We start from the raw sequence: 115,343 nt of genomic DNA on the forward strand, positions 1-115,343 counted from the left end.
GTATCAATCCAGTGGGCATTTTTAATAGAAGTAACAAGAGGCGTATCAGCAGCTGGTTCGGTTTCTGTAATTACACCTTGGTCTATAGAAAAAAATCGTAACATGCGCCCTATCCTGATAAATCAATTTAAAGCAAATACTATAGCTGTTCACGTTAATGAACAATGACAATGCTACTAATTCCCGGGTAAAGCAGAAAAATAATTTAAACCTAACATCAATTGCTTATTTCGCTTTTTTGAAACGCACAATAATCATACCTATCAAGATGATACCAAGGCCTATTAAGCAAGGTACAAAAGCGCTTTGCAGGGCAATATCAAAGGCTAAAAAGTCAGGGGAACCCGTTTGCCAAAGCGTCCATTCATAACCAAGTTTTGATGCAATATGTTCACCGCCGCTGCTAAGTACGATGATTGCATCATTGTTATCGGGGTTAATGCGAAGCGTGCTATTTATTGCCGGCTCATTTGCACCATCGTGGCCAAACACAAAATCTCCCGACGCTGTTGGTGCGTAAAGCATGGTACCAAGCCCCCAGATTGGTGCTCCTAAGCTAAATCCTAATGGCTCTCGCATGGTGGTGATCATTTGCGGGCTTAACTGCCCTGTTTGAGGTGATGTTAATGCTTGCACTAAAGCGATTAAGTCATGGCTACTTGCCAGTAAACCTGTGGCCGCTGCCGATGCGTATTGAAAATGCCCAGCAGCTTGCCCACTTTTATCGTACGCAGGTGCTATGTTGTCTAACTCAGTTAGTACATCATAACTGGCATCAGTCATGTTGACTGGCTTAAAGACATTATCATTCATCCAAGTTGCAAAGCGTTGATTCGTCTTTTCTTCTACCAGTAGCTCTAGCATCAGATAGCCGCCACCAGAGTATTGAAAATCGCCCGGTGGTTTCGTGGCTTTAATTTCTCGCACACCCGTTGATGAAAGCGGGTTATCAAGCGACTCAAGTAAACTTGGTACCGTTTCACTTAGAGGAATATCAGCAAACCCCAAACCATCACTAAGCCCAGCAGTATGAGATAACAGATGAGCAAGGCTGACCTTTTGATTATCAAACTCTGAATCAGGTAATTGCCAAGCTGTTAGTTGTTCATGTATTGCTTTAGCTAGGTCAACTTTCTGCTGCTCTGCCAAAATCATCACGCCATAAGCAGTAATAAACTTGCTAAGTGATGCCACAGGGAACAACGTATTTGCGGTTATTTCATCTTTGCTTTTCGAGTAATCTTGAAAAATCACTTCGCCACTTTCAATCAAAACATAAGCTATGTTCGCTTGGTTTTCAGAAATCAACGCCTGGCTGTTGGCAATAAATTGCTCAGTGTTACCAGTCTCAGCAATTGGCTTTAAAAACCAACCACTGACACCACCATACAAACAGGTCGCAGCCCAAGCAGATGAAAAAAATAGCGTTAACAAAATCGTTTTAAACCAGTTCATACCCTACTCCTTGCTGTGCAAACCGAACTAAACTACTTCGATCTGTTCAGGTTTTTTGATAAAGAAAACCATTAAAATTAATAAAGCTGCAGGGAATAAAAATAAATTCAAATAAGCAAAAATCACCGTTAACTGTAGGATACATATTAGTAGCAGTAGAATAGAAAACACCGTAAGTAGTGACGAAATACCATGGCGCTTTGTCAGTAATAAAGCCGCTGTGATTAAACCAACTAACGCATACAAGCCTAAACTCCCAGCCGATACCACCATGGCAATAACCAAAATACTATCAATCACGTCGTTCGATGCTTTATCGCCGACAACAGCAAGGTAAACATCACAAAGAACGGTAGCATGAAAAGCCAATACCAGCACCGCTAATACACATAACAAGATGCGAACGCCTTCTACATCAAACATATCTTTAAGAGCCTTGCGTAAGCTCAAGTACACATATATCTCAAGTGCACCTATGAATAGAAAAATAAGGTCTGAAAAGCTTAAACTTTGTAGGTCAAGCTTAAGTGCTTCTCCTAAGCCATCAAGTGTTTCACCAAAAACTGAAATCCAGTACAAGGGAAATATGACAGCAAGTAACCCCGCTGCAATGCCTGGTATTAAATAGTCACGGTTGAACATATGCCCTCCAAAATCCTGTTGCGTTGTTAAGTTATTCGCTATCACGTTCGTACACCAAAATATCGCCCGGTTGGCAATTGAGCTCTTCACAAATAGCCTCTAGCGTACTAAAGCGGATCGCTTTCACTTTTCCGTTTTTAAGTAATGATAAATTGGTCATAGAAATACCTATGCGCTGCGATAGCTCCTTCAGCTGCATTTTGTTCTTTGCCAATTCTATATCTAGGTTGATTCGTATTTTCATAGTCTAAAAAGTACGCAGCTGGTTTATGATTGTCAAACTTTATTTTACGATTATCATAAAATAAAGAATGAAAAACATAATCGCCATATGTGGAATTAAATCTGTTGTTTGAATTTCAGATATAAAAAAAGCCAGTAAATACTGACTCTTATACCGATTCGCTTTGTTTATAATTTAGGCATTAGCCTGAATGGCAGGTATTAATATTGCCGATAGAATACCCAATAAAAATATGCCACCAATGATCAATACGCCCCAAAATGACCATTGTTTTTGAACTCGTTGAAAATGCTCAACACTATCCCAACGTTTATTCTGCCAAGCCATTTCTCGGCCTTTAAAGCCCAAATAAATCGACACAATAAAACCAACATAAGGCACTAAGGCTAATAAACCAATCCATGTGCTGTTGCCAATTGCCCAAATCCAACTTAGCAAAAAAGCGCCCCAACTAAAGCCTTTAATACCCTCGGGTAAATTGTCTACCTTTCCCTGCCCTGAGTTATTTTCAGATACCATTTCAAGACTTGCTTCGGGTGGAGTGTAATTATCTGCCATGAGTTTTTCCTTATTAATAAGCAAACAGAAATCCTAACTTATAGTATTGAGTGTATTTTAAGCAAGCTGAAAGTTAGCACCTAAAACAGATAATTGTTACCTGATGTGTTTTGTAACATTTATCTCGTTTCCTTTTAATTTCAAATCGCCTAATCTGGGCACATATCTGCAAGGAGAGAACAATGAAAGACTTACAAAAGTTAGTGGGTAATTTAAATAAATCAGGTGCGCTGAGTGGTTTTTTAGGGGGTGTTGCTGGCGGCGGGCTAACTAGTTTAATGGGCGGAAAAAGTAAAAAGAACAGTAAAAAAGCCGTTAAATATGGTGCGCTAGCTGCTGTAGGTGGGCTTGCCTGGAAAGCCTATAAACAATATTCAGAACAAAAAGCGGCTCCTGTGCAGCAAACGAGCTCGCGTGGTTTTGATTTTACTCCAGCCACACTGCCTGAGCAGTCATTTAGTGATGCAATCGACGATAATCATTGTGATGGGCAACTATTATTAATGCGCGCTATGATTGCAGCCGCCTATGCTGATGGCCACATTGATGAAACGGAAAGACAAAAAATCTTCACACAAGTTGAGACAATGCAATTGTCTGTGCAAGAAAAGGCCATGCTGTTCGATGAATTGAGAAAACCAATGCAACTATCCGAGTTAGTTGACGCTGTGCCAAACGCACAAATGGGTATTGAAGTATATGCAGCCAGTGCCAGTGCGATTGATTTAAACCAAGCAATTTCTAAACACTACTTAGACACATTGGCAAGTCAGTTATGTATTCCTAGCGAACTGGTGTTAAGTATTCACAGAGAACTTGCCCTATACCAATAAAAATGGGGCATCTTCGCCCCACTTTAACTAGTGCCTCAGTGATGATTAATGAGGTTTTTTAGTGCCATAACGCACCATATCTTTGCCATTTTCATACACATCATTGCTTACGTAACGACCCAGTAGTAGCTGATGTCTATCATCAAGTACTGCAACAAATGGGCGACCATCGCTATTATTTGTTGCAAGCGCAACACCTGCTACATTCTCAAGCCCTAAACCGCCATTTTCAACTAGGCGTAAAAATGTTTCTAACTCATCTAATGTTTCGATTACATCGTTATCGTTAATCATCTCAAATACTCAGTGATTGCTAATGGGCGTAGCATAGCAGGATTAAAAAAATGGTGCGAATAACAGCCCATAAAGCAACTTAGACTTGGACTAAAAATTGACACAACGGCATACAATTGAAGATACTTCCACTATCGACAGAGACAGTAAAGTTTAATGAGTAACCATTTAACGCTCGAATTAATGACCCCACAGGGCTATCTTGCCGATAGCATACAAGCTATTTGGTATGCCTCAGCGCACTCTCAAGGTGAACAATGGCTTGCCTGCGACGGTGCAACAGGGCTTGTGTTTCCTGTTACCGGTGAGGTTTTACTGGATGACAAGCCGCTTGCTGCCCCTTATGCAATACAAGAAACATCAACTCAAGCATCCAAAGTCACATTTTCATACGACGCGCAGTTTTGCGGAATTCGCTTTAACCCAACCGTATTGTCTGAACTTAAGCGAAACGCACATCCACTCCTTGCTGAGCAATCGCTGTGTGAAATTGCCGAAGGCCTACAAGATAATGCCAGCTTAGAAGCGTTTGTTGCGTTTATTAGCCGCCACTTTACTGATAATAAAAATATTAACCACAGTAACAGGCACTCAAAACACTTAATCCGCTACCTTATTGAGTTAACGCCACTCGAAACCGCTTATCAACTTGCCCCACTCAGTCAACGCCAGCTCGAAAGGCAAGTAAAGGAGCAATGCGGTGTCACCCCTAAGTATTTTGAACGTATATACCGGGTAAAGCTTGCTAAACAAGCAATTAAAGTTAACCCTGAAATGAGTTTTGCAGATATTGCATTAGATTGTGGCTTTACCGATCAGCCTCATTTAATCAAAGAATTCAAAGCAATAATGCACATCACGCCAGCAAAATACCGCAAGTTATTAAAAGACTCTCAAACTAAACAAACAAAGCTTATTTTGCGCTAATCATCTTCAAAACGCAGAATATCACCTGGCTGACAACTTAAGTGCTTACAAATTGCATCTAAGGTTGTAAAGCGTACAGCTTTAGCTCGTCCAGCCCTCAAAACTGATAAGTTTTGTGGCGTAATACCTATCGCTTCAGCTAATTCTGCAGACTTCATTTTTCGCTTAGCTAACACAACATCTAAATCAATAATAATCGCCATTAAATCACTAACTCTTGCTCTTCTTGTAGCTGCTGTGCTTGACCCATGATCCAACCAATAACATAAATAATTAAACCCATCACTAAACCTATAATATCTGTATCTTGTATAACCACGACTCTTCCCAAATCAGTATCTGTTGCAAAGTTTAGAAGAGTAATAAGTAGTGGTGGATAGCATACAACTAGCGCAAATTGCGCCAATAATACGCCACCTAACCATTTAAAACATTGAATATTTTCAATAGCGAAGAAAGACCCACGTCGGTAGAGCAAAAATAACCGAATCAAAATTATATTGATAAGAATAAATGGCAGCAATTGCACAAGACCAAGCCATAAAACACTATCAAAATCACTCTCACTCAATGTTTGCGCTATTCCCTGCCAAGATCCGCTGACTTCAAGACCAATCCACATATGCGCACCATTACTTTGAGTAAAGCTTAAAACATCATTGTCACTAAAAAGCACAATAATGCTTGTAACTAACAAACTAAGGAGCGTAAAAACTAGCAAGCTTAGGATCAGCGTACTCATCCAAACAATTTTTTTCATGACGATTTACTCAATGTTATTTGTTTTAAAAGTTGCTCATAATGAGTCGCTAATTGCTTACCTGTTAACGCATCTGAATGATGCTTCCCCTTTGCGATGTAAATCTGCTTTTGCTGAGATTTTGCGTGTTGATATAAAGCTCTCGCTAACTCAGGTGGAGTTTGTGTGTCTTTTTCACCTGTGATTATTAATAGCGGTGCTTGGTAAACTTGTAACGCTTTTAAATTATCGACTTGGTTAATCTCTTCACTAAACTCAAGCCTAACAAACGGTTTAGCAAACCACGGAATTCGTGCTGCTGTCATCTGTTCAACATTTGTCACACTACCTTCGAGTACCAGAGCATCAACATTGCGCTGACTGGCAACATAACCTGCGATCATACTTCCTAAAGAATGGCCATGGATCACAACAGGCAAGTGATTTAAGTCAGCTCTGCCTTTTACATAATCAAACACCTGTAATGCATCAGCTTGTAGATTAGCCACGCTGGGTACTCCTGAACTAAGCCCATAACCACGATGATCCATCATTAAAATATTTACCTGAAAAGGTAAAATTAGCTTGGCAGGTTCTCCACCAGCGACACTAACGCGAAACTGGTTACCACCAAAGTAAATTACAGTGGCGCGAGCATCTGCAACTTTAATAAGGGTACCTTTAAGGCTGATGCCATCATAGGTAGTTAAAGTTACCTTTTGCGTTATGGCAGTACCATCAACACTTTGTATTTCCTGCATTGTTATTTTTTTATCGGGGTATAAAAAATGAGACTCCTCAATTTTAATTGTTGTACAACCAGTTAATAACACCACAATCAGCGAAACCACTGCAATAGAACCAAATTTCATGTTCACGATCCTTCTAGTAAAAAAACACTATGGCACTATCAAACTTAAAAAACAAACATTAATTACCGAAAAACGATAACTAATTACTCTTTTTCACACATCAAAAGCCTTCCCTTTGAGAAATGATTTTGATCAAAACCGCTATCTCCATTAATTAATTTTTATTCCAGTTCTGTATTGAGCGATTTTATTTGCGCTGGGCTTTTATCCATAGGATAGTTAACTCAAGCCTACTAAACGTGCTGTAACTAAATAGGATTATCATGAAAAAAGTTTTACTTGCCACCAGCTTAATCGCCTCGTCATTTTCTGCATTTGCAGCCGATTTAACCGTTGAAGAACTGCGTATTGAAAAAGCCAGCAAAGCCATGCCAAAGGTGTTGAATGCTTTTGCTGATGAAGTAAACCAATTTGAAAAACAGTGGCAAGCTACCACAAGTTACCAGCAGGCGAGTGACCTTATCGATGACTACGCCAAGCAATTATGGCGAGATGCGAAAGCCCGCATTATTAAAACTAACAGTTTCGACGACCGCGAACTGTATTGGGCACGTTTACTTTCAAGCAAGATTATTCGCACCAGCAAACCAAAGTTTGCAATGACAGACAGTGAACAAACCGCATTATTAACAAGGCTTGAAAATGGCAGCCGAGGCCGAACAGAGCTTGATTACAGTAAAAAAACCGATAAACGTATTTTGATTACAGGTTTTGATCCTTTCTTATTGGATAAAAATATTAATCAAAGCAACCCGTCAGGTGTCGCAGCCCTGTTACTTGATGGCCAAGTTATAAATTATAAAGGCATAAGCGCTGAGATTAATACAGTGATGGTGCCAGTACGCTATGAAGACTTTGATCAAGGTATCATCGAATCATTATTTGCACCTTATTACGCACTTAATAATGTCGATATGATCGCCACTATCAGTATGGGCAGAGAAGACTTTGATCTTGAACGCTTCCCAGGTAAGCGTCGCAGTGTAACAGCGCCAGATAACGCCAATATAATCTATGGTGGCACGGCCACTGCCCCAAAGGTTTCAAGCCTTAATGACCGCCCACTACCTGGTAACGAATTTGTGTTATTCAGCTTACCAGTTAAGCAAATGCAACAAGCTAAAGGGCCATTCATAATTAACGACAACCACAAAGTCGTTACACTTGAAAAAGCATTTGAGCCAAAATCACTTAAAGAATTAGAAGGTGCGATTGCGGTAAAAGGCGGTGGCGGCGGCTACTTATCCAATGAAATTTCGTACCGTAGTATTCGCCTGCGTGATGAGCTTAATTCAGACATCCCTACAGGGCATATTCACACCCCACGTATTCAACAATTTGAGCCAGAAACAGAAGCTAAAATTGTTAAGCAAATTAAAGCAATGCTTGAGCAAAGCTTAGTTGCAATTTAAAAAAATAAAGCTCAGCTATTAGACTATAGCTGAGCTTTATCACCAGCAACACAGCAATTGCGCCCCTGCTTTTTGGCTTTATATAGCGCATTATCAGCTATTTTAAATAAACTATCTGAATCAAACGCCTCATTAGTGGCTTTACTGGCAATGCCAATCGATAAAGTAACATAGCTTAAGTCTTCGCGACCTTGGTGGGTAATGTGAGCTGATTCAACAGCATTACGCAGGGTTTCTGCCACTTTGAGTGCCTCCTGCTTATCAGTATTACTGAGCACAATTACAAATTCTTCGCCGCCATATCGAGCAACAAAGTGATTGTCTGGGTTGGTATTATCTTTAAGGAGATTGGCAACCTCACATAGCGCTTTGTCACCTTGATCATGCCCATAAAAGTCATTGTAAAGTTTAAAGTGATCGATATCAGCTACGATCAATGAAATAGGCTGTTTAGCTGATACAGCATCACTGGCAAGCTTTGCAAATTGTTTATCTAGAGCCCTACGATTAGCAAGCTCCGTCATTGAGTCTGTATTACTGATATGGTTTAACTTCTCATGGCGAAGAAATATTTCTTCACGTTGGTTTTCAATCAGAGTAAATAACTCATTCATTCCCCTTCCGAGCTGGTGTAATTCGTTATCACCGTAATACTCGTCTCTAGCACTAAAATCGTTATTGCTTATTGCTGAATTTACTAATGTATAAAGCTTTCTAAGTGGTTTCAAAACCTGTTGATTTATATATAAATAAAACAAAATAAACACTGAGCCAGAAATAAATAACCCAGTGATTAAAGAGCTATCAAACAAACTTCGATCGTAAGTACGCTCACGCGATTTAATAGAAAGTACAAATAACAAGTTACCCTTTTGGTCATTAACTCCTAAGTAAAGACGCCGATTATGTTGGGAAGCACCCATTACGCTACGATTATCACCAAATACTCTGGTTAAATGATCTTTATATTTAAACAGGCCTTGTTGATCAAATACAGCTCTCTAACAAACTCACTTAACTTACTGATATTTAGGCAGACCAAGGGTGTTGATCTTATTTAGCGCCTTCACTTTGATCATCGCTTCAACCAGCTGGCGATTGTAATCACGCGCATTTAGCTTAGCCCCCATCAACTGTTTAAAACGGTACATCGCTGTTTCTGCTAATGAGCGCACATGATATCCACTGAGCTTTTTCCATTGTGCGATTCCTAACTTATTGCACAACATGACAGCCTCATTGCGTGGATGCTTATCAGTCCACAGCCGTGCATTCTCTCTCGGCGGGATAGCAGGTATCGCGCCTTTTTCAGTAATTTCTGCATAGCAGCGGCGGCTATCATAAGCACCATCAGCGCTCACTCTATCTATACGCCGGCGTAATGGTCTTATCAAATCTTGGAGGGTCTCGCCGTCGGTGACGTTACTGAGCGTCATTTGCGCCCCCACAATATCATGCGTGTTGGCATCCACCGCAAGGTGCAGTTTTCGCCACTTTTTTCTTGCCTTTACGTGGTGCTTCTGTGCATGCCATTCACCTTCGCCAAACACCTTAAGTCCTGTGCTATCAACTACAATATCTACAAATCCAGTGGTGCGGACTTTACTGCGAAATTTAATATTCAACTCAGCACTGCGCTTACACAGACAACTGTAGGTTGGGGCTTCAAGCGGAAGCTTCATCAAAGATAATACCGATTGTGTGAACCCTTGTAGTGCCCTGAACGACAAGCCAAAGACAGCTTTGAGTGTTAAGCAAGTTTCAATAGCAAGATCAGAGAAATGATTAGAGCGGCCACGCCCACCGTGAGTACATTCGTTATACCAATGACGCGTTGCTTTTTCGTCAAACCAGAAGCGAATATTACCGCGGTTAACGAGGGCTTGATTATAGTGAGACCAGTTTGTGATTTTGCTCATTGTTGTTGCACGGGCTAGTAGGATATAGATGATCTGATCACAGGCTGGCAAGATAGTTCAAACTTTTAGGAAACAACGCCGAGTTAGGCCTAAGAAACTTTGATTCAAAAATAAGAAAAGTAAAAGGTATATATTATTATGCTAGGTTTGTTGATGACATAATTATATTTTGCACAAAAAATCCTAAATTAATTTTCGATGAGGCAAGCAACATCTTAAATAAATTAGATTTAAATTTAGAATTCAATGAAAAAACTTATATTTTCAATTCAAACGATATAAAAAACGAATTTGAGCATATAGACTACCTCGGTTACAAAATTCACTTTGAAACAAAGCCTAACAATGATAAACCTCGCTGTGTAAAAGTCCAAATTAGCGACAAAAAGATAAAAAAAATAAAGGCCAGAATAAATAAATCATTTCGCTCATACAACAGAACAAGAACCTTCGAACTTCTAGAGTCTAGAATTAAATTTCTGACTGCAAACCAATATATAATTGGTGATATAGATAGAACAAAGCTTAAGTCTGGCATATATTACAATTACCCTTTAATTACAACACGCCATCAACTAAGAAAGCTCGACAACTATTATCAGGAGTTACTAAAAAGTAACAGACCTCATATGCTTAAAGCTTTGAAAATGATTAAAAAGCATAACCCGAATTCAGATAATAAGTGCACCACTCATGGTTAAACGGTGAGAAGAGATCAACTGCCTGTTGGTGGTACTCTGTAATCGCCAAAAAACAAGAGTAGATACCATGAGTTACAAGCAGTTGATCGAAGGGCAAAGATACCAGATTGAGGCCTACTTACGCGAGGGTTTTAGCTATCGAGAGATAGGGAAAAGGCTAAAAGTGAGCCACAGCACTATAAGTCGTGAAGTTAGGCGCAATAGTACTCGAAGTCATTACTTGCCTGAGGTTGCACATTCAAAGGCATGTAAACGAAAACATCTAGCTGCCAAGTATTCCATGCCAGCACTTACAATTGCGTTCGTTGAGTTTGGATTGGAGCAAAAATGGAGCCCTGAGCAGGTTGCGGGTGTAAGCAAAATTATCGGGCATCCTGTGAGTCATGAATGGATTTATGGCTATATTCAAAAAGATAAATTGAGTGGTGGCAAGCTATACAAACATCTGCGACAAGGGCACAGACGTTATCGTAAAGGCAGCCGAAGCAAACGTGTCATCATCCCAAATCGTGTTGGCATTGAACATAGACCTGCGATTGTTGACACTAAGACACGATTTGGTGATTGGGAAGCGGATACAGTACTTGGCAAGCATGGTACGGGAGCAATCGTTAGTTTAGTCGAGCGTACAAGTAAGTTTTACCTGATACGCAAAGTGCCAGCAAAAAGTGCAGCGCAAGTGAGCAGAGCAATGATAGGTATGCTGTGGCGCTATCGACGCCATGTTCATACGATAACCGCAGACAACGGGAGTGAGTTTTGTGAACATGAGCATGTTTCAGACAAGCTAAAAACCGACATCTACTTTGCTAACCCCTACTCATCATGGGAAAGAGGGTTAAATGAGAACTTTAATGGCTTGTTGCGTCAATATATTCGCAAAGGCACTGATTTACGAACGGTGACAGATAAGCAAATTGCGCACATAGAAAAGGCGCTCAATGCGAGGCCGAGAAAATGTCTAGGGTTTAGGCAACCAGCGGTAATATTCGATGAATTACGCAAAGCAGCCTAATTTAGCGAGTGGTGCACTTCGGACTTGAATTCGCGGGTTACTTTCAAATTATGGTGCTGATTGCGTTTATTAGAAATAGTAAACCAGAATTAACTAATTTTATTGAGAGTTATATTGGCGTTGTTTCCTAAAAGTTTGAACTATCTTGCCAGCCTGTGATCAGATCATCTATATCCTACTAGCCCGTGCAACAACAATGAGCAAAATCACAAACTGGTCTCACTATAATCAAGCCCTCGTTAACCGCGGTAATATTCGCTTCTGGTTTGACGAAAAAGCAACGCGTCATTGGTATAACGAATGTACTCACGGTGGGCGTGGCCGCTCTAATCATTTCTCTGATCTTGCTATTGAAACTTGCTTAACACTCAAAGCTGTCTTTGGCTTGTCGTTCAGGGCACTACAAGGGTTCACACAATCGGTATTATCTTTGATGAAGCTTCCGCTTGAAGCCCCAACCTACAGTTGTCTGTGTAAGCGCAGTGCTGAGTTGAATATTAAATTTCGCAGTAAAGTCCGCACCACTGGATTTGTAGATATTGTAGTTGATAGCACAGGACTTAAGGTGTTTGGCGAAGGTGAATGGCATGCACAGAAGCACCACGTAAAGGCAAGAAAAAAGTGGCGAAAACTGCACCTTGCGGTGGATGCCAACACGCATGATATTGTGGGGGCGCAAATGACGCTCAGTAACGTCACCGACGGCGAGACCCTCCAAGATTTGATAAGACCATTACGCCGGCGTATAGATAGAGTGAGCGCTGATGGTGCTTATGATAGCCGCCGCTGCTATGCAGAAATTACTGAAAAAGGCGCGATACCTGCTATCCCGCCGAGAGAGAATGCACGGCTGTGGACTGATAAGCATCCACGCAATGAGGCTGTCATGTTGTGCAATAAGTTAGGAATCGCACAATGGAAAAAGCTCAGTGGATATCATGTGCGCTCATTAGCAGAAACAGCGATGTACCGTTTTAAACAGTTGATGGGGGCTAAGCTAAATGCGCGTGATTACAATCGCCAGCTGGTTGAAGCGATGATCAAAGTGAAGGCGCTAAATAAGATCAACACCCTTGGTCTGCCTAAATATCAGTAAGTTAAGTGAGTTTGTTAGAGAGCTGTATTTGATCAACAAGGCCAGTTATATTTTACAACTACTTTCATCATCTACCGATATTTGTATTGATACAGAGTTAACATGCTTAGCTTTTGACTCACTAAGCTGTCCATATTTTTCCAACTCTTTCAAAGTAAAGCTATTTAATGAACTTTGCCGTGAAGTGAAATTTGAAAATTCGGATGAGGAAATTCTTAATTTTATAAAAGGAAGAGAATGGTTTTTTACTTGGCAAGATAATAATTTAGCTCAAGTTCTTATGAAAAAAGAATTGCGGAGTCCTTATTAATCATATTATTATAGGTCTGTTGGTAGTTGTGTACTGTCATCCTGTATTTATTTATAGGTACTTTTGCTGCCAGGTGCAGCTCACACGCTAGGGTATCACAATTACCAACATCCTTTAAAACTATAACTTATTAACTTCAATATCTCATTTTACTAGTTTTAGACAGTTCTTGTTTTTTGACTTTACTCTAACTTAGTCGCGTGAAATAAATTTCACGCCTAGGGTATCGGGTTTAGCCTTGTCTATGTTCAAGCACAATCTTACTTAAACCTTATAGCTTAAAGCTGATCAAGCTTCTTTACTCTTTCCCCTAGCAACTCGACTCGCTAACTTGTATTTTTAATCTGACAGCTCACGGCTGAAAGCTGATAGCTCCCTTCCCCCTTTACTCTTTCCCCTTTCTAACTCACTAACTTTATCCAAAACACAAAAAAGCCGCTACATTGCTGCAACGGCTTTTTGGCATTTGAATTTAATCAAACCTTAGTCACGGTATGTCTCAACCGCTGGGCATGAACAAACTAGGTTACGGTCGCCGTATACGTCATCGATACGGGTTACTGTAGGCCAGAATTTGTCTTTTGCTACGCTTGGTACTGGGAATGCAGCGTAGAAACGGTCGTATGCACGATCCCACTCATTGCCTAGTACGTCTGCTTGTGTGTGCGGTGCAAACACTAGCGGGTTGTTTTCAATTGACCATTCGCCAGATGCGATACGGTCGATCTCTGACTTGATTGACACCATTGCTTCGATGAAACGGTCGATCTCAACTTTAGACTCAGACTCAGTTGGCTCAATCATTAGTGTGCCAGCTACTGGGAATGACATAGTTGGTGAATGGAAACCGTAGTCTTGTAGACGTTTAGCTACGTCCATTTCTGTAACGCCTGTTTGCTCTTTGATTGGGCGTAGGTCAACAATACACTCGTGCGCAACGCGGTTGTTACGGCCACGGTATAAAATTGGGTAGTGCTCGCTTAGCTTCTCAGATAAGTAGTTAGCGTTCACGATAGCCATTTCTGTTGCTTGTTTTAAGCCTTCAGAGCCCATCATAGCAATGTATGCCCACGAGATTGGTAAAATAGCTGCTGAGCCGTAAGGAGCAGCAGAAACCGCACCGTTGCCGATGTTTGTGCCAGCAACATTAATTACGCTGTGGTTAGGCATAAATGGCGCTAGGTGAGATTTAACACCGATAGGGCCAACACCTGGACCACCACCACCGTGTGGAATACAGAATGTTTTGTGTAGGTTAAGGTGCGATACGTCAGAACCGATTGAACCTGGGCTTGTAACACCAACTTGCGCGTTCATGTTTGCGCCGTCCATGTACACTTGACCGCCGTGCTGGTGCACGATGTCACAGATTTCACGAATTGTTTCTTCGTAAACACCGTGTGTAGATGGGTAAGTGATCATGATACAAGATAGGTTTTCAGATACCTCTTCGGCTTTCGCTTTAAGGTCTGCCATATCAACGTTACCGTTTTTATCACAGTCAACAACCACGATTTTCATGCTTGCCATTTGTGCAGACGCTGGGTTTGTACCGTGCGCTGAACTTGGGATCAAACATACGTTACGGTGACCTTCACCGCGTGACTCGTGGTATTTACGAATTGCGATTAAGCCTGCATATTCACCTTGTGCACCTGAGTTAGGTTGTAGTGAAACTGCATCGTAACCTGTGATGTTTACTAACCAATCATGTAGCTCAGTCATCATGATTTGGTAACCCGCTGCCTGATCAAGTGGGCAGAATGGGTGTAAGTTTGCAAACTCAGGCCAAGTGATAGGGATCATCTCAGCTGTCGCATTAAGTTTCATGGTACATGAACCTAATGAGATCATTGAGTGGTTAAGCGCTAAGTCTTTGTTCTCTAGGCGCTTGATGTAACGCAACATTTCAGTCTCGCTGTGGTACGAGTTGAAGTTAGGGTGCGTTAAAATTTCGTCATCGCGTACTAGGCTTGCAGGAATAGAGTTGCTGCCGTTTACTTCGATTTCGTTTGCCAGTGCGTCAACGCTTAGGCCGTGACCTTCACCTAAGATGATGTCGAATAGCTCAGCTACGTCTGCACGGGTTGTTGTTTCTGATACAGAAATTGAGTATTCACCTGCACGGTTAGACGCAAAGTTAACGCCGTTTGCTACTGCTCGTGCAACGATTTCGTCTTTGTTATCTGCAACAACAGTCAGTGTATCGAACCATGTGTCGTGCTTAAGGTTTACGCCTTTTGCTTTTAAGCCTGCTGCTAAGATGTCTGCAAAACGGTGAATACGCTCAGCAATCGTTTTCAGGCCTTGTGGACCGTGGTAAACCGCGTAGAACGCTGCCATGTTCGCTAGTAATACTTGCGCTGTACAGATGTTCGAGTTGGCTTTTTCACGACGAATGTGTTGTTCACGTGTTTGCATTGCCATACGTAGTGCGTCGTTACCTAAACGGTCTTTAGAAACACCGATAATACGACCTGGTAGTGAACGCTTGTACTTGTCGCGTGTTGCGAAGAATGCAGCGTGTGGACCACCGTAACCCATAGGTACACCAAAACGCTGTGCTGAACCAAGTACTACGTCTGCACCTAGTTTACCTGGTGCTTTAAGCATTAATAAGCTCATAATGTCTGCAGCAACACAGGCAATCGCTTTTTTGTCTTGTACTTGTGCGATTAGGTCAGTTACGTCAGTGATTTCACCGGTTGTTGATGGGTATTGGAATAATGCACCAAAAATCTCATGATTAGCCGCTTCGCTTGCAGGACCAACAACCACTTCAAAACCAAACTGGTCTGCACGTGTAGCAACAACGTCGATTGTTTGTGTATGTACGTCATCAGCAATGAAGAAGATGTTAGCTTTTTTAGCTTTAGCAACACGCTTTGCAAGACCCATTGCTTCTGCAGCAGCCGTTGACTCGTCAAGTAATGACGCGCTTGCTAAATCAAGACCAGTTAGGTCTAGGGTCATAGTCTGGAAGTTTAATAATGATTCTAAACGACCTTGTGCAATCTCTGGTTGGTATGGTGTATACGCAGTGTACCAGCCTGGGTTCTCAAGTACGTTACGTAAAATTACGTGTGGTACGTGAGTTGGGTGGTAGCCTTGACCGATGTATGATTTGAACACTTTATTTTTGCTTGCTACTGATTTTAAGTAGCTTAGTGTTTCAACTTCAGTGCGGCTTTCGCCAATTGATAAACCTTGCTCTAAGCGAATGCTTGCAGGTACCGTTTGACCGATCAGCTCTTCAACACTCGATACTCCAAGAGCGCTCAGCATGTCGCTTACTTGCGCTGGGCTTGGCCCAATGTGACGGCGAATAAAATCTTGCTTTTGCTCTAATTGTTCAAGAGATTTGGCGTTTGACATTTGTCCAGATTCCTATGATCCAAAAAAAAGTGGTTACTGCCAATGGGTAACTGGCAATAACTTAAAAACAGGTTGATTCAGTAACTTACAGCGTATGGAAAAGTAAGCTATAAAATCATAAAAGCCCCAGTGAAACCCAAGCTACGCATTTAATTAGCTGGGGATCTAGACGGGGCTTTTAGTCGGCGTGACTAATTAATTAGTCTTCGTCGATTGTGTTAGCGTAGCCTTCAGCGTCTAACAGGTTATCAAGCTCTGATGTGTCAGATGCTTTGATACGGAATAACCAACCGTCAGTGTACGGGTCGTTATTTACTGTTTCAGGCGAATCTTCAAGCTCTTCGTTGATTGCAACGATTTCACCGCCGATTGGTGCGTAGATGTCTGATGCTGCTTTTACAGACTCAGCTACTGCGCAGTCTTCACCCGCGTCAACTTCATCACCAACTTCTGGTAATTCAACGAATACCATGTCGCCAAGAAGTTCTTGTGCGTGCTCAGTGATACCTACAGTAAACGTACCGTCACCTTCGTCGCGAACCCACTCGTGTGAAGTAGCATATTTTAATTCGCTTGGGATATTGCTCATCTTTTTGTTCCTTTGGTTTATATTGGGTGATAACACCAAATTTTTTATAGTTTAGATAACTGATTTGCCGTTACGTACAAAGCAAGGTTTAACAACCTTAACGTTAACCAGTTTTTTACGCATCTCTACTTGGGCTGTTTCGCCAGTTGAACGCGGAACGCGTGCTAGCGCAACACTGTGACCAAGGGTTGGTGAGAATGTACCAGAGGTAATCACCCCTTCACCACCTTCAACGATGACTTTTAAACCGCTACGCAATACGCCTTTTTCTTCAAGCACTAAACCAACTAGTTTGTCTGTGCTCTTGTCAGCGCGTTGCTGTTCTAATACTTCACGACCAATAAACTTACGATCTTCTGGCTCCCATGCGATTGTCCACGCCATGTTTGCAGCAAGTGGAGAAACGCTTTCGTCCATATCTAGACCGTAAAGGTTCATACCTGCTTCAAGACGTAATGTATCACGAGCACCTAGACCTGCTGGCGCTACGCCTGCGTCTAGAAGTTGTTGCCATAAATCAGCAGCTTGATCGTTAGGTACTACGATTTCATAACCATCTTCGCCAGTATAGCCTGTTGTCGCAATAAATAAATCACCTGCTTGCACACCAAAGAAAGGCTTCATACCTTCAACAGCAGCTTGTTGCTCTGTAGTAAGTACTGTTGCTGTTTTGGCACGTGCATTTGGGCCTTGAACAGCAATCATTGCAAACTCAGGACGCTCAGTTACCGTTACGGCGAAATCAGCTGAAACTTTAGCTAAATGCGCTAAATCTTTTTCACGAGTTGCTGAGTTAACAACTAAACGGTAGTTCGTTTCTGAGAAGAAGTAGATGATAAGGTCGTCGATTACGCCGCCTTCTTCGTTAAGCATACCTGTGTAAAGTGCTTTACCCGGTACTGTTAACTTAGCAACGTCGTTTGCAACTAGCTTACGTAAGAACGCTTGTGCTTGCTCGCCTTGAATATCGACAATTGTCATGTGAGATACGTCAAACATACCTGCATCTGTGCGAACCGCATTATGCTCTTCGATTTGTGAGCCGTAGTTGATTGGCATTTCCCAGCCGTGGAAATCAACCATTTTTGCGCCAGCTTCTAGGTGCTTAGCATGTAAAACTGTTTTAGAAGTCATAATATTCCTTCACTTTTAAATTAACCCACTAGTGTGGGGCGTGGCCTCAATTTAATGAGGGGGAATAACATGGGCGGCGATTATACATTAGTTGCACAGTTGTCACACCCAAATTGCGATTTTGTAACTAAAAAACAGCTAAACACCCAAGTGCGTAGCTGTTTTAAATATTTTATGTTTTAAGCAACGTTGGCTAAGGCTAAATCAAAGCCGAGCTGCTGTAAGTGCGTTTGCCATTTATCAAGCTCTGCTTGGCGCGCCACCAGCTGAAATTGCTGTGTTGCTTGGTTATCTATCGCGGTAATAAATACCTCACCGCTTTGTGCACCATAACAACTGCGCATGTCTGACAAACGCAGCCCCGGCGTTAGCTTAAAGCTGTCTACTAAGGCATCAAACGCCTGCTCACCACTTAGGGTTAGCGCGCTTAAATCGTCACGCATTACATAATCAATGTCGTAACGTAGTTGTTGCTCATTTATAAGCGACTGTAATTGCACGCTAGCATCTTTACCTAACACAAAACGAAATGCAGTTTCGTTAAAGTAGTACAGGGCATAAGCGTAGCTGCTTGTTAGGTCATCGTCTAATGAACTACGTAAGCCTAAACCGCTAGCAGTTAGCTTATTAATATCAAGACCTAAAATAGCCGTTAAAAATGGGATTGCTTCAGTGCCACTAAAATCCATAATGGCAATATCGCTATTAGCTCGTAGCACATTATCTGCTGGAGTCTCAGCTTGGCTGTGGCGAGCAAACATTATTGGCGTAAAAGTCATATGTGACACCTATCAATCGTTAATGCTTGAAGTATATTGCGCCGTGCTGGCAACAACAAATTGTAATTATTTATCAATTGATAAATAATGCTTATATATATAGCCCTATAAATAGAATTTTTTAATGAAGAACATTTCTACCGATAGCTTACGTACTTTAGTAACCGTTGTTGAAGTTGGCGGGTTTGCCAAAGCTGGTGAATTATTGGGGCTATCGCAACCTGCTGTGAGCTTACAAATTAAGCGCCTAGAAGACATGCTTGGCCATAAGCTATTTAAAAAACAAGGTCAGCGCCAAGTACTTAATCAATATGGCGAATTGCTTATGCCATTAGCTAAACAAATGCTGCAACAAAACGATGCTATTTTGCAGCAGTTCACTAGCGAAAATGTCACTGGTAAAGTGCGCTTGGGGATCCCCAGTGAATTTGCCGCACGTATTCTACCTTCAATCATTGGTGACTTCGTTGCCCTCTACCCGGATGTATCACTAGAAGTTCGCTCTCGCTTGAGTAAACATTTGTTGTCGGTCTCGCGCCAAGATCAATTCGATTTAGTACTGGCATTAAACGAAGAGCTAGAGTCAGCCAAGTTCCCTATTTTTATGCAAGACCAATTAGTATGGGTAGGCGATTTAAACCTTGCACAAAACGATGTGGTAACGCTAGTCACCGCACCTGAGGGATGTATTTATCGCCGCAGAGCAATAGAAGCACTACAAAGTGCCGGTATAAAATACCGTATTGCCTACAGTAATGCTGACTTAACCGGCCTGACTGCCGCGTTAAAAGAAGGCTTAGGCATTACTGTGCTCGCAAAAAGCACCGTACCTAATGAGCTGAATTACCAATTACAAACCAAAGACCTACCTGAACTTGGGCAAATAGGTATTAGTTTAATTAAACGCACTGAAGACCCAGGAACCGCCGTCGATAAACTTGCTGAGTTCATCGCCCTGCGTTTGACATAGGTGTGAGTGAGTTAGCAAGTTAGCAAGTTAGCAAGTTAGCAAGTTAGCAAGTTAGCAAGTTAGCAAGTTAGCAAAATTGTAGCAGCGATTTCATATCGCATAATAAAATGAATATTCACAAAGAGAAAAAGAGACGCTGCGCTTTAGAGGAAAACAAAACTCTCTTTTGGCTCGTCTCGTTCTCTTCTCTTTGTACAAAAAAAATATTGAACCACAGAGTACACCGAGGCGCTTCGCGCTACATAGAGAAAGTAAAAATCACAAAGAGGAAAAGAGACGCTGAGCTTTAGAGGAAAACAAACTCTTTTTGGCGTGTCTCATTCTCTTCTCGTTCTCTTCTCTTTGTGCAAAAAATATTGAATCCCAGAGAGCCCCGAGGCGCTTCGCGCTATATAGAGAAAGTAAAAATCACAAAGAGGACAAGAGACGCTTCGCTTCAGAGGAAAACAAACTCTCTTTTGGCTCTTCTCATTCTCTTCTCTTTGTGCAAAATAATATTGTAGATCGTCATTTATGGCGACACATAATCACTAACATTGACGGGCTAAAGCCCGACCTACGAATTACCCGTTGTTTAAGAAATATCGCGCGAAATAAATTTCACGCCTACAGGCGAGCATTTCTATTTAACTATGTGCAGGCACAATCTAGCTTAAAGCTTCTTTGCTCTTTCCCCTTTCTAACTCGCTAACTTGTTAAGTTTTACTTAACAGATCACCGAACCAGAATGATATTACAATACTACTGTAATTTATTTAAATAAATAAATACAACAACTTACAGATAACAGTACTTTTATTACAAATAGGATTGATTCGCATTATATTACATGTTTTAATTGCGCCCGTTAAAAAAATCTAAATACACAGGACACACAATGACACCTAAGTTTATTGTTTCTACGCTTTCGACTGCGGTCGCTTTATCTTTAAGCGCGAATGCTTTTGCAAAAGATGTAACTAAAGAAGAGAAAAACTTTGAGCAAATCACTGTAATTGGCTCTGCATCTGCAATTAACGATATTCCAGGTTCTGCTACATTCATAGACGAGCAAGAACTAGAAAAGTTTGAATACACTGATATCTCTCGTGTTTTAAGTGCTGTACCTGGTGTATATGTACAAGAAGAAGACGGCTATGGTCTTCGTCCTAATATCGGTATGCGTGGTACAGGCACAGGCCGTAACGACAAAATCTCTGTAATGGAAGATGGTGTACTTGTCGCACCTGCACCTTACTCTGCTCCTTCTGCTTACTACTTCCCTACTATGGGTCGTATGGAGTCTATCGAAGTACTAAAAGGTGCTGCTTCTGTTAAGTATGGTCCGCGTACAACCGGTGGTGTTTTAAACTTAGTTTCGCGTAGCTTACCAACAGAAGGCTCTAAAGGTTTACTTAACGCTGAACTTGGTAGCGATGGTTTCTACAAAGGTCATGCTTACTTCGGTAAAAAGAAAAACAACGCTGCTGGCCTTGTAGAAGTATTTACTTACGGCGCAGATGGCTTTAAAGACTTACCAGTTGGCAGCGACAACACAGGCTTTGAAAAGAACGATTTCTTATTAAAGTTTGGTTTTGACTTTGGTGACAACGAAGCACACAGCCTAGAAATGAAATTAAAGTACTCAGACGAGCGTTCTGACGAAACTTACATGGGTTTAACTGACGCTGATTACCAAGCAACCCCTTATCGTCGTTATGCTGCATCGCAAAACGACGAAATGAACACACAACACAATGCATACCAAATTAACTATGCATACCGTTTTGGTAAAGGTTACGAGCTACTTGCTACAGCTTACTTAAACGACTTCCACCGTAACTGGTATAAAGCAAGTAAAGTAAGCACAAGTTACCTTGAGCAATACAGTGAATTTGAAGCAAACCCAACTAGCGAAGGTATTGAGGGTGTTGGCGTAAAAGCAAATAACCGAGATTACCAAGCAAAAGGCTTACAAACTGAATTCCATATTCCAGCAGGTAACCACTACTTTACTATTGGAGCACGTTACCATGAAGATGAAATGGATCGTTTCCAGTGGGAAGACAAATACACGCTTAACCAAGACTTATCAATGACGCTAACAGAAAAAGGCGTTCCAGGTTCAAACAGTAACCGTTTAGATAGCGCCGAAGCGACTACCCTTTTCATTCAAGATGAGTGGTCACTTGATGCATTAGTAATTAGCGCTGGTCTTCGCTACGAAGACATCACAATCAAACGTGTTGAATGGGCTAAGTCTGATCCAAACCGTGAAAATGGTTTAACAAAAGACATCAGCAACGACACTGAGATCTTAGTGCCATCTCTAGGTGCAACATACACAGTAAGCGACAACCTAACGCTGCTTGCTGGTATTCAAAAAGGTTACGCACCAGCAGCCCCTGGTAATGCAAACCAAGAAGAAGAAGAGAGTGTCAACATTGAGCTAGGTGGTCGTTACGATTACGCTGGCATTCAAGGTGAAGTAATTTACTTTAACTCTGACTACACAAACATGCACGGTAACTGTACTGCGTCTGTTGGTTGTAGCGATGACAACATTGGCGATCAATACAACTACGGTGAAGTATCGGTGTCTGGTTTTGAGCTAAGCGCAGGTAAAGTGTTTGCTACAAATGCAGCTTCATTCCCAGTTCGCTTAACATACACTTACACTGATTCTGAGTTCGATAATGCATTTGAATCTGATCTTTGGGGTAGCGTAGAAAAAGGCGATGCAATGCCATACGTACCTGAAAACCAATTAGCGCTTTCTGTAGGTGCTGAGTTCTCAAACTTTGTATTCGATACACAAATGCGTTACGTGTCCGATGCACACGCAGACTTAACAGACTCAGGTCGCAATGCAATCGACAGCCGCGTTGTGTGGGATTTAGCTGCTAAATACCTAATCGACGACAAACAAAAAGTGTACTTAACAATAGACAACCTGTTTGACAAAACCTACGTTGCAAACCGTGCAAACGGTGGTATTCAACCTGGCAAACCACGTAGCCTACAACTGGGTTACAGCTACTCGTTTTAATAAAACGTTTTAGCGAAATTTAAAAAGCCGTGTGATGAAAATCCCACGGCTTTTTTGCGGGTGTGAGTTAGTGCGATTTTATATCGCGTGACTCAACAGCGGAGTTTTTCAAGTTAGTTGTCGCCTCAAGTTAAATTTTATGCCGCCCGCATTTCTTCTTTTTTCTCAGGGTTTAAATTTACTTCATTTATCATTGACCAGTCTCGTGACTTTCCTGACCAACGACTTGGGTTATTCAATTTAGCTGCGTCGTTTACCTGCTGACGCTTAGCTAATATTTCTTTATCTAAACCTGAATGACGTTGGTTTGGCGTCACAAATTTTATACCACTGTGTAGGTGCTCATTATTGTACCAATCAACGAACCCACTTACCCATTCTCTTGCTGCGCTTATATCTTCAAATGCCTTTTCTGGGTATTCTGGGCGATACTTTAACGTTTTAAATAACGACTCAGAGTATGGATTGTCATTACTTACTGACGGTCGACTAAATGATGGCACAATCCCTAACTCCTGTAATGTTGCCAGTAATGTCGCGCCTTTCATTGGGCTACCATTATCTGAGTGCAACGTGACTTGCTCGCGCTTTATTTGCTCCCGACTGCAAATATCCTTCATTAAATCTGCGGCTAATTCACTTAACTGTGTGTCGTAAACCTGCCAGCCAACAACCTTTCGACTAAAAATGTCCATCACTAAATATAAGTATAAAAATTGCCCTTTTACGCTCGTTGGTAAATAGGTGATATCCCAAGTGTATACTTCATTTGCACGCACTGCTTTCAATGCTCTTGGCTTTTTCATCGGCTTAGCTGGCTTTACTTTTTCTCTATGCGTTAATAAGTTATGTGCCTTCATGACACGATAAAACGAACTTTCAGACGCTATCCATATGCCCTTATCAAGCAGCTTAGGGACTATTTTACTGGCCGGTAAATGCCCATATTCGGCTGAATTAACCGTATTAATAATGCGCTGCCGCTCTAACTCTGTGAGACGGTTTGGCGGCTGTTTTTTCGTACTCGTCCGTTTGTCAGTCATATCGTCTGCTTCAATCCATCGCTGAACGGTTCTTAGTGTCAGTCCAAGTAACTCACATGCCTTTTCTTTCCTTGCCCCTGAAGCCTGTGCGTTTGTGATAAGCGTTATTAATTCATGTCGCTCAGTCGCTGTTGTTAATCGTCCTCGTTGAAACCCCAAAGTGCATCCGCTTTTTTTTTGAGCACAAGCAGAGCGGCAGTTTCAGCTAAGGCCTTATCTTTGCGATTCAGTTCTTTTTGCAGTTGCTTTATTTCTTGCTTAAGCTGTTTACTGTCTGACTTTACTGTTTTATTTGAAGGTGGTGTTACTAAGTCTTTCTTCCATTGCTGAATATGATGCGGATAAAGCCCTATATTACGGCAGTATTCATTTATGGCGGCTTCATCTAAACTTCCACACTCAATGACCGCGTTGAGCCTTTCTTCTAAACTCCAGTCTTGTGGTCGTTTTTCTGCTGTCATTTGGCTACCCGTCTGGTGTATTTCAAGTTGATGCTTTTTTGCCAGTGCTATCCAACGTTGTAACGTTGAATAACCGACACCTAAATCATCTGCAATATCTTCTAAGCGAACATCATCACATTGAGATAATGCTTTTTCAACAGCTTGAACTTTAAATTCTTGTGTAAATTGACGTCTCATTTTATTTGCCTCTGCTAAATGTTAGAGGCGACAACTATCCTGACACAGGGGGCCACAGAGGACATAGAGAGCATAGAGGAAGAGAAGGAGAGACCAAACCTCTTTTAAATATTGGTTTCTCTGTGTAGCGCGCAGCGCCTCGGTGTTCTCTGTGGTTCAAATAAGTTTTTCACAAAGAGAAGTGAATGAGAAGAAAAAAAGGGATCCAATACATCTTATAAGTTGTTTTATCTAAAGTGCAGCGTCTCTTATCCTCTTTGTGATATTTTGGTTTTATCTATGATTTAAATTTCATTTTTGTATTAACTTTTTAAAGATGAATAACTAACTAAATTAATTAATTAATGCTATATTGGCGTTAACAAAAAATTCTAATAATTCTTCATGGATTCGAGTTATGCTAAAGGCGAACACTTTACTCATTAGCGGGTTAGCTACTCTTTGCGCTCCTGTGCTAGCTTCAGAAAAAATAAATAACTATCAATCTTTTACTGGCTATACAGGCCTAATAAACACTCCTAACGCTAGTGTTATTGACGTTGGTCATATTGATCTAGGTTACAACAATATGCTTGACCTAAGAGGTGGGGAGTATGTTGATGGTCATAATTTTATTTTTTCAGCTGGTTTATTTGATGGCCTTGAGGTAAGTGGCCAAATAGCAGCCGAATCAATGAATGACAATTTGTTTTATACTGAAGGCAGTGGTCAACTGCGCGATTTATCATTTAATGCTAAGTATCAATTACCTTATATACCTAAAGAGTGGTTTACTGTTGCAATTGGTGCAAAAGATATCGGCGGTGCAGCAAATAACTACGAAACCTATTATGCAGTTGCCTCTAAAGAATTATGGGATTTTAGGTTCTCAGCAGGTTACGCTGTAAGTGACCGTATTAGCGGCCAAATGGATGGCCCGTTTGCGGGGGTTGAATGGCAACCATTTGACTGGTTTGCACTACAAGCTGAACATGACGCCGATGCTTTTAATGCCGCAGCAAAAGTTACGGTCCCTAAAAAGTGGCTATATGATATAGGTGAATTAACATTCACTAGCCGTTTTTATAGCAATACAGACTACAGTGAAGAAGACACTTCATGGGGCGTTAATTTTAAAATGCCTTTATTCACAAAACCTGAATATGAGGCTATTGAAAGTGCGCCAGAACCCGTTTTATCAGAAAGTGACGAATTAGCATACTTTAAACTAAAGGCTAATAAAGAACCTGTAACCATTAAAGACCCTAATGCACACCGTTATTTCGAAAGCAATAAAGAAATGACCAAACAAGCAGCTACTTTAAAGCATGCTTTGGTTAAAGATGGCTTCGAAAGTGTACAAGTCGGTTTTAACAGTGATAAGCAAATTGCAGTAAAATTTGAAAACTCAGTATTTAACCGTAACGACCTTGATGCTATAGGCCTTGTGCTTGGGCGCATTTCTCAATATGTAACCAGCGAAGGTGCTGAGTTTAATGTAATGATGTCTAAGCAAGATATTCCTCAGCTTAGCTTAAAAGGTAATGTAGACGAATACCGCGAATTTATTCTTGCGAAAAAACACCCAGAAGTAATTGTTTTTCAAGGCTCAATGCCGTTGCCAAGAGCATTAACTTGGGTTGGTTTAATGAATACAAGTACGCCTTATTTTAAACCAAGAGTGTCACTAAGCCCTGTTCTTAGAAATAACTATGCGACAGAACTTGGTGTGTACGACTTTTCATTTGCGGTTCGTGCAGACGTTGATGTCCCATTATGGCAGGGTGCAGGCCTTAACTTGGGCGGCCAAGTGCACGTAGCCGATAGTGATGACTACGAAAAAGATGCACCGTTTAGATATTATCGCGAAGAGTCTGAGCTCGACAGAGCAACACTTTATCAAACATTTGCATTGCCTTACGGTATTTATAACCAAACTCAGCTTGGTTATTTTAAAGATTACCAAGACTATATGGGTATTCAAAACGAAACAACTTGGTTAAGCCCTGAAGGCCGACATAAAGTGAGTGCCAATATTGGCTATTATGATTATCAAGATTACGATGCACACAAAGATATTCAGGTAGTTTCTTACCAGTTTAATTGGGTTGAACAAGATATAACCTTGCACGCTGAGGCAGGTAACTACTTTTATGACGACTCTGGTTTTAAAGTTGAAAGCCGCTTTTGGTTTGGCGATAGCTATCTTGCAGTTTATGCGCAAGACACGAGCGTGAAAAAAATTGGCTTTGCTTTTAGCATCCCGCTTACACCAAGAAAAGACATGAGTGTGAGCCGCTATGGCCAAGTTAAAGGTAACCAAGCTTGGCGTCACGCAATCGATACTCAAGTGGGACAATCTAAAAATGCTGTAGTGTTTAACCGTGCATACACACCATTTAATAATATAAGCTTAGACCGCAAGTTCTTAAATCAAGGTCGTTTATCAAAAGCTTATGTGTACGCTAACTTTAGCCGCTTGCGAGATGTGTACCTTGAATATAAGTAATCAATTTATATATGTTTTTTTCTGTTAATTTGAATACACAGAGTATGAAATTATTTTTTGTAATCATAATTGATGGATTGTAAATATTACCTATAATTCATATTGAGCCTTTTTAGTGAAAAATAAAGGCTCAATATGCGAAATGACTGTTGCAAATGTTGTGATTGTTATTTAACCTTCTAGGTAGCTATGTAAAGTTGTTACCTAATAACTCTTAGATTAGAGTCGGGCTAATAACTTTTCATTATTAATCGACCTTATTTGATACGTTTATTTAAAAAAGGAATAAAAGGACTCCCTATGTTTACTAACAAAAAAACGCTACTAGCAATGTCTGTAGCATCTGTTTTTGCTCTTTCAGGCTGTTCGAGTGATGACGACAAAAATGAGGTCGTACCAGATCCGGTAGATCCACCTGTAACCGTCATTGTTCCACCTGAAGCGCCTGCTGAACTAGGCCTAGTTGTTAACACTAGTGTTATTGATTCTGCTACAACTGATGTGGTTGATGCTACCGTAACATTTTTAGAAGACGGTGTTGTATCTAGTAACATCGTTGATGTTGATGGTGAAGCGTTAACAACTACTACAACTGAAGATGGTAGTGTTACTTTCACCGTTAAAGACGGTGCAACACTTGAAGAAGTAACTGTAAACGTAACTGCAGATGGTTATGTTGGTAAAACATTCGCAGTTAGCCTAGTGGCTGAAGAAGGCGAAACTTCAATTGACCAAGTTTTAGCTCTAACATCAAAAACTGCTGAAGGTATTGCTGATACTGTAGTTGAAGCTACAGTTGAAGCGGGTGGTACTACTTCTGCACCAATCGAAGCAGCTACTGAAGAAGGCGCTTCAAGTGCGTCTGCAACTGTACCAGCGGGTGTTATTTTACTTGATGAAAATGAAGAACCTGTATCTGGTGAAATTTCATTAAACGTAACAGGCGCTGATGCTACATCTTCTGCAGCACAATCTATTGTACCTGCAAATATTAATGACGCTGATGCAGAAACAACAGTTAAAGCTGTTGGTGTTGCTAATGTTACAATGACAAACAGTGAAGGTAAGAAAATTAAGAAATTCTCTGACCCTATCACTGTTTCAATGGCGATTCCATCTGACACTATGATCAATGGTGAAGCTATTCAAACTGGCGATATGCTAGGTCTTAAGTCTCATAACGAAGACACGGGTTTATGGGAGTCAGAAACTAACATGGTAACTGTAGGTGCTCTTAATGCAACTTCAGGTACTTACACTGGTAGCTTCCAAACAAGCCACTTAACATTCTTTGCTTCAACTGCACCGGTAGATGTTTGTAGTTCGGGTATCTCAGTAGCAGTTAGTGGTGATGATGTTCCAGCTAAAGGCTTAACGGTTTCTCTAGATTCTTCTGATGCAAGCTATACTGGTAAAATTAGCTCAAACAGCTCAAATAATATTGTAGTCACTTCGGGTCAAGCTAAGAAAGATGGTATTTCTTCTACTGCAACTGCATCTGTAACTGTAACTGACGGTAACGGTCAAGTTTGGTTTGAATCTGACGGCGAAGTTGATGTATGTGGTGAGGTACCTGTAGCACTAGCTAACCCTGTTACTTACACTTCAGAAGATTTCACTGTAACGGCTGCATGTTCTAACGATTCTACCCAAACAATCGATATGAGCGGTGCTTTAGTTAAGTATAGCTTAGCTAACAAGAAGAAAGTTGTTGCTTCAGGTTCAGGTGGTACATTCTCACTAGCTGACCTTGTTGAAGGTAGCACTTACGAAGTTACTATTAATGCACGAATCCCATTAACAAATGGTACAAAGAAAGATTCTACTACCATTACAGCTGACGGTACTTCTGAGTCAATCGCACTTACAGCTGTTTGTGAAACAGTAACTGGTAGCTAATATATTTGTTAGTAATACTTAGGGTTTAATCCCTAAATAAAAAGCCGCTTTAAGCGGCTTTTTTTTGTCTGGATTATAGTAGCCGTCAGCCGTCAGGCTGAATTGCGATGTGTTTGTTTACTGCTATTGTGGTAGATGCCATACGAGCCAAGCAAGCGTGACGCCTACGATGTAGGAGGCGTTTTAACGCCGAACATCTTTATTTTATTCACGGCTAAAGCCGTTCCTACGAATTTAAAAACTTTTACACAAAGAGAAGTGAATGAGGAAAGAACGAGAAGACAATAACATACCAAATTGTCGGAGTTTTCTCTAAAGCGGAGTTTTTCAAGTTAGTTGTCGCCTCAAGTTAAATTTTATGCCGCCCGCATTTCTTCTTTTTTCTCAGGGTTTAAATTTACTTCATTTATCATTGACCAGTCTCGTGACTTTCCTGACCAACGACTTGGGTTATTCAATTTAGCTGCGTCGTTTACCTGCTGACGCTTAGCTAATATTTCTTTATCTAAACCTGAATGACGTTGGTTTGGCGTCACAAATTTTATACCACTGTGTAGGTGCTCATTATTGTACCAATCAACGAACCCACTTACCCATTCTCTTGCTGCGCTTATATCTTCAAATGCCTTTTCTGGGTATTCTGGGCGATACTTTAACGTTTTAAATAACGACTCAGAGTATGGATTGTCATTACTTACTGACGGTCGACTAAATGATGGCACAATCCCTAACTCCTGTAATGTTGCCAGTAATGTCGCGCCTTTCATTGGGCTACCATTATCTGAGTGCAACGTGACTTGCTCGCGCTTTATTTGCTCCCGACTGCAAATATCCTTCATTAAATCTGCGGCTAATTCACTTAACTGTGTGTCGTAAACCTGCCAGCCAACAACCTTTCGACTAAAAATGTCCATCACTAAATATAAGTATAAAAATTGCCCTTTTACGCTCGTTGGTAAATAGGTGATATCCCAAGTGTATACTTCATTTGCACGCACTGCTTTCAATGCTCTTGGCTTTTTCATCGGCTTAGCTGGCTTTACTTTTTCTCTATGCGTTAATAAGTTATGTGCCTTCATGACACGATAAAACGAACTTTCAGACGCTATCCATATGCCCTTATCAAGCAGCTTAGGGACTATTTTACTGGCCGGTAAATGCCCATATTCGGCTGAATTAACCGTATTAATAATGCGCTGCCGCTCTAACTCTGTGAGACGGTTTGGCGGCTGTTTTTTCGTACTCGTCCGTTTGTCAGTCATATCGTCTGCTTCAATCCATCGCTGAACGGTTCTTAGTGTCAGTCCAAGTAACTCACATGCCTTTTCTTTCCTTGCCCCTGAAGCCTGTGCGTTTGTGATAAGCGTTATTAATTCATGTCGCTCAGTCGCTGTTGTTAATCGTCCTCGTTGAAACCCCAAAGTGCATCCGCTTTTTTTTTGAGCACAAGCAGAGCGGCAGTTTCAGCTAAGGCCTTATCTTTGCGATTCAGTTCTTTTTGCAGTTGCTTTATTTCTTGCTTAAGCTGTTTACTGTCTGACTTTACTGTTTTATTTGAAGGTGGTGTTACTAAGTCTTTCTTCCATTGCTGAATATGATGCGGATAAAGCCCTATATTACGGCAGTATTCATTTATGGCGGCTTCATCTAAACTTCCACACTCAATGACCGCGTTGAGCCTTTCTTCTAAACTCCAGTCTTGTGGTCGTTTTTCTGCTGTCATTTGGCTACCCGTCTGGTGTATTTCAAGTTGATGCTTTTTTGCCAGTGCTATCCAACGTTGTAACGTTGAATAACCGACACCTAAATCATCTGCAATATCTTCTAAGCGAACATCATCACATTGAGATAATGCTTTTTCAACAGCTTGAACTTTAAATTCTTGTGTAAATTGACGTCTCATTTTATTTGCCTCTGCTAAATGTTAGAGGCGACAACTATCCTGACACAGGGGGAAAGCGAAGCGTCTCTTGTCCTCTTTGTGACAATTTGGTTTTCTCTGTGTAGTGCGAAGCGCTTCTGTTTACTCTATGGTTCAAATATGTTTAAAGGCAAGCCATCAGCTTTCAGCTGTCAGTTTGGAGTCGAACGGTGTGGTTTGTGGGTTCTTTATTAATTTGCAGGCTTGGTGCTGAATGTAAGGCGCGCCAAGCAAGCGTAACGCCTACGGTGGATGTAGGCGTGAAATTTATTTCGCGCGAAAATAATTGCACAAAGAGAAGTGAATGAGGAAAGAACGAGAAGACAATAACATACCAAATTGTTTCTCTCTAAAACGAAGCGTCTCTTATCCTCTTTGTGAATATATAAAACCTAGCCCTTGTTTATATCTAAAATCGCTTTTAACGTGTGCTCTTTTTCAAGAATATCGCGATATAGAGCAAACTGGTTGCGGGCGCGCTCAAGGTTGTGGTTTGCATGTTTGGTGGCAAAGTAATTATCACCATCAATAAAGTCTGTTAAAAAGCGCAGGCCAATCATAAAGGTCATGACCTTGGTGCCTAACCAAAAGCTTTCTTTTTCGGCGTCGGTGATCACATCTTGTAGTGGCTCGACATAACCTTTAACGATGGCGGCAAAGATCTCTTCACGAACACGTACATTATTTAGATTGGTTGAATCTTCTTGCTCAGGTGAGCAGAAGGTGCGCACCATATCGCCAAAATCAAATAGCCAATAACCTGGCATACAGGTATCGAGGTCGATAACTGCTTTTGCATCATCTGACTGTGTGCAAAACAGCATGTTATTGATTTTTGTATCGTTATGGCATGGTCTTAAAGGAATGTTACCTTCAAGCTGTTTTAGCTCTTCAACAAGAGATTGCTGAGCTAAACAAAAGTCGATGTCGTCTTGGCAAAGTGCTACACGATTTACGGGATCTTTTTCGAGCACCTTTTTAAAGGCATCAAAGCGCATCGCTAAGTTATGAAAATCAGGGATCACATGATGTAGCTGTTCAGCCTGAAAATCTTGTAAAGCCAGTGCGAATTGGCCAAATGCATTGGCTGCAGTTTGTGCTTGCGAGATAGTTGCTACAACATCTTCACTATAACTGCCGCCAATAAATTCGAGTGCACGCCAAACACCTTGATCGCATTCAACTAAAAAGTCATTTTCGAGAGTTGGAATATGTCGAATAATTTCGAGGTTATATTCACCATTGCTAAGCTTTTCGCTTAGGTGTTGCTCAATTAGCCGTGCATTTTCAACTAGGTGCTCAGGATTAGGGAACACATCGGTATTTAATCTTTGCACAACTAAAGCGTTTTCTTCAGCTTTAAGCAACATGGTTGTGTTGATGTGGCCATTGCCAATTGGCTTTAACGTTACGTTATCTGTACCTAAGCCAAAGTGCTCAGAAAGATAAGTTGCAACAGGATTCGACTTCATTAATTTTCCATTACTTATTTTTTGCAAGAAGAGGCGAGGGCTAATCGTTTTGTTTTTGACGTAACTGACATAAAGTGTGTGCTATTGCATCCAATTCAGCTTTGTAGGTCACGCCATACCATGGCTCTTTTGCAGTATAAACGGTTACAGCTTGGCGGTTATCTTTAATCGCGAGTTGTATCTCATTGGGTAAATAGTACTCTTTAATGACACCGTTGTCAGTATTTTCTAAAAACTCAATAAAGCCTTTTTCTAAGTCTTTAAATAAACTAGGTGTTATTCCCCAAAAGCTCATTGAGCCAAGTGAATCTTGAGCTATTGCTAACCTTTCATCATGTGGGTTGTTACCCTTTAAAACATTATTTTCGAGTTTAATATCTAGGTACTCGACTACATCAGTCAAGTGCTGCTGGCTATTAACAGAGCATACACCACGGTTTACACCACCCTGTGCCGAAAGAGTGTCTTTTATCGGGTAACCTACCATGGCCCAGTTACTATGCTGTTTGAAGTGTTCGCTAAGAATAACAAAAGAAGACTCGCCATAATAATCATCGGCAGTAATGACAATAGCAGGGTTATTCACATAGGGTTTTGCGCAAAGTAAAGCATGGCCTGTGCCCCACGGCTTTTGGCGTTCAGCGGCTAAGTGTTCATAACCATTTGGCACAGCACTAATTGCTTGCTCAACTAGAATTACTTCAAGCGATTCAGGCAGGCGCGGTAAAACTGTTGCCTCAAACTCAGCACGAATTTTTTTATTTATGATGATCACCGCTTGGCTCACACCTGCTTTAACCGCATCCTGAATGCTCAGTTCCATGATGGTACAGCCCAGCCCGGGAATTTCGGCAATTTGTTTGTTTCCGCCAAAGCGGCTACCCAGCCCGCCGGCTAATACGATTAAAGTAAGAGAGTGTTGTGTCATCGTGCAAGTTAAATAAATAACAAAAGAAAAGTGTACCAGAAACAATCACGCAGGAGGAAGAGGAAGGGAGCTTTAAGCTTTAATTCATTAGTTTTGAGTTGAGCGGTGTTGTTTGTTGGTTCTGTATTAATTTGCAGGCTTGGTGCTAAATGCAAGACGCGCCAAGCAAGCGTGACGCCTACGGTTTGATGTAGGCGCGAAATTTATTTCGCGCGGAGAGCTTGATTGAACCACAGAGGGCATAGAGAGCACAGAGGAAGAGAAGGAGAGGCCAAACCTTTTTTAAATATTGTTTTCTCTGTGTAGCGCGAAGCGCCTCTATGTTCTCTGTGGTTCAATATGTTTTTGCACAAAGAGAAGTGAATGAGAAAAGAATGAGGAAACCACGAGATTATTTTTACTTCCTCTGAAGCGCAGCGTCTCATAGCCTCTTTGTGATAATTGCTTTAAACCATAAATTAGGCTTGCCAAGTAAGGGTGACACCTTCAATCGTTGTAACTTGTAACTTGTAACTTGTAACTTACCCCTCGTCTCTCAAACCTAATAGCTTCATATTTACGTAGGTGGTATATTCTCTTTGTGGTGATTAACCCTTTTAGGTAGAAGATTAATGGCAAAAGATAGATACGCGCCAAAGGCTGTTGGCGATATTATGGCGGGCTTGAGTGGTCGCTTAGCATCTTATGCTGGTAAAACCCAAGGCTTGTCTTCTCAACAAACTATTCTTGATGACTTTTTAGGTGAAACGCTTTCAAAAAAATGCCGAGTAAGTAATTACCGTGATGGTACTTTGATGATCGAAGCGGTTTCTGCACCGATTGCGCTGCGTTTAAATTATTTAAAAATGGATATGCTTTCTCATTTTCGTGCCGCAGGCATGATAGAGCTTGGGCAAATTAAAATTACCGCAAACCCACAGGCAACGCAGCGCTTATCAGCAACAAATAAGCCAGAGCAAAAGCCTGTTTCTAAACGTCAAATGAGCGAGCAAACTGCTGATTACCTCAGCGCCATCGCCGCAGACGCCCCGCCATCTTTAAAAGCAAAGTTAGAGCGCTTAGCCCTGCATGGGCGGAAGAAGTAAATAAAGCCGTCAGCTTTCAGTTGTCAATTTTGAGCCGAACGGTGTGGTTTGCGTGTTCTGTATTAATTTGTAGGCTTGGTGCTTAATTAAGATGCGCCAAGCAAGCGTGACGCCTACGTTTGATGTAGGCGTGAAATTTATTTCGCGCGGAAAAATATTTGCACAAAGAGAAGTGGATCACGAGCCGTCAGCTTTCAGCTTTCAGTTTGAAGCCGAATAGTCGCGTTTGTTGTAATGCATGTAGGAGATGTATGGACTCCTCCCCCAAATAGGGTGAGTACGGTATAAAGAGATTGGACAATTACTTTTACCAATAAGGAATCCATACATGTCAAAATTTAACCTAATTAGTATCGACTTGGCAAAAAATGTTTTTCAAGTCGGTAAGTTTCTTCATCAAAAACTACAAAGTAATAAAGCGGTGAGTAGAAAAGAACTATTGACCATACTCACTACATCACCTCGCTGTAAAGTTGTTATGGAATCATGCGGCGGTGCTCATTATTGGGCACGCAAAGCGCGTAGTGTTGGTCATGAAGTTGTGATTCTAGACCCTCGATTTGTCAAAGCATTTAGAGTTGGTCAGAAAACGGATGCAAATGATGTTATTGCAATAGCCGCCGCTTCTTTCTCACCTAATGTTCGCCCGTGTAAATCACTGACACAAGCACAGCAAAGTCTACAGTCGATAGAGCGAATGCGTGCGTTAGCTGAAAAGCAGAAACGGCAGTTGGCTAATCAAATCAGAGGTTTGTTACTTGAATTTGGGATTATAATCAAGCAATCAGAATGCGCGTTTAGGCAAGCTATCCCTGAGATTTTAGAAGATAGCGATAATGGGTTAACCTTTGGTTTAAAGCAGTGTATAGCTCAGTGCTATGAATTATTTAAAGCCCAATCAACATTAAAAGAAACATTAAATGAGTTGCTGACAGGTTTAGTAAAACAAGACGAGCAATGTGAACGCTTACTGGCGCTTGAGGGTGTCGGGCCTATCACAGCGGTTGATTTATTAATAAGCTTAAGTGACACAGCCCATTTTACGAGTGGACGTAATGCGGCAGCCAATGTTGGTGTCACCCCGCGCCAGCACTCAAGTGGTGGAAAAGTACGAATAGGTCATATAGCCAAATACCGTGGCGAGATAACATTACGGAGCCACTTGTTTCTCGGAGCCAGAGCAGTCATCAGTCAGCTAAAGCATCGCGAGCCAAAAACGAAAAAAGAACAATGGCTCAAAGCATTAGTTGAAAGACGCGGTGTGAAGTGCGCCGCCATTGCGTTAGCAAATAAAACAGTTAGGACAGCGTATGCCATGCTGAAAAAGGGCACGAGTTATGAACCAATGCTACTGGCAAATTAATATTTAGCCTTCGATAACAGAAACAACAGTATTGACCAAGAACCTGCGTTAAGCGGTTAGACCCACCCTTGATAGCCTGTAAAGTACCTGGCGTGTTAAAACACCGAGTAGGAGAAGAGGCACAAGGGCGCGAATACATCAAAGGGCCGAGGTAGCTCCTCATTATGAGCCCGCATATAAGCACGCAGTCTGACAAAATTAACGAAGGGTATTGTGCAATAGGAGGAGTCCATATAAGGGTATTGTGCAATAGGAGGAGTCCATATAAGGGTATTGTGCAATAGGAGGAGTCCATATAAGGTACTTTAGTGCCGAAGTGTTTCGGAGTTTTTCAAGTTAGTTGTCGCCTCAAGTTAAATTTTATGCCGCCCGCATTTCTTCTTTTTTCTCAGGGTTTAAATTTACTTCATTTATCATTGACCAGTCTCGTGACTTTCCTGACCAACGACTTGGGTTATTCAATTTAGCTGCGTCGTTTACCTGCTGACGCTTAGCTAATATTTCTTTATCTAAACCTGAATGACGTTGGTTTGGCGTCACAAATTTTATACCACTGTGTAGGTGCTCATTATTGTACCAATCAACGAACCCACTTACCCATTCTCTTGCTGCGCTTATATCTTCAAATGCCTTTTCTGGGTATTCTGGGCGATACTTTAACGTTTTAAATAACGACTCAGAGTATGGATTGTCATTACTTACTGACGGTCGACTAAATGATGGCACAATCCCTAACTCCTGTAATGTTGCCAGTAATGTCGCGCCTTTCATTGGGCTACCATTATCTGAGTGCAACGTGACTTGCTCGCGCTTTATTTGCTCCCGACTGCAAATATCCTTCATTAAATCTGCGGCTAATTCACTTAACTGTGTGTCGTAAACCTGCCAGCCAACAACCTTTCGACTAAAAATGTCCATCACTAAATATAAGTATAAAAATTGCCCTTTTACGCTCGTTGGTAAATAGGTGATATCCCAAGTGTATACTTCATTTGCACGCACTGCTTTCAATGCTCTTGGCTTTTTCATCGGCTTAGCTGGCTTTACTTTTTCTCTATGCGTTAATAAGTTATGTGCCTTCATGACACGATAAAACGAACTTTCAGACGCTATCCATATGCCCTTATCAAGCAGCTTAGGGACTATTTTACTGGCCGGTAAATGCCCATATTCGGCTGAATTAACCGTATTAATAATGCGCTGCCGCTCTAACTCTGTGAGACGGTTTGGCGGCTGTTTTTTCGTACTCGTCCGTTTGTCAGTCATATCGTCTGCTTCAATCCATCGCTGAACGGTTCTTAGTGTCAGTCCAAGTAACTCACATGCCTTTTCTTTCCTTGCCCCTGAAGCCTGTGCGTTTGTGATAAGCGTTATTAATTCATGTCGCTCAGTCGCTGTTGTTAATCGTCCTCGTTGAAACCCCAAAGTGCATCCGCTTTTTTTTTGAGCACAAGCAGAGCGGCAGTTTCAGCTAAGGCCTTATCTTTGCGATTCAGTTCTTTTTGCAGTTGCTTTATTTCTTGCTTAAGCTGTTTACTGTCTGACTTTACTGTTTTATTTGAAGGTGGTGTTACTAAGTCTTTCTTCCATTGCTGAATATGATGCGGATAAAGCCCTATATTACGGCAGTATTCATTTATGGCGGCTTCATCTAAACTTCCACACTCAATGACCGCGTTGAGCCTTTCTTCTAAACTCCAGTCTTGTGGTCGTTTTTCTGCTGTCATTTGGCTACCCGTCTGGTGTATTTCAAGTTGATGCTTTTTTGCCAGTGCTATCCAACGTTGTAACGTTGAATAACCGACACCTAAATCATCTGCAATATCTTCTAAGCGAACATCATCACATTGAGATAATGCTTTTTCAACAGCTTGAACTTTAAATTCTTGTGTAAATTGACGTCTCATTTTATTTGCCTCTGCTAAATGTTAGAGGCGACAACTATCCTGACACAGGGGGACAGATACTCACAAAGAGGATAAGAGGCGCTGCACTTTAGAGGAAAAACTACAAAATCTTATGGTCTTTCTCATTCTCTTCTCATTGTCTTCTCTTTGTGTAAAAAATAGTGAACCACAGAGAACACCGAGACGCTTCGCGTTACATAGAGAAAACATAATTTAAAATAATAATCACAAAGAGGATAAGAGGCGCTGCGCTTTAGAGGAAAGTAACTAATAGTTTTATTGGCTTACTCATTCACTTCTCATTGTCTTCTCTTTGTGCAAAAAATAGTGAACCACAGAGAACACCGAGACGCTTCGCGTTACATAGAGAAAACATAATTTAAAATAATAATCACAAAGAGGATAAGAGGCGCTGCGCTTTAGAGGAAAAACTACAAAATCTTATGGTCTTTCTTATTCTTTTCTCATTGTCTTCTCTTTGTGAAAAAAATAGTGAACCACAGAAAAAACAGTAAATTACGCGCGGTAAACCCGCTGCTACGAATTTGGCGTTAAAACGCCTCCTACAACTCGTATCTCTTTCCTCGAAACTCGTACCTCTCCCCTTTACTCTTTCTAACTCGCTAACTTTTTCTATCTGATAGCTGACGGCTGAAAGCTGATGGCTTTAGTTTACGATCAAAAAAGCCGCGGTGATGGGCGTACCGCGGCTTTGCATAACTTTAAAATTAGTTTGCTAATTTACTACCAGCTTCTCATCTTATGGCCTTTTAAGGCATAGAATAAAATGAATACATAACTTGGGATCATGACAATATATGCACCTTGTGCGCCAAGGCCAGCAACATTGCCTAAACCAATTAACAATGGGCCGAGTGCACCACCGGCAATACCCATAATAAGTAAGCCTGATGCAGTGCCTGTTAAGCGACCTAAACCAGCTAAAGCCAGTGGCCAAATAGCAGGCCAAACCATTGCATTAGCAAAGCCTAATAACGCAATGCACAAAAGAGGGTCCGGTAACTCAGGGCCACCAAATGGCACTAATAATAAGTTTGAAATAATGAATGAATCATTGCTGCCAAGTACCACTAGCAACACGGTAATAATACCAGCAATACCCGACATTAATAACGCTGTTTGTTGGCTCATAAAGCGCGGAATAGTCAAAATACCAATTGCGTAACCAATCAACATACACGCCATAGTATAAGAGGTCATGACTGAGTAGTCGGCAACGCCAATCTGTAATGCGTAAGAACCAATTGTGTCTGCCGCAATAACTTCAACAGCAACGTATAGTGCAATACCAACAACACCTAAAACCAAGTGTGGGTGTGCAAGCGTTTCTTTAATTTCACCTTTACCGTTTGATGTTTTGTCTTCATCAAAAACTAAATCAGGTAATGGAGCAAATTTAGCAAATGCGGCAAATAACATGATTAAAGCTGCAATCAATACATAGGGCATGATAAGGCTATTAGCCATAATATCTTTTTGTTCTTGCGATAGTTTACCTGCGCCATCTACAACACCGCTTACTACCACTGCAGCAAAAATCACCGGCACGATCACGCCTGCAAATTTGTTTAATAAGCCCATAATACAAACACGCACGGCGGCTGATTTCTCAGAGCCCATTTTAACCACATATGGGTTAACTGCGGTTTGAAGCACGGTTTGCCCAACACCAATCATTAGCTGCGCGAACAAGAAAATCTCGATCATTTGCAGTTTTGCAGCGGGAATATACATCAGCGCCGATAAAGCCATAATCGCACAGCCAATCGCCATGCCATTCTTATAACCAACACGTTTGATCAGCATCGCCGATGGGATGCCGGCAACTGTTACTGCAATATAAAAAGAAGAGATGATAAACGAAGCTTGTAACGGCGAAAGCTCAAGCATTTGCTGCAAAAATGGTGTGATTGCACCATTAAGCCACGTTATACACCCTAAGATAAAAAACATTGAGCCGGCCAATACCATTGGCAGCCAGATGCTTTGTTTTGTGTTGTTGTCACACTCAACCGTTGCTTCCATAATTGTTCTCTTAGTTTAATTATTTTTATTTGGTTGGAGATTATAGCTAGATAAAGCTGTTTAATTTCCATACCAATCACAAAAATTTAATCATACACTAACAAAAATGACAGCGCTATCATTTTGCGTTCATATAAGTGCAAAAAAGCCGCAGCTAATTGCTTAGCTGCGGCTTAAATTTAGAAATAACAATTATTTACCAATCGCTTCTTTTGCGAACAAATGTTTTATTGGACCAAGGTTATCAACAAGGCTTAAACCAACTCCACGTACAAGTTTTTTCAGTGGGTTAGCCCCTGCAAATAACTCTTTTAAGCCTTGCATCATGGCAATGTGTTTTTGTGCATCAAGCTTGCGAGTACGTTCATAATCACGCAGTGTGCGCGCGCTTGCAAACTCACCTTGCTCATTACTTAAAAGCTCAATTAAATAAGCGGCGTCTTTTAGGCCAAGATTCATACCTAAACCAGCTAATGGATGAATGGTATGCGCTGCATCGCCCATTAATACCACTTTGCCAGACACCCACTGCTGGGCGTAACGCATTTTAAGTGGAAATGCCATGCGCTCACTTTGCACTTCACATAAACCACATTGACCATCAAGGGCTGCCATTACTGCTTTATTAAAGTTGCTATCATCAAGCGCTAAGAGTGTCTCGCAGTGCTCTGGACTTGTTGACCATACAATTGAATGCGTGTGTTTGTCTGGTAACGGTAAGAACGCCAGCGGCCCTGTTGGCAAAAATACTTGGCGTGCCGTGTTGTTATGCTCATCAGACGTTTTAACCGTAGCAACAATGGCGTGATGGTCGTAATCTTTAAAAGTAATTGGCATATTGAACTGCTTGCGAATAGCCGAGTTGGCACCATCAGCCGCCACTAATAATTTAGCAATCACAGGCTCGCCGCTTTCAAGCGTAATAAATACATCAGAATCAGTTTGATGAATTTGCTGATAACGGGTTTCGAACAATAAAGCGGCATTACTTTGCTTTTCAAGTTCGCTAATTAAAGCGTAGCGAATAATATCATTTTCAACGATATGACCTAGCTGTGGTAAGTCGAGATCGTTATGATCAAAATGAATTTTACCAAAGCTGTCTTGGTCACGTACATCCATCGACGTATAAGGTGTGGCACGCTGTTTAATGATCTCTTGCCAAGCATTCAAAGACTCAAATAAGCCCTGACTGGCAAGACTCAATGCGCTTACTCGAAGTGCATAATCATCACCCGGTAAGGTTTGATTTTTACTTGCATCAACAACCACAACACTGATATCTGCTTTTGCTAAACCAAGTGCTAGCGTAAGACCAACACAACCACCACCAACAATACAAACTTGTGCTTGTTTCATATCCGTTTACCTTGCTTAACCTGACCCATAAGCTGTTTTGCCAGCGGGGTTTTTAACGAGGAGAATAAATCCATTGAGAAAAGGCCAATGCTGCGACCAAGTGCGAGCAATCGTGATGAGTTTGAGAACAAACGCACTAGGCTGTCTGTGAGTGTCATCACGGTAGTAATGTCCTTGCTACGCGTTTGACTGTAATAACGGGTAAAAGCGTAATCACCAAGGTCGCTTCTATTAGCCATATCACACAATAGTTGTACATCTCGCAGGCCTAAATTAAAGCCCTGCCCTGCAATTGGGTGAATAGCGTGGCCTGCATTCCCTATTAATACCGTGCGATGACTGCTAAGTGACTCTGCTTTACCGTAAACCAGAGGGTAGCTTGCACGCATGCCTACTTTGCTAAATGAACCGCCACAATAACCAAATGCTTTTTGTAAAGCAGCTAAAAAAGCATCGTCTTCAAGTGTCATATAGTGCTCAACTTGCTCAGGCTCCATGCACCATACTAGTGAGTATCTGTTATTACTCATTGGCAACAGTGCCATTGGGCCGTATTCCGTAAAACGCTCAAAAGCATGATGATGATGACCACCAGCCACTTCGATGTTGGCAATAATTGCCGCTTGCTGATAAGCGCGGGTATTAAACTCAATATTGGCCAACTTACGGCTTTGTGAATGAGCACCATCAGCAATCACCACAAGCTTTGCACTTAACTGCTCACCTGAGCTCAGCGTGATGTTGGCACAGTTGCTCAGGTATTCAAGTTTGGCGACTGTATCAGGGCAAAATAAACGGACATCAGTTCGCATGAGTTGCTGATGAAGACTACGCCCAAATGGATTCACTTCGACCACATAGCCAAGGGCATCATGGCCGTATTCTTGGCAATCAATATGTGTTTTACCAAAATGACCACGATCAGATACGGTTACTTTTTCAATCGCTGCCGCAAATGGCGCTTGGCAATCAAAGGCATTGATTGATTTTAAGTATTGCACCGACTGCTGAGCCAGCGCAATGCTTCTATCATCAAAGCTTGGGTGATAGTCCGCGCTTACTTCATTTGCTTCAATTACAGCGATTGATAACTGCTTATTGCTCTGTTTTAGGCCCAGTGCACAACTTGCACCCGCCATTCCACCGCCGATAATGACAACATCAAACTGCTTTGCCACGCTTGCTCCTAGCCTTTGTTTGCTTGCATCACTGCTTCAATGTCACTAATGGTTTTTGGAACCAAAATGGTCAGGTTTTCATGGCCATCTTGCGTGACAAGTAAGTTATCTTCAATACGAATACCAATGCCTTTATATTGCTCTGGTGCTTTTGCATCTTCGCTAATATATAAACCAGGTTCGATGGTTAGCACCATGCCCGGCTCAAATACACGCTCTTTTTCATCAAGCTTATATTCGCCAACATCGTGAACGTCTAACCCTAACCAGTGGCCAAGTCCATGCATGTAAAAGGCTTTGCACGCTTGGTTAGCCATTAGTTCATCAAGCTCGCCCGTTAGAATGCCTAAATCAATGAGCCCTTGCGTAAGTACCGTCGAGGCCAATTCATTGGCTTTAGATAAGCTACCACCCGGTTTTACTTGGCTAAATGCCGCCTCTTGGGCTGCTAATACAATATTGTAAAGCGCTGCTTGAGGTTCGCTAAATTTGCCATTGATTGGGAAAGTGCGTGTAATATCTGCCGCATAACCTTCAAGTTCACAGCCAGAATCAATTAACACTAAATCACCATCTTTTAGTTCAGCGTCATTTTGTGTGTAGTGCAAAATATTGGCGTTGTCACCACTGCCCACAATCGTGCCATAAGCAGGATGACGAGCACCATTCATTGCATAATGATGATGCAGTTCAGCTTCTAATTGGTATTCAGTTGCGCCTGGTTTGGCAAACTGCATAGCGCGAATATGACCTTGCGCACTAATTTCGCAGGCTTTGCGCATAATGTTTAATTCTGCGTCAGATTTAAATAAACGCATTTCGTGCACTAAACCACGAATATCTTTAATGGTGTGCGGGGCTTTGTAGCCTTTTTTAGGTGCGCCGCGAAGTGTGCTTAATAAATCCCAGATCTTTGCATCGAAGTTTGGGTAAGTGCCTTGTGCATAAAATAAAATCTGCTGGCCGTTCACCAAATCTAATAATTGTTCATCTAGTTCAGTAAGTGGGCTAGTTGCGTCGAATAAGTACTCAGATTTAGCCTTTTCGAAGCCTATTCTGCGACCATGCCAAGTTTCAGCCAGTTTGTCTTTGTTACGGCAAATAAGAGTACTTGGCGTATCGCTCGACGGACACAATACTAAAACTGCATCCGGTTCGTTAAACCCTGTTAGGTAGAAGAAATCACTGTCTTGGCGAAATGCATACTCAGTATCACGACTACGTGTTACTTCTCCTGCAGCAGGAATAATAGCCACACTGTTTTTATCCATCATCGCAAGCAGACGCTCACGACGGGCTTTAAATTCAGCTTTATCGATTACAATAGACGACATGCTAAACCTCTGTAATTTGATTAGTGAAGGGTCTTCTTAGGATTTTTGTCTGTAGGCTCTTTACCTAGCTCAGCAAAACATAACAACGCAGAAACACGCACATATTCAATCACCTCGTGCAGTGCTTGGCTATCTTCTTCGGTCTCTTCAAACATGGTGTCTAAGCGGGTAATTTCACTAAAATCGCTAATTACTTCTTTCACATCAGCTGATAACTTGCCGTAATCTTTTTGTTTTAACCCAAAACCAAGCATAAAACCCGATACCCAAGATACTAATCCATTAGCTAAATCGATCAGTGTTTCATCATCGCTTGGTAAGAATAGATCAAACTGAAATTCTTCATCACTAAAGCTGGCCACAACCTGAGAATAAACGTCAGCAAAAAATGCTTTTAAATCTTTATTGAAGGCTAAGCCATCGTTGAATACATCACTTAGTAAACCTAAGTATTCTTCGGCTTCAATATTGATGCCACAGGCTAATAAACCACTGATCACACCATGGGCTTCGGCTGGTGCGACGAAAATTTCATTTTTTTCTAATAACAATTGGGCTTGTTGGTAATCAGGTAACGTGCTCATAACTTTTTCTTTGTTCGGCTAAGTAACGCCATGCTACCACTCGATAAATCGCAACTCCAATTAATTGTATGATTGAGGTCAAAAAGCAATCTGAAAAGTAAATAAGCAGTTAAAGGTGGGGAAAAACTACGCGAACGATCCGCTTTTTTTACTTCTATGGTTTAAGGATTGAAACTTGTCTTATATACTGAAGGTGTTCCCTAGGGTGTAGGAGCTTGGTTAAGTCCCTGAGCCGATAAATTTTATGTTAGGGTTTCTGTTCGTTTACTATTGTGCAAGCTCGGCATGTACCGAGAAGCCTACGGTAGACCGCAGATCCCCGCCCTGAAACCTCAAGGTTTCAGGACTGACACCGGGCACCGCATACTTGGGGAACACCATCAAGCTATCAGCTATCAGCTATCAGCTATCAGCTATCAGCTATCAGCTATCAGCTATCAGCTATCAGCTATCAGCTATCAGCTATCAGCTATCAGCTATCAGCTATCAGCTATCGAAAATCTTCCATGTAGTTTTTCTTTTATACAAGAACTTATTACTCTTATTCGCGCGAATTCGCGCGAAATAAATTTCACGCCTACGGTATCGGGATTAGCCATAGCAATGTGCGGGCACAATCTAACTTTACCCTTTCCCCTCGCTAACTTGCTAACTTTACTCTTTCCCCTCGCTAACTTTATTCTTTTAAAACAAAAAACGCGGGATAAATCCGCCGCCACTCGTTACCTGTAGCAGCGGGTTTACCCCGCGTCCTAGAACCTAGCTCCTAGCGCCTAATATCAACCAAGCGCTAACTGTTAACTTCGAGCTCTACTTAAACCACCCTTGAAAACGCTCCATCAATAGATAATTAACCGGCACTAATAGCAAGGTGATAAGCGTTGCAAAGATAATCCCAAAACCAAGACTTACCGCCATTGGTATAAGAAATTGTGCTTGCGTAGCTTTTTCAAATAACAGCGGCATTAAACCAATAAAAGTGGTTAGACTGGTTAGCATAACTGGGCGAAAACGAGCTGCACCGGCAAGCTTAACGGTTTCAAGTAAATCACCGCCTTCTTCACGTTTCTTATTGATAAAATCAACCAGTACCAGTGAGTCATTCACAACCACGCCTATCAAGGCCAACATGCCAAGTAAACTCATAATGGTCAGATCCATTCCCATTATCCAGTGACCCATTACGGCACCTATCATGCCAAACGGTATAACGCTCATTACAATCAATGGCTGCATATATGATTTAAACGGAATCGCTAATAACGCATAAATAATAAAAAATACAAACACTAGGCCCCAAGCCAGTGAACCAAATGATTCACGCTGTTCTTTGGCTTCACCTTCTAGTGAATAATCAACTCCAGGATATTGCTGCATTAGCTCGTCTAAGTAAGTTTTTAGATCTGCTTGCAGCACCGTCATATTGGTATTTGATTTTTCGACATCCGCAGTCACATTCAGTGTGCGATAGCGGTCAATACGATAAATAGATGATGGGCTTTGGCCCGGTACTAGAGTTGCCACATGCGAGAGCGGCACAGTCCCACCAGCAGGAGTTTTAATTAGAATGTCTTTCAAATCAGCAACAGAACGACGCTCTTCAATAGGTAAACGCACCATAACCCGCACATCATCGCGCCCACGTTGTATGCGCTGAACTTGCGCACCGAAGAACGAATTACGTACTTGCTGCGATACATCAACACGGTTTAAACCTAATGCTAAACCTTGCTCTGTCAGCTCTATTTGCAACTCCTCTTTACCGTCTGACATGCTATCAGCAATTTCGAAGACGGTTGGATAAGTCGATAATCGTTCTTTCACTCTTTCGGCTACTGCTTCAAGCATTTCAATTGAGCTACCATTTAGCTGTACATCAATTGGGCTCGATGTTCGGCCAAACTCAGCACGGAACGTTACACTTTCTGCACCCGGTATAATGCCAATTAAGTCTCGCCATTCACTAGCAAGTTCACGAGAGCCAATATCTGATTCTCGCTTTTCAGCTGGCATAATCTCAAATCTAACACTGCCCGTATTTGACGAGCCACCACGCCCCCCCGTAGTTGCCAAAATATTTAAAATTACACTTTGACCGTCTTCATCACGATATTTATCTTGTAACTCTTTTGCCTTGTCTGACATTTTGATTACATATTTATTCGTTACTTCAAACGGTGTACCTGCGGGAAAAGTAACAGATGCACGCACGGTTTCACTTGGAATTCGAGGGAAAAAAGTAAACTTCGTCCAACCACTTGTTATTAAAGTCATAATAATTATAAAAATACCGACAAATAAGCTCACAGTGGCTACTTTATTCTTTAAGGCTAAATTCAATAATGGTTGGTAATATTTCATTATTGCGTGTTCAAAACCGTCGGCAAAGCGCTGCTGAAGGCGTTCAAGTTTGGTCGGTTCACCCTTCTCGTGGCGCAGCTTTAAATACTTTAAGTGTGCAGGTAAAACAAACTTTGACTCGATTAATGAGAATAGTAAAACCGGAATAACCACGACAGGGATTTGTGCAAAGATAGCGCCTCGCGCACCTTCAATAAAAGCTAAAGGTAAAAAGGCTGCAACGGTTGTCAACACACCAAAGGTCACAGGAGTTGCTACTTCCTGAGTACCACGAATAGCCGCTTGTTCACCACTTTCTGCCGTTTTTAAGTGGGTATAAACGTTTTCACCTGTAACAATGGCATCATCTACAACAATACCTAACACTAAAATAAAACCAAATAAGCTGATTACATTGAGTGTTATACCAAAGATAGGCATTATCAAAAATGCGCCCATAAACGATACAGGTATGCCAATAAATACCCAAAAAGCAATAGCTGGACGTAGGAATAGAGTTAATAGCGCTAGCACTAAAATTCCGCCCTGAATTGCGTTACTTGTGAGAGTAGCTATGCGGCTTTTTACAACTTCGGAGTCATCGTCCCAATAACTTAACTCAAACCCTTCTGGAAGTTGACTTTGATGATCTGTAATAAAGTTTTTTACAGCATCAGCTACTTCAATCGCACTTTGTGGACCAATACGGTATACATCAATAAAAGCTGCCTGTTTACCATTAAAACGAGTACGAACGGGTGTTTCTTCAAAATCATCACTAATACGGGCAATATCACCTAAACGGATAATAGTGCCATCGGCTTGGTTCTTAACCACTATATTAGCAAATTCATCTTTACGGTATGCTTGCCCTTTAGAGCGAATAAGTACATCACCGCCCTCTGTTTTTAAATTACCAGCAGAAACGTCTGTGCTTGAGTTCTTAATAGCTGAAGAAATATCCGCTAAACTCAAATCATATTGCCGCAAAGTATCTTGACTCACCTCTATGGCTATTTCGTAATTACGAACTCCGCTTAACTCAACTTGAGTTACACTTGGCAAACGCAAAAGCTCATCACGTACAGTTTCAGCGTATTCAAGTGTTTCTTTTTCACCATAAATACTTGAAACAGATACTGCGATAACTTCGCGCTTCCATTCGGCAAGCGAAACTATCGGCTTTTCCGCATCAACCGGAAAGGTGTTAATCGCATCTACTCGACTTTTAATATCAGCCAATAGCTCCCTTGGGTCATAACCTGTCTCGACCTCTATACTTACTGATGAAGAGCCTTCTGATGAACGACTCGTGATCCGCTTTACCCCTTCAAGATCTTGAACAGCTTCCTCAATGCGAATAGAGACCCCTTTTTCTACATCCTCAGGCGTCGAGCCACGAAGTGATACACTGACACTAATGCGATCTGACTCAAACGATGGAAATACCTCAAGCGGGATTTGTGTCGAAACGCTAAATAAACCGGCTAATAAAATGCTGATCAGCAATAAGTTTGCTGCAACATGATTCTTTGTAAACCAAGCAATCATTATTGCGCTCCTTGCTCTTTAGGTTGCTCTTGATTATTAAGACGCTTAGCTTTCCCCCTCGTAGCTTGATACTCTTCGCTTCCCATCACAGTCACTTGCGTACCTGAGCTAACTTGTCCAAGCGGTGTAATAACTAAATTATCACCTGCAGACAGGCCATCAGCTATAACAGCTTGATTAGCATTTTGCCAAGCAAGTGAAATATTTTTACGACGTAAAACACCTTGCTCTTCAACATAAACATAAGTGCCTTGGTAAATCGCACTATTTGGGATCACAATGGCATTATCAATCGTCTTACCGGTGATCTGCGCTTTGATATATTGACCAATTTTGATTGGATATTGATTTATAGATGTTGCTTTATAAGGGTCATTAATTTGTGCAACCACATAAAGCTGCTGAGCGTTTTCGTCAATGGCACCTTCGGTGCGAACAACTTGACCTTGCCAATGCTGTTTACCAACAAGGTCTGAGCTGAATTTAACTAATGAACCCGCACTATTTTTAGCGCCGTCACGAAACTGCTCAGGTAAGTTAATAAACGGCAAGTCTTTATTTTTGATTGGTAAGCGGATCTCAACACGGTCAATCGCATAAATGCTCGCTAGTTCCATGTTGTTACTCACAACTTGGCCTAAGTCTACACTGCGACTTAAAACACGACCTGCGTAAGGTGCTGTAATTTTTGTACGCTCTAAGTCGAGTTTAGCTTTTTCAAGGGTGGCTTGAGCCGATAATACACTCGCTTCAGCTGCAGCTAATTGTGGTTTACGCAACACTAAGCTACTAGCTTCTTCGCCCTTACCTAAGCGCTGCCAGTCAGTTTCAGCTTGGCGACCGCGAGCTTGTTCTTCAAGTAAGCCTTGCTCTGCGGTTAATAAAGCAGCTTGGGCTGACTTCACTTCGGCGCGGTGATCTCTATCGTCTAGCTGCAACAACACATCGCCTTTTTCAAAAAAACCACCTTCACGAAATTGTTCACTAATTTCTATAATTTGTCCGGAGGCCTGAGCAACTAACAAACTTTGCGTACGCGGCTTTACCGTTCCAAAACTATCTATCATCACTTGATAGGATTCTGGCGTCAGCGTTTTAACAGCAACATTTACTTTCGCTTTCGGTGGTGAAGAAAAGCGGTTTGCTTGTGGTGGGTTGCCTTTAATAAACATGACGAGCAGTACCGTCACAGCTATAACTACAAGTGGGATTAATATTTTACGTGTCTTACTATTCATGATTATTGCTCTTCTACTTCGCTGTTTGCTGCACTAAAGTCACCACCAAGGGCAATGTGTAAGTTAATTCGATTTTTAATAAGCTGATTTTTAAGCTCGATGACCGAACTCTGCGCGTTGAAAGAACGATCTTGCGCATCTAGAACGGTGGTATATGTTACTAAGCCACTTTGATATTGCTCAAAGGATAAGCGCTCAGCGGCAACCGCATTTTCTTGGGCTTCTAAGGTTTTTTCATAACGAACTTTTAAAGCTTGTTCTTGGCTAATTGCAGTTTCAACATTATTAAATGCATCATAGAGTGTGGCAAGGTAAGCTTGCTCTTGACGTTTAACGGTAAGCCTTGCTTGTTCTTCATTAGCTTGTAAACGCCCCCCTTCAAAGAGCGGCATTGAAATGCTACCAATCAGCGACCAAGCTAAGCTAGAAGGCGAAAATAAATCACTTACTCTATTGGTGCTGTCACTGATTGATGCTGAAAGATTTAAACTCGGAAAACGCTGTTTATGCGCATAAGCAAGCCCTGCGTCTGTGCTTAAAAGCTGATACCAGCTCGCCATTAGCGCTGGTTTGCGGGTGATGAGCTCTGAAGGCAAGCCCAACGGAATAGTGTTATCAAGTAATGGCAAATCTGCACTGACAGTTAATGCGCCTGCAGGGTATTGACCTGTTAAACGCTCTAAATCACGAATCGATTGAGTTAGCTTGGCTTGCTGCGCGGCAATATTCGAGCGCTCAGTATTTAACTCATTACGCGCAAGATATACATCAAGCGCTTCATTTAAACCTTGGCGGTATCCTGATTCAATAATATCTAAATTTTTCTCGGCGTTTTGTTCTCGTTGCTTAAACAACTCAAGCAATTTGTGATTAGTAATAACATCAAACCAACCAGCTACTACATCAGCCACTAATTGTTGTTTGCTTTGCGCAAATATGGCTTTTTCTGCTAAATACTCAAGGTTTGCCTGTCTTTCTGAGGCCGATAATTTTCCCCATAAATCAACTTCGTAGCTTAATTCTAGCGATGCTGAGCTGGCATTACTGTAACTGACAGGGCGATTATCTTTACTGCGGCTAGCACGTGTTGATAAATCTAGGCTTGGCCATAAATCAGCCCCTGCAGCAATAAGCTGCTGCTCTTTAATTGCCACATCAAAACCAGCTTGTAAAATTGCTTGGTTATGCGCCAATGCTTGCTCAACTAAATTAAAAACTTGAGGATCGTGTAATTGCTGCAACCAGTTATCTTGAACTGCAAGCACCTTGTCGTCTGCGGGAAGCTGCTGCCATGCACTCGGCACCGACTCAAGTTCAGCAACTCGTTCATTGTGAGCCGGCTGGCTTGCACATGCACTTAGCAAAATTACACTTAAAGCCAAAAAACTCGGCTTATATTGCCAATTCATTCTAAAAACCTGAAAACATCTATTTATGAGTGTAATTCAAGCACCACGTTAAGTTTTGCTCAACTGACTTTACATAACATTACACTGCCTGGCATGTGGCTACGATGAACGGTAGGAAAATGGAGGTAAGTTGCAAACTATCAGCTATCAGCTATCAGCTATCAGCTATCAGCTATCAGCTATCAGCTATCAGCTATCAGCTATCAGAACTTTGATCTAGCTTCTCTCTTTTACAAGAGTTTATTATCGTGTAATAAATTTACATATACGGGTGAGCATTTATCTGAAACTGAGTGTAGGCACTTTTCAATCTGACTTCTAACCACTGATATCTAATAACTCTTTTTTCGGCGTTAAAACGCCTCCTTCAACTCGTATCTCGGGCCTCGAAACTCGTACCTTTACTCTTTCTAACTCGCTAACTTTTTCACCTGATAGCTGACGGCTGAAAGCTGATAGCTCTAAATTTCACGCCTACGGGATGTAAAATCGTGATTTGGAGGGGCCAAAAACAAAAAAACCTCGCAATTGCGAGGCTTTAAATCAATGGTGCCCAGAGGCGGAATCGAACCACCGACACGAGGATTTTCAATCCTCTGCTCTACCGACTGAGCTATCTGGGCTAAGTTCCTGACTGCAATTTGCTGCCTAGGATAATAAATGGTGCCGACTATCCGAGTTGAACGGATGACCTACTGATTACAAGTCAGTTGCTCTACCAACTGAGCTAAGTCGGCACACTAAACCTGTGTGCGTTGTGCACTTAATCACATTGTGATTATAAATAATGGTGCCCAGAGGCGGAATCGAACCACCGACACGAGGATTTTCAATCCTCTGCTCTACCGACTGAGCTATCTGGGCAAAACAATTAGCTAAATGCTAACTATTAAAATAAATGGTGCCGACTATCCGAGTTGAACGGATGACCTACTGATTACAAGTCAGTTGCTCTACCAACTGAGCTAAGTCGGCACACTAAAATCGTGTGCGTTGTGCACTATAATCACTTTAAAAGAGATTATCAAATAATGGTGCCCAGAGGCGGAATCGAACCACCGACACGAGGATTTTCAATCCTCTGCTCTACCGACTGAGCTATCTGGGCAAAACAATTAGCTAAATGCTAACTATTAAAATAAATGGTGCCGACTATCCGAGTTGAACGGATGACCTACTGATTACAAGTCAGTTGCTCTACCAACTGAGCTAAGTCGGCACACTAAATTTGTGTGCTATGCACTATACTGATGTTTTAATCAAAAATTAAACACCAATATATTTAATAATGGTGCCCAGAGGCGGAATCGAACCACCGACACGAGGATTTTCAATCCTCTGCTCTACCGACTGAGCTATCTGGGCAATATTTAGTTTTATGCAGAATATCCACAAGGATTTTCAATGCAATTCCAAACGGCTCTAATACCGAGCTATTTTGGCACTAAATTTTAAACGCACTTTTAATCAACAAAACTGGTTGTCGCTGTCTGGGCGTGCGGCGTATTAAACGGGTTTTGCCCTCTCAAGTCAACTTTTTTTTGAGGATTCTAACTGTTTGCACAGTTTTCAATCAAGATTGCTGTTTTTAATAGCTTTTAGCTTATTTAATCTACAAACTTAGCGCTTTTGAGTTGACCCTCATCATAAAAGGGTTACCTATGTTAAAAACGTGGTGAATTTTTCTTCGTAGATGATAGGATTATCTAATAATCAAGAATATGCTCAATGTTGCTGTTTAATTGTTGGACTAATGCCATGCCAAGTAAATCGAATTCACCTGTTAAAGGCCTCTTACCGCTTTTTATAATCACGAACCTTGTCATCGCCTTGCTAGCGGTTGTTGCTTATTCCTTTTATCCAACTAGTAATAAACCACAAAAGATAGATAAACCTCAATTAACAGCTCAGCAACTATCAGCTCAACTCACTTCTCCACTTGTCAGCGCATTAACTATGCCAGGTCAAGACAAAGTAAAAGAAGTTTTAGACTTAGCACACCTCCTTCAGGCTAACTTTGATTATTACTTGTATAGATACGAATTCAATGGTGACGTTTCACTGGTTTACGCTAATAACAAAAAGCTCATAACGCCAAGTAAAGTAAACCAACAACTAGAACAAAACTCACTCATTCACACTGTACTTGAACTTAATGACCAACCTGTCGGTGAACTTATAGTAAAACAACATCCATCTGAGCAGCCTGTTACACAATCAACAGGGGTTTCACTCGCCCTTGCAGCCATGACTCTTCTTGCATTAATTATTTTATCCTTCGCACTGAGCATTTTTATCAATAAACGTTTTAGTAAAAGCAGTAGCGCTTTGAGTCAAGAGTTAAAAGCAATTACCGAAAATGCAGATTATCAGACCCACGTAACTGAAGAATTGGATTTTGGATTAAACTCTGTAGCTAGACACATCAACTTGCTTCTAAATAAAGTTCAGTCAGCTATAACAGAAAACAAAGCTTCTCAGGCTGATTTACAAAAACTACAAAGCAGCCTTGAAAATGAAGTACACAAGCGAACCCTTGCTCTTGAGCAAGCAACCCTAAAAGCCGAGCAGGCAAACGAAACTAAAACTACTTTCTTGGCGACCATGAGCCATGAGATTCGCACCCCTATGAACGGGGTTATCGGAACAATTGATTTACTGCGCCAAACAGAGCTAGATGGTGCACAGCACAGACTAAGCACAATTATTCGTGATTCTGCATTTTCATTATTAGGAATATTAGATGACATTCTCGATTTCTCGAAAATTGAAGCGGGTAAATTAAACATCGATAACATTCCTTTTTCTGTGTCAGACACCATTGAAGAAGTCGCTCGTGTTTTATCATCGGTTGCTAAAAAGCGTGATCTTGAATTAGAACTTGCTATTGCCCCTGATATTCCTACGAACTTGATTGGTGATACAGTGCGAGTTCGCCAAGTTCTTTATAACTTATGTAGTAATGCGATTAAGTTCACCTCAACAGACGACAAACGTAAAGGACACGTCAAGATTTCGGTAGAGGTGGCACAAAACACCACTGACCACTACACCCTGCGTTTTAGTGTATTAGACAACGGTAAGGGTATGACGCAAGCACAGCTTCGCGAGATCTTTAACCCATTCATTCAAGCTGAAGGCTCAATCACCCGTGAATACGGTGGTACGGGCTTAGGTTTATCTATTTGCAAAAGCTTAACTGAGCTAATGCTAGGAACTATTTCTGTATCTAGTGACCTAGGAATAGGCAGTGAGTTTGTTGTCGAATTACCTTTTAGTACACAAGGTAAAGTTGAATATGCTCATAAGCAGGTAATGAAAAACCAACGCGTAGTGGTTGTAACTAACCATGATGGTCGTAAAAAGATACTTACTCGTTATCTATCATTTATGGGAGCAACTCCTGTTATCGCTGACAACAGCGATATAATCGAAGTAGAACAGGATAAAAAAGATATTATTTGGATCCTCGATGGTATCGAGAGCATGGAAGATATTAACTATATCTTGCGCCGCTTACTCTACACCCTAGAAGATAATAAACAACAAGTTATAGTTCTAAGTAAACTGGACGAAGCCGCCGTTAATCATAAAAATATTTTCTACCTAAACGCAGCACCGCTATGCAAGTCCAACTTTATGATGTCGCTACTTGTGGCAGCTGGTTTACATAAACCAAAACAAATAACTTCAAAAAAATCACTTAACGACTACTTAAGTGTTGATAAAGCCCGCGAAGAAAATAAGCTAGTATTACTTGTTGAAGATAACGTGCTAAATCAACAAGTGTTAACCGATCAACTACACCTGCTAGGCTATGGTGTTGAGCTGGCTGAAAATGGTGAAAAAGGCCTTGAAGCATGGCGTGAAGGAAAACACTCAATTATTCTGACCGACTTACATATGCCAAAAATGTCTGGTTACGATATGGTTGAAATAATTCGTAATGAAGCGTCACAGCTTGAAGATATCAATGCACAACCTTACGTGATTGCCATCACAGCTAATGCTCTTAAAGGTGAAAAAGAGCGCTGTTTGAGCATAGGTATGAACGATTACATCACTAAGCCAGTTGAATTAAATGTACTAGAAGCCACATTACACAAATGCGCTTACAAAACGAACCCTGAGGCTACTAAGCTCGAAGTGAAAAGACCGGCAGCACCAATCGATATGAATGTATTGGCTGATTATGTTGGTACTGACGAGAACAAAAAACTACGCTTCTTTAAAATGTACTTAGAGCAAAGCTACCAGCTAAGTAAGGAAGTCAACAGTGGTGTCATTGAGCAGGATCTAGAGGCCATTATATCAGCCTGTCATCAGCTCAAGTCTATTTCAAAAACGATTGGCGCAATGAAAGTTGCAGAACTAGCTGCTGTATTTGAACAACGCTGTAAAGAAGATGAACTTTCTAGCGATGACTTAATTGAACTGCGTGACAGCTATGAAATTGAATATTCCAAAGTAGCGCAGTATTTAAAAGAACAAATAAAAAAAGCAGAGCAAGATACTGAATAACACCTATCAAAAAAGGGCCATAACGGCCCTTTTTGCTTTTAGATCATGGGCTTATTTTTCTGGTGGACGGTAGCCTTCTATTTCTACGTCTTTACCTTCAAATAAGAAACCTACCATTTGCTCTTCTAAAAAAGCACGGTGCTCTGGGTCCATCATGTTCAGATGCTTTTCGTTGATCAGCATTGTTTGCTTGTGTTGCCATTGGCCCCAAGCTTCTTTACTGATGTTGTTGAAAATCTTTTCACCAAGCTCACCTGGGTATAGTTGGAAGCCTAAGCCTTCAGCTTCTTTTTGTAACTTTTGACAAAATACTGTACGTGCCATAATTGCTCTCTACTCTTATTGCGTGATGCTATTGTAATCTATTGCGCTTAATTGTTTAACCAGCTTTTTCGTAGGCGCTGCAAGACCAACTTCAACTGACTCATCAAGCGGATACCAAACCAATTGACGCTCATTGATAAGATCAGGAATGTTCGGCAGTGTTAAAACATGCGGATTAATAGTCAGCTCAAAATGCGAAAATATATGGGTAAATGCTTCAAGTGCCTGCGTATCGTTAGATAAACCATGCTGGGCTAAAAATGTTTCTAGCTCAGTTAACTCGCTAAACTCAAAAAAGCCAAACAAACCACCCCATATCCCTGAGCTTGGGCGTTTTTCCATGAGTACTTTATTGTCACAGGCTAGAATAAGCTGATGACATGACTTTTTAGGCACTGCTTTTTTAGGCTTTGAATGTGGAAACTCTTTAACTTTACCTTCATTAAAAGCAAGGCATTTACTATTTAAAGGGCAAGGCTCACAGTCGAATTTACTCCGCGAACAAAGGCTTGCTCCTAAATCCATCATTGCCTGATTAAACTCAGTGACCGACTCTTTAGGCGTTAATTGCGATGATAATGACCAAAGTTGATTTTCGACCTTTTTCACTCCATACCAGCCTTCAACCATAAAAAAGCGTGCTAGTACTCGTTTAACATTGCCGTCTAGAATTGGATGATGTTGGCCAAGCGATAAAGACAAGATAGCCCCAGCAGTTGAACGTCCAATACCCGGCAAGTCCATCACCTCTTCAAGAGTTGTTGGAAATTTACCTTGGTATTTATCGCGGACTATTTTTGCCGTTTTATGCAAGTTGCGCGCACGGGCGTAATAGCCAAGCCCAGTCCAGTGATGTAGCACCTGATCTTCATCCGCATTTGCAAGCGCAATGATGTCAGGAAAGCTTTGCATAAACTTTTCAAAGTAAGGAATAACAGTAACGACCTGAGTCTGCTGTAGCATAACCTCAGAAATCCATACTTTATAAGGGGTTTTATTTAACTGCCATGGCAGCGTTTTACGGCCGTGAAGGTGATACCAGTCAACCACTTGGTTTGCAAACCAAGTTGACTCCTTATTGCTTAAATTCAAAATAACGTCTTTACCTGCTGAAGCTCATTGCGGCCAAGTCTATTGCAGTTAGTTAGGCCAAGCAAGTCGAACAGCAGCAGCTTTACCTCAATGTCAAAATTAATCTCGCAAGATAAACAGGCCCTGACTATTGTACTCAAGGCGCTGGTCAGGGATAATACGCAACCTTTTTCTATAGTCAGTGTTTTTATCAGGCCAAATTTATGAATGATTCAAGCAACCCAAACCTCGAGCAAGCAAAGCAAGAGGGTAAATATATCCGCACGATTCGTAGTTTCGTTAAGCGCGAAGGTCGCCTAACAAAAGGCCAAGCCGCCGCCATCGAAAAGTGTTGGCCAACGATGGGCCTTGAGCACAAAAATGGCATGCTAAACCTAGCTGAAGTGTTTGGTAACGATAACGATGTCGTACTAGAAATCGGCTTTGGCATGGGCAAATCGCTAGTTGAAATGGCTAAAAACGCACCTGAGCTTAACTTCATTGGTATTGAAGTTCACCGCCCGGGTGTGGGTGCCTGTTTAATGGATGCGGACGAAGCTGGTATAACAAACTTACGTGTATTCGAACACGATGCGGTTGAAGTGCTTGCTGATTGTATTGCTGATGAAAGCTTATCTAAGCTGCAATTATTCTTCCCTGATCCATGGCATAAAAAACGTCACCATAAGCGTCGTATTGTACAACCTGAGTTTGCGCAAAAATTACGTAGCAAGTTAAAAATTGGTGGTGTTTTCCATATGGCGACTGACTGGGAAAACTATGCTGAACATATGCTTGAAGTAATGCAAGTTGCTGAAGGTTACAAAAACCAGTCAGAAACCAACGATTACGTTCCTCGCCCAGACTCACGTCCACTGACAAAGTTTGAACAACGTGGTCACCGCTTAGGTCACGGCGTATGGGATCTAATGTTTGAGCGTACTAAGTAATAGAAGGTAAAAGCAACATGAGTAAGTTAACCAATCCAAGTTTATTATTGCTTCGAAATGAAGACGAACTTATTGGAAAATCGATTTTAGTGGTTAACTTTGAGCAAGATGGCTTTTTACACGAACTTAAAACACTCAATCCTGACTCAGTAATTACCGCGTTCAGCTATAACCACGCAAATTTCATGTATGCCAGCAAAATTGCCGGCGTACATGCTGTGGTTGATCACACTATTCCACATGGTAACTACGATTTAGTTATCTACTATTACCCTAAAGCTAAGCCAGAAGCACAAATGTGCCTTGATAACATCCGTGCTGTTTGTCATCAAGATGTACAACTTTTTGTGGTAGGTGAAAATAAAAGCGGTGTTAAATCAGCAGAGAAACAGCTAAAAGACCAATGTAATTTTAGTAACAAAATCGATAGTGCTAAGCACTGTATTTTGTATTTATTCTCTGAGCTTACGCTAAACGATAGCTTTAATATCAGCCGTTACCATAAGCAATTTCAGGTAAAAGCGGGCGAAGTCGAATTTACTGCGATCAGTGTGCCAGGGGTATTTAACCATGGTGCTCTTGATGTTGGTACTGCGGTACTTTTAAATAATGCGCCAAGTATTAGCAAGGGCAAAGTACTCGACTTTGCTTGCGGCGCCGGCATTATTGCGACTTACTTAGGTTTAAAGCAGCCTGAGCTTGAATTTGTTTGTAGCGATGTAAGTGCATTAGCAACTTATGCCACTGAGCAAACACTGGCGTTAAATCACCTTAAAGGCCAAACGGTATTGAGTGATGGCTTGGCAAATATTAATGGTAAGTTTGACTTAATCATCAGTAACCCGCCTTTCCATACCGGTATTGCTACAGACTACACCATTGCCGAAGCATTTCTTAGCTCAGCTAAGCAGCACTTAAGTAAACAAGGTCAGTTGACCATAGTTGCAAACAGCTTCTTAAAATACCCACCTATTTTAGAAGCGCAATTTGGCCAATACAGTACCGATTTCAAGAATACTAAATTTGCAGTTTACTCAGCTAAATAAAAGTTGAGTAAATAGCTTATTCGTAGTAAAAATATTTTTTAAAATATTTAGTTACTTTCAATTGTCTTTGCTAGACTAAACTCTTACTAATAACAAAAATTCTGGCCTTCAAAAGCGCATGCCGACATTTTCGACACAAACAAGTATTCGTAAAGCGTTGACCAATGCGGTAATGCTAGTTACTGCGTTATGTTTGTCTTTGTCTATTTCTATTTCGACTTACTTAGATGTCAAAGAGCAAAAAGCACTGATTGTCGATAAAATCTCTATTCTATCGAAAATAATCGCCTACAATGCACAAATCACCGTATTGTTTGATGATAACGAAACAGAATCTGAGCGCTTAAAATCATTTGAGTCTGTGCCGCTCATTAAAAACATCCACATCTACTCAATCGATGAATTATCAAACGAACCAGTGTTTTTTAGTAGTTTTAATGCCAACCGAACACCACCTGTACCCATTAAAGTCGGTAGCATCGATAATTTATTAGAACCGCGTTTTAAAGATGAAGATATAGAGCTAATAACACCTATCGTATACGAAGGCGACACCATTGGTTACGTGTACGTTCGCGGCGGCTTAGATAGGCTAAATCAGTACATTAATCGTAAGATTATCATCGATATTTTGCTCACCTTATTTGTTCTAGTTTTGGTGTACTTTGTTGCTCGACGTATTCAAAAACGCATTGCAAACCCTATTGATGAGCTGAGTAACCTGCTGCAAGATGTATCGAAAAATCATAACTATGAAACTCGTGCGAAAAAAACCAATATTGATGAAATAAATCAACTTGCTGGCAGCTTAAACATCATGCTCGCGCGCACTAAAAAGCAAATTGAGCGCCACGAAAAAGACAAACAAGAGATTAAACAACTAAACCAAAGCCTTGAAGAAAAAGTAAACCAGCGCACAATCGCATTACGTGAGGCTAACCAAGAGCTACTCAACACCCTTGAGCGAATGCATCAATACCAAAACCAAATCGTCGAAAACGAAAAAATGGCGTCACTAGGCCAAATGGTTGCTGGCGTTGCCCATGAGGTAAATACACCTATTGGCTTGGGCATTACAGGCTCTACTCTACTCCGTGATAAACTCGCTGAAATTAATGCCCTATTTGAACAAAAAACTCTAACTTCAGCACACTTAAAACGCTTTATTAATGACGGCATTGAAAACTTAGACCTCATCTATCGCAACCTAAATCGCGCTGCTGAACTAGTTTCTAGCTTTAAGAAAGTTGCCGTTAATCAAGATGTCGAAGTCACCACCAAAATAAACTTAAATAATTTATTGAGCGATGTAGTGATGTCGATGCGCTCTGAAATTCAATACCGTAATCCAAAAATCACGATTAACTGCAACAATGATGTTAGTATTGAAACCAAATCTGGACCGTTACAACAAGTGCTACAACAGCTGTTAAGTAACTCGGTGATACATGCATTTAGTGACGATCAAAATAACGAAATCACCTTTAACGTTGAGCGCAACGAAAGTAGCTTGAGCATTCATTACTTTGATAATGGCCATGGTGTAGAAAAATCGATTCGAAAACGTATTTTTGACCCATTTGTGACGACTAAACGTGGTGAAGGTGGTAGTGGTTTAGGCATGCACTTGGTGTATAACCTAGTGACTCAAGCACTCGGTGGTAGCATCGTATACGATGAACTAGTCCAAGAAGGTACACACTTTATAATTACCCTGCCGTTGCAAGAAGGTGCAGCGTAATGAGATTAGTGAGTTGTATCTTATTAACTTTGCTTGTTGTGTGCCCGGTATCTGCAAAATCACCTGACCAGGTAAAATCGGCATTTTTGTATCAAATTGCCAAGTTCACTAAGTTTAATGAGCAAATGGATCCTCCACCTATTTCATTCTGTTTTTATGACTTAGATAAAGGCCCTGGTGCGTTTCTTAAAGATAGAAATGAACTGCAAATTAACAAAAAGCCAATCAAAGTTATATTAGTGAAAAAAACCCAGCAAATTTCTGAACTTTCTCAAGTTTGTGATATCACATACATTGATGAAACATTAGAAAATGATATACTTCCACTTTGGACCGATACAATTTCATTGGATACTTTAACGATAGGTGAAAGTATCAGCTTTTTAGAAAATGGCGGTATAGCCTCTCTGGTTCAAGAAGGAAATAAAATCCGACTGTATATCAATAAGCAGCACGTATTGCAGCATAACTTTAAAGTGCAATCTCGATTGTTAGCTATGGCTAAGTTTTATCCAAATTGATTTTACTTGTTAACAATTGGATCTAATCCTATAATCTCTAGTATTCGGTTTTGCTTGATAATACCGAATTTTTGTAAATAAAATTTCCGAAAAGGTTAATATACAATGCAAACGCCAGTCATTCTGATCGTAGAGGATGAAGACGTAACTCGACTAAACCTCGTTAGTTTATTTGAAGCTGAAGGTTACAAAGTTATTGAAGCCATTGATGGCGATGATATGCATGACAAGCTTACAAATAATGATGATGTGAACCTTGTAGTTATGGACATCAACCTACCAGGTAAAAACGGGCTAATCTTAGCGCGTGAATTACGTCAAAAACGTAACGTTGGTTTAATTTTCTTAACAGGTCGTGACAACGACGTTGATCGCATTTTAGGTCTTGAAATTGGTGCTGATGATTACATCACTAAACCTTTCAACCCTCGCGAATTAACTATTCGTGCTCGTAACCTTATTTCGCGCACAGCCCTTGGTGGCGAAGAAGCGAATATCGAAACAAATGGTGTTATCACATTTAACGGTTGGGAACTTGATGAAAACAGCCGTTGTTTAACATCACCAAGTGGCGATGCGAAGCGTTTACCTAAAGGTGAATACCGCGCGCTACGCTTAATGCTTGACTCACCGGGCCGTATTTTCAGCCGTGAGCAATTAATCAAGCACATGACTGGTCGTGAGCTTCGCGCTAATGACCGTACTGTAGACGTAACGATTCGTCGTATCAGAAAACACTTTGAAAGCGATAACAGCACATCTGAGCTAATCAGCACCATCCATGGTGAAGGCTACCGCTTCATTGGTAAAATCGACAGCTAATTAGAATTAATCTTCTAACTGTTGCAAGAATAATTGGAGGGCTTCACGCCCTTCATTTATTTTAACTGCTAGTTCATCAAGCCACAGTTGTAACTCTTCACTACTTTCATCAAGCGCGCCGTGTTCCATCTTCTTAGCGTGTAACTGCACATCGTTTAAGCCTACAGAACCAGCCGCACCTTTTAATTTATGTGCCACCGATTTGTACTCTTCTCTATCATCTGCCGCTAAGGCATCTGCCAGCTCAGTTTGGTACTGAGGGTTTAACTTATTAAATAACTCACAGCTACGATTAAATATAACCAGCCCCATAGAGCCTACAAAGTCTTCGATGGTTTCTATGTCGAGTAACTCAATGCGAATACCTGATAAATCTTTTTCAGTCACGGCTTTGATTGGCTCAGGCTGACAGTTTTTTTGCTGTTTGATATCAAATAGCTCGCCGAGCATTTTATCGAGTTTAGTGGTGTTGATAGGCTTGGCAAGTGCTCCTTGAATATTGATGCCAGCAAGCTCTTCTTCGGCGCTACGTACGTTGGCAGTCAAGGCGACGATTGGCAGCTTATCAAAGTGTTCATCGTCACGAATTTGACGAGCTACTTCATCACCATTGATATCAGGTAATTGCATATCAAGCAGAACTAGATCTAAGTCATCTTCTGTATAGACAAACGACAGTGCATCTTCACCAGTTTCAGCCCAAATAACTTCGTGCCCTCGCTGCTCAAGTAAGTTAGTAGCTATTTCAGCATTTAACGGCACATCTTCCACTAAAAGAATGTTTAAGCTACGAACTGCATAACTTTGCTCTGTAGGCGCAATACATAACTGAAGCGGTATTTCGACTACAAAAACACTGCCCTCACCTTCTGTACTGCTGACATTAATTTCACCTTTCATCGCGCTAACGAGTGCTTTCGTTACCGCAAGGCCGATACCAGAGCCAATGGCATTAGTACCATTGATATCAGGTGCTTTATAGTACATGTCAAAAATACGGTGTAGTTGCTCTTGCGGAATACCCTGCCCTGTATCACTGACTCGCATAACTAACCACGGACCATCGGCACGATTCTCACGACGACATTCAAGTTCAACATGGCCTTGTTGAGTAAACTTAACCGCATTATTGATAAGGTTCCAAACAACTTGGCGTAAACGAGTTGGGTCGAGCGATGCGTAAACATCCAGCGTACCTTTGCGCTTAATATTGAACTCTAGCCCTTTTTGTTCAGCAATCAGACCGGCAAAGTTCACTACATCATTAATAAAGTCGGCCACGTTGACTGAGTCGGCAACAATATCGAGCTGCTCACGGTCAATTTTATCTAAATCAATAATATCGTTAAAAATATTGCCAAGGGTTTCGGCACTCGAAAATACCGTGTTACACCAGCTACGTTGCTGTTTATCTAGTTCAGTATCAAGTAGCATGCGGGTTAAACCCACAATACCGTTAAGCGGCGTTCTTAACTCATGACTTAAAGTCGCAATGAACTTACCTTTATCTTTATAGGCTGCTTCAAGTGCTTGTGCTGCTTCTTTACGACTGGTGATATCACGTCCAAAAGCAAGTAAACCAATGTACTCACCTTTTTCATTAATAAAGGGTAACTTACGCATTTCAAACCAACGCTTTTCACCCCCTACTGGATATTCAACATCAAGAGTGAGAGCTTGGTGAGTTTGTGATACTTTTTTATCGGTGCGCAGTACCTCAGGTAAATAATCACTTGGGTAGATTTCTTCAACACTTTTACCTATTAACTCATCGCTGCTTTTCCCTATCACTTGTTCGAACATTTTATTACAGCCAGCAAATACGCCGTTGTTGTCGCGGTAATAAAACAAATCGGGAGACGAGTCGACAATAGAGCGCAATAACATACCTTGTTGTGCAAGCTCTTGTTGGGTTTTCTTACGCTCGGCAATTTCACGCCTGAGTTCTTCGATTGCTCTGTGTTTGGCATGAAACGCCATTTTACGCTCATCAATCTCTTCATTTAAGCGACTGATATTGTCTTTTAGCGTTTGGTTGAGTAGTTTTTCTTGTTTGGTTGCGCTATCTAGATAGCTGTAAGAGGCTTCTAACTGACGAATTGAGTTAAGCAGCACAGTAATTAAAATCGGCGATACCACCGCAGTGAAGAACATCACCGCCAAAACATCAACTAAAGTCACCGTACCGACTGCTACATAATAAAACATGCACGATAAGATCAGCGACATGACCAATAATAAGGCATAACAGGCGGCGGCAGTTTTAAACTCACCGTATTTAGAAATAAAGCTTGAGAGTGTGCGAGCCCACGGACTCAAAGAAGAATCAATCATATATTAAAGCTTAGGCACATAATCGAAAAAAAACAGCATAGCTGATTTTATCACTATTCCTTTAGAAATATTCATATTGTGCGATAAACATAGAATTTTTTCATCAACGCCGCTTTTTTATATTTTTTCATGTAAAATACCGCGCTTTAATAATTGCAAAGAATGAGTATTACCATGCAAACCACGATGCCAGATATTGCTGATACGGCTCCCGCCCTACAAACAGGTAAATTAGACTGGGTTGGCATGGGCGAAATTGAACTTCCTTTCATTTTTGAAACTCGCAATATTGCCCCTGTAAATGTAATTGCCAAGGCACGAGCTTTTGTAAACTTGCATAAAGAAGACGCGAAAGGCATTCACATGTCGCGTTTATTTTTAGCGTTAGACACTTTATCAACCGAGCAGCAAGTTAATCCACAAACACTTGCCCAAGCACTTGATGCCTTTATTAGTAGCCATGATGATTTAAGTGACCAAGCACAAATCGAATTTAAATTTGAGCTGCCTTTACGTCGTAAATCTTTATTAAGTGGCAAAGTGGGTTGGAAAAACTACCCTATTCACCTGATCGCGAAGATCAACCAAGGTGTTTTAAGCTTTGAGTTAATGGTTGATGTAACTTACTCGTCAACATGCCCATGTTCAGCAGCCCTTGCTCGTCAATTAATTCAAAATGCGTTTAGCGAAAAGTTTGCAGAGCAAAATGTTGATAAGCAAACTGTTTTAGAATGGCTAGGCACAACTGACGGAATTGTTGCTACACCACACTCACAGCGTTCAATTGCAAACGTGAAAGTAAAACTCGATAGTAACGTTGACAGTTTTGATGTGGTTGGCTTAATTGATGCGTTAGAAGCTGAGCTAAAAACACCTGTGCAAGCGGCAGTTAAACGTGAAGATGAGCAAGAATTTGCCCGCTTAAATGGTCAAAACTTAATGTTCTGCGAAGATGCTGCACGTAAAATTAAAGGCTTACTTGAACAGCATAACTACGCAGATTATTGGTTGCAAATCAATCACTACGAATCACTTCATGCCCATGACGCAGTAGCAATCGCAGTTAAAGGAATTGCAGGCGGATACACAGCTTAAAAATTTCGAGTACCTCCACACACTTAGGCACGCTAATTGCTTTTAATTTTCAGTGTCAATTTGTTGTTGTGGAGTTACCGTATGGAATTCGCTTTATTATCAATTTTAGTTTTAGTCGTAGTAGCCTCTGTTGTTGCGTCGAAGTTTACCGATGAAGGCGGAAACCCCTATCCTTTCACTCGTAAGCAAACTGTTTTTACGCAAGTTGAGAGTGCTTTTTTACATCTTCTTGAACGTGCTGTAGGCGATCAGTATAAAATCGTAAGCCGCGTTAAACTGATTGATTTAATCGACTGTAAACAAGGTTTATCGGTAAAAGCTAAACGCGCAGCGATGGCTAAAGCCAAAAACAAACAGTTAGATTATGTACTTATCGACAAAGATAAACTAACTATTGTTGCCGCTGTTGACTTGGTAAATAACACCAACCGCGACGGCCACAAAGCTCAACGAGATTGGTTTGTTAGCGGCGCATTAGAAGCTGCAGGCATTCCACATATTCGTATGAAGGTAAAATCAGGTTATCAACCAAGAGAAGTACGTGATGCAATCATGTTTAAGCTTGGTAAACCTGCAGCAGCACCAGTTAGACCCGCACGTAACCGCGTAACTAAACCAGCCGTGTTGTCACCATCACAAGCAAAAGCACACTCAACGGCGCTCGCTGAAATCTAGCCTGTCATAATATTGGCAAAAGCAGACTTTAAAGTCTGCTTTTTTGTTTGTTTTAGCTGTTTTTAGGTATAATCATTCTATTCAATCTAAGGAATCAAATATTATGCACGTTGGTATTATTGGCGCGATGGAGCCAGAAGTAAAAATCTTACGCGAAGCGATGGCAAACCCAAGCATCATGACTAAAGCTGGTTTTACATTTTACACCGGTGAATTAGCGGGTAACACTGTTACTTTAGTTCAATCTGGCATTGGTAAAGTAGCTTCTGCAGTAGCAACAACACTACTAATCGATAACTTCAGCCCAGATTGTGTGATCAACACAGGTTCTGCAGGTGGTTTTGAACCGTCACTAAATGTAGGCGATGTGGTTATCTCTTCAGAAGTGCGCCATCACGATGTAGACGTTACTGCATTTGGTTACGAAATTGGCCAAGTACCACAAATGCCAGCAGGCTTTGCTGCTCACCCTAAACTGATTGAAGCGGCAGAGCAAAGCGTAAACCAAATCAGCGATGTTAAAACCATGATTGGCCTAATTTGTACCGGTGATTCATTTATGTGTGACCCAGTACGAATTGAAAAAACACGCGCTGAATTCCCAACGATGCTTGCTGTAGAAATGGAAGGTGCGGCAATTGCTCAAGCTTGCCACGTATTAGAAACACCATTTGTTGTGATTCGTTCAATGTCTGACATTGCTGGTAAAGAATCGCCGCAATCATTTGAAGAGTATATCGAAACTGCATCTATCAACTCTTCTAAAATGGTGGTTGCTCTACTTGAAAAACTGACGTCGGTGAGTTTATAAGGTGATTACAAATATTGTTCAAAACCATTTGGACATTATTGTATTTTTTGTAGCGCTCTTAGCTGAGCGCTTCTTTCCTTTGGTTAGTTGGTATCATCCAAACACCTTTTTAACCGTTATTTTCTCTGCACTCGGCGAGCGTTTATACAACCCAACGAACCCCAAAAGCTATCAGTATTTAGCCTCAACTTTGGCTTTTACACTCACTATTTTAGTGATTGTGACATTGATCGTGCTGTTTTTAGAGTTTGCTTTTTATCCTGAGTTATTAAATGGCTTAATTTTATATTTGTTACTCAGTAGCCGCGCTCAAGAGAAGAAATCTTTACGTATTGCCAGATTACTCAAGCTCAATCAAAAAGCGACAGCTAGAGAGCTACTAGCTAGCCTCGTTGCTCGTGATGTATCACGTTTATCAGATCCTGGAATTTGCAAAGCAACGATGGAGTCACTGGTGCTACAAAGTGCACGGCATTATTTTGCCGTTATTTTCTTTTATATACTTGGCGGCGCTATCCTTGCTTTGGTTTATCGCTTACTCACATTAATTCATCAAGCATGGCGAAAAAACCGCAAACCCGACAACCCGTTTTTGGCTCCCATTGCTAAGCTCCTGTTTGTATTGGAGTGGCTACCCACTCGATTAGTCGCATTAACGATTGCAGCAACCAATGCCAGCAAGCAATGTATTCATTATATAAAACACTATGGCAGACACTTTTATCAAACCAATACAGGGTGGCTGTTGAGTGTTACATCGGCTGCTTTGCAAGTGCAGTTAGGTGGCCCTGCCCTATACCAAGGTGAGCGCTTTAATAAAATGCGTGTTGGTACCGATCGCCTACCAAATGCTGATGATATTCCCGCATTAGTCAATCGTTTAAATCAAGCGAAAGCATTTTGGTTACTGCTTATAGTCGGGATTGAAGTAATTAGCCTATTCACAAACTAATCAAAATATAAGCACAAAAAAACCAGCCGCAGCTGGTTTTTTTATACCTATTAGCTTTATTAAGCTAAGGTGATTTTAGCAAACTTACGCTTACCTACTTGGTAAATCTGTGTTGTACCTTTAGCAACTTCAAGCTTAGTATCCGTTACTTTTTCTTCACCATTAATCTTTACAGCGCCCTGCTTAATCATACGCATTGCTTCTGATGTACTTGCTACAAGGTTAGCTTCTTTTAATAAATTAGTGATGAACACAGTGTCTTCAGCAATCGTTACTGTTACTTCAGGGATCTCATCTGGTAATGCATTCTTTTGGAAACGCTTGATAAAATCTTGATGAGCGCCTTCAGCTGCTTCTTCACTGTGGAAGCGAGCAATCATTTCTTTCGCTAGCTCAATCTTGATGTCGCGTGGGTTCGCACCATCAGCAACACGCTGTTTAAGTGCAGCAATTTCTTCGATTGATAAGGCACTTAATAAGTCATAGTAACGCCACATTAGCTCATCGCTAATAGACATGACTTTACCAAACATATCGTTAGGCTCATCAGTAATACCAATATAGTTACCTAATGACTTAGACATTTTTTGAACGCCATCAGTACCTTCAAGCAGTGGCATCATTAATACTGTTTGTGGCTTCTGACCTTCATCTTTTTGTAATTCACGACCCATTAATAGGTTAAAACGTTGATCTGTACCGCCAAGCTCTACATCAGCTTCTAATGCAACAGAATCCCAACCTTGTACCAGTGGATATAAAAATTCGTGGATAGCAATTGATTGACCGCCGGCATAACGCTTTTTAAAGTCATCACGTTCTAGCATACGTGCTACTGTTTGACGCGCAGCCAATTTAATCATACCTGCAGCACCGAGGTTCTCCATCCAAGTTGAGTTGAACGCAACAGTAGTTTTAGCAGGGTCAAGTATCTTAAATACTTGCTCTTTATATGTTTCAGCGTTAGCTAGAACATCTTCACGAGTTAACGGTTTACGTGTTACGTTTTTACCCGTTGGATCGCCAATCATACCGGTGAAATCACCGATTAAGAAAATTACTTCATGACCTAGATCTTGGAAGGTTTTCATTTTGTTGATAAGAACTGTATGACCTAAATGCAGATCAGGCGCAGTTGGATCGAAACCCGCTTTGATCTTAAGTTTCTTACCAGACTTTAGCTTTTCAACTAATTCGTCTTCAATTAATATCTCTTCTGCACCGCGTTTTATCTCAGCTAGAGCGGTTTGTAAATCCACTGTGTATTACTCCAAAAATTCAGCTACCGGGGCGTGGTGGCCTGTCAGGGTTATAAATATAGAGCTAAAAACTTTAAAATTTAGCTAGTTAGCACCAAAAAGCGACACTAGAAAAAAGCCTAACTTAAATAGTTTAAGAAACAGCCCTGAAGGCAGCGCGCATGATTGTTCTTTATACCGCGTTATTGCAATTTTATGAAGGTACTTTAGTTAACTAATCTAGATTTAGTTTAACCATAGGCATCTGCTGCAATTTCAACCAAAAAAGTTTAACGCGCAGGCCAATTCTAGCGTAAAATAGCGCCAGTTTAAATCTACAAAACACTGGTATTTGCTCTATTTTAGGTATATCCTGCGATATTAGTATTTAAATTTCTTGACAGCAGAAAAGGCACGATATGGTTCACGTAGTGCACAAACTTCCCAAAAAACACAAACTGCTTATTCTCGGTTTGGTTTCTGCTATTGTCGGCTTGGCATTATTGCCTTCTGAAAAAGCCACCGCATCAAAGGACAACAGTGCGAACGCACTTGAAATTGGCAAACGCTACGAATTACAAGTTAAAGTTGATGATAACGAAAAACTAACTGAGCTAAATTCGGAGCAAGCAGCAGCAAAACTTCCAGAATACGAGCTTATCGACCATGAAGTACGTAATGGCGATAATTTAGCACTTATATTCAAACGTGCGGGTTTCTCAGCGCAAACATTACACAAACTAGTTAATACCAACGCTGAAACTCGTAAGTTAACAAAAATTCACCCAGGCGAAATCTTAAGCTTTGCAACGGCCGAAGATGGCTCTCTAGCGCAGCTTCGTTATGTGATTTCAAAAACAGATACCTTATACGTTACATTAAATGACGAAGGTAACTACGACACCGCTATTGATAGCAAAGAAATCGAAACGCTAAGTAAATCAGCTGGCGGTGAGATCTCTAATAGTTTTTGGACGTCTGGTATTGCCGCTGGTTTAAGCGAGCGTCAAATTATGAATTTTGCTGACATCTTCGGTTGGGATGTCGACTTCGCTAATGACATTCGTAAAGGTGACCAATTTGGTCTTATTTACGAAGCTCACTATGTTGATGGTGAGTACATTGGTGATGGTAAAATTATTGCCGCAGAATTTATTAATCAAGGCGAGCGTTATACCGCTATTCGCCATACAGATGGTAACTTCTACACGCCTGAAGGCCGTAGCATGAAAAAAGCCTTCTTACGTGCGCCAGTTAACTTTAAGTATATTAGCTCGAGCTTTAATCCTCGCCGCTTACACCCTGTGACTAAGACGGTAAAACCACATAATGGTATTGATTACGCTGCACGTACAGGTACGCCAGTGGTTTCATCGGGTAATGGTAAAGTAATTAAAGCTGGTTATAGTAAGTACAATGGTAACTACGTTTTTATTAGCCATGGCACACAGTATGTGACTAAATACTTACACTTAAACAAGAAAATGGTTAGAACAGGCCAAAAAGTGAAGCAAGGTCAAAAAATTGGTACCGTTGGTGCGACAGGCCGCGTAACAGGCCCACACTTACACTATGAATTCTTAGTAAACGGTGTGCACCGTAATCCGAAAACAGTCAAACTACCTAAATCAGAGCCTTTACCGCGCGATGAGCTAGCTAAGTTTAAACCAATTGCTGATAACTTCTTAGCGCAATTACAGCGTAACAGAGAGTTACAACTAGCGTTAAATAAGTAGCTAAGTAAACATAATAAAGCCGCTTCAATTGAAGCGGCTTTTTCGTTTCTGAGACAATTCAAGCTAATACGGTTATGGCGTTATCAAACTAAACTTATTGCCGACTCTATTCATACCTTAAATTAAACACGCTCATTACCGATACAATTATTATCTTAATAATACATAGATAAGCTGAATAATTAGCGAAATCATCACTAGTGGCCAAATATACTTTGCATATTTAGTTGCGCCATCAAGCCCCATTTTAGACTGATACTTTTCAAGTAGCGGTATTAGAATAACCAAGGCAACAAAAAGGCAGAGTAAGATAATAAAAATATTCATGATGGCTTCCTTACACAAGAATCATTTAACTACCTAGTCTATAGACAAAAAAAAGCGCAGTAAAATTACTGCGCCAGTCGGTTGGAAGTAAATCGACTTAGCCAACAATAGCTAACAGAATACCTGCTGCAACGGCACTTCCTAATACCCCTGCTACGTTTGGCCCCATGGCATGCATTAACAAGAAGTTATGCGGGTTGCTCTCAAGACCAACCTTATTAACCACACGTGCTGCCATTGGTACCGCTGATACACCTGCTGCGCCCACTAATGGGTTGATTGGCGATTTAGAGATCTTATTAAGCCCTTTTGCCATAAACACACCTGAAGCTGTACCTATCGCAAAGGCCAAAGCACCTAACACCAAAATACCTATTGTTTCTACGGTTAAGAACTTATCTGCCGCAAGCTTTGAGCCCACCGCTAAGCCTAAGAAAATGGTGGTAATGTTGATGATTTCGTTTTGTGCACTATTACTTAAACGATCAACCACGCCCGATTCACGCATCAAGTTACCCAAGCAAAACATACCTACCAGAGGTGTTGCAGCTGGTAAAAACAAGATGGTTAAACTCAACACCATTAACGGGAAAACAATTTTCTCTTTCTTCGATACAGTACGAAGTTGCGGCATTTGAATTTCACGCTCTTCTTGTGTAGTTAGTGCACGCATAATTGGCGGCTGAATAATTGGCACCAATGCCATGTATGAATAAGCCGCAACTGCGATTGCACCAAGTAAATCAGGCGCTAACTTAGATGCTAAGAAAATAGCTGTTGGACCATCTGCACCACCAATTATGGCAATCGCAGATGCATCTTGTAGTGTAAATTCAAAGCCAGGAATAAAGTTAAGTAGTATTGCACCAAATAGAGTAGCAAAAATACCAAACTGTGCAGCCGCACCTAACAACAACATACGAGGGTTTGCTATCAAGGCACTAAAGTCTGTAAGCGCACCAACCCCCATGAAGATCAAAAGTGGGAACACCCCAGAATCAATCCCGATGTGGTACACATAATAAAGTAACCCACCCGGCTCAGATAACCCGGCCACAGGGATATTCGTTAAAATAGCCCCAAAGCCAATAGGTAATAACAACAGTGGCTCAAAGTTACGTGCAATTGCTAAATAAAGTAACAAGCAACCAACCGCAATCATGATCAATGCCGCAAAGGTAAAATTAGCAATACCCGTGGCATGCCAGAGGTTTAAAACACCATCCATCCTCTGCCTCTCCTATGCTAGCGCGATTAGCGCATCGCCAGTGGCAACAGAGTCACCCTCAGCTACTAATACTTCTGCAATTGTACCTGAGTGTACGGCGCGAACTTCTGTTTCCATTTTCATCGCTTCCATGATAATAACCACATCACCTTCATTTACTGTTTGGCCTGGTTTCACTTTCACTTTGAAAATATTACCAGCCAAAGGCGCATTGAGTGTTTCGCCTGCTGACGCTGAAGCAGACTGAGGAATTAATTCACTGTCTTTTAAAGTTACTTCTTTAAGCTCACCACCTTGTGCTACGACGACATCGTAAACTTTACCATCAACTTTAACGCTGTATTGCTCCGCTTTTACAGGGCTTGAAGAAGCAGGTTTGCTTTCAGACTTGGCAACTTCACCTGTTGGAATTGCTTCAAATGCATCTGGGTTGTTGCGGTTTTTAATAAATTTAAGGCCTATTTGTGGGAATAATGCATATGTAAGTACATCATCAATCACGTCATCAGCAAGTTCTAAACCTTGCTCTTTGGCTTCACTTAATAACTCAGCTTCAAGTTTCTCAAGTTCAGGCTCTAATTTATCTGCAGGACGACAAGTAATTGCCTCTGCGCCTTCTAGCACTCGTTCTTGCAGCTCTTTATTCATAGGTGCAGGAGTGGCACCATATTCACCTTTGAGCACGCCCGCAGTTTCTTTAGTAATGGTTTTGTAACGCTCGCCAGTTAATACGTTAAGTACCGCTTGGGTACCTACAATTTGCGAGGTTGGCGTAACCAAAGGAATAAAACCTAAGTCTTCACGAACACGTGGGATCTCAAGTAATACTTGATCAAGCTTATCAGCCGCGCCTTGTTCTTTAAGCTGGTTTTCCATGTTAGTTAACATGCCGCCAGGTACCTGTGCTAATAAGATGCGACCATCAACGCCTTTTAAGCTACCTTCAAAAGCAGCGTATTTCTTACGTACATCACGGAAGTAAGCTGCAATTTCTTCTAATTGGTTTAAATCAAGGCCAGTATCTCGCTCTGTGCCTTCGACAATTGAAACTATTGTCTCCGTCGCGCTATGACCATAAGTCATACTCATTGACGAAATCGCCGTATCAAGCATATCAATACCTGCATCGATTGCTTTTTGATAAGTTGCAGTGCTTAAGCCAGTAGTAGCATGGCATTGCATCGCAATAGGAATAGACACGGTTTCTTTTAGGCCTTTGATCAACTGCTCACAATCATATGGCTTTAATAAACCTGCCATATCTTTAATACAAATCGAATGACAGCCAAGCTCTTCAAGCTGTTTTGCGAGTTTCAGCCACATATCAAGTGTATGTACAGGACTTACTGTGTATGAAATTGTACCTTGAGCGTGAGCTCCCACTTTAACAGCTGCTTTAATAGCAGTTTCAAGGTTTCGTACATCGTTCATCGCATCGAAAATACGAAATACATCAACCCCATTTTTGTGTGCTCGCTCGACAAACTTTTCGACCACATCATCAGCATAATGACGGTAGCCTAAAAGGTTTTGTCCACGAAGTAACATTTGCTGCTTAGTGTTTGGCATTGCAGCCTTTAGTTCGCGAATACGTTGCCAAGGATCTTCACCTAAATAACGGATACACGAGTCAAACGTTGCACCCCCCCATGATTCAATTGACCAATAACCCGCATTGTCGAGTTTTTCGGCTATGGGTAGCATGTCGTCTAAGCGCATACGCGTTGCCAAAAGAGACTGGTGTGCGTCACGCAATACTAATTCGGTTAATTTTAATTTAGCCATGTTCGAGCTGCCCCGTTATTTTTGTTTATTTCGAAATTGAGCGATTGCAGCGCTTATTGCTGCAATATGTGCCTGAGGCACACCCTGTTGAGGTTGAATTTTTGCTGTTCGCGTAGGTTCTGCACTTGCTGGATCATCAAATCGACCCACTAGTTTTGACATTAAAGTGACTGCTGTAATCAGAATAGTCAGAAAAACAAACACGCCTACCATGCCTGTTACCATCAAACTGGCCGCAGTGGTGAGTAATCCACCTATATCCATACGACTCCCCTCGCTTACTTAAAATAAAAAGTTATTTTTGTTAAATAATTATGCACCAATAATAACAAACCAAAATCATTTGTATAGCACCATTGTAAATTGGTAAAACCAATTAATTTTAAAATAACATGCCACACATATAATTAACACCCTACATTTCCATCATTCAAAGCCTCGATATAGATGATATAAATAGTCGATATAGCCATAAGTTATATGTTCAGCTATTAACTAAAAACCAGCAAGCGTCTAAAAACCACACACAACAAGGTGTTAGACTTTACCAACCAATAAAAAGTTAAATTGGTCTTACCAATACCGTGGCAATCTGATGTTTTCCTCATGCAACTCAATATGAAAAAATATCACTATGAATAACTTACATGCTTACTCGTAAATGTTACCAAGTGATGAACATCTACCAGCATCACAAATAAAGGTAAACCATTGAAATAAAACAAGTAAAACATCTGGCACAGAACTCGCTTCAGTTACATCGAACTTTAGAAAATTTAAATAGCCAAGGAGACCATTATGTTACGCTGGACCATTACTTTTTTAGTTATCGCGTTAATCGCAGCAGTGTTAGGTTTTGGTGGTATCGCAGGAGCCGCTGCAGGCATCGCTAAAATTATCTTTTTTATATTTTTAGTACTACTAGTTATTTCACTGGTATCTGGAGCTCTTAGAGGTAACGCCCCTAAGTAGTTATAAGCAAATAACCACTTAATTTATTTTATTTACAAGGAATTTCGTTATGAAAAATTCAACTTTGAAAGCCGCTACTATCGCTCTATTTTCAGGTCTATTCATCATGGGTTGTGAAGATAACTCGGCAGAAGATGCAGGTGAGCGTATTGATGAAGCAATTACTGATACACAAAATGCTGTTGAAGACGCATGTGAAGAAGTAAAAGAAGGTGTTAACGCAGAAGAAACTAACTGCTAATCACAACACTTTATGAAGAAAGCGGCCAAGTGTCGCTTTTTTTGTGTATACAAGTTAGCAACTCTAGGCTGCCTGCTGCTTGTGTCAAGGAGCTTGCTAACTTTACTTTTTCCCCCAGAAACTCGCTAATTTGTTGGGTTTCGTTCCGTTTTTCCCTACGCCATATAGGTCGTCATTTATGGCGACACGTGTTTTATCACACATACGTGACGGGCTAAAGCCAGACTTACAGCCGCATAAATTGAGAGAATCGCGCGAAATAAATTTCACGCCTACGCGAGGTAAACCCGCAGCTACCTTAAGCTCGCAACTTTACTCTTTCACCTAGAAACTCGCTAACTTGTTGGGTTTCACTTACAACCCGTTGTGAGGGGCTCGTTTGTCGTTACACTCGCTATATGCCACTTCCCATCAACAAAGCTCACTTTTGCTACATCACTCACAGCAAAATCACCAGGTACATTCAAGCGTGTTAAGTTACTTGCTAACTGTTGTTTACAGTATGGACCTGTATCACCATGCATCACTAACACAGGCTTATTGGTGTGCTTTGCGAAGTCACTGATGGCATCACGGTATACTTTAAAAGCATCACAGTTTGAGCGCTGTGATTCACTACAAACTGGTTTACTGGTCGGGTGGTAAATATCAGCCTGAAAGCCAAACACATACGCCTTAGCATCTTGCTGAATGAGTGCTTGTTTTAACCAAATTAAATTGTACTTATCACGTTTGTCGGCTGCATCAAGTGCTGCGCTTTTGTCACTTTTTAAAATTTGCGAGCGACCATTAAAAGTACCTGGTATATGTAAGGTGCGAAACTCAATGCCATCGAATTGCCAACGAGCATTCTCTAGCATTTCAGCTTGTGTTACATAACCCTGTAACTGTTTTGCTTTTTGTCTATAAGCATCGTCGAACATTAAGCCTTTAACAAAACTTAGCCGTTCGAGCTCATCGAATTGAGGAGTTAATGTGACGCGGTCGCAATCTGTCCACTCATTATCACCTGGGGTGTAAATAAAAGGCTGCGTAGTCAGCGATGTTAATAACGCCTTATTAGTTTGCAAAAGCTTATTCGTGCAAGCAAGCGCTCCTGATTTCATGTCGCCAAGGTGCATTAAAAAGCCATGGGGTGTTGTAGCGATTGCCTTAGTAATTTTTCCGTCATTTGCGAGATTAATTTCATCAATCGGGGTGTATGGCATATCGCCCATAACTAAAAAAGTATTTGAAGTCATTGCAAGCGCTAATGACATTGAACTAACAAACATACAACTTACCCCTAAAAATACAGATACCTTAAGCTCTCATAATGACAACTAAATGAAAACCAACTGCGGCAGTTTTTTTCTATCAATGTTAAACTGCTGCCAGTCGAATAAGTGAGTCTGAGAATGACATTAAGTACAAATTACACACTAGATAAACCGTATTATTACGAATGCTTTGATGAGTCTTTACCTTATTCATCACAAGCCAAGCCTAAATACCTGCTGTTGGCATTGTTAATAACCTTAGGCTTATTAGCTTTTTATCAATTAGAGAACCATTATCTGGGCAGCTTTATGATTATGCTTGCTGTCGTTGAGTGTTTATCGTTTTATTACAAGCGCCCATGGTGGGTCGCAAGACAAATGATGAGCCGAGCATCAGGTAGCGAAGTGACCATCACCTTTGATGATGAAGGAGTGAAGGCCGAAAACCCACATAAAAGCTACCAATTAAGCTGGCAACAAATTAGTGAGATTATTGAAACTGAGCGAGGTTATATTTTAAAGGCGCAGCGCGGTATGCAATATATTTCTAAACAAGCGCTAAATGATGAAATAACAGCTGAACTAAATAAAAGAGCCACTCAATGAGTGGCTCTTAAAAATATCTATCGCTGATTAAACATTGCCCGGATTTGGGTTAGATTTCTCTGCTTGGATTCGCATGTAGATTTCTTCACGATGTACTGATACATCTTTAGGTGCATTTACACCAATGCGAACTTGATTTCCTTTAACACCAAGAACAGTAACTGTTACTTCGTCACCGATCATAAGGGTTTCACCTACTCTACGAGTTAGTATTAGCATTCTCTTGCTCCCATGTTCCAAAAAATTAAAAGATTCCGCGTCAAAAACATTCTAATGAAATCTAGACTTAAAAGTAAGTAAAAACTCTAGATCTTATTCATTTTCAGTTAAAAAAACTTTGTGTAGTGCACGTACAGCCAGTTCTAAATATTTTTCATCAATTAAAACTGATATCTTTATTTCTGATGTCGACACAAGCATCACTTTGATGTTTTCTTCGCCAAGCGCATTAAAAAATAAGCTTGCCACACCAGAGTGAGATTTCATCCCTACACCTACAGCAGACACCTTGGCAACATTGCTGACCCCTTTAATAGATTCTGCGCTGATACCACCTTGGTTTTTGGTCAGAATTTCGAGCGCTTGCTCAAAATCATTCGTGTGCACAGTAAAAGCATAGTCTATTTTTTCAAAGTTATGATTAACTTGATTAATCATATCTATTTCGATGCCGAATTCTGCGAAAAGTTTCAATATTTTTGCAAGGTTTTCCGTCCCTTGGTGCACGCCATTGACGTAAATCAAACTTTCGTCACGATTAAAGGCGATACCCGACACAATGTTTGCTTGCACATCCGGTTCCTCAAAACTGATCAAGGTTCCTTGATCCGGGTTAAAACTCGATAACACTCTGAGCGGTATATTGTATTTTCCTGCGGCTTCGACACTGCGAATATGCAGAACCTTAGCCCCAAGACTGGCCATTTCAAGCATCTCTTCGAAGGTAACATGGCTCATACGTCGCGCATTTGGTTCAATACGCGGATCAGTGGTGTATACCCCATCAACATCGGTGTAAATTTGACATTCATCCGCATTGACAGCACCTGCAATCTCAACCGCAGAAGTATCTGTACCACCGCGACCAAGCGTGGTGATATTACCTTCAATATCGCGCCCCTGAAAGCCTGCAATTATGGCAATACGGTTATGCTCAAGCTCATGCTTTAGACGAGTCGCAGCAACCTCTTCAATACGCGCTTTACCAAACATATTGTCGGTGCGAATATTAACCTGATCGGCAAGTAAGCTTACCGCTGAATGACCACGTTTAATGATAGCCATTGCCAATAAAGAGACTGAGACTTGCTCACCTGTGGTCAGCAATACATCAAGCTCACGAGCGCTAGGTCGAGAATCGATTTGTTTAGCGAGTTCAATAAGACGGTTAGTTTCTCCCGACATAGCCGAGAGCACTACCACAACTTGGTGGCCTTGTTGCTTGGTTTTTACAACAAGGTCGGCGACGGCCTCAATTCGCTCTATTGAGCCAACTGAGGTGCCACCGAATTTTTGGACGATAAGTGCCACTAGTGATTAAGAACGCTCAGTTAACCAGCCAGTTACACTTTCTAAGGCTGCAGTAAGGTTCTCTGGCTGAGTACCACCTGCTTGTGCCATATCAGGACGACCACCGCCCTTACCGCCTACTTGTGCAGCCATGTGATTTACAAGCTCACCAGCTTTCACTTTACCTGTTAGGTCTTTAGTTACACCCGCGATCAGGCTTACTTTATCGCCATTGGCTACACCAAGCGCAATTACACCTGAACCAATCTTAGTTTTCAGGTCATCAACCATGCCACGTAGTGCTTTAGATTCAGTACCAGCAACATCAGCTACCAGAAGTTTGATACCATTCACTTCAACTACAGAGTCAAGTAACGATGCCCCTGCCGCACTTGCTAGCTTGTCGTTAAGCTGGGCAATTTGCTTCTCAAGCCCTTTTGACTTCTCAAGTAATGCTGTCACTTTTTCAAGTACACTGCTGCTATCACCTTTTACTAGCGCTGCAACATCATTTAGCTGTTGCTCTTGCTCACTAACATAGGCAACAGCTTCTGCACCTGTTACTGCTTCGATACGGCGAATACCTGCCGCGATACCACTTTCTGACACAATTTTGAATAAGCCGATATCACCAGCACGCTTAACGTGAGTACCACCACATAGTTCAATTGAGTAATCACCAATGGTTACTACGCGAACTTCGTCGTCGTATTTTTCACCGAATAATGCCATTGCACCTTTTGCTTTGGCATCTTCAATAGCCATTAGCTCAGTTTCAAGAGCAAAGTTACGACGGATCTCATCATTCACTGCGCGCTCGATTTGACGTAATTCGTCTTTTGTTACCGCTTCAAAGTGAGAGAAGTCAAAACGTAAACGCTCAGGGTCAACAAGTGAACCTTTTTGATTTACGTGCTCACCTAAAATTTGACGTAACGTCTCGTGCAATATGTGTGTTGCAGTGTGGTTTTTCTTGATGCTATCGCGACGTGCTGCATCAATTGTTGCCTCTGCTTTATCATTTGTACCAATGCGTCCTTGAACACGACCGTGGTGCGCAAATGCGTTACCAAGCTTAGTAGTGTTAGTGACTACGAACTCACCACCAGCGACTTTTAACACACCCGTGTCACCAACCTGGCCACCAGATTCAGCATAAAAAGGTGTACGGTCTAAGATTGCGATACCTTCTTGACCATCTTCAAGTACAGAAACTGATTGACCTTCAGAGAAAAGCTCAACCACAGTGCCAGTGTAATGCTCTGCATCGTAGCCTTTAAAGTCAGTGTGTTTTTCTGACTTAAGTTGTTGGTTGTAATCAGCACCAAACTTACCAGCTTGCTGTGCTTGCTTACGCTGTACAGCCATACATTCTTGGAAGCCGTGTTCATCAATCGTCATGAAACGCTCACGCGCCACATCTGCTGTTAAGTCAGCAGGGAAACCGTAAGTGTCATAAAGCTTGAACACTAAGTCGCCAGGGATCACATCACCTTTGATGTCAGTTAGGCTTTCTTCTAAAATAGCAAGACCACGCTCAAGTGTTTTACCAAACTGCTCTTCTTCAATACGTAGTACTTTCTCGATAATTTCTTGTTGCTTAGCAAGCTCTGGGTACGCTTGGCCCATTTGTTCGATTAGAGCAGCAACTAGCTTGTAGAAGAACGCACCTTTCGCGCCTAGCTTATTACCGTGACGAACTGCACGACGAATAATACGACGTAACACATAGCCACGGCCTTCGTTTGATGGCATAACGCCATCAGATACTAAGAACGCACATGAACGAATGTGGTCAGCAACAACGCGTAGTGATTTATCATCTAAGTCTTGCGCGTTTGTTACTTTAGCTGCAGCGGCAATAAGTGCTTGGAATAAATCGATTTCGTAGTTTGAGTGAACGCCTTGTAAAATTGCAGAGATACGCTCAAGACCCATACCTGTATCAACAGACTGCTTAGGAAGAGGTTCCATTGTGCCGTCGGCATGGCGGTTATACTGCATAAATACTAGGTTCCAGATCTCGATGAAACGGTCACCGTCTTCTTCTGGAGAGCCAGGAGGACCACCCCAAATTTCTTCACCGTGATCGTAAAAGATTTCAGAACATGGACCACAAGGGCCTGTATCACCCATTGACCAGAAGTTATCGCTAGTTGCAATGCGAATAATGCGATCTTCACTTAGACCCACTTCTTTATGCCAAATGTTGAAGGCTTCTTCATCATCGTGATAAATGGTTACTAGTAGCTTTTCTTGCGGTAGTTTTACAACATCAGTTAAAAACTCCCACGCAAACTTGATTGCGTCTTGCTTGAAGTAATCACCAAAGCTGAAGTTACCTAACATTTCAAAGAATGTATGGTGACGTGCAGTGTAACCTACGTTTTCTAGGTCGTTATGTTTACCACCTGCACGCACACAACGTTGTGAGCTGGTCGCACGTGAGTAAGGGCGGCTTTCGGCACCTAAAAATACATCTTTAAATTGCACCATACCGGCGTTATTAAATAATAACGTGGCATCGTTACCCGGGATCAGCGAGCTTGAAGGAACAATTTGGTGTTGTTTAGAGGCAAAAAAGTCTAAGAACTGTTGCCTGATCTGTGCGGTAGTCATATGCTGCATGTGAAAATCTCACCCGTTTATTGCTGTGCTTGCATTGCAAAATCAATTTGTTCGTAATTAAAGCCTCGATACATCAAGTAGCGTACACGTTTCGCTCTTTCTTTATGGTCGAGTTCTTTACCTGAATTTGAAAACTTCTTTAAATATGCGTCCTGCGCGAGTTCGAACCAATCGACTTCGAACTCCTCGAGCGTCTTATCTAATAATGCTCGGTCTATCCCTTTTGCCATTGCTTCGCTCTGAATGCGTTTTGCACCATGATACTTAGCTAAATGGCGGCGTACAAACCCTTCACAGTAGCGCTGTTCGTTGATAAAGTTGTGTGACTCACACCAGTCTAACAAGCGTTCTGTGAACTCCGGCGACGCCTCTTTTTGCAGTAACTTTCGTGTTAAATCTCGACGCGAATAATCTTGTCGAGACAGTAACCAAAGTACATAATTCTTTAACTTTTGTTCTTTATCATCCATTACGCGTCAAAGCGTCCTGATTGTGACTGTGCTGCAGGTGCTTTTGTTTGGTCATCACCTTTTGGCACAACCGGCATAAAAATAGCCTGAAAAGACACAAAGAAACTAATGTAACAAATTGGCATTAAAACCAATAGAGGAATAAATGATAAAGGAATACAGATTACCATTAAAACGGCGCAAATTAGACCATAAACACTCAGTGGCGCCATATTATGGTAAAACACCATGAATGAGGTTTTTAAAACCTGAAACATATTGCTTTGTTTTTGAAAGTAAACCAATGGCACTGCATAAGCAAAAGCTGTTAGATACACACAGATAGCCAATAGAAATACCGCAACTTGCCCCATTGAAATGGTTGCCAATAAATCTGTAATGTGTGTTTGGTTCTGCGGATCAAAAGTCTGGCTCGAAATAACTGCGTAGGCATCAGCAAAAATGAAATTAGAAAGTAAGGCTAATAAAATACCTGCTGCCATCTGATACACTGCAACGCGCACTAAACCTATACGGTTTCCTTTATTACTAAACGGCTTAAAGATATCAGCTTGGCTGATAGTCCCGCCTTGTTGTTTTGTTAATACAGCTTGATAAAAACCAGCCATCAAAAACGGGGTTACAAATGCACCAACAACTTGCAGTAAAGGTAGCAGCAATGCCAAAAAGCTAATTATCACGATTAGCAGGTGCATTAAAATAAAGGTAAACGGTTGCAGCTTAAAGATTTCCCATCCAGCTTTAAACCATTTAACGCCTGCACCTGCTTTAAAAATACGTACTTCGATCGACATAGTTTCTCATTCAATAACAACAAAACGCACCGAGTATAACTGGGTGCGCTACTTGTTTATAGTCACCTATAGTGAAAATTACTCAGGCTTTTTAATTTTTTTAATATCAAGCATGTGCGAGCCATGTTTGATTTTCGTTTCGAGGTAAGCTCGGTTACCTACCACACCCGCTTTGATGTGTGCATGAGTGCCAACCACCGACTCAACCTCAATGCCAGCATCACGCAGTGCTTTAAGCTTATTTGGGTTGTTTGTCATTAACTTAACGTGATTTAAGTTAAGCGCTTCTAACATTAACACTGCGTCTGAAAAGTCACGCAAATCGTCAGCAAAACCCAAGTGGTTATTCGCTTCGTAAGTATTCATGCCTTGTGACTGCAATACATACGCATCAATTTTATTGTATAAACCAATGCCACGGCCTTCTTGGCGTAAATATAATAAAATGCCACCTTGCTGGTGCATCATTTCGATACACTCATTTAATTGCTCACCACAATCACAACGAGACGAGTGAAATACATCTCCCGTTAAACATTCTGAATGCATACGAATTAATGGTACGTCTTGCTCTGTGTCGGCTTGATTAAAAACTAAAGCAACATGCTCTTGGCCATCTTTTAAGCCACTGAAAGATACGATTTCTGCAGGGATATCACTGTTTTTGCCAACATTCAGCTGGACTCTTGCTCTTACTTGCGCCACGACAAATCCAAATTAAAAAATAAATGCGATACTGCAAATGTGATTACAACAGCTTGAAGGTTGTAAGGATGCAACATACGACGAGTGATAACTAATATTGAGGCAGTTACCAGCAATTCAAGTATTATACACTCAAACCACCCCAAGATACGAGCTTTGCGCCTCGCTTTAGTGGCGCTAATAAAGTACCTTAAAAGCTCTACCCTCTACAGCTAGGCTATTGAATTAAAAAAATTACTTAATAAACCTTTGCAGATATTCGAAAAAATAGATTAGTTTAATCTCAATAAACCGCTAAGCCTTTTTTCAAACCATTAATAAAAACAACAATAATAGGGAATATTATGAAAAAAGCCTTCGTGCTAATTTGTAGCGCCCTGCGACTAAGCCTGCCAATCATCAGTTCAACGAATCATACTTCGTACCTTAAACCTTAACAGTGACACATCGAGTGTAATTTGCTACCTTGCACCTAATGATGATAATAATTATCATCAACAAGTATTAATCCCCCCTTCTCTGGGCAAAATAATAAGGACTATTATGAAAAAAAGCTCACTTGCCTTATGCATTACACTACTGTTTAGCCAGCAAGGCATTGCCAATGAAACGACCACCCAAGAATTTAACGAGACCTACCGCGCTTATGTCGCCGCTGTAGAAAATAAGCAAGACAGTAGTGAGCTTGCCAAAAAAGCGTTTGAGCTTGGCAAAGAAATTTATGGAGAAAGCGCCGACAACACCGCTAATCTTGCTATTAACTATGCAAACAGCCTTGCTGAATACAAACAAGAACAACGCTTTGAGTTATATCGTACAGCCTACGAAATACTAGAACAAAACCATGGCAAGCTAAGTGTACAAGTGTATGACTCATTAATCGGCATGGCAGAATCAACTCCCTCAGCAAAGCGTGCTGATACATATCTTGATGATGTCATTGCTATTGCTGAAAAACAAAACTCAGCCAAGCTTGTTGCAGATGCAAAAATGACCGCCGCTCGTATCCTCGCTTACAAAGGTAGTGGCGAGCGCTATTACACAGCAAAGGAATATCTTGAAGAAGCCGATAAGTACTACCAAGAAAACTTACCAAATAACGCAGTTGATCGGATCAGTGCAGACTTTTTAGTTGCCGCATTTGCAGAAAATCAACGTAAATACAGCACCGCCATTGAACGTTTAAATCACGTAGTTAGTGTATTTGATCAAGAGTTAGACTTTGATCATCAAACCGAATTAAACGCCCATTCAAAGCTAGTTCACTTATACGAAAAAACAGGTAAAAGCGACGAAGCAACTAAACATTGCTTAGCGATAGCGAAAATGGTGCCATGGAAAGAGAGTCAAGAACAAGAACCGTTATACCGCGTGCATCCTAAATATCCAAAATCAAAAGTTCAACGTATGGAAGATGGCAGTGTCGTAATGGAGTTTGAAGTAACCCCGTCTGGCTTTGTAGACAACATAACTGTGGTAGGTTCTGAGGGTGGCTCTGCATTTGAAAGAGAAGCGGTTAAAGCAGTAAAACAATGGCGTTATGCCCCTAAGTTTGAAAACGGTCAAGCGATTGCTGCGACTTCTCGTGTGCAATTAGACTTTAAAATCAACAACTAAATAACAGGGTCGCAATGCGACCCTTTTTTATACCAATTCGCTTTATTAAGTGATCTATTTTGAGGCAAGAAAACCTCGTTGATAGCAAGGCAAAAATTTCGTTATTTAGTTGTTCTAAATCAGAAATTTTTAACGTAGATAGCGACAGGTTTAATCCCTCAAAATGATTAAGTATTATTGCGGATTGGTATCATAGCTTTTTAAGCAGGTTATCGGCTGCATCCTCAATTAAATCGAGTACCTTTTCAAAGCCTTGATCGCCACCATAATAGGGATCGGGAATTTCGCTCTCTCCTGCATCACCATGACTTAAAAACAGCGACAATTTATATTGTAAGTGCTCTGGGCACATGGCATGTAAATCAGCAAGATTTTGCTTGTCGGCTGCGAGAATTAAGTCAAACTCATGAAAATCAGCTTGAGCCACTGGTCGCGAATAAATCCCTTTAAAACTATAACCGCGCTTTTCAGCTGCTGCTTTTGAGCGTGAATCTGGAGGATTACCTTGGTGGTAACCAATGGTGCCAGCAGAATCAACTTTGACATTGACACCCAGCGCCTTAGCACGACTTCTAAGTACCGCTTCAGCAGTAGGTGAACGGCAAATGTTGCCTAAGCAAACAATCAAAACCTTTTTCATTATTCGTCCTTAAAATTGCTTTAAGATTGACTCATCATAACGTTCTGCATCAAGAGTAAGGTTGTATTTATCTGCAACATTATCAAGCTCTGCCTGCTTAATTGCCAGCTCATCCATGGTAATGGTGTTGTCATCGAGCTGCCATAACAAACGCGAACCAGCATAGCTGTATTGAATTGCTAATAAAGCATCTGCATTGCCTTCACGCCCTGCTGCTTTTAACTTTGGCATTTTACGGGTGATTTTATTAAGGGCTTTTTTAAGCTCCCACACATACACTATTTCAGTCATGTAATCATGATTGCGGTATTTATTAAGCACAAAGCCCACCAGCAAACTACACACAACAACACCTAATAGGTTCCAATGAAAATGACTACCGCTTGAGTCAGGGAATAACGCAATTAGCGTTTGTGAAATGGCTAAACTGCCAATGGCTAAAGCAATTACACAGGCAATAATCACTTGGTTTAAATGTTTACGGTAACGTGCTTTGTCTATTTGAATAAGTTTCATAACAACCTAAAAAGTCACACTAAAATTAGTGAAGAAATAAAAAGTGAAAAAAAATTTCACCCCTTTTTTATTTGCCAGCCGTTTTAGCTATGAAAGCAATTATCCAAAGAGGAACGGCTATGCATACTTTACCACTAAACTCAGCAAGCTTGAATAACAGCAAGGCGGCTTTAAAGACAACCGCAGCAATTATTGGCGGCGGTGTCATGACCTTTGCAGCATTTGCATTTATGCAGTACTTAATTTCTGCTGAGCAAAGAGCCGATGTAAAAACAGGCCCAGATATCACGGTTGAAATTTATGAAGTACCCAAAGACTCAAAAGTACAAGTAAAGCAAACACTGCCGCCACCACCAACTGCAAAAATGCCACCAAAAACGCCACCACGCCCAGCGATTGATAACCCTGATACAGTTGTGGTAGCAGATTTAACACCAACGATGACATTCGATAACATTGGCGACACGCTAAGCAAAAGCATTAATCAACCAACGGGAGATGCAACGCCAATTGTGCGCATAAACCCTAAGTACCCACCAGTAGCAGCTCGTGATGGCATTGAGGGCTGGGTACAAATTAGCTTTAGCATTTCACCGACTGGCGAAGTGATTAACCCTGTTATTATTGATGCTGAGCCTAAGCGAGTGTTTGACCGTGAAGCAATTCGCGCTATTAAACGTTGGAAATATCGCCCTAAAGTTGTTGAAGGTGTGGCACAATTACAAGCAAACCAAAGTGTTCAACTTGATTTTAAAATAGATGGATAACTGCCTATGCTAATGAGCATCAAGACATGGTTATTTGACAAGCCAAACACAGATTGTTTGGCGCAGTATGCCAAAACGGGCGACAACCGTTACCTTAACCAACTCGTTGCTCAATACGGGAACGATCTTTATCACTACCTAGTCACCCAAAGTGATAAAGATCTGGCCCTCGATATATGCCAGCAAACCTGGTTAAAAGTCATTGATAAACGCGACTTTTACAATGTTCAGAACAACCCAAAAGCGTGGCTTTTCCGGTTAGCACGTAATTTATTAATTGATGAATTTCGTAAGCAACAAAAGTTCGTTGAGTTAGAAGACAACCAACTATTTACTGAATGTCAGGATACAAGTTATCACTACGACTACGAAGCCTTTGATAAAGCACTAATGGCACTTAGCTTTGTACAACGTGAAGCGCTGACCTTACAACAAGAAGGCTTTAGTCTCGAAGATATTGTTGCTATCACACAAAGTAACCCAGAGACCATTAAAACTCGGCTGCGATATGCCCGTCAAAACCTGAAACAACAACTAGGAGGCCATCATGAAGCGTAACGACGAGCAACTCGATACTGATTTAAAAGCACATTTTCAAAAGCGTAAAGCACAGCACAGCTTAAGCAGCGACGAGCTTTCACACATGCAAAAACCACAGTCAGCCACACCAACACCACAGCGCTTTTTAGGCCTACAAATGACCGGAGTTTTTGCTGCTTTAGCCATTCTTGGCTTTGTCATGCTGCAATACAACAACCGCGAGTTAACCGATGTTTATGCGGTGGATTTATCAGATTATCAATGGCTTGAGGTACACGAACTCGACGCCAAAGGCAGCTATGTGAGTAACCTTAAACAACAAAAACAAAACCTAGATACTAACTACCAACAAGCACTTGCTAATCACCAAGCCCGCACCAGCTTCACAGGGCGTTTAGTAAGCGTTGATAACGACTGGTATATCGCCGACTGCGAGCAAAATGTCCTTGTACAAATAAAACAATCACTCCTTAAAGAGCTACAAAAACACGGCACACTCGATACCCACATTCACCAAGGTGATCTACTCGCTCTAGACCAAAACAAACAAGGCCAAATCATCGCACTCAAACAGCTAACCCATGAGGCGGAAAAGTGTAAAGCTTAAAAGCAGCGGTCAGCTCTCAGCCGTCAGCTATCAGATTTAAAACAAGTTAGCGAGTTACAAGGGGAAAGAGTAAAGGAGTACCGTAGGCGTGAAATTTATTTCGCGCGATGGTTCAACGAGCCATCAGCTTTCAGCCGTCAGCTCTCAGATTTAAAACAAGTTAGCGGGCTACAAGAGTAAAGTCGCAAGTTTTTAAGTAGCAGCGGGTTTACCCCGCGTAGTTAGTTTTCAGATGTCAGATCATTCTTCTGACATCTGATACCTAATATCAATCTCACTCCCCTACCTTCGGTAGAATGCTTTTACTAATCACTTCAAATTTACCTAGGTCTATCAGCATTGAGTAAACTTCATCGTTGTTAATAAATACAACGAATAAATTGCCTTCAGCATTGAGGTTAGACTCTACAATGCGGTTGTAACCTGAAATAACTTCGCTGTAGTTTGAGCCATCAATCTTGCTTAGCGCGAAGGTGCGCTTATCTTTGCCATCGAGCAGTTTGTCGTTGTTGGTATCGTTTTTGATAACTTCATACGAAACTGCCTTAGGAGCATAGACTTTTTGCTCCTTGTAAGGACGAGTATCAAACTCTTTGTAATGGCTTAAAGCACCAAACTCTATGATCAACTGATCCGTTGTGTTAAATAGCCACTTAGCGTGATTGGTTTTGTCATTAAGAAACAAGATGTTCTTTGAGCGCGTAGGTCTGTATTTATAACCACCGCTAAAATTATTGTAAACTGTTACGTCAGCTTTCACCTCAATATCCAGTTTTTCTGATTCCAACGGGATAAAGTAAAAATCACTCCCCTCGACCTTACGGGGGTAACCCAGTTTCCACTTTTCTTGCTGCTTTTCATCTTCAGCTAAGTTTAGTGTTTGTTGCTGTACATAGTTATCGGACTTTAGTAAGTAAGCAACAAAGTTATACCCTATTGCTGCTGCTCCAATGATTAAGCCTAAAAGTAAAATTAGGCCGTTAACATTCCACACCCATTTAAAAAACTTTTCTGACTTCATACGACTTGTTAAATCCTTTTAAGAATAAGAACTTGCTAAGCTAGCAGGTATCCACAAGCAAAGCTAGACTGAGAGCCATCAACTTTCAGGCTGACGGCTGACGGCTGACGGCTGACGGCTGACGGCTGACGGCTGACGGCAATACTCCGCTCTTTACCTCGCTTTTCCTACCAATAATCGCACATTGCTCTAATGTTAATAACACTTTAATGCTGAACCAGCTAGGCTAGTAACATCGTGTTTAAATATTATGGAGTTACCATGAAAAGGTCTTTGTTTAACAGTTTAATCATCGCCTCGATTAGCTTGCCGAGTTTGCAAGCCTGTGCCCAGCCGGAGCAAAAAATTCCTCTGGATGCTAGCGCTAATAACTACAAACTAGAATTAGTAAGCGAAGGAATTCAAATACCTTGGGGTATGGCTTGGCTTAACGAGCGCGACTTACTCGTTACCGATAGACGTGGTGAGCTTAGGTTAATTCGTGATGGCAAACTCGTTGAGCAAACAGTTAAAGGAACACCTAAAGTACATGATGAAGGTCAAGGGGGCTTATTAGACATAGAGCTTGATCCGAACTTTACCGAAAATGGCTGGATTTACTTTTCGTACTCGGGCTATGAAGGCGATGGTGAGGGTTACAATACCTCGATTATGCGCGCCCGCTTTAAAGATATGACGCTCGTCGATCAGCAATTATTGTTTGATGGCGAGCCAAATATTAAAACAGCAAAACACTATGGTTCACGTATTGAGTTCGACAAAGAAGGTTACTTGTACTTCTCTATTGGCGACCGTGGCAAAAGAGACGTTCACCCACAAAGCCTTGACTATGATGCAGGCAAAATTCACCGTATCAATAGCGATGGTTCTATCCCTAAATCAAACCCGTTTTATAACCATAAAACAACTCACAAAAGCATTTATTCATATGGACACCGAAACCCTCAAGGTATGGCAATGCACCCTGAAACGGGGGTTATATGGAGTCATGAACATGGCCCTCGTGGCGGCGATGAAATCAATATAGTTAAAGCAGGTGCAAACTATGGTTGGCCTGAGATCACTTATGGGATCAACTATATTGGTACAAAAATTACCGACGAAACCAGTCGCGATGGAATGGAACAACCTGATTGGTATTGGGTACCTTCAATTGCCCCATCAGGCATGGAGTTTATCATCAGTGATAAATACCCACAGTGGCAAGGTCAAATTGCCGTAGGCTCGATGAAGTTTGGTCACCTTGTTTTGGTGAAACTTGATGGTAACAAAGTAATAGGCCACAGCAAGGTATTTGAAGGTGTAGGTCGTGTGCGCAGCCTTGCCACCCATCCTAATGGTGATTTATATCTTGGTGTTGATGGTGTGGGTGTTTATAAGGTTGTACCGAAAATATAGCTTTCAGTTTTCAGCCGTCAGCTATCAGATTTAATACAAGGTAGCGAGTTACAAGAGTAAAGTCGCAAGCTTTTAGGTAACAGCGGGTTTACCCCTCGTAGGCGTGAAATTTATTTCGCGCGATGGTTCAAAGAGCCATCAGCTTTCAGCCGTCAGCTATCAGATTTAAAACAAGTTAGCGAGTTACAAGGGGAAAGAGTAAAGGAATACCGTAGGCGTGAAATTTATTTCGCACGATGGTTCAACGAGCCATCAGCTTTCAAACTGACGGCTGACGGCTGACGGCTATCAAACTTGAATATGCGAGTCATCGAAATTCAAGCAATAAAAAACCACAGACTCCCTCTGTGGTTTTTTACTTATAACTTAAGACTTAAAGCTCAAAGCTCAAAGCTCAAAGCTATTACTTATAAAACAATAATACTCGTCACTAGGTAAGCGATGAAAGTTAATGCGCCGCCGAATAAGGCGTATGGCATTTGGGTTTTAACGTGAGTTAATAGATCACACCCAGATGCAATGGCCGACACCGCGCTGGTATCTGAGATTGGCGAGCAGTGATCGCCAAACACACCACCACCTAAAATAGCCGCAATGACCAATGAAGGTGGTAACCCTAAAGCTTGAATGAGCGGTACACCAATCGGAATAAGAATTGCGAAAGTGCCCCACGAGGTACCTGTGGTAAATGAAATCACCGCACCGGTTAAAAACAGTACTGGCACAACCAAGTATATAGGTAAGAAATCACCCACAAGGCCTGCTACAAACACACCTGTACCTAAATCTTTTAAGCTGGTGCCTAAGGTCAGCGATAACAATACAATAGCAACCAGTGGTAACAGCTCTCCCATACCTTTAAAGCCGATATCCACCAGCTTATGGTGAGTAAAGTCACGAGAGCTGATCATTAAGAAGTAAGCTACAACACACGCTAAAATAGTTGCATACAGCACTGATTTAGAACCACTGCCACTGGCAATATCACCATCGCCAGTCCAGAACATAAAGCCAACCATACTACCAATTAAAGTAATAAGCGGAACAAGCATATAACGCGCTTTTGAGCCTTTAACTTCTTCAGTCAGTTCGGTTTCTTGTTGTTCAATATTTTCTTCAGCTTGCTTTAATGGGCCATGTACCTTGTCAAAAGTAATAGTGTAAAACACGATGAGCAAAGTAATAATGGCGTAAAAGTTATAGCCAATACTGCCCCACAATACCGATACCGCCGACTCTTCCATATCGTAATTGCCAAGTAGGCCCAGCACGTAAGCGCCCCAGCCATTTAGCAAGATTAAGATACACACAGGTGCGCTGGTACTGTCGATAATATAAGCAAGGCGTGCTCGGCTCATTTTGAATTTATCGAATAAACCACGCGATAAAATCCCCGAGGTTAATACACTTAAGTTCGATTCAATGAATACCGCAATACCTGAGAACATGGTTAAGTAACCCACTTGGCGCTTACTTTTGGCAACCCCTTTGTTCATCAGTAAATTAACTGTAGCAGCCACACCGCCAGATTCACGAATGTAAGCAAGTAAAGCACCAATTAGAATACTAAAGATAAGGATACGGCTATTACCAGGGGAGCTGGCAACTTCAATAACTCGCTCAATGGTATTGATAAAGGTGAAAAACAAGGTATTACCTTCACCATTCAGAGCAAGTAAAAACTCAGACGACGCAACCGCGACCAATAACGCCATGATCACTTCTTTGCGCCAAAACACAATTAAGATAGCAATCAAGGGTGGTAAAATTGAATACCAAGACATAAAAACCCTTTTAAATTAAGAACAACATTTTATTTTTATTATGCGAAAACTCGCTAAGCTTAATGGCTTTGCCACTAAACTCAACTTAATTCGACTAGTGATTTAATATACTCTCATAAATCAGTGAGATAATAGAGCCATACTTACCCGTTTCGAAACGTTTGCCAACAAACTCGTAATTTTCTTGCGAACCTTCAATAGGTGTATGACGAGCATTAGTTAGTAGTACGATGGCAAGGTCATACTCGGGATCTATTACGGTTACAGTGCCAGTCCAGCCTGTATGACCAAAAGCTCGCGGGCTGGCATAAGGGCCAAAATGCCATTTACGCGCTTGATGCCCCGCTCGTCGCCACCCTAAGCCATAGGTCTCATCACTCGCCTCTGGCTTTGTAAATTGTTCGAGTACTTGCGGTGTAAAAATCTGCTTGTTATCGTAGCCGCCACCATTAAGTAGTACTTGCATTAACACTGACAAGTCACTGGCGGTACTAAAAAGCCCTGCATGTCCTGCTACGCCACCCAAGGCATAAAACGCTTTTTCGTCATGTACTTCACCTTGTAGTACATCTGTACGAATATTTTCAAACTCGATGCGTCCACCTCGGGTGTTACCATTAATCTCAGTGGCGGCAATTTGTGAGGCTAGAAAACCTTTTTGCAGCGGGTTATAAACTGTATGCGTTAAACCAAGCGGCTGATAAATTTGGCTTTCAACATAAGTATCGAGCGCCATACCACTAATGCGTTCAACCAGTACACCTAGCAACATATAATCGATATCAGAATATAAGTGTTTTACGTTACGGCCAGCGACGAAAGGGACGCCAGTTAATAGCAGGTTTTTAGTACGCAGGCTGTTTTGCGAAAAAAAGCGCTCACCAAATTTATTATCTTTGCGATGAAAATCAACCACTGCAGGGTAACCCGCACTGTGTGTGAGTAAATCTTTTACTAAGCGCTGCTCACGCCCGCTGCCTCTAAATTCTGGCAGGTAATAAAATAAAGGTTTCTCTACGTCTAGTTTACCTTCGCTGGCAAGCTTCATGAGTGCAAAGTTAGTGGCAAACATTTTTGAGTTTGAAGCTATATCAAACAAGGTATCGTTTTGCATGGCTTGTGGGCTGTTAAGCTCACTGCCATCAGCATGATACTTCTTAGCCGCACCATAATGGCTTAATTTAATCAGTTTGCCATCTTTAACAACGGCAAGTACAGCGCCCGGAAAGCCCTCTTGAATCTCTTGATTTATTAATTCATCAACGGCAGTAAAGCGTTTTTGAGAGCTGCTTTTGTCCAGCTTTGGATAGGGAAAACGTAAGGTTAAGCTTGCCCCCTCAGGCAATACATTCTCTACTTTATAAGTGTTAATGCCATTATGGGTACGCTTAGCTAAACTGTATTGATATATTTTTTCAGCTGTTAATGGCGATGCTATATTAATTTTTTCGCCATTTATAAAAATGTCAGCACTGGTTGCATCCTGATTTTCAATGATGATCTCCCCGCGACCTTTATAAGCTGTAAATGTACCTCTGTCGTTAACAAGCGCGCGACTACTCGGATCAAGTGCTGGAATACGCACTACAACTTGTGCATTAGCCAGTGTTTTTGGCTCTGGCTCAACCGCTTGCTGTTGCTGCTGATATTCTTGAAATAACCGCTCACTCTTTTTAGGAAAGTATTTATCTAATAACGCAAAAAGCACAGCGGCACTTCTTGCATCATTATTACCGCTTACATGCCAAGGCAAAAAGTGCATTTGAAAAGCACTTAAGGCATCGAGCGTTTGCGAGTCAAGCTGACCCGTTGCAATCACCTCATAGCCGTAACTGCGCAATGCTTTTTGCATTAATTCAACAGAAGGCTTTGATGCACTAAATAGCTGCCAATATTTATCAACAGTGTCGCTTTCATACCACGCACCGATACCAGCTTTATACAGTTGATACCAAGGAAAACGCGGACCAGGGTCGTTCTTACGGCTTGGGGCAATATCAGAATGGCCAATCACTTGAGTTGGGCCAATATCAGGGTTACGAGCAAGAATATCTTTGCTTAGCTTTATTAGTAGTTCTATTTGCTTGGCGTCATAGTCTGGAAAAATACATAACTTGCTAGCGTCGTTTTCCATCGCAAGCTTAGTTTGCTCAGGAATATGACAGGTTGGTACATTCACTATTTCAATACCAATTGAATGGTCATTTAAATCTTCTCGGCCTTGCCAAAAACTGCGTCCGGCGTGCCATGCTCTGTCTTTTTCATCAACGAGCTGAATAATTTCTAAATCGTCTTTTGGATAACTTGGATCGCCTGACTCAGGTAATAAATAATGAGAGCTCAAGCCCCCTTCATCGACTAAAGCGTGCATTGATTTTTCGTAATCAATGGCGGTGTAATGCATTACTAAAAACTTAACACGGTGGCTATAATTAGCTGACTGTGTGTAGGTATATGGATTACTGGCACAGCTTACTAATAATGCCGCACTACTGAGATAACACAGCTGTTTAAGAAATGTTTTCAAAGGGGTAAAACTCATAACAGATTCATACCTGATGATTTAAGCGTTGACGATTCTCAGCAATACAGTAGCAACACCTACTTAACATGTAAAATATTTTATTTCACAAATAAAAAATAAAAAGCATATATTATCGATAAGCTACTAAAAATAGAGCTATCTCAATAATTAGTGTTGTATCTATTATGGAATAAAACTATATTATTCCATCTAAATTAAGAAAAATATTCCAAACTTAGGTTAGCTAAAACAAAAATAAGTCGTCGTGTTAAGCAAACAATGCGCCCAAGCCCTGTGTTTATAATTGAACCATTGCTTTGCGTTTTGACTAAGTTAAGCAAACAAAGTGAGCCCTATGTCTACTTTTGTAAAAATAAAAGCCTTACGTCAATCTCTATCGAGCAGCGAAGCCAAGCTTGCTGACTTTACGTTAAATTCAGCGAATGCTATTCGTAATTTATCATCGGTTGAACTAGCAAAAGTGGTTGGTGTAAGCCAATCAAGTGTGGTGAAGTTTTCACAAAAATTAGGTTATAAAGGCTTTCCTGCTTTTAAGCTTGCGGTAATTGATGCCCTTAATGATGAAAGCAGCGAACCTAAGCTACATGGTAAAATCACCCTTAATGACTCGCTAGAGCAAATCGCCGAAAAGCTATTAAGCAGTAAACTGGCGGTATTAACCGAAACCAAGAACCTAAACGAAGCGCCGGCAGTCGAAAAAGCAGTAGAGCTATTAAAATCTGCAAAACGCATTCTAATTTGTGGTTTAGGTGGCTCGGCTCTGGTTGCAAAAGATTTTTCTTATAAATTACAAAAACTCGGTATGCCAGCAATTGCGGAGCCGGATGGGCACGCACAACTTGCGTATGTGGCGACGTTTTCAAAAGGTGATTTGGTCATTGCGATAAGTGAATCAGGTATGACTCGCGAAATTGCCGAAGTTGTAAAGCAAGCCAAGAAAAATTCAAGCTCGGTGATCTCAGTCACAAAATTTGGTAGTAGCCTTGTAGCCGACTCAGCAGATGTAAAGCTTTATTCGGTTGCTGAAGGCGAATCTGTGCGTTTATCATCAATTTTAGCGCGTACGGCACAAGATTTTGTAATCGACATTTTGTTTATCGCCCTAACGCAATCGAGCCGCCAAGGTCGCAAGTTACTAGAACATTCTAATGAAGTTGTTGGGGAATTTAAGAATAACTAATTTCTTATTTTCTACGATAAGAACACAAATAAGCAGCTCTGGCTGCTTTTTTAGTGCCTGAATTTTACCTTAAATTAACGACTCAATACTGCCTTCACCCCATATAATGCTTCTGTTAAACCACTGACTAAGAAGTCATAATTTCTTACAAAATTGTACTAAGAATAAATTAGCACCCTGCTAAAGCAAGTCATTACTGAGCTTTACCTAAAATCGGTTATATATTTTATTCCTAAAAACCAACCTTTAAATGAAAAAATATTCTTGACCAACTTAGATAACACCTGTTTAATATGTGGGCAACATAATTTTAAAGTTCATAAGTCTCAATTGGGTAAGTAGTCCAGCAAAGCATATAAATATAAGGACGGGAAACAATGAAACAACATGCATCCACACTCGCAATGAGCTATATAGCAAAAGCGACAAGCAATGCACTTCGCGCAAAGAAAACAGCCTTCACCGGTGTTGTTATGGCCGCAGCTCTAGCCAGCGCGCCAGCCTTTGCAAATCTAACCGGCGGGATCAAAGGTAAAGTATCATCACCTAAAGCGCAGCAGTCACTGGCGGGGATCACAGTTACAGCAAAAAGTAATGTGATGCCAAAACCACGTACAGTCGTTACGCGAGAAGATGGCAGCTACGACTTACCGCAATTAAAACCAGGTACTTATGAACTGACTTTCACTGATAAAAACGGTGTAACTCAAACCATGACTGTCGACGTTTTACTTGAGCAAACATCAAGCTTAAATGTCACTATGGGCGGTGCTAACGAAAACGTTGAAGTCATTACAGTTACTGGCAGTAAATTATTCCGCCAAGGTAAGTCTGCACTGACTAACTCATTAGGCGAAGAAGCAATCAACAGCGTGCCAGTTGGTCAAGATTACCGTGACCTACTAAAACTTGTTCCGGGTGTTGAGCTATCAGAAAATGCAACGCTTGGTCCATCAGCAGGTGGTTCGGGTGTTGATAACTCTTACGGCTTTGACGGCGTAGATGTTTCACTCCCAATGTTTGGTAACTTAGCATCTGAGCCATCAACCCATGACGTTGCTTACGTTACTATGGACCGCGGTGGTGCAAAAGCCGTTGGCTTTAACCGCTCAGGTGGTTTCTCAATTAACACTGTATCAAAATCAGGTACTGACGAATTCCACGGCAATGTTGAATACAAAGTTCAACCTAAGAGTTTAGTGGCAACACCAACAGGTCAAGAAAGCTATGAGCTAGATAAAAGCTGGTTAACAGCAAGTTTAGGCGGCCCGCTTATTGAAGATACCTTGTATTTTTATACATCTTATTATCGTCCTGAAGAAACTCGTACTAATAAAGATACAGCCTATGGTGAAGTAAAAGACTATAAAAATGTCCGAGATGAATACTTTGGTAAGTTAACCTGGGCACCTACTGACGATATTTTACTTAATATTTCACAGCGTACCTCAGAGAAAACTATCGAAGGTCGCTCTGTTGGCGCTTACGAAACTGATAGTGTTTCTGCTGGTGATGAAGCCGACCAAGATATCTTTACCTTAGATGGTTCGTGGCTTTTAGGTGATGCAACAACTCTTTCATTCCAATACAGTAAATTAGAGATAGAGTCTGGTACCACTCCGGATACAAAACTATCTGTAGTACCATCGTTAACGGGTCAACTTGACTTAAGTAATCTAACTGAAATGGGTTACTTCAGTGTACCAAGCTTATTAGATGCTGATGATAACTACACTGCGGAACAAATTGCTGCATATAATGCAGGCGCTGCACCACTAATTGCACAATACGGTTATACCGAAGATGGGCAAATGCGAGGTGGCGGCGGTGTTGGTGCGTATTACCAATACGATAATATCGACTTTTACCGTGATAGCTTTGAGTTAAATCTAGAACATGAATTTAGCTGGGGCGATAGTTACCATACATTACATTTAGGTGGTGAATGGAAAGAAAGTAAAGAAGTACTGTCTCGCCTTTCAAATGGTTGGGGTAGAATTTCTTATGTTGGCGGCCTAGATGAAAGCTTAGAAGAAGGCAGCTCTGCGCCGGTTATTTACCGTGCTCGCGTGCAACAAATGAGCTTAGTAGCAGGTGGCGATGCGGTTTCTGCTATTAACTCAGAAATGGAAACCCTTAACTTCGAAATCAACGACACCATTGAAGTAGGTGATTGGACTTACAATGTGGGTGTGTTAGTGAGCCGCGATACTTGGTATGGCCAAGGCCTTAAATCGGCATCTGGTACCCTCTCTGGTTATGAGTTAGCACCAGGCGAAAAATACGAAATGTATCAAACAGATTGGACAGATATGATCCAGCCTCGTTTAGGTGTGAATTGGAATTATGCAGATCAAGACTCTGTATTTGCTAACTTCTCAATGTATAACCCTGAAGCAAGCTCATTAGCGCGTGCAGCCTCTTGGGACCGTAATACCCGTGCCGAAATCGAAGTTGAATTTGATGAAGCGGGTAAAGTAATTTACGCAGAACCACGTCAAGGTTCATCTGGTAAAGTATTTGCTGATGATTTAACGCCTCGTCAAATCAAAGAGTTTACACTTGGTACCACTAAATATGTGGGTTCTGATTTAGTATTACGTGCTCATGTTCGTCACCGTAAGGCATCGCATTTCTGGGAAGATATGCCAAATAACGCGCGCTTAACTGACTACTCTGGCGTTGATGCTGAAGGCGTACCACAACATATTGCAGATAAAGGCCTTTATGTCGATAACCTCGCTGAAATCCGCGATGAAATTGGTGGTTCATCTTATGTTATTGCCGAAGTAGATGGCGGCGAGACTAAATATTGGGAAGCAAGCATCGAAGCTGAATACCTAGGTGAAAACAGCTATATCAATGCTTCTTATGTTTGGAGTCATTACTACGGTAACTTCGACCAAGATAACACCACAGCAACAACAGATGCGAATACCTTCATTGGTTCATCAAACTATGGTGATGGCCGTGGTCGTTACCCTTGGGATTACAAATACGGCACATTATCAGGTGATAAACCGCATAAAGTAAAAGTCTATGGTTACTATACAGTGCCATGGGATGCAAACATTGGTGCATACTTTGTATTCCAGTCGGGTAAACCTTGGGAAGCATGGGATGGTTCAATCTACGGTTACTCAAATGGCACAACGCGTTACAGCGAGCCTGCAGGCAGTCGTCGTAGCCCAAGCCATTGGCAACTTGACTTAAACTACACCCAAGACTTTAAGTTCTCAGGTGACATGGAACTACAATTCCGTGCTGATATCTTCAATGTATTTGACCGTCAAACAGGTTACAACAATAACCCATATGTCTCGTCAGAAACCTTTGGTGAATATCGTAACTACTACAGCCCACGTCGCGTGCAGCTGTCGTTTAACTTCAAGTTCTAAGTTAATTTATCCTGTTGGGGCCGCTATTGCGGCCCTTTTTTATGCCTGAAAAAAGTAAAAGCCAAAAGCTTAAATTGTACAAAATGCTTTTGCCGCAGCTAAATTAGTCGCTTCTTTCATAAAGTAGTCGAGCTGCACAGTTCGAATAATCGCTCGCGACTCGTTGTTACTTGTACTTGCCTGCCATTGCCAATTTTTAAGCGACTCTCGTGACACATCTACAAACAGCCCTTCTGGGAAGCTCTCCACAAAACGAATATCGGTGGTATTACCCTGATTATCAATGGTAATTACAAAGCGCGCACAGCCCGTCTGCTTAGATATTAAAGCTGCTTTTGGGTAGTTAGGCTTTGTTGCATTTTTAAGTGTCCACAACTGCTCTGCTGCATTTTTATCATCACGAAGGTCGAGTACATCGGTTGAGTTACTTTTTGAAGTGTTAGGGAGTTGTGAGCAGCCAGCTAGTAAAGCAAGTACGGCAATGCTTAAATAAGCTTTCATGGTATATCCTTAATGATACCAACTCGTAATAATACATAATTGAATTAAGCAAACTGGTATGAAAACAAGTTCCTGAATATACCACAATTAATTTTTAGAGATATTAAAAAACGAGGCAAGCGCCTCGTTCTTTTTTATCTAGTTATCTAGCTAATATTGATACAGCAAATATGGGGCTCGCTTGCGTTTAAAAGCACTTAAATCGGCTTGCCAGCTTTGCTTTATTTGCTGCTCAGTTTGGCCTGCTTCAATGGCTAAACGCAATTTATCAGTGCCTGCAAGTTTGTCCATAAAGTCAGCGCGTTCAAAAAATTCTTGCTCATTCGCGCTCAGCTGTTGGTATGCCGAAATAAACACACTTAAATCTAAGCCATGAATATCAGCATCTCGCAAGTCTTGACCAAATACTTCAACTCCTTTGAATTTAGGGTTCATTGAAGCGCCTTTAATCGCCCTTGGCGTGAAACTAAATTCACCCAATTTTACTGGTGAATAGCCCACCACTTGGAACGGAAAGTCAGTGCCACGACCAATAGTCACGGGTGTTGCTTCAAAGAAACATAGTGATGGATAAAGCGCAATTGACTGTGCATTCGGTAAGTTAGGGCTAGGCTTTATTGGTAACTCATAAGCCATAGTACGGTCATAATTCGCAACGGGCACAACGCTTAGTTCAAGCTTATTAGCATCATTTATCCAGCCTTCACCTTTGATCATTTGAGCAAGTTCCGCCACTGTCATACCGTGCAAAACAGGAATTTCGTGCATGCCAACAAACGAACGAAATTGTGGGTCAAGGATAGGTCCATCAACATAGGCAATATTCGGGTTTGGTCTGTCTAGAACCACAACCTCTTTACTATTTTCAGCAGCGGCTTCCATCACGTAGTGCATTGAGCTGATGTAAGTGTAAAAACGCACACCGACATCTTGAATATCAAAAATAATGACATCTAAATCTGCAAGCATCTCAGGGCTTGGTTTTTTGTTACTGCCATAAATCGACACAACATCGATGCCAGTTTTAGCATCTACTGTGCTTTTAACATGAGCTCCAGCGTCATGATCGCCGCGAAAGCCATGCTCAGGGGCAAATATTTTGCTAACGACAACGCCTTTATCTAGTAATGCATCAACCAAATGTTGACCATTAACTACTGATGTTTGATTAACCACTAACCCGACACGTTTACCTTTTAGTGCTGGAACGTAGGCTTGAAAATTAGCAGCCCCTACTTGCAAAGGCTGGGTTTTCTCAGGTGCTTGTACAGGCGTTTCTTGGCAACCTAAAAGCGCGAAACAACTAACGAGTAAAACAGCTAAAAAACGCATTATTCTTCAACCGCCTTACGTAAAAAGCCGCCGGCTTTTGAAAGTAACTGTTTTGCTTCAGGCGCAGGTTTTCCTGTTAGCACAATTAAAATAGCAAGTTTAGCACTTTGATCTGCTTGCTTTAATGCATCAACAGCTTGCTGCTGAGTACAGTCTGTTGCTTGCATAACAATACGAATAGCACGAGCATATAGTTTTTCATTACTAGCATTCACATCAACCATCAGGTTTTTATACACCTTGCCAGTGCGGATCATGCTAGCTGTACTTAGCATATTAAGTACGAGTTTCTGCGCAGTGCCCGATTTCATTCGTGTTGAGCCAGTTACGGCTTCAGCTCCAACAACAGGACAAATGCCGATTTGAGGTAAAAGCATCACCGCTGAATTTGGATTACATGTGACACCCACAGTCACACAACCGAGTGATTTAGCGTATTCAATTGCCGAGCAAACATAAGGAGTACGGCCACTGGCAGCAATGCCAACCACCACGTCTTTACTGTTTAAATTAACATTTTTTAAGTCTTCAACGGCAAGTGTCGTACTATCTTCAGCACCTTCAACAGCCTTCTTAACAGCAGTGTCACCACCAGCAATAATACCCAACACTTGCTGATCGCTCACGCTATAGGTAGGAGCACATTCAACCGCATCCAAAATCCCTAAACGACCACTAGTGCCTGCCCCAATGTAAATCAACCTACCACCATTTTGAAAGGCTTCAACTACGTGGTCTACCGCTTCACTAATTTGCGGGATAACTAATTTAACCGCCTCAGCCACTTTGTGATCTTCATTATTGATTTTAGTGAGGATCTCAGTGGAGCTGAGCAGATCGATATCCAAAGTGTCTGGGTTTTGTCCTTCGGAGACAATGCCGTTTAACTCTTCGAGTAACTCACGCTGTTGCTTAAATACGTGCTCAGGGCTCATTGGGTTGTCCTTTTTCAATAATGTCATGGTAATGCTCTGCTGCTAAAATCGCAGCACCAGTTAATGAATCTCCCTTGCAAGGAGATAATTCGTTTTGTAAAGCAAGTGGCAATAATGGTTGGCTAACTTTCGCCAAACCACCAATTAAAATCACTGGTAATAGTGAGTTTCCTCGGCTTTTATTAATTAACTGAACTACCGATTGAGTGTGCTCTGTTAATACACTATTTGCCGCTTTACAGTCATTTTTCAAGCTAAACACTAAAGGACTAAATGCTGCATAGTCCGCAGGTTTTGCTTGTTTAAGCCAACTACTAATTGCTTGTCGAGTGCATCCTAGCTGCTCACTCAAACGAATCGTTAATCGGCTTTTTGGTAAATCATAAATATCTATATCGTTTAATAATTGCTGTACAGCCATAAGACCTATACGGGCACCACCGCCAAAATCATCAACAGTAAAGCCCCAGCCACTAACCAACTTTGTTTGCTTTTGAGCATTTAATCTTGCTCCGACAGCACCTGTGCCAAGTGCAATAACTACACATGGCTCGCCAAGGTTTGCACCATATAATGAAGTAATTGCATCACTGGTGATTTGCAAACTGGCAAATTCAATTTCGTACACCAGTTTAAGCATCACTTTTAATTGCTCAGCAAGGCTTACCGATGAGCCACCAGCCACTCCCATAACGGTGACGATTTCACTTGGCTCTGCGCCACTTTGCTGGCATACATCGCGGGTCACTTTAACAATATTTTCTAACGCTAAATCAAGATCATTCGAAATTGATGCAGAACCTGCCTGAGCATGAAAAACAGCATCACTTGCCAGCTCCTTAAGCTCAGCTAACACTTTAGTGCCGCCACCATCAATGGCTAGAATATAGCGAACTGCCATTTATGCACTCTTCTCGTTCGATGATTTACCAAAGCAACACACAAGTGTCGCAAGCAAAGTGCCTATACACAGTTGCCAAGTAAATCCTAGGTAAAAACGCATTGTCTCAGGTAGTAACCAGTCAATCATGTATGGCTGCATTAATAAGGTCACCATAAAACCTGCTATCAGCGCAGCTAACACTGAGCCTTCACTGCCACGTTTGGTGAACAACGTCGTAAAGTACACACCTAACAAGCCACTGTACGAGAACACCATCACACTTAAAGCAAATTTTAATAATGGCATATCACTGTATTGCTGCCAGAAATAACAAAGAATAGCCATTAGCGCTAAGGCAAGGCTCACCACTGCCATACCGACACGACCTGCTTTGACAAAGTGATGATCACTAACTTGTTTATTATGTTTTTCTAAATACGGACGATAGATATCTTGTACGATGACTGAAGACATCGAACTAAGCCCTGAGTTCAACGTAGAAATAGCGGCAGCAATAATACCAACGCTCACCAAACCTTTAACTCCTGCTGGTACTTCGTTCAATACGTAGTACATAAAGATTGTGATTTTTTCGCCATTAAACTCTTGTACAACGGCTTGGCCTGCCTCGCTGTTCATCAATGCAGGTTGCTGATAAACAATATAAAGCAGAAAACCTATAAAGATAAAAATAGCCATAACGGGAATCACCATCACTACAGATAGTAATAACGCCTTACTGCCTTCTTTAGGGCTTTTACAGGTTAATAAACGCTGCGTCATATCTTGGTCTAATCCAAATGCAGCGATGTTTAAAAGTACAAAACCTGTTAAAACAGAGGCCATGTTAAACACCCCAGACGGGCCAAAATCTAAATCAAATTTAAACAGTGCTAGTTTAGAATCTGCACCTGGGCTTGGCTCATTGAGTGTTGCGATAATAGTCAAAAAATCAGCAGGAATAACGGCAAGTAAGCTCCATATGACCGCTATAGCAGCACTCACGTAAACAATACTTTGCAACACGTCTGAGTAAATAACACTGCGAATCCCCCCCAAAAAGGTATAAAGCAAGCCAGCAAGTGCTAACACCAGAGTAGCTATAACCACACTGTCTGCATCTATATTTCCGTATAAAATCATCGCCACGGCAATGGCCGCCATGTACAAACGCGCACCACTGGCAAACACACGGCCAAATAAATACATCAAGCCACTGCGACGCTTTGCCTTTGGACCGATGCGTTTTTCTAGTAGCTCATAAACCGTAAATACTTTTTGCTGATAGAACTTTGGAATTAAAAATGCCGATACGACAAAGGCGGCAATAAACGCACCGATATTAGTGGCTATGTAGGAAAAGTCACCTTGATAGCCTTGATCTGGCCCACCGATAAAGGTTGCTGCAGATTGTGAGGTAGCTAAAACAGAAATAGCCACCATCCAAGTTGGCATACTATTTCCGCCTAGAAAAAAATCTTGGCTTGAGTTAGCGCGTTTGCGATTAAACCACCAGCCACTTAGCAATAAAATTGCACCGTAACTTGCGAATACTAGCCAATCAAGTAAAGCGTAATTTGCACTCATTTATTATCCTAACCCAAACCTCAATGGAATATATTATTCCATCATTATGACAGAATTAAAATACTTTTATTTTATTATTTTTATTCAGCTAAGTTAGGTAATTGCCACTGACTTTGCTTTTGTTGATATTGCGCCTTGGTCAAGCTGACTAATAAAGGCTTTTTACGTTCATCTAACCAAGCAAGCAAAGCGTCCATATTGCGTTCTGTCATTGCTGTACAACCAGCTGTAGGCTTGCTAGGCGCACGCCATAAATGCATAAAGATACAACTACCCGCGCCATTGATATTGCTTGGATTATGCTTAACAACAATGCCTTTTTTATACAAATTATCTTGGCTGTATATATCACGGCGCATCCATTCTGAAGAGTCTTTTACTGCGTCTTCGCCTACTTGTGCTTTGTCGACCAGTTGATTGTAAAAAGGCGAGCCTTTCACATCAATGCAGTAATCGTTTGCAGTCATTGCTTGATAACTTAGGTTCGTTTGTAATGAATCTAAATACCCAAATGCAGTACCTAGCTCAAAAATACCAGCAGGCGCTTTACCATCCCCTTCTTGTTTTTGCTGACCTGGTTGTGCAGGGTGCAGCCCCACTCCCCAAGCAAGACCGGTACGACCAAGTACTACCGCATGTTGTTCGCCTTGTTGTTGCCATTTACCGGCGTCTTTTTCAAAGCGATACAGCGTGGCATCAATAGCATCACTGTCATTAGCGACCACCACCACGAGTTGCTGATGACTGTTATCAATAACAGGTTTAGGTGACTCTTTGCTTGCACAAGCCGTTAAACTCATAGCTGCAATAAGACTAACTAGTTTTTTCATGCTGGCCATACTCCGTTTGTTATTAGTTCAAGCCCTTTTATTGATTCAATACCAAGACCTGGTTTATCCGATAAGCTTATTTGAGGGCCGATAAACTCAACCCCACCTTGTACAGGGTCATACTGACCAAGAGCTGGACCATCTAGGTCAATTTTACTGATTTGTTGTGCTTTGGCAGAAGCTAAATGTGCAGCCCCTGCGACAGCAATACTGCCCTCTAGCATACAACCAATCATACATTCAGCTTGATATTGGGCTGTGATGTTAGCAATCTCAATTGCCCGACTTAAACCGCCCGTTTTCATTAACTTGATGTTGATAATATCAACCGCTCCCAACTCTAAAAGCTGGATAACTTGCTTAGGTGAAAAGGCGCTTTCATCAGCCATAATCGGTGTATTCACCCGCTCAGTAATATATTTGAGGCCTTGAAAGTCACTGCTTTTTACTGGTTGCTCAACTAACTCTAACACCACGCCAGCTTGCTCAAGTTGTTGTAATGCAAACACAGTTTGTTTGGCATTCCAACCTTGGTTTACATCTAAACGTAATTGCGCCTTAGCAGCAAAGCCCGCGTGGATTGCTTTGACACGTTCAATATCTTGATTAAGGTTATTGCCAATTTTTATTTTTAATACGTCAAAGCCCTGCTCAACGGCTAGCTGACAGTCACTGAGCATTTTATCTATGTTATCGACGCTAATGGTAATATCCGTTTTAAGTTCTGACTTACCGCCGCCAAGTAACTTATATAAAGGTGCTTGATAGAGCTTACCCCACAAGTCGTACACAGCCAGCTCTAGGGCGGCTTTTGCGCTACTGTTGCCAACCACGGTTGATTGAATAATTTGAGTGAGCTGGTTGATGTTTTCAATTTCTTGCCCCACCAACTTAGGCGCAATAAACTGCTTAATGACCGCTATCATCCCTTGATGGGTATCACCAGTGATAACCGGTGTTGAGGCCGCTGAGCCATAGCCAGTTTGACCACATTCAGTGTCGATTAAAACCACTAAGTCTTCGATAAAACTCACTTCTCTCAGTGCTGTTTTAAATGGGGTAACTAACGGCACTTTGAGCTTTGCAAAGCGAACAGCTTTAATTTTCATATCGGCCTCTAGCGAATACGCTTAATGTTATAAACACGGTCTAAATAACTGGTTTCTTGAGATAATCTTAGTGGCAATAAAGGTGTCACAGACACCCCATTCAAGGCACTACTATAAAAGCTGCCATCGCCTTTGTTGTAACCTAATCCTTTGACATCATGAATAACATACGGCTCGCCGTGATGCTCCCCTAAGTACATCATCACGTGACCAGGAATATAGATCAGATCGCCAATCGCCATATTTTTAACCGTTGGTATCTTGGCATCCGCAGCGGTATTCTTATCAAAACGATTATTTTGCCCGTATTCACTACTGCCTTGCTGCCCTGAATTACGCGGCATTAATAGGCCAAAGCTTTTATAGATTTCACCAACAAACCCGGTGCAGTCGCGGCCATTGTAATCATGCCCCCAACCATAACGCTCACCTAAAAACTTAAAGCCTTGTTTAATTAGATTTTGCTCGTTGTAGTCTAAGTAACCTAAATTTACATCGGCAGTTTTGCTGATCATCGCTGGTTTAATTACAAGTTGACCTTGCTCATCACGAGTAGGTAACTGTACAACATGGCTGGCATAGCTATTTTGGCCGTTTAGCAAATAAGGTACTTTCTCACTATCAACTAAGGGTAAGCGTACCCCCATATCTAGTTGCACTTCTGAGCGGCTTTCATCGTTTGGCACATAAGCAGTATTTACTTTTGCACCTGTAACAACCAAGAAGTTATCTTGTTCACGATAAGCTTTTATTTTATCCGCATCAGCAAAGGCAAGATCTTCGGCAGGTGCCCATGCTAAGTAGTTGTAAGCACGTACTAACAACCACTTTTTATCTGCGCTTTGATGTAATACAGCCACAGCCTCACCCGGGAACATGCCACTTTCTTGGAAGCGATCTAAGTCTTGATCAAGGCCACTATTTAAAACCCGATCCCAAGTTGGAAATGTACGTAATGCAGTACGTTTAACTACCACTGCAAAACGCACCTTATTAGTATCTGCGACTTTGTTAAGATTTAAGTTAGCCTGATATTTAGCAAAATCTTTCGCAGTGAGTTGTCGGCCATCGGTAAAAAAACGCGGGCTTTTTGGAATTGCACTTGCAGAGTGGATGGCACTTGTTAGCTCGTCTTTACTGAGCGATTTTTGGAAAGACAGTGGATCAACAATGTATTTATTATCTTTAATAAGTTTTTCGTTGAAGGCAGCAATTTGAGCCTCCGTCATAATCATTTTTGCCGATGACCCTTGCGCTAACCAGTAGCTAGGAGAAAGCTGTGACTGCGTGACCCCGATAACATCTGATTGCCAACCTTCGGCATGCATGGGTGCACTAAAGGCAACACCTAAAGTAATTGATAAAGCGATAATTGAACGACGCATAGCTGTACCTTAATTCTTATTGAAAGCGTGAATCTAATAATTTTGTAAAAGCATGCTGCAATTTTTGCTGCATTTGCTTACCGACTGTCGGCAAATTGGCTTCGTCAGCCCCCTGAGTTGACTGCTGTACACTAAATGTAAACTCACGCCCACCTTGATAATTTCCTAGACACACATGTGCCAGCATCACGGCTTCTGTGGTGGAGCGCGTTTCACTTGGTCCCCAACCAATTTTTTGCCATACACGCCACTGCCCATTGGTTGCGCTATCGAGCACCTCTTTTGCAGAGCGACTATCATTTGGCGCAATAACATCTGCCAACGCATTTGTAACAATATGACTGATACCTACCATCATGCCGCCTACTTGAGCCTGTTCGTAGGTATGACCTGTGCCGTTAAGTAGCACATCAACATCACTTGCTTGTAAATAAGGCATTTGTGTACTTGGCTCACGCTGGTGACTAACCAAGCGCTTTAACCATTCAGCTTGAGCAAGTGTAGTCATTGCTTTGTTGCCCGTTAAGCCACAACTGTCGCAACGATATCCTAAATAGCCGGGATCATCACTGCTTGTTATATAATGAACGACTTTTGCATCAAGCTCATTATTTGCAGGGTTATGCCAATACTCGTCTGATGGCATAAACTGCTCTGAGCCATATGCGCCGTTAAATAACAAACGCTCATCCTGTAGTTTGAGCCAGCCATCATTAAAAAGTCCACGTAAGTACTCTCGCCCTGCCACATTCACAAAATAACTGGCAATAGCATTTGAGTTGCCATCGGCTTTACCAAATGCTTCATAGCTATTAATACTGCTGATCAAATCTGCCAGCGCTGTATCACCTGCATAGAGCGTTGCACCAAGCTCTGGGTGGGTTTGTCTTACTTTAGATAGCGCACCGCTAAATGCTTGAATTTTTGATGAGCTCCAAGGCTCATACAATTCATTATGGCTGCCATCACTTAAATAGCGATAGGCTAGCTGCCCTGCCTGTACTTGATAATCTATTAATAGAAATTTACCTGGCTGCTCAGAGGCTAAGAAATACTGCCAATCGGCCGCCACTCTGTTTTGCCAACCTGCCTGTTGATAATTAACCTCAGTTGCTGATTTATAGCCTGGCTGCTGACTTTCACCTTCCAGTGATAAGCAACCAGTATTTTTTAAATCTTTTGGCAAAATAGCGGGAGCTAACATTACCTGCTCAAAGTATTGTTGGTCGGTTAATGGGGTTTTTTCTGTGTTCGCTTCACAACCAGTCAAAAGCATCAAGCCGCAACTTATAGCCAGCCGTTTTTGATATGCACCTTTCGCATACATAAAATAAAATTCCCACTTGTTATTTTTTTTGGAATATTTTATTAAATCTAACACAATTTCTTCATGAAGCAAATTAACTCGGTTTTATTGCCTATAAGACGCTGGCTTAAAAAATAATTTAACGATTAAAGTCTATCGTCTCGAAGGGGTATTGTTCATCGTCTGGAGCGACATTATCTTAATGCGCGATGCGCGCGAAACAAGTTTCACGCCTACTGGGTGTATTTTTTGTATTTTGAGTTGGGGTTTAATTTGTGGAGTGGAAGCGTGATGTTCACGACTGAAGTCGCTGCTACGAATATTACGATAATAAACGCGATATAAAATCGCTGCTACAGGTTTATATCGAGTTTTCAAGCTCCTACGCGAATTGCAGGCACAAAAAAACCGACTTTCGTCGGTTTATGTCACTTTCCAGAAGAAAGTGGCGGACGCGGGAGGATTCGAACCTCCGACCGCCTGGTTCGTAGCCAGGTACTCTATCCAGCTGAGCTACGCGTCCGCAATGGTTCTGCTTATTTACGTCTTGCAATGACGGTGTTATTAAAACACAAAAAAACCGACATTTAGTCGGTTTGCACTTTCGAACATTGCAGTATGAATGTATAGAAAGTGGTGGGCGCAGGAGGATTCGAACCTCCGACCGCCTGGTTCGTAGCCAGGTACTCTATCCAGCTGAGCTATGCGCCCACATTCTATTTTAGTTAGTTTAAGTCTCACTAAGACTTTTCAAAAGTGGTGGGCGCAGGAGGATTCGAACCTCCGACCGCCTGGTTCGTAGCCAGGTACTCTATCCAGCTGAGCTATGCGCCCACATTTTGATTTTAGTAAAGGATGGTGGGCGCAGGAGGATTCGAACCTCCGACCGCCTGGTTCGTAGCCAGGTACTCTATCCAGCTGAGCTATGCGCCCATTCTTTACTTTACAAGAAAACCATTTAAAAAATGGTGGAGAAGGAGGGATTCGAACCCTCGATAGAGCTACAAACCCTATACTCCCTTAGCAGGGGAGCGCCTTCGGCCACTCGGCCACCTCTCCGTCTTGTGGGGCGTATAATAAAGATTTCAGGAAATATGTCAAACACTTTTCAAGGAAAATCGTATAGATGGTTATAGATTGTCCATAACGAGCTAAAACAACTTATTTTTGTTTATCCTTTCGCCACTTTTTCTTTATCACTCAACGGCTCAAGACCCGTCAATGGGATCAGCTCATCGGTTAATTCAGCGAGGTATTGATCTTGGTAACCTAATTGTTGAAATTCAGCTATACAAGCACGATAAAAATCTTCACGTTGATGCTCGTTTTTATTTGTATCTGTTGGCAACTGCGAAGGCTTTTTTGTCATTAGAATTAAGTCCATTTATGCGTTGAACGAATATGGCGCAATGATGTCATATCTTGGCTAAAAAAAACACTATCCAACTTTAGGTTTGTATAAAAAATTTACAATCTAGTAACTTTATTTGAAGGCTAATTCGGTATTTCTTTTTAGATCAGCTAATTACAATTTAGTAGTAAATTTGTGAGAAATAAAAATCAGAAATTTCTGATAAAAAAACGCCGCTAAAAAGCGGCGTTTTTAAAGACTTTTAGCTGATTAGTCAGCTTGAGGACGCATGTGTGGGAATAGGATCACGTCTTTAATCGTTGGTGAGTCTGTAAATAACATCACCAGACGGTCGATACCAATACCCTCACCCGCTGTTGGAGGTAAACCATACTCTAATGCGCGGATGTAGTCTTCATCGAAGTGCATTGCTTCATCATCACCCGCATCTTTCTCTTCAACTTGACGCGTAAAGCGCTCAGCTTGGTCTTGTGCATCATTAAGCTCAGAGAAACCATTCGCTAACTCGCGGCCACCAACGAAGAATTCGAAACGGTCAGTCACAAATGGGTTTTCATCGTTACGACGTGCAAGTGGTGACACTTCCCACGGGTAAGCGGTAATGAAAGTAGGTTGAATTAACTTATGCTCAGCAGTCTCTTCGAAGATTTCACATAAGAACTTACCAGGGCCCCATACACAGTTTTCAGGGATCTTAACGTGTACTTGCTTCGCATATGCTTTAAGTTCTTCAAAATGATTTTCTGGGTCATTAAATACCGCTGCATCGAAGTCAGGGTTGTACTTAAGAATAGCTTCGCTCATAGTTAGACGAGCAAAAGGCTGACCAAAATCGTACTCTACCGAATCAACCACTTCACCGTTTTCATCTTTAGTTGTGTTTACAACAATTGGTGAACCAAGTACGTCTGTAGCAACAGTACGTAACATGTCTTCAGTAATGTTCATCAGATCAATGTAATCAGCGTAAGCCTGGTAGAATTCGATCATCGTGAATTCTGGGTTATGACGTGTAGATAAACCTTCGTTACGGAAGTTACGGTTGATTTCGAATACACGCTCAAAACCACCAACGACTAAACGTTTTAGGTAAAGCTCAGGTGCGATTCGTAAATACATATCGATATCAAGTGCATTATGGTGTGTTACGAATGGACGTGCAGACGCACCACCTGGGATCACTTGTAGCATCGGCGTTTCAACTTCCATGAAATCACGCTCAGCTAAGAAACGACGAATACCTTCAACAACTTTTGAACGAATACGGAACGTTTCACGTGTCGCATCATTAGTAATTAAATCAACATAACGTTGACGGTACTTTGTTTCTTGGTCAGATAAACCGTGGAACTTTTCAGGTAACGGACGTAATGACTTAGTCAGTAACTCGTACTCAGTCATTTCTACGTATAGGTCACCTTTACCAGACTTATTTAGTGCGCCTTTAACACCGATGATGTCACCAATATCTAGTTGACCGTATTTAGCTTTTAATTCTTTTTGTACGTCTTTTGATGCGTACGCTTGAATTTGGCCTTTCATATCTTGTAATGCTAGGAAAGGACCACGTTTAGCAAGGATACGACCAGCAACTGATACAACGTGTTGTTCAGCAACTAATTCTTCTTTCGATTTATCACCAAACTCAGCTTGCAAATCAGCCGTGTAATGTTCACGACGGAATTGGTTTGGATGACCGTTGGCTGGGCAATTTTCGCGGATTGCGTCTAATTTGCCACGACGCTCAGCGATTAACTTATTTTCGTCTTGGATTTGATCAGTCATTTTTTAGCTCTTTTTTAGCTTGGTGGTTATAGGCCAGATTTAAGGCTGGCTTCAATAAATTTATCTAAGTCGCCGTCAAGAACCGCTTGAGTGTTACGGTTTTCAACGCCTGTACGTAAGTCTTTAATGCGCGAGTCATCAAGTACGTATGAACGTATTTGACTACCCCAGCCAATGTCAGATTTGGCATCTTCTTGACTTTGCTTCTCTGCATTTTGCTTTTGAATTTCAAGTTCAAACAACTTCGCTTTTAGCTGTTTCATTGCTTGGTCTTTATTCTTATGCTGTGAACGCTCATTTTGGCACTGTACAACAGTATTGGTTGGTATGTGAGTAATACGAACCGCAGATTCTGTCGTATTTACGTGCTGACCACCGGCACCTGATGCGCGGTAAACGTCAATACGTAAGTCAGCCGGATTAATATCAATTTCGATATTATCGTCGATTTCTGGATATACGAATGCTGATGCAAACGAAGTATGGCGACGACCACTCGAGTCAAATGGGCTCTTACGTACTAGACGGTGAACACCTGTTTCTGTTCGCAGCCAACCGTATGCATATTCGCCAACAAAGCGCACTGTTGCACCCTTAATACCAGCCACATCACCGTCCGTTGCTTCAACTAGCTCAACTTTAAAGCCTTTTGCTTCACCCCAGCGTAAGTACATACGCAACAGCATGTTACACCAGTCTTGAGCTTCAGTACCGCCAGAACCTGATTGCAAATCAAGGTAAGCATCGTTTTGGTCATGATCGCCTGAGAACATTCGACGGAACTCTAGCTTTTCAAGTTGTGCGTTTAAATCGCCCAATTCAGCTTCTGCTTCAGCAAAGGTTTCTTCATCTTCAGCTTCAACTGCAAGCTCTACTAAACCTTCAACATCTTCGGTACCTGCCACTAGATTATCAATGGTCTCTACGATAGCTTCGAGTGCCGACTTTTCACGGCCAAGGGCTTGAGCTCGTTCTGGCTCATTCCACACGGCTGAATCTTCAAGTTCTGCGTTAACTTCTTCTAACCGCTCTTTCTTAAGAGGGTAGTCAAAGGTACCCCCGAAGCAGTTCAGTACGTTCGCGAATTTCCTTGATTTGATTAATCACAGGATTCACTTCAAACATGTACATTACTCCAAAATGGCTGATTTACCGTGCACCGATATCGACGATAATTACGGTAAATTATCTACAAATATTAAAAACGCCCGATTTTAACAAAAAACCGAGCGTTTTATTAGCCTTTTATGTCGATTATAACGATATTTTTATGTCGCTTTTTGGAGCTCTCGAATAATCAACTGTAAGGTAAATTTACCACGGAATTCATTTATATCGAGTTGGTAAGCTGCTTTTACATAACGCACTTCGGTATCTGGCCATGCACGCACATCCACGCCAAATGCAATCCCATCAACTAACCGCCCAGACTGATGTTTTAAAACTAGTTTTAGGTGTTTTTCGCCAACAATTCGCTGCTGTATTACTTCGAATACATGTTCGAACACTGGCTCAGGAAATTGCTGCCCCCAAGGACCTGCATTTTTTAGTTGATTGGCAAACTCCATCGAAAAGCAATCATTTGGCAGCTCACCATCGGTAAGTAAGATGCTTTGCTTATGCTCTTCAGTAAGAGTATCTGTCACCATTTGCTCAAACACTGTTTTAAACTCATTAAAACAGTGTTCATTGATACTCAGCCCCGCCGCCATAGCATGACCACCAAATTTACTGATCAAATGCGGATAAAGAGTATTTACTCGCTCTAGCAAATCACGCATATGCAGCCCTTCAATGGAACGACAAGAACCTTTTATTTCGCCGTTATCGCCAGCTGCAAAAATAATCGTAGGACGGTGATACTTTTCTTTTAAACGACCAGCCAAAATACCAATTACACCTTGATGCCAATCAGCTTGGTATAGACAAATGGCATCAGGCACGGACTCGGTTTTGAATGCTAAACGATCAAGCACGGCTTGTGCTTCAGTTTGCATGCCCTGCTCTATTTCACGGCGCTCGTGATTAAGGCTGTCGAGCTCACTGGCAATACGGCGTGCTTGATTTATATCGCTAGATAACAAACAGGCTATACCTAAACTCATATCATCTAAACGCCCTGCTGCATTTAAGCGTGGCGCTAATGAAAAACCAAAGTCACTGGCACTTAAACGCCCTGCATTGCGATTTGCCACTTCAATAAGTGCACTAATTCCGGGCCGTGTTTTACCACTGCGAATGCGTGCTAAACCTTGATGAACTAAGGTACGGTTATTGGCATCAAGAGCGACCACATCGGCAACGGTACCAAGGGCTACAATATCAAGTAACTCAGCCAAATTTGGCATTGGCTGATGCTGAAAATACCCTTGCTCACGTAAGTGGCTTCGTAAAGCAATAAGCAAATAAAAAGCGACCCCAACGCCTGCTATCGACTTCGATGGAAACTGACAGTCATGACGATTCGGATTCACAATGGCATCAGCATCTGGCAGGGATTCACCTTGCAAGTGATGATCAGTCACCAGCACTTTAATACCAGCTTTCTTTACTATAGCAATACCATCAATACATGAAATACCGTTATCAACGGTGATCACAAGCTCAGGCTGCATGGAAACGATTTGCTCTGCAAGTGCAGGGCTTAGACCATAACCAAGGCTGAATCTGTCTGGTACTAAATAATCAAGATTCTTTAAGCCAAACATAGCAAGACCTTGCATCAAAGTTGCAGTGCTGGTTGCACCGTCAGCATCAAAGTCTCCTACAATTAAAACGCGGCTTTGTGCGGCAATTGCTTCTTGCAATAACGCAACAGCTTTGTCGATGTCTTTAAACAGCTTAAAGTCATGTAATGTCGCAGCGCTATTATCGAGTTCAGTAGCATTTTGCACCTGTCGAGCCGCGTAAATCTGCTTGATAACAGGGTGTAAATGGTGCGGTAAGTGTGAATCATCAACACGTGGACGAGCTTGAATTATTTTTTCCATGTCGGAAACGGTACTTCTTAAGCAAAGGCAAGTAAAAAGGCCTATAACAAATAGGCCTTTTCGTTTAAAAAACGGTTATGAAGATGTTTTTGGTAAAGCATCAAGTGCTTGGCTGATTTGCGCAGCTGATTGATAACCTGGGATCATCGTGCCATCTTCTAAAATAATTGCTGGTGTCCCCGACATACCAAAACTTTGACCAAGTTGGTAATGCTCTGCAATTGGTGCGTGACAACCAGGCACCGCTGCTACTTCTGCACCCGCTTTTGCTTCTGT

Annotated in this window: 95 protein-coding genes, 12 tRNA genes and 1 other RNA gene (2 of these 108 only partly in view); 34 read left to right on the top strand and 74 right to left on the bottom strand. The window is 41.4% G+C overall.

Going from position 1 to position 115,343, the window contains the following annotated elements:
* From corA to J8Z25_RS12190, 5 genes are all read right to left on the bottom strand, one after another.
* Nucleotides 1-104, bottom strand: the 5' portion of a protein-coding gene (gene corA / locus J8Z25_RS12170) for a magnesium/cobalt transporter CorA (protein ID WP_250661120.1). It extends 853 nt beyond the left edge of the window; the window shows 104 of its 957 coding nt (coding positions 1-104); the start codon lies at nucleotides 102-104; its stop codon lies off the left edge, out of view.
* A gap of 121 nt (nucleotides 105-225) precedes the next feature.
* The gene (locus J8Z25_RS12175; protein ID WP_250661121.1) at nucleotides 226-1,455 is read right to left on the bottom strand and encodes a serine hydrolase domain-containing protein; all 1,230 of its coding nucleotides are present in this window, start codon (nucleotides 1,453-1,455) and stop codon (nucleotides 226-228) included.
* A gap of 27 nt (nucleotides 1,456-1,482) precedes the next feature.
* Nucleotides 1,483-2,097, bottom strand: a complete 615-nt coding sequence (locus J8Z25_RS12180; protein WP_250661122.1) for a hypothetical protein — start codon at nucleotides 2,095-2,097, stop codon at nucleotides 1,483-1,485.
* A 31-nt stretch (nucleotides 2,098-2,128) separates the two neighbouring features.
* The gene (locus J8Z25_RS12185) at nucleotides 2,129-2,341 is read right to left on the bottom strand and encodes a helix-turn-helix domain-containing protein (RefSeq protein WP_130050899.1); all 213 of its coding nucleotides are present in this window, start codon (nucleotides 2,339-2,341) and stop codon (nucleotides 2,129-2,131) included.
* A gap of 174 nt (nucleotides 2,342-2,515) precedes the next feature.
* Nucleotides 2,516-2,899 (bottom strand): hypothetical protein, encoded by a 384-nt coding sequence (locus J8Z25_RS12190; protein ID WP_167658053.1) that lies wholly within the window; start codon nucleotides 2,897-2,899, stop codon nucleotides 2,516-2,518.
* Nucleotides 2,900-3,081: 182 nt separating this feature from the next.
* On the opposite strand from J8Z25_RS12190, the gene J8Z25_RS12195 reads away from it, so the two are divergent.
* Nucleotides 3,082-3,732: a tellurite resistance TerB family protein gene (locus J8Z25_RS12195; protein ID WP_250661123.1), complete on the top strand. Its 651-nt coding sequence runs from the start codon at nucleotides 3,082-3,084 to the stop codon at nucleotides 3,730-3,732.
* 45 nt (nucleotides 3,733-3,777) lie between these two features.
* On the opposite strand, the gene J8Z25_RS12200 is transcribed toward J8Z25_RS12195, so the two are convergent.
* The gene (locus J8Z25_RS12200) at nucleotides 3,778-4,026 is read right to left on the bottom strand and encodes a hypothetical protein (protein ID WP_130050896.1); all 249 of its coding nucleotides are present in this window, start codon (nucleotides 4,024-4,026) and stop codon (nucleotides 3,778-3,780) included.
* Nucleotides 4,027-4,182: 156 nt separating this feature from the next.
* Between J8Z25_RS12200 and J8Z25_RS12205 the strand changes: the two genes are divergently transcribed.
* A complete protein-coding gene (locus tag J8Z25_RS12205; protein WP_178927276.1) occupies nucleotides 4,183-4,953 on the top strand; it encodes an AraC family transcriptional regulator in 771 nt (256 codons plus the stop codon).
* Here J8Z25_RS12205 and J8Z25_RS12210 read toward each other — a convergent pair.
* Genes J8Z25_RS12210 through J8Z25_RS12220 form a run of 3 tightly spaced genes read right to left on the bottom strand, consistent with a single transcriptional unit; the run spans nucleotide 4,950 to nucleotide 6,564 of the window.
* Nucleotides 4,950-5,156, bottom strand: coding sequence for a helix-turn-helix domain-containing protein (locus J8Z25_RS12210; RefSeq protein WP_130050894.1), 207 nt, complete (start codon nucleotides 5,154-5,156; stop codon nucleotides 4,950-4,952). The two genes, J8Z25_RS12205 and J8Z25_RS12210, sit on opposite strands and share 4 nt — an antisense overlap.
* Nucleotides 5,156-5,713 carry a DUF2975 domain-containing protein gene (locus tag J8Z25_RS12215; protein ID WP_130050893.1) on the bottom strand — a complete coding sequence of 186 codons (558 nt, stop codon included), beginning with the start codon at nucleotides 5,711-5,713 and terminating at the stop codon, nucleotides 5,156-5,158. Before J8Z25_RS12215 ends, J8Z25_RS12210 begins: the two co-directional genes overlap by 1 nt.
* Nucleotides 5,710-6,564, bottom strand: a complete 855-nt coding sequence (locus J8Z25_RS12220; RefSeq protein WP_250661124.1) for an alpha/beta hydrolase — start codon at nucleotides 6,562-6,564, stop codon at nucleotides 5,710-5,712. The genes J8Z25_RS12215 and J8Z25_RS12220 overlap by 4 nt, the downstream gene beginning before the upstream one ends.
* A gap of 263 nt (nucleotides 6,565-6,827) precedes the next feature.
* Here J8Z25_RS12220 and J8Z25_RS12225 point away from each other — a divergent pair, with 263 nt between their 5' ends.
* Complete coding sequence (locus J8Z25_RS12225) at nucleotides 6,828-7,976, top strand: PA0049 C-terminal domain-containing protein (RefSeq protein ID WP_178927277.1); 1,149 nt, start codon at nucleotides 6,828-6,830, stop codon at nucleotides 7,974-7,976.
* Between the two features lie 23 nt (nucleotides 7,977-7,999).
* Here the strand turns inward: J8Z25_RS12225 and J8Z25_RS12230 are convergent, their stop codons facing one another.
* Both J8Z25_RS12230 and J8Z25_RS12235 read right to left on the bottom strand, forming a co-directional pair.
* A complete protein-coding gene (locus J8Z25_RS12230) occupies nucleotides 8,000-8,899 on the bottom strand; it encodes a GGDEF domain-containing protein (protein WP_250661125.1) in 900 nt (299 codons plus the stop codon).
* A 96-nt stretch (nucleotides 8,900-8,995) separates the two neighbouring features.
* Nucleotides 8,996-9,895, bottom strand: a complete 900-nt coding sequence (locus J8Z25_RS12235) for an IS5 family transposase (protein WP_250661049.1) — start codon at nucleotides 9,893-9,895, stop codon at nucleotides 8,996-8,998.
* Nucleotides 9,896-10,663: 768 nt separating this feature from the next.
* On the opposite strand from J8Z25_RS12235, the gene J8Z25_RS12240 reads away from it, so the two are divergent.
* The 3 genes from J8Z25_RS12240 (at nucleotide 10,664) to J8Z25_RS12250 (ending at nucleotide 13,017) form a co-directional block, all read left to right on the top strand.
* Nucleotides 10,664-11,611, top strand: a complete 948-nt coding sequence (locus tag J8Z25_RS12240) for an IS30 family transposase (protein WP_074989424.1) — start codon at nucleotides 10,664-10,666, stop codon at nucleotides 11,609-11,611.
* Nucleotides 11,612-11,807: 196 nt separating this feature from the next.
* Entirely contained in the window at nucleotides 11,808-12,707 is a 900-nt protein-coding gene (locus tag J8Z25_RS12245; RefSeq protein ID WP_250661049.1) for an IS5 family transposase, read from the top strand.
* A gap of 28 nt (nucleotides 12,708-12,735) precedes the next feature.
* Nucleotides 12,736-13,017 (top strand): hypothetical protein, encoded by a 282-nt coding sequence (locus J8Z25_RS12250; protein ID WP_250661126.1) that lies wholly within the window; start codon nucleotides 12,736-12,738, stop codon nucleotides 13,015-13,017.
* A gap of 483 nt (nucleotides 13,018-13,500) precedes the next feature.
* On the opposite strand, the gene gcvP is transcribed toward J8Z25_RS12250, so the two are convergent.
* The 4 genes from gcvP to J8Z25_RS12270 form a co-directional block, all read right to left on the bottom strand.
* Nucleotides 13,501-16,392: an aminomethyl-transferring glycine dehydrogenase gene (gcvP, locus tag J8Z25_RS12255; protein WP_178927305.1), complete on the bottom strand. Its 2,892-nt coding sequence runs from the start codon at nucleotides 16,390-16,392 to the stop codon at nucleotides 13,501-13,503.
* A 199-nt stretch (nucleotides 16,393-16,591) separates the two neighbouring features.
* Nucleotides 16,592-16,981: a glycine cleavage system protein GcvH gene (gene gcvH, locus J8Z25_RS12260; protein ID WP_054551324.1), complete on the bottom strand. Its 390-nt coding sequence runs from the start codon at nucleotides 16,979-16,981 to the stop codon at nucleotides 16,592-16,594.
* 51 nt (nucleotides 16,982-17,032) lie between these two features.
* Nucleotides 17,033-18,115, bottom strand: a complete 1,083-nt coding sequence (gcvT, locus tag J8Z25_RS12265) for a glycine cleavage system aminomethyltransferase GcvT (RefSeq protein ID WP_130050853.1) — start codon at nucleotides 18,113-18,115, stop codon at nucleotides 17,033-17,035.
* 179 nt (nucleotides 18,116-18,294) lie between these two features.
* A complete protein-coding gene (locus tag J8Z25_RS12270) occupies nucleotides 18,295-18,894 on the bottom strand; it encodes a hypothetical protein (RefSeq protein WP_130050852.1) in 600 nt (199 codons plus the stop codon).
* Between the two features lie 124 nt (nucleotides 18,895-19,018).
* Here J8Z25_RS12270 and J8Z25_RS12275 point away from each other — a divergent pair, with 124 nt between their 5' ends.
* Together J8Z25_RS12275 and J8Z25_RS12280 are read left to right on the top strand one after the other, a co-directional pair.
* A complete protein-coding gene (locus J8Z25_RS12275) occupies nucleotides 19,019-19,864 on the top strand; it encodes a LysR family transcriptional regulator (protein WP_130050851.1) in 846 nt (281 codons plus the stop codon).
* An 877-nt stretch (nucleotides 19,865-20,741) separates the two neighbouring features.
* Nucleotides 20,742-22,892, top strand: coding sequence for a TonB-dependent receptor family protein (locus tag J8Z25_RS12280; protein WP_250661127.1), 2,151 nt, complete (start codon nucleotides 20,742-20,744; stop codon nucleotides 22,890-22,892).
* Between the two features lie 137 nt (nucleotides 22,893-23,029).
* Here J8Z25_RS12280 and J8Z25_RS12285 read toward each other — a convergent pair.
* Nucleotides 23,030-24,576 (bottom strand): IS3 family transposase gene (locus J8Z25_RS12285; protein WP_250661090.1). Its coding sequence is split into 2 segments (ribosomal slippage): nucleotides 23,030-24,096 and nucleotides 24,096-24,576, totalling 1,548 coding nucleotides; the frame shifts between segments, so codons are not numbered across the junction.
* Nucleotides 24,577-24,973: 397 nt separating this feature from the next.
* On the opposite strand from J8Z25_RS12285, the gene J8Z25_RS12290 reads away from it, so the two are divergent.
* Nucleotides 24,974-27,064 carry a YjbH domain-containing protein gene (locus J8Z25_RS12290; RefSeq protein WP_250661128.1) on the top strand — a complete coding sequence of 697 codons (2,091 nt, stop codon included), beginning with the start codon at nucleotides 24,974-24,976 and terminating at the stop codon, nucleotides 27,062-27,064.
* Between the two features lie 300 nt (nucleotides 27,065-27,364).
* On the top strand, nucleotides 27,365-28,963 hold the full coding sequence (locus J8Z25_RS12295; RefSeq protein ID WP_250661129.1) for a hypothetical protein: 1,599 nt from the start codon (nucleotides 27,365-27,367) through the stop codon (nucleotides 28,961-28,963).
* Nucleotides 28,964-29,319: 356 nt separating this feature from the next.
* Here the strand turns inward: J8Z25_RS12295 and J8Z25_RS12300 are convergent.
* The 3 genes from J8Z25_RS12300 to J8Z25_RS12310 form a co-directional block, all read right to left on the bottom strand.
* Nucleotides 29,320-30,866 (bottom strand): IS3 family transposase gene (locus tag J8Z25_RS12300; RefSeq protein ID WP_250661090.1). Its coding sequence is split into 2 segments (ribosomal slippage): nucleotides 29,320-30,386 and nucleotides 30,386-30,866, totalling 1,548 coding nucleotides; the frame shifts between segments, so codons are not numbered across the junction.
* A 410-nt stretch (nucleotides 30,867-31,276) separates the two neighbouring features.
* The gene (locus J8Z25_RS12305) at nucleotides 31,277-32,356 is read right to left on the bottom strand and encodes a phosphotransferase enzyme family protein (protein WP_250661130.1); all 1,080 of its coding nucleotides are present in this window, start codon (nucleotides 32,354-32,356) and stop codon (nucleotides 31,277-31,279) included.
* Between the two features lie 40 nt (nucleotides 32,357-32,396).
* A complete protein-coding gene (locus J8Z25_RS12310; RefSeq protein WP_250661131.1) occupies nucleotides 32,397-33,284 on the bottom strand; it encodes an NTP transferase domain-containing protein in 888 nt (295 codons plus the stop codon).
* Between the two features lie 611 nt (nucleotides 33,285-33,895).
* On the opposite strand from J8Z25_RS12310, the gene J8Z25_RS12315 reads away from it, so the two are divergent.
* Together J8Z25_RS12315 and J8Z25_RS12320 are read left to right on the top strand one after the other, a co-directional pair.
* Complete coding sequence (locus J8Z25_RS12315; protein WP_250661132.1) at nucleotides 33,896-34,369, top strand: DciA family protein; 474 nt, start codon at nucleotides 33,896-33,898, stop codon at nucleotides 34,367-34,369.
* Between the two features lie 328 nt (nucleotides 34,370-34,697).
* Nucleotides 34,698-35,732 carry an IS110 family RNA-guided transposase gene (locus tag J8Z25_RS12320; protein ID WP_250661133.1) on the top strand — a complete coding sequence of 345 codons (1,035 nt, stop codon included), beginning with the start codon at nucleotides 34,698-34,700 and terminating at the stop codon, nucleotides 35,730-35,732.
* Nucleotides 35,733-36,092: 360 nt separating this feature from the next.
* Here J8Z25_RS12320 and J8Z25_RS12325 read toward each other — a convergent pair.
* The 6 genes from J8Z25_RS12325 to J8Z25_RS12350 form a co-directional block, all read right to left on the bottom strand.
* A protein-coding gene (locus J8Z25_RS12325; protein ID WP_250661090.1) for an IS3 family transposase occupies nucleotides 36,093-37,639 on the bottom strand; the annotation gives its coding sequence in 2 pieces (ribosomal slippage) (nucleotides 36,093-37,159 and nucleotides 37,159-37,639; 1,548 coding nt in all).
* Between the two features lie 744 nt (nucleotides 37,640-38,383).
* A complete protein-coding gene (nagP, locus tag J8Z25_RS12330) occupies nucleotides 38,384-39,685 on the bottom strand; it encodes an N-acetylglucosamine MFS transporter NagP (RefSeq protein WP_130050849.1) in 1,302 nt (433 codons plus the stop codon).
* Between the two features lie 192 nt (nucleotides 39,686-39,877).
* On the bottom strand, nucleotides 39,878-41,044 hold the full coding sequence (locus J8Z25_RS12335; RefSeq protein ID WP_250661134.1) for an FAD-dependent monooxygenase: 1,167 nt from the start codon (nucleotides 41,042-41,044) through the stop codon (nucleotides 39,878-39,880).
* Complete coding sequence (gene ubiH, locus J8Z25_RS12340; protein ID WP_167658125.1) at nucleotides 41,041-42,222, bottom strand: 2-octaprenyl-6-methoxyphenyl hydroxylase; 1,182 nt, start codon at nucleotides 42,220-42,222, stop codon at nucleotides 41,041-41,043. The genes J8Z25_RS12335 and ubiH overlap by 4 nt, the downstream gene beginning before the upstream one ends.
* A gap of 8 nt (nucleotides 42,223-42,230) precedes the next feature.
* Nucleotides 42,231-43,556, bottom strand: coding sequence for a Xaa-Pro aminopeptidase (pepP, locus tag J8Z25_RS12345; protein WP_250661135.1), 1,326 nt, complete (start codon nucleotides 43,554-43,556; stop codon nucleotides 42,231-42,233).
* A 20-nt stretch (nucleotides 43,557-43,576) separates the two neighbouring features.
* Nucleotides 43,577-44,140 (bottom strand): UPF0149 family protein, encoded by a 564-nt coding sequence (locus J8Z25_RS12350; RefSeq protein WP_130050845.1) that lies wholly within the window; start codon nucleotides 44,138-44,140, stop codon nucleotides 43,577-43,579.
* 194 nt (nucleotides 44,141-44,334) lie between these two features.
* Between J8Z25_RS12350 and ssrS the strand changes: the two genes are divergently transcribed.
* Nucleotides 44,335-44,518: non-coding RNA, 6S RNA (gene ssrS, locus J8Z25_RS12355), on the top strand.
* A 432-nt stretch (nucleotides 44,519-44,950) separates the two neighbouring features.
* Here the strand turns inward: ssrS and J8Z25_RS12360 are convergent.
* The 10 genes from J8Z25_RS12360 to J8Z25_RS12405 form a co-directional block, all read right to left on the bottom strand.
* A complete protein-coding gene (locus J8Z25_RS12360) occupies nucleotides 44,951-48,031 on the bottom strand; it encodes an efflux RND transporter permease subunit (RefSeq protein ID WP_239976760.1) in 3,081 nt (1,026 codons plus the stop codon).
* On the bottom strand, nucleotides 48,031-49,269 hold the full coding sequence (locus J8Z25_RS12365) for an efflux RND transporter periplasmic adaptor subunit (RefSeq protein ID WP_239976761.1): 1,239 nt from the start codon (nucleotides 49,267-49,269) through the stop codon (nucleotides 48,031-48,033). Before J8Z25_RS12365 ends, J8Z25_RS12360 begins: the two co-directional genes overlap by 1 nt.
* Nucleotides 49,270-49,271: 2 nt before the next feature.
* Entirely contained in the window at nucleotides 49,272-50,678 is a 1,407-nt protein-coding gene (locus J8Z25_RS12370; RefSeq protein WP_250661136.1) for an efflux transporter outer membrane subunit, read from the bottom strand.
* A gap of 547 nt (nucleotides 50,679-51,225) precedes the next feature.
* Nucleotides 51,226-51,301, bottom strand: a tRNA-Phe gene (locus J8Z25_RS12375).
* A 38-nt stretch (nucleotides 51,302-51,339) separates the two neighbouring features.
* Nucleotides 51,340-51,415, bottom strand: a tRNA-Thr gene (locus tag J8Z25_RS12380).
* Nucleotides 51,416-51,466: 51 nt separating this feature from the next.
* A tRNA-Phe gene (locus J8Z25_RS12385) sits at nucleotides 51,467-51,542 on the bottom strand.
* A gap of 35 nt (nucleotides 51,543-51,577) precedes the next feature.
* A tRNA-Thr gene (locus J8Z25_RS12390) sits at nucleotides 51,578-51,653 on the bottom strand.
* A gap of 57 nt (nucleotides 51,654-51,710) precedes the next feature.
* A tRNA-Phe gene (locus J8Z25_RS12395) sits at nucleotides 51,711-51,786 on the bottom strand.
* 35 nt (nucleotides 51,787-51,821) lie between these two features.
* A tRNA-Thr gene (locus J8Z25_RS12400) sits at nucleotides 51,822-51,897 on the bottom strand.
* 70 nt (nucleotides 51,898-51,967) lie between these two features.
* A tRNA-Phe gene (locus J8Z25_RS12405) sits at nucleotides 51,968-52,043 on the bottom strand.
* 393 nt (nucleotides 52,044-52,436) lie between these two features.
* On the opposite strand from J8Z25_RS12405, the gene J8Z25_RS12410 reads away from it, so the two are divergent.
* Nucleotides 52,437-55,199 carry a hybrid sensor histidine kinase/response regulator gene (locus tag J8Z25_RS12410; protein ID WP_250661137.1) on the top strand — a complete coding sequence of 921 codons (2,763 nt, stop codon included), beginning with the start codon at nucleotides 52,437-52,439 and terminating at the stop codon, nucleotides 55,197-55,199.
* Nucleotides 55,200-55,250: 51 nt separating this feature from the next.
* Here J8Z25_RS12410 and J8Z25_RS12415 read toward each other — a convergent pair whose 3' ends face one another.
* Both J8Z25_RS12415 and mutY read right to left on the bottom strand, forming a co-directional pair.
* Nucleotides 55,251-55,523, bottom strand: coding sequence for an oxidative damage protection protein (locus J8Z25_RS12415; protein WP_036970432.1), 273 nt, complete (start codon nucleotides 55,521-55,523; stop codon nucleotides 55,251-55,253).
* Nucleotides 55,524-55,538: 15 nt separating this feature from the next.
* A complete protein-coding gene (gene mutY / locus J8Z25_RS12420) occupies nucleotides 55,539-56,615 on the bottom strand; it encodes an A/G-specific adenine glycosylase (RefSeq protein ID WP_175580500.1) in 1,077 nt (358 codons plus the stop codon).
* Nucleotides 56,616-56,818: 203 nt separating this feature from the next.
* On the opposite strand from mutY, the gene trmB reads away from it, so the two are divergent.
* The 5 genes from trmB to arcA all read left to right on the top strand — a co-directional run bounded on the left by trmB (nucleotide 56,819) and on the right by arcA (nucleotide 61,674).
* Complete coding sequence (gene trmB, locus J8Z25_RS12425; protein ID WP_130050839.1) at nucleotides 56,819-57,544, top strand: tRNA (guanosine(46)-N7)-methyltransferase TrmB; 726 nt, start codon at nucleotides 56,819-56,821, stop codon at nucleotides 57,542-57,544.
* A gap of 17 nt (nucleotides 57,545-57,561) precedes the next feature.
* A complete protein-coding gene (gene rsmC / locus J8Z25_RS12430) occupies nucleotides 57,562-58,590 on the top strand; it encodes a 16S rRNA (guanine(1207)-N(2))-methyltransferase RsmC (protein WP_250661138.1) in 1,029 nt (342 codons plus the stop codon).
* A gap of 118 nt (nucleotides 58,591-58,708) precedes the next feature.
* Nucleotides 58,709-60,331, top strand: coding sequence for an ATP-binding protein (locus J8Z25_RS12435; RefSeq protein ID WP_130050837.1), 1,623 nt, complete (start codon nucleotides 58,709-58,711; stop codon nucleotides 60,329-60,331).
* A complete protein-coding gene (locus tag J8Z25_RS12440; protein WP_130050836.1) occupies nucleotides 60,331-60,852 on the top strand; it encodes a YfiR family protein in 522 nt (173 codons plus the stop codon). The genes J8Z25_RS12435 and J8Z25_RS12440 overlap by 1 nt, the downstream gene beginning before the upstream one ends.
* 105 nt (nucleotides 60,853-60,957) lie before the next feature.
* A complete protein-coding gene (gene arcA / locus J8Z25_RS12445) occupies nucleotides 60,958-61,674 on the top strand; it encodes a two-component system response regulator ArcA (RefSeq protein ID WP_054551295.1) in 717 nt (238 codons plus the stop codon).
* A gap of 6 nt (nucleotides 61,675-61,680) precedes the next feature.
* Here arcA and arcB read toward each other — a convergent pair whose 3' ends face one another.
* Entirely contained in the window at nucleotides 61,681-64,008 is a 2,328-nt protein-coding gene (arcB, locus tag J8Z25_RS12450) for an aerobic respiration two-component sensor histidine kinase ArcB (RefSeq protein ID WP_130050835.1), read from the bottom strand.
* A gap of 174 nt (nucleotides 64,009-64,182) precedes the next feature.
* Here arcB and folE2 point away from each other — a divergent pair, with 174 nt between their 5' ends.
* The 4 genes from folE2 (at nucleotide 64,183) to J8Z25_RS12470 (ending at nucleotide 67,541) form a co-directional block, all read left to right on the top strand.
* Nucleotides 64,183-65,103, top strand: a complete 921-nt coding sequence (gene folE2 / locus J8Z25_RS12455; protein WP_130050834.1) for a GTP cyclohydrolase FolE2 — start codon at nucleotides 64,183-64,185, stop codon at nucleotides 65,101-65,103.
* An 81-nt stretch (nucleotides 65,104-65,184) separates the two neighbouring features.
* On the top strand, nucleotides 65,185-65,778 hold the full coding sequence (locus tag J8Z25_RS12460) for a DUF2726 domain-containing protein (RefSeq protein WP_130050833.1): 594 nt from the start codon (nucleotides 65,185-65,187) through the stop codon (nucleotides 65,776-65,778).
* Nucleotides 65,779-65,881: 103 nt separating this feature from the next.
* A complete protein-coding gene (gene mtnN / locus J8Z25_RS12465) occupies nucleotides 65,882-66,589 on the top strand; it encodes a 5'-methylthioadenosine/S-adenosylhomocysteine nucleosidase (protein WP_130050832.1) in 708 nt (235 codons plus the stop codon).
* A 1-nt stretch (nucleotide 66,590) separates the two neighbouring features.
* Nucleotides 66,591-67,541 (top strand): cobalamin biosynthesis protein CobD/CbiB, encoded by a 951-nt coding sequence (locus J8Z25_RS12470; RefSeq protein WP_130050831.1) that lies wholly within the window; start codon nucleotides 66,591-66,593, stop codon nucleotides 67,539-67,541.
* 59 nt (nucleotides 67,542-67,600) lie between these two features.
* Here J8Z25_RS12470 and tyrS read toward each other — a convergent pair whose 3' ends face one another.
* Nucleotides 67,601-68,800 carry a tyrosine--tRNA ligase gene (gene tyrS / locus J8Z25_RS12475; protein ID WP_130050830.1) on the bottom strand — a complete coding sequence of 400 codons (1,200 nt, stop codon included), beginning with the start codon at nucleotides 68,798-68,800 and terminating at the stop codon, nucleotides 67,601-67,603.
* A 398-nt stretch (nucleotides 68,801-69,198) separates the two neighbouring features.
* On the opposite strand from tyrS, the gene J8Z25_RS12480 reads away from it, so the two are divergent.
* Nucleotides 69,199-70,515, top strand: coding sequence for a peptidoglycan DD-metalloendopeptidase family protein (locus tag J8Z25_RS12480; protein ID WP_130050829.1), 1,317 nt, complete (start codon nucleotides 69,199-69,201; stop codon nucleotides 70,513-70,515).
* Nucleotides 70,516-70,665: 150 nt separating this feature from the next.
* On the opposite strand, the gene J8Z25_RS12485 is transcribed toward J8Z25_RS12480, so the two are convergent.
* The 4 genes from J8Z25_RS12485 to J8Z25_RS12500 all read right to left on the bottom strand — a co-directional run bounded on the left by J8Z25_RS12485 (nucleotide 70,666) and on the right by J8Z25_RS12500 (nucleotide 74,119).
* Nucleotides 70,666-70,842: a hypothetical protein gene (locus J8Z25_RS12485; protein ID WP_165385086.1), complete on the bottom strand. Its 177-nt coding sequence runs from the start codon at nucleotides 70,840-70,842 to the stop codon at nucleotides 70,666-70,668.
* A gap of 97 nt (nucleotides 70,843-70,939) precedes the next feature.
* Nucleotides 70,940-72,070 (bottom strand): sodium ion-translocating decarboxylase subunit beta, encoded by a 1,131-nt coding sequence (locus tag J8Z25_RS12490; RefSeq protein ID WP_130050828.1) that lies wholly within the window; start codon nucleotides 72,068-72,070, stop codon nucleotides 70,940-70,942.
* A 12-nt stretch (nucleotides 72,071-72,082) separates the two neighbouring features.
* Nucleotides 72,083-73,855, bottom strand: a complete 1,773-nt coding sequence (gene oadA / locus J8Z25_RS12495; protein ID WP_130050827.1) for a sodium-extruding oxaloacetate decarboxylase subunit alpha — start codon at nucleotides 73,853-73,855, stop codon at nucleotides 72,083-72,085.
* Nucleotides 73,856-73,870: 15 nt separating this feature from the next.
* On the bottom strand, nucleotides 73,871-74,119 hold the full coding sequence (locus J8Z25_RS12500) for an OadG family protein (protein WP_130050826.1): 249 nt from the start codon (nucleotides 74,117-74,119) through the stop codon (nucleotides 73,871-73,873).
* A gap of 534 nt (nucleotides 74,120-74,653) precedes the next feature.
* Between J8Z25_RS12500 and J8Z25_RS12505 the strand changes: the two genes are divergently transcribed.
* Both J8Z25_RS12505 and J8Z25_RS12510 read left to right on the top strand, forming a co-directional pair.
* Complete coding sequence (locus J8Z25_RS12505; protein ID WP_130050825.1) at nucleotides 74,654-74,827, top strand: DUF1328 domain-containing protein; 174 nt, start codon at nucleotides 74,654-74,656, stop codon at nucleotides 74,825-74,827.
* A 49-nt stretch (nucleotides 74,828-74,876) separates the two neighbouring features.
* A complete protein-coding gene (locus J8Z25_RS12510; protein WP_054551284.1) occupies nucleotides 74,877-75,068 on the top strand; it encodes a hypothetical protein in 192 nt (63 codons plus the stop codon).
* 350 nt (nucleotides 75,069-75,418) lie between these two features.
* Here J8Z25_RS12510 and J8Z25_RS12515 read toward each other — a convergent pair whose 3' ends face one another.
* On the bottom strand, nucleotides 75,419-76,342 hold the full coding sequence (locus J8Z25_RS12515) for a hypothetical protein (RefSeq protein WP_250661139.1): 924 nt from the start codon (nucleotides 76,340-76,342) through the stop codon (nucleotides 75,419-75,421).
* A 123-nt stretch (nucleotides 76,343-76,465) separates the two neighbouring features.
* On the opposite strand from J8Z25_RS12515, the gene J8Z25_RS12520 reads away from it, so the two are divergent.
* Nucleotides 76,466-76,933: a YcxB family protein gene (locus J8Z25_RS12520; protein WP_250661140.1), complete on the top strand. Its 468-nt coding sequence runs from the start codon at nucleotides 76,466-76,468 to the stop codon at nucleotides 76,931-76,933.
* Nucleotides 76,934-76,960: 27 nt separating this feature from the next.
* Here J8Z25_RS12520 and csrA read toward each other — a convergent pair whose 3' ends face one another.
* The 6 genes from csrA to J8Z25_RS12550 form a co-directional block, all read right to left on the bottom strand.
* Nucleotides 76,961-77,152: a carbon storage regulator CsrA gene (gene csrA / locus J8Z25_RS12525; protein ID WP_036970495.1), complete on the bottom strand. Its 192-nt coding sequence runs from the start codon at nucleotides 77,150-77,152 to the stop codon at nucleotides 76,961-76,963.
* 93 nt (nucleotides 77,153-77,245) lie between these two features.
* Nucleotides 77,246-78,463 (bottom strand): aspartate kinase, encoded by a 1,218-nt coding sequence (locus J8Z25_RS12530; protein WP_178927316.1) that lies wholly within the window; start codon nucleotides 78,461-78,463, stop codon nucleotides 77,246-77,248.
* Nucleotides 78,464-78,469: 6 nt separating this feature from the next.
* Nucleotides 78,470-81,070, bottom strand: a complete 2,601-nt coding sequence (gene alaS / locus J8Z25_RS12535) for an alanine--tRNA ligase (protein WP_178927317.1) — start codon at nucleotides 81,068-81,070, stop codon at nucleotides 78,470-78,472.
* Nucleotides 81,071-81,087: 17 nt separating this feature from the next.
* Complete coding sequence (locus J8Z25_RS12540) at nucleotides 81,088-81,540, bottom strand: regulatory protein RecX (protein ID WP_130050819.1); 453 nt, start codon at nucleotides 81,538-81,540, stop codon at nucleotides 81,088-81,090.
* Complete coding sequence (locus J8Z25_RS12545) at nucleotides 81,540-82,334, bottom strand: BPSS1780 family membrane protein (protein ID WP_250661141.1); 795 nt, start codon at nucleotides 82,332-82,334, stop codon at nucleotides 81,540-81,542. Before J8Z25_RS12545 ends, J8Z25_RS12540 begins: the two co-directional genes overlap by 1 nt.
* 78 nt (nucleotides 82,335-82,412) lie before the next feature.
* Entirely contained in the window at nucleotides 82,413-83,039 is a 627-nt protein-coding gene (locus J8Z25_RS12550) for a GTP cyclohydrolase II (protein WP_130050817.1), read from the bottom strand.
* Nucleotides 83,040-83,582: 543 nt separating this feature from the next.
* Between J8Z25_RS12550 and J8Z25_RS12555 the strand changes: the two genes are divergently transcribed.
* Nucleotides 83,583-84,656, top strand: coding sequence for an energy transducer TonB (locus J8Z25_RS12555; RefSeq protein WP_250661142.1), 1,074 nt, complete (start codon nucleotides 83,583-83,585; stop codon nucleotides 84,654-84,656).
* Nucleotides 84,657-84,846: 190 nt separating this feature from the next.
* Here J8Z25_RS12555 and J8Z25_RS12560 read toward each other — a convergent pair whose 3' ends face one another.
* Entirely contained in the window at nucleotides 84,847-85,296 is a 450-nt protein-coding gene (locus J8Z25_RS12560) for a low molecular weight protein-tyrosine-phosphatase (RefSeq protein WP_250661143.1), read from the bottom strand.
* A gap of 9 nt (nucleotides 85,297-85,305) precedes the next feature.
* Nucleotides 85,306-85,812 carry a DUF3087 domain-containing protein gene (locus tag J8Z25_RS12565; RefSeq protein WP_130050814.1) on the bottom strand — a complete coding sequence of 169 codons (507 nt, stop codon included), beginning with the start codon at nucleotides 85,810-85,812 and terminating at the stop codon, nucleotides 85,306-85,308.
* A gap of 119 nt (nucleotides 85,813-85,931) precedes the next feature.
* Between J8Z25_RS12565 and J8Z25_RS12570 the strand changes: the two genes are divergently transcribed.
* Genes J8Z25_RS12570 through J8Z25_RS12580 form a run of 3 tightly spaced genes read left to right on the top strand, consistent with a single transcriptional unit; the run spans nucleotide 85,932 to nucleotide 87,726 of the window.
* The gene (locus tag J8Z25_RS12570) at nucleotides 85,932-86,579 is read left to right on the top strand and encodes an energy transducer TonB (protein WP_250661144.1); all 648 of its coding nucleotides are present in this window, start codon (nucleotides 85,932-85,934) and stop codon (nucleotides 86,577-86,579) included.
* Between the two features lie 6 nt (nucleotides 86,580-86,585).
* Nucleotides 86,586-87,137: an RNA polymerase sigma factor gene (locus tag J8Z25_RS12575; RefSeq protein WP_250661145.1), complete on the top strand. Its 552-nt coding sequence runs from the start codon at nucleotides 86,586-86,588 to the stop codon at nucleotides 87,135-87,137.
* Nucleotides 87,127-87,726: a hypothetical protein gene (locus J8Z25_RS12580; protein ID WP_250661146.1), complete on the top strand. Its 600-nt coding sequence runs from the start codon at nucleotides 87,127-87,129 to the stop codon at nucleotides 87,724-87,726. Before J8Z25_RS12575 ends, J8Z25_RS12580 begins: the two co-directional genes overlap by 11 nt.
* A 274-nt stretch (nucleotides 87,727-88,000) precedes the next feature.
* Here J8Z25_RS12580 and J8Z25_RS12585 read toward each other — a convergent pair whose 3' ends face one another.
* Nucleotides 88,001-88,747, bottom strand: a complete 747-nt coding sequence (locus J8Z25_RS12585; RefSeq protein ID WP_250661147.1) for a hypothetical protein — start codon at nucleotides 88,745-88,747, stop codon at nucleotides 88,001-88,003.
* A 261-nt stretch (nucleotides 88,748-89,008) separates the two neighbouring features.
* On the opposite strand from J8Z25_RS12585, the gene J8Z25_RS12590 reads away from it, so the two are divergent.
* Entirely contained in the window at nucleotides 89,009-90,145 is a 1,137-nt protein-coding gene (locus J8Z25_RS12590) for a PQQ-dependent sugar dehydrogenase (protein WP_250661148.1), read from the top strand.
* Nucleotides 90,146-90,552: 407 nt separating this feature from the next.
* Here J8Z25_RS12590 and J8Z25_RS12595 read toward each other — a convergent pair whose 3' ends face one another.
* Nucleotides 90,553-91,929 (bottom strand): Na+/H+ antiporter NhaC family protein, encoded by a 1,377-nt coding sequence (locus J8Z25_RS12595; RefSeq protein ID WP_250661149.1) that lies wholly within the window; start codon nucleotides 91,927-91,929, stop codon nucleotides 90,553-90,555.
* A gap of 94 nt (nucleotides 91,930-92,023) precedes the next feature.
* Entirely contained in the window at nucleotides 92,024-94,471 is a 2,448-nt protein-coding gene (gene pbp4b, locus J8Z25_RS12600) for a penicillin binding protein PBP4B (protein WP_250661150.1), read from the bottom strand.
* 337 nt (nucleotides 94,472-94,808) lie between these two features.
* Between pbp4b and J8Z25_RS12605 the strand changes: the two genes are divergently transcribed.
* Complete coding sequence (locus J8Z25_RS12605; protein WP_054560797.1) at nucleotides 94,809-95,654, top strand: MurR/RpiR family transcriptional regulator; 846 nt, start codon at nucleotides 94,809-94,811, stop codon at nucleotides 95,652-95,654.
* A 377-nt stretch (nucleotides 95,655-96,031) separates the two neighbouring features.
* Complete coding sequence (locus J8Z25_RS12610; RefSeq protein ID WP_250661151.1) at nucleotides 96,032-99,052, top strand: carboxypeptidase regulatory-like domain-containing protein; 3,021 nt, start codon at nucleotides 96,032-96,034, stop codon at nucleotides 99,050-99,052.
* Between the two features lie 69 nt (nucleotides 99,053-99,121).
* On the opposite strand, the gene J8Z25_RS12615 is transcribed toward J8Z25_RS12610, so the two are convergent.
* The 19 genes from J8Z25_RS12615 to dsbC all read right to left on the bottom strand — a co-directional run.
* Nucleotides 99,122-99,553, bottom strand: a complete 432-nt coding sequence (locus tag J8Z25_RS12615; protein ID WP_130050804.1) for an energy transducer TonB — start codon at nucleotides 99,551-99,553, stop codon at nucleotides 99,122-99,124.
* Nucleotides 99,554-99,703: 150 nt separating this feature from the next.
* Nucleotides 99,704-100,885 (bottom strand): exo-beta-N-acetylmuramidase NamZ family protein, encoded by a 1,182-nt coding sequence (locus J8Z25_RS12620; RefSeq protein WP_250661152.1) that lies wholly within the window; start codon nucleotides 100,883-100,885, stop codon nucleotides 99,704-99,706.
* Nucleotides 100,885-101,820, bottom strand: a complete 936-nt coding sequence (murQ, locus tag J8Z25_RS12625; protein WP_130050802.1) for an N-acetylmuramic acid 6-phosphate etherase — start codon at nucleotides 101,818-101,820, stop codon at nucleotides 100,885-100,887. Before murQ ends, J8Z25_RS12620 begins: the two co-directional genes overlap by 1 nt.
* Nucleotides 101,810-102,721 carry a glucosamine kinase nucleotide-binding domain-containing protein gene (locus J8Z25_RS12630; RefSeq protein ID WP_167659079.1) on the bottom strand — a complete coding sequence of 304 codons (912 nt, stop codon included), beginning with the start codon at nucleotides 102,719-102,721 and terminating at the stop codon, nucleotides 101,810-101,812. Before J8Z25_RS12630 ends, murQ begins: the two co-directional genes overlap by 11 nt.
* Nucleotides 102,722-104,290: a sodium:solute symporter gene (locus tag J8Z25_RS12635; RefSeq protein WP_250661153.1), complete on the bottom strand. Its 1,569-nt coding sequence runs from the start codon at nucleotides 104,288-104,290 to the stop codon at nucleotides 102,722-102,724.
* Between the two features lie 80 nt (nucleotides 104,291-104,370).
* Entirely contained in the window at nucleotides 104,371-105,120 is a 750-nt protein-coding gene (locus J8Z25_RS12640) for a L,D-transpeptidase family protein (protein WP_130050799.1), read from the bottom strand.
* Nucleotides 105,117-106,229 (bottom strand): dipeptide epimerase, encoded by a 1,113-nt coding sequence (locus J8Z25_RS12645; protein WP_130050798.1) that lies wholly within the window; start codon nucleotides 106,227-106,229, stop codon nucleotides 105,117-105,119. The genes J8Z25_RS12640 and J8Z25_RS12645 overlap by 4 nt, the downstream gene beginning before the upstream one ends.
* Nucleotides 106,230-106,237: 8 nt before the next feature.
* On the bottom strand, nucleotides 106,238-107,614 hold the full coding sequence (locus J8Z25_RS12650; RefSeq protein WP_250661154.1) for an SH3 domain-containing protein: 1,377 nt from the start codon (nucleotides 107,612-107,614) through the stop codon (nucleotides 106,238-106,240).
* Between the two features lie 16 nt (nucleotides 107,615-107,630).
* On the bottom strand, nucleotides 107,631-108,890 hold the full coding sequence (locus J8Z25_RS12655) for a peptide deformylase (protein ID WP_250661155.1): 1,260 nt from the start codon (nucleotides 108,888-108,890) through the stop codon (nucleotides 107,631-107,633).
* A 476-nt stretch (nucleotides 108,891-109,366) separates the two neighbouring features.
* Nucleotides 109,367-109,443, bottom strand: a tRNA-Arg gene (locus J8Z25_RS12660).
* Nucleotides 109,444-109,554: 111 nt separating this feature from the next.
* Nucleotides 109,555-109,631 (bottom strand) — tRNA-Arg (locus tag J8Z25_RS12665).
* 46 nt (nucleotides 109,632-109,677) lie between these two features.
* Nucleotides 109,678-109,754, bottom strand: a tRNA-Arg gene (locus J8Z25_RS12670).
* 22 nt (nucleotides 109,755-109,776) lie between these two features.
* A tRNA-Arg gene (locus tag J8Z25_RS12675) sits at nucleotides 109,777-109,853 on the bottom strand.
* Nucleotides 109,854-109,886: 33 nt separating this feature from the next.
* Nucleotides 109,887-109,979, bottom strand: a tRNA-Ser gene (locus tag J8Z25_RS12680).
* Between the two features lie 112 nt (nucleotides 109,980-110,091).
* Complete coding sequence (locus tag J8Z25_RS12685; RefSeq protein WP_130050795.1) at nucleotides 110,092-110,289, bottom strand: hypothetical protein; 198 nt, start codon at nucleotides 110,287-110,289, stop codon at nucleotides 110,092-110,094.
* Between the two features lie 252 nt (nucleotides 110,290-110,541).
* Nucleotides 110,542-112,077 (bottom strand): lysine--tRNA ligase, encoded by a 1,536-nt coding sequence (gene lysS / locus J8Z25_RS12690; RefSeq protein ID WP_130050794.1) that lies wholly within the window; start codon nucleotides 112,075-112,077, stop codon nucleotides 110,542-110,544.
* Between the two features lie 26 nt (nucleotides 112,078-112,103).
* Nucleotides 112,104-113,202, bottom strand: a protein-coding gene (gene prfB / locus J8Z25_RS12695; protein WP_130050793.1) for a peptide chain release factor 2 whose coding sequence is annotated in 2 segments (ribosomal slippage) — nucleotides 112,104-113,126 and nucleotides 113,128-113,202 — 1,098 coding nt in all. Because the reading frame shifts where the segments join, the coding sequence is not laid out codon by codon here.
* 143 nt (nucleotides 113,203-113,345) lie between these two features.
* On the bottom strand, nucleotides 113,346-115,067 hold the full coding sequence (gene recJ / locus J8Z25_RS12700) for a single-stranded-DNA-specific exonuclease RecJ (RefSeq protein WP_250661156.1): 1,722 nt from the start codon (nucleotides 115,065-115,067) through the stop codon (nucleotides 113,346-113,348).
* Nucleotides 115,068-115,142: 75 nt separating this feature from the next.
* Nucleotides 115,143-115,343 carry the end of a bifunctional protein-disulfide isomerase/oxidoreductase DsbC gene (dsbC, locus tag J8Z25_RS12705; RefSeq protein ID WP_130050791.1) on the bottom strand. 534 nt of this gene lie beyond the right edge of the window, so the window shows 201 of its 735 coding nt (coding positions 535-735); its start codon lies off the right edge, out of view — the gene reads right to left on this strand; its stop codon occupies nucleotides 115,143-115,145.

The sequence above is a fragment of the Pseudoalteromonas sp. SCSIO 43101 genome (assembly GCF_023650775.1).
Lineage (GTDB): Bacteria > Pseudomonadota > Gammaproteobacteria > Enterobacterales > Alteromonadaceae > Pseudoalteromonas > Pseudoalteromonas apostichopi.

Bases quoted from the DNA above. Each gene is read 5' to 3' on its own strand.
- J8Z25_RS12590 (WP_250661148.1), top strand. From the start codon at position 89,009: ATGAAAAGGTCTTTGTTTAACAGTTTAATCATCGCCTCGATTAGCTTG.
- J8Z25_RS12575 (WP_250661145.1), top strand. From the start codon at position 86,586: ATGCTAATGAGCATCAAGACATGGTTATTTGACAAGCCAAACACAGAT.
- recJ (WP_250661156.1), bottom strand. From the start codon at position 115,067: ATGGAAAAAATAATTCAAGCTCGTCCACGTGTTGATGATTCACACTTA.
- J8Z25_RS12365 (WP_239976761.1), bottom strand. From the start codon at position 49,269: ATGAATAGTAAGACACGTAAAATATTAATCCCACTTGTAGTTATAGCT.
- J8Z25_RS12190 (WP_167658053.1), bottom strand. From the start codon at position 2,899: ATGGCAGATAATTACACTCCACCCGAAGCAAGTCTTGAAATGGTATCT.
- J8Z25_RS12520 (WP_250661140.1), top strand. From the start codon at position 76,466: ATGACATTAAGTACAAATTACACACTAGATAAACCGTATTATTACGAA.
- J8Z25_RS12275 (WP_130050851.1), top strand. From the start codon at position 19,019: ATGAAGAACATTTCTACCGATAGCTTACGTACTTTAGTAACCGTTGTT.
- J8Z25_RS12435 (WP_130050837.1), top strand. From the start codon at position 58,709: ATGCCGACATTTTCGACACAAACAAGTATTCGTAAAGCGTTGACCAAT.
- J8Z25_RS12180 (WP_250661122.1), bottom strand. From the start codon at position 2,097: ATGTTCAACCGTGACTATTTAATACCAGGCATTGCAGCGGGGTTACTT.
- J8Z25_RS12245 (WP_250661049.1), top strand. From the start codon at position 11,808: ATGAGCAAAATCACAAACTGGTCTCACTATAATCAAGCCCTCGTTAAC.
- J8Z25_RS12565 (WP_130050814.1), bottom strand. From the start codon at position 85,812: ATGAAACTTATTCAAATAGACAAAGCACGTTACCGTAAACATTTAAAC.
- J8Z25_RS12240 (WP_074989424.1), top strand. From the start codon at position 10,664: ATGAGTTACAAGCAGTTGATCGAAGGGCAAAGATACCAGATTGAGGCC.
- J8Z25_RS12605 (WP_054560797.1), top strand. From the start codon at position 94,809: ATGTCTACTTTTGTAAAAATAAAAGCCTTACGTCAATCTCTATCGAGC.
- nagP (WP_130050849.1), bottom strand. From the start codon at position 39,685: ATGGAAGCAACGGTTGAGTGTGACAACAACACAAAACAAAGCATCTGG.
- csrA (WP_036970495.1), bottom strand. From the start codon at position 77,152: ATGCTAATACTAACTCGTAGAGTAGGTGAAACCCTTATGATCGGTGAC.
- J8Z25_RS12205 (WP_178927276.1), top strand. From the start codon at position 4,183: ATGAGTAACCATTTAACGCTCGAATTAATGACCCCACAGGGCTATCTT.
- J8Z25_RS12175 (WP_250661121.1), bottom strand. From the start codon at position 1,455: ATGAACTGGTTTAAAACGATTTTGTTAACGCTATTTTTTTCATCTGCT.
- J8Z25_RS12640 (WP_130050799.1), bottom strand. From the start codon at position 105,120: ATGAAAAAACTAGTTAGTCTTATTGCAGCTATGAGTTTAACGGCTTGT.
- J8Z25_RS12235 (WP_250661049.1), bottom strand. From the start codon at position 9,895: ATGAGCAAAATCACAAACTGGTCTCACTATAATCAAGCCCTCGTTAAC.
- J8Z25_RS12315 (WP_250661132.1), top strand. From the start codon at position 33,896: ATGGCAAAAGATAGATACGCGCCAAAGGCTGTTGGCGATATTATGGCG.
- J8Z25_RS12585 (WP_250661147.1), bottom strand. From the start codon at position 88,747: ATGAAGTCAGAAAAGTTTTTTAAATGGGTGTGGAATGTTAACGGCCTA.
- J8Z25_RS12225 (WP_178927277.1), top strand. From the start codon at position 6,828: ATGAAAAAAGTTTTACTTGCCACCAGCTTAATCGCCTCGTCATTTTCT.
- murQ (WP_130050802.1), bottom strand. From the start codon at position 101,820: ATGAGCCCTGAGCACGTATTTAAGCAACAGCGTGAGTTACTCGAAGAG.
- J8Z25_RS12515 (WP_250661139.1), bottom strand. From the start codon at position 76,342: ATGTTTGTTAGTTCAATGTCATTAGCGCTTGCAATGACTTCAAATACT.
- J8Z25_RS12485 (WP_165385086.1), bottom strand. From the start codon at position 70,842: ATGAATATTTTTATTATCTTACTCTGCCTTTTTGTTGCCTTGGTTATT.
- J8Z25_RS12210 (WP_130050894.1), bottom strand. From the start codon at position 5,156: ATGGCGATTATTATTGATTTAGATGTTGTGTTAGCTAAGCGAAAAATG.
- J8Z25_RS12505 (WP_130050825.1), top strand. From the start codon at position 74,654: ATGTTACGCTGGACCATTACTTTTTTAGTTATCGCGTTAATCGCAGCA.
- J8Z25_RS12615 (WP_130050804.1), bottom strand. From the start codon at position 99,553: ATGAAAGCTTATTTAAGCATTGCCGTACTTGCTTTACTAGCTGGCTGC.
- J8Z25_RS12320 (WP_250661133.1), top strand. From the start codon at position 34,698: ATGTCAAAATTTAACCTAATTAGTATCGACTTGGCAAAAAATGTTTTT.
- J8Z25_RS12630 (WP_167659079.1), bottom strand. From the start codon at position 102,721: ATGGCAGTTCGCTATATTCTAGCCATTGATGGTGGCGGCACTAAAGTG.
- J8Z25_RS12360 (WP_239976760.1), bottom strand. From the start codon at position 48,031: ATGATTGCTTGGTTTACAAAGAATCATGTTGCAGCAAACTTATTGCTG.
- arcA (WP_054551295.1), top strand. From the start codon at position 60,958: ATGCAAACGCCAGTCATTCTGATCGTAGAGGATGAAGACGTAACTCGA.
- J8Z25_RS12655 (WP_250661155.1), bottom strand. From the start codon at position 108,890: ATGCTTTTGACTGGTTGTGAAGCGAACACAGAAAAAACCCCATTAACC.
- folE2 (WP_130050834.1), top strand. From the start codon at position 64,183: ATGCAAACCACGATGCCAGATATTGCTGATACGGCTCCCGCCCTACAA.
- J8Z25_RS12635 (WP_250661153.1), bottom strand. From the start codon at position 104,290: ATGAGTGCAAATTACGCTTTACTTGATTGGCTAGTATTCGCAAGTTAC.
- J8Z25_RS12310 (WP_250661131.1), bottom strand. From the start codon at position 33,284: ATGACACAACACTCTCTTACTTTAATCGTATTAGCCGGCGGGCTGGGT.
- mtnN (WP_130050832.1), top strand. From the start codon at position 65,882: ATGCACGTTGGTATTATTGGCGCGATGGAGCCAGAAGTAAAAATCTTA.
- J8Z25_RS12510 (WP_054551284.1), top strand. From the start codon at position 74,877: ATGAAAAATTCAACTTTGAAAGCCGCTACTATCGCTCTATTTTCAGGT.
- pepP (WP_250661135.1), bottom strand. From the start codon at position 43,556: ATGTCGTCTATTGTAATCGATAAAGCTGAATTTAAAGCCCGTCGTGAG.
- J8Z25_RS12410 (WP_250661137.1), top strand. From the start codon at position 52,437: ATGCCAAGTAAATCGAATTCACCTGTTAAAGGCCTCTTACCGCTTTTT.
- J8Z25_RS12305 (WP_250661130.1), bottom strand. From the start codon at position 32,356: ATGAAGTCGAATCCTGTTGCAACTTATCTTTCTGAGCACTTTGGCTTA.
- J8Z25_RS12650 (WP_250661154.1), bottom strand. From the start codon at position 107,614: ATGCGTCGTTCAATTATCGCTTTATCAATTACTTTAGGTGTTGCCTTT.
- gcvH (WP_054551324.1), bottom strand. From the start codon at position 16,981: ATGAGCAATATCCCAAGCGAATTAAAATATGCTACTTCACACGAGTGG.
- trmB (WP_130050839.1), top strand. From the start codon at position 56,819: ATGAATGATTCAAGCAACCCAAACCTCGAGCAAGCAAAGCAAGAGGGT.
- J8Z25_RS12500 (WP_130050826.1), bottom strand. From the start codon at position 74,119: ATGGATATAGGTGGATTACTCACCACTGCGGCCAGTTTGATGGTAACA.
- alaS (WP_178927317.1), bottom strand. From the start codon at position 81,070: ATGCAGCATATGACTACCGCACAGATCAGGCAACAGTTCTTAGACTTT.
- arcB (WP_130050835.1), bottom strand. From the start codon at position 64,008: ATGATTGATTCTTCTTTGAGTCCGTGGGCTCGCACACTCTCAAGCTTT.
- J8Z25_RS12290 (WP_250661128.1), top strand. From the start codon at position 24,974: ATGCTAAAGGCGAACACTTTACTCATTAGCGGGTTAGCTACTCTTTGC.
- J8Z25_RS12280 (WP_250661127.1), top strand. From the start codon at position 20,742: ATGACACCTAAGTTTATTGTTTCTACGCTTTCGACTGCGGTCGCTTTA.
- J8Z25_RS12220 (WP_250661124.1), bottom strand. From the start codon at position 6,564: ATGAAATTTGGTTCTATTGCAGTGGTTTCGCTGATTGTGGTGTTATTA.
- J8Z25_RS12580 (WP_250661146.1), top strand. From the start codon at position 87,127: ATGAAGCGTAACGACGAGCAACTCGATACTGATTTAAAAGCACATTTT.
- J8Z25_RS12555 (WP_250661142.1), top strand. From the start codon at position 83,583: ATGAAAAAAAGCTCACTTGCCTTATGCATTACACTACTGTTTAGCCAG.
- J8Z25_RS12370 (WP_250661136.1), bottom strand. From the start codon at position 50,678: ATGAATTGGCAATATAAGCCGAGTTTTTTGGCTTTAAGTGTAATTTTG.
- gcvP (WP_178927305.1), bottom strand. From the start codon at position 16,392: ATGTCAAACGCCAAATCTCTTGAACAATTAGAGCAAAAGCAAGATTTT.
- pbp4b (WP_250661150.1), bottom strand. From the start codon at position 94,471: ATGAGTTTTACCCCTTTGAAAACATTTCTTAAACAGCTGTGTTATCTC.
- J8Z25_RS12685 (WP_130050795.1), bottom strand. From the start codon at position 110,289: ATGACAAAAAAGCCTTCGCAGTTGCCAACAGATACAAATAAAAACGAG.
- J8Z25_RS12200 (WP_130050896.1), bottom strand. From the start codon at position 4,026: ATGATTAACGATAACGATGTAATCGAAACATTAGATGAGTTAGAAACA.
- J8Z25_RS12480 (WP_130050829.1), top strand. From the start codon at position 69,199: ATGGTTCACGTAGTGCACAAACTTCCCAAAAAACACAAACTGCTTATT.
- J8Z25_RS12230 (WP_250661125.1), bottom strand. From the start codon at position 8,899: ATGGGTGCTTCCCAACATAATCGGCGTCTTTACTTAGGAGTTAATGAC.
- J8Z25_RS12540 (WP_130050819.1), bottom strand. From the start codon at position 81,540: ATGGATGATAAAGAACAAAAGTTAAAGAATTATGTACTTTGGTTACTG.
- J8Z25_RS12335 (WP_250661134.1), bottom strand. From the start codon at position 41,044: ATGAAACAAGCACAAGTTTGTATTGTTGGTGGTGGTTGTGTTGGTCTT.
- J8Z25_RS12620 (WP_250661152.1), bottom strand. From the start codon at position 100,885: ATGCGTTTTTTAGCTGTTTTACTCGTTAGTTGTTTCGCGCTTTTAGGT.
- J8Z25_RS12545 (WP_250661141.1), bottom strand. From the start codon at position 82,334: ATGTCGATCGAAGTACGTATTTTTAAAGCAGGTGCAGGCGTTAAATGG.
- J8Z25_RS12570 (WP_250661144.1), top strand. From the start codon at position 85,932: ATGCATACTTTACCACTAAACTCAGCAAGCTTGAATAACAGCAAGGCG.
- J8Z25_RS12610 (WP_250661151.1), top strand. From the start codon at position 96,032: ATGAAACAACATGCATCCACACTCGCAATGAGCTATATAGCAAAAGCG.
- J8Z25_RS12595 (WP_250661149.1), bottom strand. From the start codon at position 91,929: ATGTCTTGGTATTCAATTTTACCACCCTTGATTGCTATCTTAATTGTG.
- J8Z25_RS12195 (WP_250661123.1), top strand. From the start codon at position 3,082: ATGAAAGACTTACAAAAGTTAGTGGGTAATTTAAATAAATCAGGTGCG.
- oadA (WP_130050827.1), bottom strand. From the start codon at position 73,855: ATGGCTAAATTAAAATTAACCGAATTAGTATTGCGTGACGCACACCAG.
- J8Z25_RS12415 (WP_036970432.1), bottom strand. From the start codon at position 55,523: ATGGCACGTACAGTATTTTGTCAAAAGTTACAAAAAGAAGCTGAAGGC.
- J8Z25_RS12295 (WP_250661129.1), top strand. From the start codon at position 27,365: ATGTTTACTAACAAAAAAACGCTACTAGCAATGTCTGTAGCATCTGTT.
- J8Z25_RS12350 (WP_130050845.1), bottom strand. From the start codon at position 44,140: ATGAGCACGTTACCTGATTACCAACAAGCCCAATTGTTATTAGAAAAA.
- rsmC (WP_250661138.1), top strand. From the start codon at position 57,562: ATGAGTAAGTTAACCAATCCAAGTTTATTATTGCTTCGAAATGAAGAC.
- J8Z25_RS12560 (WP_250661143.1), bottom strand. From the start codon at position 85,296: ATGAAAAAGGTTTTGATTGTTTGCTTAGGCAACATTTGCCGTTCACCT.
- J8Z25_RS12460 (WP_130050833.1), top strand. From the start codon at position 65,185: ATGGAATTCGCTTTATTATCAATTTTAGTTTTAGTCGTAGTAGCCTCT.
- J8Z25_RS12185 (WP_130050899.1), bottom strand. From the start codon at position 2,341: ATGAAAATACGAATCAACCTAGATATAGAATTGGCAAAGAACAAAATG.
- J8Z25_RS12270 (WP_130050852.1), bottom strand. From the start codon at position 18,894: ATGACTTTTACGCCAATAATGTTTGCTCGCCACAGCCAAGCTGAGACT.
- gcvT (WP_130050853.1), bottom strand. From the start codon at position 18,115: ATGACTTCTAAAACAGTTTTACATGCTAAGCACCTAGAAGCTGGCGCA.
- J8Z25_RS12645 (WP_130050798.1), bottom strand. From the start codon at position 106,229: ATGAAAATTAAAGCTGTTCGCTTTGCAAAGCTCAAAGTGCCGTTAGTT.
- J8Z25_RS12215 (WP_130050893.1), bottom strand. From the start codon at position 5,713: ATGAAAAAAATTGTTTGGATGAGTACGCTGATCCTAAGCTTGCTAGTT.
- J8Z25_RS12440 (WP_130050836.1), top strand. From the start codon at position 60,331: ATGAGATTAGTGAGTTGTATCTTATTAACTTTGCTTGTTGTGTGCCCG.
- lysS (WP_130050794.1), bottom strand. From the start codon at position 112,077: ATGACTGATCAAATCCAAGACGAAAATAAGTTAATCGCTGAGCGTCGT.
- J8Z25_RS12490 (WP_130050828.1), bottom strand. From the start codon at position 72,070: ATGGATGGTGTTTTAAACCTCTGGCATGCCACGGGTATTGCTAATTTT.